This is a genomic window from Piscinibacter gummiphilus (assembly GCF_002116905.1).
GTDB lineage: Bacteria > Pseudomonadota > Gammaproteobacteria > Burkholderiales > Burkholderiaceae_C > Rhizobacter > Rhizobacter gummiphilus.
On the sequence record NZ_CP015118.1, the window covers coordinates 1 to 113013 of the forward strand.

A 113013-nucleotide genomic window follows, 5' to 3' on the forward strand; every position below is an offset into this window, starting at 1 on the left:
CCGATAGGCCTTCGGGAAACCCACGATTACACCCCAAACCGTCTTCGAAGTCAAAGCGTCGCGCCAGAACCCGAGCAGAAGCCTCCCGGACACCGCCTGAAGCACCTTGTGCGAAAAACTGTGGATAACCCTGTTAAAAGGGCCTCCGCACGACGTAGAATCCGGCCGCTCCAAGAGAAGTTTTCCACAAGTACAACATGAGCGCTGACCTGTGGCAGCGCGGTTGCGAGCGACTCGCGGCCGAACTGCCCGAACAACAATTCAACACGTGGATCCGCCCGCTCCCCGCGGCCAGCGTCACCGACGCCGGCCCCGACGGCGCGGTGGCCTCGCTGCGTGTGCCCAACCGATTCAAGCTCGACTGGATCCGCAACCAGTACGCCACCCGCATCGAAGCCGTGCTGAGCGAGCTGGCCGGCAAACCCGTCCGCCTCGACCTGTCGCTGGCCCCGCGCGACCTGCCGCCCGCCCGTCCGGCCGATCCGCCGCTGCGGTCCCAGCAGGCCGCCGCGCCGGTCATCCACCTGCTCAACGAACCACCGCGTGAGGGCGCCCCGGCGCGCCCGCGTCCGGATGCGGCGCAATCGCTGCCGCGCCACCGCTTGAACCCGGTGCTGACGTTCGACACCCTGGTGGCCGGCCGCGCCAACCAGATGGCCCGCACCGCCGCGCTGCACGTGGCAGGCGCCCCGGGCCAGATGTACAACCCGCTGTTCATCTACGGCGGCGTGGGCCTGGGCAAGACCCACCTGGTGCACGCCGTGGGCAACGCGCTGCTGGCCGACCGGGCCGACGCCCGGGTGCTGTACCTCCACGCCGAGCAGTTCATCACCGACGTGGTGAAGAACTACCAGCGCAAGACCTTCGATGAGCTCAAGGCCAAGTACCACCAGCTCGACCTGCTGCTCATCGACGACGTCCAGTTCTTCGCCGGCAAGGAACGCACCCAGGAGGAGTTCTTCAACGCCTTCGAAGCGCTGCTGGCCAAGAAGGCCCACATCATCATGACGAGCGACACCTACCCGAAGGGGCTGGTGGACATCGACGAGCGCCTCACCTCCCGCTTCGATGCCGGCCTGACCGTCGCCATCGAACCGCCCGAGCTCGAAATGCGCGTGGCCATCCTGATGCGCAAGGCGGATGCCGAAGGCACCCCCATGCCGGAAGACGTCGCCTTCTTCGTCGCGAAGAACGTGCGCGCCAACGTGCGCGAGCTGGAAGGCGCCCTGCGCAAGATCCTCGCGTACTCCCGCTTCTCGCTGAAGGACATCAACATCCAGCTCGCCCGCGAGGCGCTGAAGGACCTGCTGTCCATCCAGAACCGCCAGGTGGGCGTCGAGAACATCCAGAAGACCGTCGCCGACTTCTACAAGATCAAGGTCGCCGACATGTACAGCAAGAAGCGCCCGGCCAGCATCGCCCGCCCGCGCCAGATCGCCATGTACCTCGCCAAGGAAATGACCCAGAAGAGCCTGCCCGAGATCGGCGAGCTGTTCGGGGGCCGCGACCACACCACCGTGCTGCACGCCGTGCGCAAGATCGCCGGCGAGCGCCAGAAGAACTCCGAACTGAACCAGCAGTTGCATGTGCTGGAGCAGACCCTGAAAGGCTAGACCACAGTCAGTGGCAGACTGTCAAACAACAAGCCTGGGGACAACTCCAGAACAACTCGTTCGTTGTCCACAGGTTTGAGCAGTTCCGAAAAGTTGTGGGTTTCGACTCCCGCGTAACCAGACCGGCGGCACACAGGGTTACGCGAGAGCTAAGCAGTTGATAGAAAAAGAGAAAATGGCGTTTTCCACAGAAAGCGTCGTTCCTCTACTAAGACGACTAATTTAAGAGGTTGACATGATTGTCTTAAAAGCAGCGCAAGAAAAAGTCCTGAGCGCTCTGCAAGCCGTGTCCGGGATCGTGGAACGCCGGCACACCCTGCCCATCCTGGCCAACGTGCTGATCCGGAAAACCGGGGAACAGATCGAGCTCACCACCAGTGACCTCGAGATCCAGGTCCGCACCACGGCCGAGCTGGGCGGTGATGCCGCCAACTTCGCCACCACGGTCGGGTCGCGGAAGATGATCGACATCCTCCGCTCGCTGCCGTCCGACCAGGTCGTCACGCTGAGCGCCACCGCCAACAAGCTGACGCTGCAGGGCGGCAAGAGCCGCTTCACGCTCCAGACGCTGCCGGCCGACGATTTCCCGCTGGTCCAGGAAGCCGCCGACTTCGGGCCCATGTTCAGCGTCCCCCAGAAGGTGCTGAAGGGCCTGATCAACCAGGTACACTTCGCGATGGCGGTGCACGACATCCGCTACTACCTGAACGGCATCCTGTTCGTCGCCGAAGGCAAGAGCCTGACCCTCGTCGCCACCGACGGTCACCGGCTCGCGCTGGCCCAGGCCACCCTCGAGACCGAGATCCCGAAGCAGGAAGTCATCCTGCCGCGCAAGACCGTGCTCGAACTGCAGCGCCTGCTCACCGACGACAAGGAAGGTGACAACGCCATCGAGATGCGCTTCGCCGGCAACCAGGCCAAGTTCACGTTCAGCGGCATGGAGTTCGTCACCAAGCTCGTCGAAGGCAAGTTCCCCGACTACAACCGCGTCATCCCCAAGAACCACCGCAACAGCGTCGTGCTGGGCCGCACCGCCCTGCTGTCGAGCCTGCAGCGCGCCGCCATCCTGACCAGCGACAAGTTCAAGGGCGTGCGGGTCAACATCGAGCCGGGCGTGCTGCGCATCGCGTCCAGCAACGCCGAGCAGGAAGAAGCCAAGGAAGAACTCGAGATCGACTACGGAGGCGATACCATCGAGATCGGCTTCAACGTCACGTACCTGATGGACGCGCTGTCCAACATGAGCGTCGACATGGTCAAGCTCGAACTCCAGGACACCAACTCCAGCGTGCTGATCACCGTGCCCGAGCAGTCGGGCTTCAAGTACGTGGTCATGCCCATGCGCATTTGACGCATTTGAGATTGGCCGCCTGACCCCCATATGTTCGAAGGCACCGGTGGATCGCGTGGCGGTCCCCCGGGTGCTGGATTGAATTTCGAGAGACTGAAGCGCCATGAGCGACGACACCAACAAGCCCCAGGACCCCAACGCCAGCGCAGCCTATGGCGAGGGCAGCATCCAGATCCTCGAAGGCCTGGAAGCCGTCCGCAAGCGCCCGGGCATGTACATCGGCGACACGTCCGACGGCACGGGTCTGCACCACCTCGTGTTCGAGGTGGTCGACAACTCCATCGACGAGGCGCTGGCCGGGCACTGCGACGACATCGTCGTCACCATCCACACCGACAACTCCATCAGCGTCGTCGACAACGGCCGGGGCATCCCCACGGGCGTCAAGATGGACGACAAGCACGAGCCGAAGCGCAGCGCCGCCGAGATCGCGCTGACCGAGCTACACGCCGGGGGCAAGTTCAACCAGAACAGCTACAAGGTGTCGGGCGGCCTGCACGGCGTGGGCGTGAGCTGCGTGAACGGCCTGAGCAAGTGGCTGCGCCTCACCGTGCGCCGCGAAGGCAAGGTGCACTTCATGGAGTTCAAGCAGGGCATCCCGCAAGACCGCCTGCTGGAGCAGCGTGACGGCTTCGAGATCTCGCCCATGAAGATCACCGGCGAGACGGAAAAGCGCGGCACCGAGGTGCACTTCCTGCCCGACCTGGAAATCTTCTCGAACATCGACTTCCACTACGAGATCCTCAGCAAGCGCCTGCGCGAACTGAGCTTCCTGAACAACGGCGTGAAGATCCGCCTGGTGGACGAGCGCAACAACCGCGAGGAGAACTTCGCGTTCGCCGGCGGCGTGAAGGGTTTCGTCGACTTCATCAACACCGGCAAGAAGACGCTGAACCCCACCGTCTTCTCGGCCAGCGGCGAGAAGCTCAGCGACCAGGGCACCATGATCACCGCCGAGGTGGCCATGCAGTGGAACGACGGCTACTCCGAGAGCGTCCTCTGCTTCACGAACAACATCCCGCAGCGTGACGGCGGCACCCACCTGACCGGCCTGCGCGCCGCGATGACCCGTGTCATCAACAAGTACATCGAAGAGAACGACTACGCCAAGAAGGCGAAGGTCGAGGTCACCGGCGACGACATGCGCGAAGGCCTGTGCTGCGTGCTGAGCGTGAAGGTGCCCGAGCCCAAGTTCAGCAGCCAGACGAAGGACAAGCTCGTCAGCAGCGAAGTGCGCGGCCCCGTCGAAGACGTCGTCAGCAAGGCCCTCACCGACTACCTGCTCGAGAACCCCAACGACGCCAAGATCATCTGCACGAAGATCGTCGAAGCGTCGCGCGCCCGCGAAGCCGCCCGCAAGGCCCGCGAGATGACCCGCCGCAAGGGCGTGCTCGACGGCATGGGCCTGCCCGGCAAGCTCGCCGACTGCCAGGAAAAGGACCCCGCACTCTGCGAGATCTACATCGTGGAGGGCGACTCCGCCGGCGGCTCTGCCAAGCAGGGCCGCGACCGCAAGTTCCAGGCGATCCTGCCGCTGCGCGGCAAGATCCTGAACGTGGAGCGTGCGCGCTTCGAACGCCTGCTGACCAGCAACGAAATCCTCACGCTGATCACCGCGCTCGGCACCAGCATCGGGAAGGAAGAATTCAACCCCGACAAGCTTCGCTACCACCGCATCATCATCATGACCGACGCGGACGTCGACGGCGCCCACATCCGCACCCTGCTGCTCACGTTCTTCTACCGCCAGATGCCCGAGATCGTCGAACGCGGCCACATCTACATCGCGCAGCCGCCGCTCTACAAGGTCAAGCTGGGCAAGGAAGAGCAGTACCTGAAGGATGGCACCGAGCTGGACTCGTACCTGCTCAAGGTCGCCCTGAAGGACGCGAAGCTCGACACCGGTCTCAACGGCGTGACCCTGACCGGTGAAGACCTCGCCGAGAAGGCCACGCAATACGTGCTGGCCAACAACGTCGTCGACCGCCTCAGCGCGTGGATGGACATCGAGGCCCTGCGTGCGATGGCCAATGGCCTGGTGCTGAACCTCGACACGCTGGAAGCGGCGGAGACGTCAGCGGCCGGTCTGAAGGCCGCGTTGCACAACGCCGAAGTCACGGCCGAGTTCGACACGCGCACCGACAAGCACATCCTGCGCATCAGCCGGATTCATCATGGCAACACGAAGAGCAGCATCATCTCTGCGGACTTCGTGCATGGGGCGGACTATGAGGTGCTGAGCACTGCGGGTCTGACCTTCAAGGGGCTTGTCGGCGAGAACGCTGTCATCAAGCGCGGTGAAGGTGAGAAGCAGAAGGAAGCTCGTGTTTCCGACTTCAGGCAGGCGATGGCTTGGCTCATCACGCAGGCAGAGAACTCTGTTGGCCGTCAGCGCTACAAGGGTCTCGGTGAGATGAACCCTGAGCAGCTTTGGGAGACGACGATGGATCCGAATGTGCGTCGGCTGTTGAAGGTGCAGATCGATGATGCGATTGAGGCGGATCGGGTGTTCACGATGCTGATGGGGGATGAGGTTGAGCCGCGGCGGGACTTCATTGAGACCAATGCACTGCGGGCAGCAAACATCGATGCGTGATGGTTGTAGGGTTACCCATAACGTGAGAATTTGAGGCCCATAAGGTGAGAAACCTATGGGCTTTCGATTCTCATAGCCACCAGCTACTACCTCTCAAGCGCGTCGGCCAGCTGAACCGAGCGCTCGCTTTCTTTGCTTTTCCGCCCTCTGCAGGAGTTCTCCCCCGCTGCCAGGGTTAGAGGGCACGGCCGCCGCAGCCGCGCGCCGGGCTTTCTTGCGCTTAAACCAGGGGCTCAACCACCCATCCTTGGTGCTGAAGCGCTGCGACGCAGTCGGCGGTGACCCGTTCCTGGTTGATGGCGAGGCACAAGAAGCTGGTAGGTCTTGACATCCCGACGTAGAGGTTCCGGAACTGCGAGAGGATGCTCTCCTTCATCTTGGGGTCGCGGACTTTCAGCCCGGCAAGCACAGGCAACGCTTCCGCCAGGTCAAAGCGGCGGCTGGGATGTCCGAGCGACTCGAGAACGAGCGTGGCCAAGTGCGTCTCGCCCTTCATTGAGGCCACTGTGCCAATCTCCACCTCAACGCACCGGCCTTCACGCATGACCTGGCAGAGCCGCTGGCTGGCCTCTTGTTCAGGTTGCTTCTCCGGGGGAGCAAACACCGGCAGCGTCTGGAACTTAGCGACAGTCATGCCAGCGGGCAGCAGCGGTAGTAGATATTGGTAGAACCAGTCGATTGCCTGGCTGCGACCGGCCTCATTAGCACCGAGGCCAGGGGCAAGGGCTAGCGCCCGGCACAGGTGCCGGACGTCCGTCGCATCTTGACCCGCATCGGCAAGCCGCCGAAGCAGCTGAGAGCCATCGCGCAGGCCTTCGATGTGCGGTGACTTCGCCGCTCGCAGCACCAATACTGCGGCACGCTTCGCGTCCACAGCTCGCGAGTGCATGGAGATGCCGTCGACCCGTGGCTCGGCAGGCTGGCTCAACAACGCCCAAAGTCGGTCGGAGCGCCCTCCAGCGCCCTTGGAGTGTTCCAGGTAGGCTGGCCAGTAGTCCAGCAGCGTTCGACCGGGCGCCTGCTTCGCGTCACTCTGCTTGCGGGCGCAGAGAGCCTTTACCGGCCGGCGATGAAGCGCGGCGTCATCGAACCGGTCTAACACGTGGTGGCCGAAAAGCTCGACCACGTCGCCTACACGCTTGGTCGCGTAAGTCACCAGCATGGGGGGATGAACATCGGCAGCGGTTCCGGTGACTGGGGCACCCCCGACGCGCACGCCCGATACAACCGCGGCTATGCCGGGGCCGAATCTCTTGCTGGTGCTTATCGGTAGTGCAGCCTCTGCGGGGAAACTGAGTTTTGAGAAATCGCCGTCGCCGCCCAGGATGCGTTGATTCACGTCGCCAAAGCGCTGAACAACCACCGAGTCGTCGAACAATCGGCTGAGCAAGGCCTCCTGCTCCCAGGAGGTGTCTTGCATCTCGTCGATATAGACCAGGGGAAACCTGCGGGACACCCGTTCCTTGATAGCAGGAGATTGTTCAAGCAGCATCTCGGCAAACGCGAACATGTCCGCGTAACGAAAGACGCCGGCCTGCGTGAGTTGCAGCTTGATTTCCTCGAGGAGGGGGTAGGTCTTCGAGGTGGCCTTGGGAATTGTTCCTTCCTCGCTGCCCAGCACCAAGTCTGGGCCTCTGTAGACCAGCCCGCCCACCATCGGCTTGACCCCTTCGTCTTTTTGCGCCCAGCCCCAGAGCGATGGCTTCTTCATTGCCAGCGCGATGGCCTTGTTGGCGAAGACCTCGTCGTCAATGACGTCGACTGATAGCCCGAGGCTACGTAGCGCTGGCAGTGCCAGGAAGCGGTCGACGAAGCCGTGAATGGTCCCGATGAAGTGCGGGTACGCCAACAGTCGCGCTCCCTCGGCCGTGGCTCCCAGCCGTCGCTGGATTTCCTCCCGCGCAACGTTCGTGTGGCTGAGCACGCAGATGCCGCGTTGGTCGTATGGCCACTTGCGCGCGAGGAGCAAGAGCTTGGCAGCCAGGACGGTAGTTTTACCGCTGCCAGGCGCCGCGTTGACATCACCAGAACCTGTTGCCAGCAAAACCGCTTGCCGCTCGGCATCGGTGAAGTCCAAATCGGGAGCTAGGTACTGAAGCTCGGCGAGGTCGTCTCCGGTAATGACGGGAATGCTCATGCTGCCGCGGCCGCCTTTCCGGTCAGCCAGTTCAGAGCTTGCCGCAGATACGGCGGGAGCTTTGCGAAGAGCGCGTCACCCGTCCCGTAGTCGCCGGTTGCCACAAGGTGGGCGGCGTACTGCGCAGTGACCGCTTTTGAGGCCCTACCACTCGCGAGCGGTTCATAGATGAGCGCGGCAAGCTTGTCTTCGTCATGCCCTGCCGCAGAGAGTGCTGCCCACGCATCGTGAGCTTCGGCCATGGCGAGCACCTCGTCCGCCTCGTCGAGCCGTTCACCCTTGACGTCAGCCTTTGTCGCGAGGTGGGTCGCGGTGAACATGAGCTCGCCGCAGCCGTACCGCGCCAGGTCGTACTCGAAGGTCCAGCGGTCCGAAACGCAGACGATGGTGTTGCCGCCTTGTGCTCTCTCCACCTTCGTCTTCACGACAGCCTTCAGCGCCTCGGGTGAATAGTCCGAATCGAAGCGCGCCTTTCCGCTATCGGACTTCTTGATGTAGCCGTTGGCGGCGTCCGGGACCACATCACGGTCGGTCAGACACGCGACTGGGATTTGGATGACCTCGCCGTCCTTGGCACGCTGAAGAATCCTTGCGTAGTGGTACAGGCCAACGCCGCCGACGTTCACCACGGCAAGCCCGTACTTTGAGAACGACATGCCGCAGGCTGCGGCCAGCGCCGGTAGGAGGAGCGCCTCGGCCGGACCTTCAACGATGGCGACACCTCTAGCGAAGAAGAGGTTGGCCTTGGTGGCATCAAGGAATCGGCGCAGAAAGTCGTAGTCGTTCTTCTTGAGCTTCGTCTTGTCGTGCCCGAGGCTGAACAACTGAGCGCGATGCACGAGGGTCATCGAGGCGATGTCGGCGCCGGCGGCAAGTGAGGGGCTGTGGGTGGTCATCACCACCTGGACCGGACGCTTCCCTTCCTGCGGCTTGGTGGCGCTTTGTTCCAGGAGCTCCTGTACTCGCTCCTGTAGCTGCGGATGGAGGTGCGCCTCCGGCTCCTCGATGAGGAGCAGCGCGAGTTCGTCGCCATCTCTGAGCAGCACGAGCTCAGTGGCCATGAAGAGGGCGTTGTTGTAGCCCAGACCCCGCGTGCATCGCTCGTCGTGGTGGATGCCAGCTGACGGCAGCAGCCCCAGCTCGAACTTCTCAAGGATGGGTTGGAGGGCTAGGTCGGGGGCAATCTGGATGCGGGATTCGAGCGAATCACCGGCAAAGGCGAACTTACCGAGGTAGTTGTTGTTGATGTCGTCCTGGACACCCTTGATGACGGGGTGCTTGCCGAGGTAGTTCTGGGTGAAGGCCATCAAGCCGACCAAGTTCCCGGGAATTTTGGTTGGGTCATCAGCATCGAAATCGTTGACCTCCTGGCCTTTGATGCTCTTGTGCGCCCCGAGAATCTGCGAGAGGCGGGATTGGCGCGCTGGCTTCAGTTCGGCTTCAGCGTCACGAAGCGGACGCAGATAGGTGGCTCGTACGAGCTCACGGACGGCGCTTCCAACTTCCAGACCGATACCATCGCGGCCAGCGCGGGTGATCGCGTCGATACGACCGCGCTTGTTGTCCTTCGGGGGAATCCAGCGAGCCTGCAGGTGAAGGATGAGGCTACGGCTCCCGTCGGTCTCATAGGTGAGCCATTCAAGCACCGCCGCCTCTTGGTCCGCATTCAGGTCAGCCAAGGTGGCCTCGATGAACATCGACTGGGCGCGAGATTCGCCCTCGATGTGGAAGTCCTGCTCGAACAGGCGCACGAACTCGTAGCTCGTGGTCCAGAGAACCTGCCGTATGGCATCGACGACCGCAGTCTTGCCGGCGTCATTCTCGCCAATGAGGATGTTCAGACCGGGCGACAGGGTCCAGTCAAGTTGTGGGGCGGTCTTGCCATCGCCGAAGGCGCGGAAGTTCTGGGCGCGGATTCTCTGAAGATGCATTTTGGTTCTCCCTGTAGTGGCCTGCAGCACGCCGACAGAGATGCGTACTTGCATCGCCCCGTGAGCGTTCTGGCCTTCTTGTAGATTCGGACATCCAGCAGGACGCTATTGACTACGACGTCACGAACCTGCCCACTCCGCCGACAGCGACTCCGCCTGTTTCAATACTGTCTCCGTCGCCTCGTCCTGCCGATCCGGCGGGTACTTGTAGCGCTTGAGCAGGGTCTTCACCATCACGCGCAACCGAGCACGCACCGTCTCGCGCACAGACCAGTCAACGGTCAAGGAACCCCTGAGCTTTTGAGTCAGCTCGACCGCAATCTGCTTGAGCGTCGCATCGCCCAGATCGCGTACCGCCGCCTCATTCGTGGCCAGCGCGTCGTAGAAGGCCATCTCGTCCGTGGTCAGCCCCAGGCGCTCGCCGCGTAGCGCCGCCTCCTGGAACTTCTTGGCCATCTCGATGAGCTCTTCGATGACCTGGGCCGTCTCGATGGCGCGGTTGCGGTAGCGCTGCAGGCTCAGCTGCAGCAGCTCGGAGAACTTGGCCTGTTGCACCACGTTGGTCTTGAAGCGCGACTTGATGTCGTCCTTCAGCAGGCGTTCCAGCAACTCCACCGCAAGGTTGCGCTCCTTCATGTGGCGCACGTCTTCCAGGAACTCGTCGGACAGGATGCCAATGTCCGGCCGGTTCAGTCCGGCCGCCTTGAAGATGTCGATGATTTCGGCGCTGACCACGGCCTTGCTCATGATCTGGCGCAAGGCGTGTTCCTTCTGCTCGTCGCTGAGCTTCTTGCCCGAGGTGCCGAACTTGGTCAGCGCCGCCTTCACGGCCTGCAGAAAGGCCAGTTCGTCGCGGTGCGTCAACGCTGCATCCAGCGTGCAGCACAGCGCGAAGGCTTTGCTGGCAGACAACACGGTGTCGGCAAAACGCTTCTTGCCGTCGTCCAGGCCCAGGATGTGGTTCGCCACGCCGGGCAGTAGCTGCCAAGCTTGGGTGCGGAACGCGTTGTAGCCGAAGCCGTGCAGCATGTCGTGCAGCACGCCCATCTTCTCCAGCAGCACGGCGAGCGCGTCCTCGGCCGCGATGGTGGGTTTGCCCTTGCCTTTGGCCTGGGTGTAGTCCTTCAGTGCAGCCTTCAGCTCATTGGCGATGCCGATGTAGTCCACCACCAGGCCGCCCGGCTTGTCCCTGAACACGCGGTTCACGCGGGCGATGGCCTGCATCAGGTTGTGGCCCTTCATGGGCTTGTCCACGTACATGGTGTGCATGCACGGAGCGTCGAAGCCGGTAAGCCACATGTCGCGCACGATGACCAGCTTGAATGAGTCCGCCGGGTCTTTGTAGCGGCGCTCCAGTCGCTTCTTTGTGTCCTTGCTGTAGATATGGGGCTTGAGGAGCGCCTTGTCCGAGGCCGAGCCGGTCATGATGATCTTGACCACGCCCTTCTCGGGGTCCGGGTCGTGCCAACTGGGACGCAGGGCGATGATGGCGTCGTAAAGATGCACGCAGATTTCGCGGCTCATCGCCACCACCATGGCCTTGCCGTCCAGGCTGGCCAGGCGGTTCTCGAAGTGCTCCACCAAGTCGGCCGCCACCTTCTGGATGCGCGGGGGTGCGCCCACCAGCTTCTCCAGCGCGGCCCAGCGGCGCAGCTGGGCGGCTTTGGCGGTGTCGTCTTCCTCGTCCTCGGTCAGCTCGTCCACCTCGTCGTCGAGCTGCGGCGTATCCGCCTCCTTCAACTCCAGGCGGGCCAGCCGGCTCTCGTAGTAGATCGGCACGGTGGCGCCGTCCTTCACGGCCTGCTCCACGTCGTAGATGTGGACGTAGTCGCCGAATACGGCCCGGGTGTCGCGGTCCTCCAGGGACACCGGGGTGCCGGTGAAGGCCACGAAGGTGGCGTTGGGCAGGCCATCGCGCAGGTGCTGGGCATAGCCGTAGCGCACATTACGCAGCCCACCGTACTCGGCGGGTGGCTCGGCCACCTGCAAGGCCAGTGGCTCGTTGGCGGCCGAGGTCTTGCGCGCATCCTTCATCTGCTTCTGTAGCTTGGGCATGCTCGCCTGAAAGCCGTACTGACTGCGGTGCGCTTCGTCGCAGATGACGACGATGTTGCTGCGCGCCGAGAGCTCGGGGAACTCGTCCTCGTCCTCACCAGGCGAGAACTTCTGGATGGTCGTGAAGATGACGCCGCCCGAAGGCCTGTTGGCCAGCAGCTCGCGCAGTCTGGGCCGGGTGTCGGCCTGCACCGGCGTCTCGCGCAGCAGTTCGGCCGCGCTGGCGAACACGCCGAAGAGCTGGTTGTCCAGGTCATTGCGGTCGGTCACCACCACCAGGGTCGGGTTGCCCATTTGCGGGTGCTGCATCAACTTGCCGGCCAGGCAGGTCATCTCGATGCTCTTTCCGGCGCCCTGGGTGTGCCACACCACTCCGCCCTTGCCCCGGCGCGCGGCATCGGCGCCTGGGTTTGAAGCCACCAGCACGCTCTCCACCACCGCACGCACCGCGTGGAACTGGTGATAGCCCGCCACCTTCTTGACCAGTCGGCCTTCGTCCTCGAACAGGATGAAGTGGCGCAGGTAGTCCAGCAGCCGTTCTCGCTGGAACAAGCCGTACACCAGCGTCTCCAGCTCGCGCATCGGTCCCAGCGGGTCGACGGTCTCCCCGTCAATGGTGCGCCAGGCCATGAAGCGTTCCTGGTCTGCAGTGAGTGAGCCCACACGGGCCTCGATGCCGTCGCTGATGACCAGCAGCTCGTTGCTTACGAACAGGTCCGGGATTTCTTCCTTGTAGGTCTGCAGCTGGTTGAAGGCGCCCCACAGGTCCGCGTTCTCGTCGCCGGGGTTCTTCAGCTCGAGCACCACGACCGGCAGGCCGTTGAGAAAGAGCACTACGTCCGGGCGGCGCGGCCGCTTCGACCCCTGGATGCTGAACTGGTTCAGCGCCAGCCAGTCGTTGAGGGCGACGTCCTCCCAGTCGACCAGCCGCACCCGGTCACCACGGGTCTCGCCGTCCTTCTGGTACTGGACCGGCACCCCTTCCACCAGCCAGCGGTGCATCGCCCGGTTGGCCTGCACCTGGCCGGGAACATTGGGGTTGAGCACCATGCGCGCGGCCTCGTCTTGCGCACCGGAGGGGATGTGAGGGTTCAGGCGACGGATGGCATCGCGCAGGCGATGCTTCAGCAGAACTTCGCGGTAGCTGTCGCGTTCGGTGCCTGGGGTCTTTGCGTCGGGCGGCGATACGTCCGGGCCGTGGCCCACCTCCCAGCCCAGGGCCGACAGCCATTCGAGCGTGGCCTGCTCGATGTGGTCTTCCAGGATTGCCGCACTCGCCATGCTTGTGGTCCTCTTGTTTGCCGTTGCCTTGAGTGCTTTGCTCAGGTCAGGGCTTTGACCCGGGGGCGGAACACCTCCGACATCCGCAAGGCCGCTGACTCCAGCCAGGTGAAGTAGGCCGGCCACTGCGCTTCGTCCACCAACGGCGACTCGGGGCGGACCTGGATGATTCGGCAGGCGTGCCCGTCAGGCAGTTCCTGCCAGTTCAGGCTCAGCTGCAGCTCGCCTTCGATGGAGTCCCTCTGGGCTAGCAGTTGCTTGAACATGGCCTTGGAGTTGTCGTGGTCGATGTAGACCTCCATGCCCACACGGCTTTCGCGCGAGTTCACGGTGGCCGCCAGGTGCACGCCAGCGCGGCCCAGGGCGATGTTGGTCCAGTGCTGGGGCAGCGGCTTCTGCGTGCGCAGTGTGGAACCCTTGTCCTGCAACCAGGTCGACCAATCGGTCCAGAACTTCAGCTGACGCTGCTTGGTCGGCGTCATGGTGGCGGCCACCTTGGCATTCTGCTGCCCGGTCTTGGCCCAGTCGTTGGGCTTGACCACCACGTTGAAGCTCGGGGCCATGGGCGAATCGCCGATCCGCCAGAGCTCGATTTCCACCGCGAAGAAGTCCAACTCGTCGGTCGTGTGCTGGTTCAGGAACTCGAGCGCCGCCACATGCTCGGTGCGGAAGGACTCGGCCACCCAGATGACCTTGCGCGCGCCGACGCCCGCAGCGTAGGTGAGGATTTGGCCGAGGTGCGTATGGTTGGTCTTCTCGAGCTGATTCTCGATGATGACCTTGCCGCCATCGTCGGTGCAGAGGATGTCGACCTTGAAGTCGCCGACTGGATGCTCGATACCCGCCAATTCGAGCTCATTCAGCCCCAATGACTCGGCCAGCAGGGTGAGGTTGTCGGCCTGCGCCAACCAGGGCGTGAACTCGCCGGCTTCGTGGGCCCAGGCCTTGCGCAGGGGGATGCGCTCCAGCTTGCCGAGTGGGGATTTCATGCGAGGGCGTCCTCCAGTTGGGCTTGGGCTTCGGGCAGGCGGAGCTTGCCGGAGATGAGGCGGGGGAGCAGGGCGTCTCGTAAGTTGGCCAGCGAATACGCCTGACGCTCGTTCTCCGTCAATCGGTCGAACAGCACTTTCGCCAGTTCGACAAACTGCTCGACAACCTTTGATGGCGGCAGCAGCGCAGGTATCGGGCGAAAGGCCTTCTTGCTAATTTCCATGAACGTCGAGCCGTTTGCACGGCCCTTGATGGCGTCCATGTTGGCCTGACACCAGAAGTAGAGGTACAGCGGCGGCAGTTGACCACCCGGCAGCATCGCGATATAGCCTTGATTGATAGCCACCGGTATTCGCGTCACGCTCAAGTAGCCGATTGGCGCACGGGATGACATGAGCAAGGTGCTGACGGGAAGCAACCCAGACGAAATCTTTGCAAGTCCGGCTTTGCTGACTTTTCGCTCAGTATCGAGAAGCACAGGGGCTGTCGCTCCGGACAGGTCCTTCGGGGAAGTCCAGTGATGCAGCGCTGGCTCCCAGAAAGCTGCGTTCTTGGTGTCTGGCGTCGAACCACCGACGGCTTCCGCCAGTTCGCCAATCGGCTGCACGCTCCACCCCTTCGGAATCAAGCCCAGCACCGACTCCTCGAACTCGGCGGGAAACAGCGCCGCCGTGGCTGCATCCATGCCCTCGGGTTCGCGGCCTTCGGTTTTGGCGCGCACTGGGTCGAAGTCGATGAACCAGCTTTTGAACAGGGCTTGGGCGATGGATTCGAGGGTGGCGTTGGTTTGGCGCAGGAGGTCGATACGGTCGTTGATAGCTGCTGAGAACTCTGCAATGCGCTGCTGCACTGACAAGTCGGGTATCGGCACTTGGAAGGACTCTATGTGCCCCTTTGTGATCGCCCTTCGGCTCCCGCCAGCATTGAAGGATTCGATATAGGCCTTTGTTTCGGGAAGAGCCAGCCAAGCTGCGAGAAAGCCCGGATGGCACCTTTCCCGATTCAGTCGAATCAGCATGACGTGCTGATTCACACAGGCAGGAAGCACCCGAGTGGGAACCAAGCACGAGCGACCAAAGGTAGTGCCGTCGCCGGTGATATTCAGCAGCACATCGTCAGGCTGCAATTCAGCACCCTCGAGCTCTGACGCCTGCGAATCCGAAATGTTCGCGAGTCCTTCCTCGGTGAACGCATGGTCCAGTACGTTCTGGCTGCGAACGAGGGTGTATCTATCCCTCCTGCCGAGGTAGCTGCTCGATCCACCCCTTGGGGTAGCTCCAGAGCGAATTTTCGTAGCGAGCGTCTTTAGTGCAGCAGTAGGTGTGCCGGAGCCAGAGTCGCCCGATTCAGACCGCATAGCCTATCTCCTCGAGCTTCTCGCGAATCAACGCATCAAGCTCTGCCCCTTTAACCATTTGCTCGGCCAATTGCGCAGTCAGCAACTCCATCTTCTCGTTGAACGCCGCGTCGTCGTCGTCCGCAGCTTCCGCGCCCACGTAGCGCCCTGGCGTCAGCACGTAGCCATGTTCGGCAATCTCCGCCTGCTTCACCGCTCGACAGAAACCCGGCACGTCGGCATACGCCTCGTCTGAGTCGTCCTCCCCATCTTGCCGCCAGCGGTGCACGGTGCCGGCAATGCGCGCCACATCCTCGTCATCGAGTACGCGGTTTACCCGCGATTCCATGCGCCCCAGCTTGCGTGCGTCGATGAACAACATCTCGCAGCGCCGGTCGCGACCACCCTTGCTCTTGTCCTTGGCCAGGAACCACAGGCAGGCAGGGATCGTGGTGTTGAAAAAAAGCTGAGGCGGCAGGGCCACCATTACCTCCACCACATCGGCCTCGACCATGGCGCGACGGATGTCACCCTCGCTGCTTTGGTTGGACGACATGGACCCGTTTGCCAGCACTACACCGGCGGTGCCGCGGGCGCTGAGGTGGTGCAGGATGTGCTGCAGCCAGGCGTAGTTGGCGTTGCCGGTGGGCGGCGTGCCGTGCGCCCAGCGTTTGTCGTCGAGCAGCCGGTCGCCGCCCCAGTCGCTGATGTTGAACGGTGGGTTGGCCAGCACGTGGTCGGCGCGCAAGTCGGGGTGCTGGTCGCGGTGGAAGGTGTCGGCCGGCTCCTTGCCCAGATTGAAGTCCATGCCGCGGATGGCCAGGTTCATGGCCACCAAGCGCCAGGTGGTGGGGTTGGCTTCCTGGCCGTAGATGGAGATGTCGCCGAACTTGCCGCCGTGGCTTTCGATGAACTTCTCGCTCTGCACGAACATGCCGCCCGAGCCGCAGCAGGGGTCGTAGACCTTGCCTTTGTGCGGGGCCAACACCTCCACGAGCACCTTCACGACGCTGGCCGGCGTGTAGAACTGGCCGCCCTTCTTGCCCTCGGCATTGGCGAACTGGCCGAGGAAGTATTCGTAGACCTCGCCCAGCAGGTCCTTGGCGTGGTGGGCGTCGCTGCTGGCGAAGCCGATGGTGGAGATGAGGTCGATCAGCTCGCCGAGCTTGCCGGGCTCCAGCTGCGCGCGGCCGAAGCGCTTGTCCAGGATGCCCTTGAGCCGCGGGTTGTCGGCCTCGATGGCTTCCAGCGCCAGGTCGATGCGGGTGCCGATGTCCACCTGCTTGGCGTTGGCACGGATGGTTTCCCAGCGTGCCGGCCCAGGCACCCAGAAGACGTTGGCCATCGTGTAGTAGTCGCGCTCCTCGGCGGCCAGGACGCGGTCTTCGGGGTCGGGCAGGTAGAGCTCATCGCCTTCGTTCCCGAAGGCGATGTAGAGCTCCTGTTGGCGCTGGTCGAAGGAGTCCGAGATGTACTTGAGGAAGATGAGCCCGAGGACGATGTGCTTGTACTCGGCCGCGTCCATGCTGGAGCGGAGCTTGTCTGCTGTGGCCCAGAGAGTTTTCTTGAGGTCCTGATTCATTCCGGCGTGCTGTGTTTGTTCTGTGTCATCCGCGCGGCTCCCTGGTCAGCCCTGCCTACGTCGATCTACGCGACTTGGCGGGCTTGGCAATGGGAGCCGTTGCGAGGTTAATGCCATGCGTTTTGCAGTAGTCCACGACCATGAACTCCACCATGGAAGCAAGGCTGCGCCGCTCCTGTTCCGCCGCGGTGACCAAGGCAGCTTTCACGTCCGGTGGGACGCGAACGCTGACGACTTCGGTTTTCGTGACTGCCAAGGAAGCTCCTGTGTGAAAAACGCTAGCGTTTTGCAGAGCGTATCAGGTCCACCTGACGATGCCACAGGGATTGATCTATACGGTGATGCAGCGGGCGAATGCCGGCTGCCGCGCAGCCGGGTAGAGACATGACGACAGCGGCTGCGGGACACCTGGGACTGTGGGGTAGTGCTCTGAGAATCCGGGCGGGGTGGCGAAGCTAGAGCCCTGGTGCAAACGTCTGGCGGAGAGCGGACCCGGCATGCTGCACGCCGGGGAGCTTCGAAGGAGGCTCGGCCGAACGGTCGGGGTGGCTTCGCCTTAGGTGAGGCTTCCCTTCTCTACTCTCAGGGGAATCACACCAGCAACCCAAAGGCGAGGATCAACGCTGAAGCGATGCTTTCAGCGTTGAGGATTTCAGCATGGCAAATCCATGGCGCTCGGGCGCGATGTTCGCGGGATTTGCCACTTGCAATGAGCAGGGTCAGCGATGCGACCAGCTGTGCGTCCGCCTTGATGGAAGGTCGCGCGTTCGAACCCGACCAGGGCGCTGCGCGCATGCATACGCGCAGACGAGGATCGCTTTCTGGGCCTCAAGTGCACCGGTCCGATTGCTCGTCGCAGGGGCAGCTTCGTGGCCGTCGAATGCACGCGACGATGCGACTGAACGCCCCAGTTTTCGAGGCTCTGTCGCGCCTCAACAACTGTTTTCGGCGGCCGGTATAACAAGGAAATTGCAGTCTGCCAACCGGTCGCAAAAAGCTTTTGACCGGCCTCGTTGACGAGCCCTAGATTGCCAGATTCGAGAGGGTCTGGCGGCTCTTCATCTCATCCCGAGACGCCTGAACCCTAACCGTTCGCGAGCTTCGGCGCAATCGCGGGCGGCTTGGTTTGCGTCGTGGTTTTGAGGTTCGAGTGGTCGTCAGGAAATACAGCAGCCGCCCCGGCATGAAGAAGATCGACACCGGCGTCCGCAAGGTCACGCCGACGTTCGGTCGGGCGGCGGTCATCACGCATGTCGACAAGGGCGGCGGCACGCTCGTGTTCGAGAACAACGCCGAGCGTTTGGTCGCTCGCCTCCTCGGACTGGACCCGCGCGTTCGCCACTTTCGTCGGCAGCCTTTCGCGGTCGACCTCGTCGAGCGCCGTCTGCTGCGCACGGCGGAAGAGCGGAACATCGCGCGTCAACGATATGCCGGACGGCCAGGCCCCTCGCTGTATACGCCAGACTTCAGCGTGGAGCATGGCAATTGCCGCCTCATCACCATCGAGGTCAAGCTCAAGGGATTCCCGGGGCAGAATGCCGACCACGAGCGCATGACGCAGGCGGCCGAGGTGCTGAAGCACTACGGGCATGAGTTTCTGCGCGTCTACATTCCGGACGATCTCTCCCATCCCCTTCATGCCAATACCGGCCTGATGTATCTGGCCTCAATGCGGAAGGACGTGCGGCCCACCACCGATGTCGTCGACCGCGTTGAACGCCTGGCCGACGATGGTGCTCGCACCGTGGCGGACTACGTCACCGGACTGGGCATCTCCGTCGACTACCTGCCGTCGCTGCTGGTGCACGGCGTACTGTCGATGGACGTCATCACGCATCGCATCGAAGGGCGATCCCCGGTAACGCCCGCCTACGGCAGCCTCCAGCACCTCGAACTCGTGGACAGGCTCTCAGCATGAGGGCGGGCTTTCTTCCGGGTGACGAACTCTGGGCGCCTGTCGGTGTTGAGGCGCAGTACGAGGTACAAGTCTGCCTGCCACGCATCCAGAGCATCAAGGTGCTCGACATCGGGAAGAGGACTGAGCTCATCCTCGACGAATCAGAACTGCGTGAGCAAATCGCATGGGGACAGTTGCGCGTACGTCGCCGCGGGGTGATGCTGGCCGCGCCCAAGACGAATCGGTCCCCCGACGAGGATGCGGCGACGCTCGCGACTCTGCGCATGCTGTCCTCGCTCGATTCACTTCGAAAACAGCGCCAGCTGAGCCTGAATAAGGCCTACATCACGCTGCGGGAACAACTCGTCGCGGCTCAGGCGCCTGACCTCGAGTCTCTACCCTCCCTCTCTCATGTCTACCGCTTGTGGAACGAGAACACGAAGGGACTGCCCGTTCGCAAGGGCAACGCCAAGAAGGGCAATCGCGATCCCAAGCACTCAGACGCTGTCCGCAAAGCAGTGATCGACAGCGCTGGCCTGTATCTGAAGACCAAGTCAACATGGACGCTGGCAGCCACAACGGAGTACATCAACCAGCAACTGCAGGCCCCGGACTGGCTGCGAAATAACCCAGATGTGAAGGAGAAGGATCGCAAGGTCAGCAAGAAGTACGTACAGCGCGTGATTCGGGAGGACCTTCATGCAGACCCCGAACACGCCCGCATGGACCCTCAGGACGCCATCGCAGCGAAGGCCGTGGCCGGCCGCACCATTCGCGCGGAGGGGCTCTTCGAGCGTATTGAGCAGGATGGTCTGCACCTCCCCTGGCTCGTCAGAACTCCATATGGTGACTCAACTGACGTCTGGCTCGTCCACGCCATCGACTGCTACACATCAATGCCGGTGGGATGGCATCTCGTGATAGGCGCCCCGCGAACAACCTCCACCCTTGCTTGCATCGAGACCATCCTCTTCCCCAAGGCGCCACGCCTTGAAGCACTGGGGCTGAACTACGACTTCGACATTTACGGAACGCCACAACAAATCGTCGCCGACAACGGGGCCGAGAACAAGAGCGACCGAATCCTCAAACTCTCTCGCATCGGAATCGACTTCGTGCGGTTGAAGTCAAGGCATCCGCACCACAAGCCCTTCATCGAGCGCTTGAACCGGTCCTTGAAATCGTATCTGCAAACCCTACCGGGCTGCACTCGCTTCGACGGCAAGGACGGCCAGCGTGATCCAGCCGCGCTCGGTGATCCAGTCATGACCATCGAGGAGCTGGAGCGGTGGATCGTTCGCTTTTACTTCGAGTATTGGGCAAACCACCCGCTCGAACGGCTCGAGCACTCGATCTTCATCGACAGCGAGAACCTGGGTTCTACCCCGCTGCTTCGCCATCGAACGCTGACCGAGAAGCTGCTGCGCCCGATGCCGCTGCCGATCAGCGTTGATGCCTGGCGCTCGGTGGTTTTCGACTGGCATGTACTGCCCCTTTCCCGTAAATCGGGCATCACGTACGACACCTTCGAGTTCCGCGGTGACCGGCTGCCGGAGCTCATCCGGAAGTTCGGTGAGACCGAGGTCACTGTGCTGGTCGACAGAGACGACTTTCGCGTGGTGTACGTCCTCGATGCCGACCGCGAGACGTTGATCCCGCTGGTCAACACGGCTGCCGTGCCGTCCACGCCCGCGTACAGCTTCGTCGACGCGAAAAGGATGCTGGAGGAACTGCGTGCCGAGAACGTCGATACCGGCTCCGAAGCTTTGCGCCGCGACATCTTCAACCGTTCTGCTGGCGTTGCGACGGCGACCCAGAAGGCACCCAAGCCCTCGAAGAAGTCCGCCACGAAGCAGGCGAGCTCCAAGCAAACAACGAAGCATGCCCGCGAGCACGGCGCCGTTCTACGAAGTGCCAGCAACCCGCTGCCCCCACCCGAACCAGCCCTTGGCCATCCACCGATGGCAGGTGCCGCCGAACGCTGGGCCTCGGTGCCCGCACTCGCAGTTCTGAGTCGCAAACCCAAGAAGGACGGTCAATGAGTTCCGCGAACGAGCTTCGCCGCCGCATCGAATCCTGCAAACTGAATCATCAGAAGTTCCTGCTGCACTACGAGTGGCTCGGAGAGCGCATCGAGGACGCCTTGGCAGGCTTCGCTCCTCGGGTCGAGTGGGTAGTTGGTCCCTCTCGCGCCGGCAAGTCCATGCTCATGGAGGCGCTGTCTGTTGACCACCCGGAGTTCCGCGTCGACGGTGTGCGTCGCGTGCCGGTGTTGTACATGCCGCTTTCTCGGGCCATTTCGCCGAAGTCCTTCCCAACCCTGGTACTGGAGGCCCTCAAGGTTCCAGTTCGAAGAAGAGAGGGTGCAGCTGACCTGGAACTGCATGCAGCCGAGCAACTGCAGCGGCTTGGCACCAAGGTGCTGCTGCTCGATGAGGCCAGTCACTTTGTCGAGCCTGCTGCGCGCCTCCTGCCCCGCTCGGCCGGCGACATGCTCAAGGTGCTGTCGGACCGCGCGGGTCTCAGCATCTTCATGACCGGCATCCCGCGGCTGCAGTTGCTGATCGACAGCAACGACCAGCTTCGTCAACGCGCTACGGCAAAACGAGAACTCCTGCCCTACAACTTCAACGAAGACGCGCAGCAGGAGGCTTTCGCGCAGTGCGTCAGAACCTACGCGGACATGTTTGCCGAATGTGGCTGGCCCATCGACGTTCCGTTCAAAGGGCTGGTCAAGAACTGCTACCTGCACAGCGGGGGGCTCGTTGGCTCGCTGAGCAAGTTCATGCAGGAGTTGTGCATTCGCCCTCGCACGGAGGAACCGCGACCCCTGACCCTGCATGACTGCAAGCAGGCCTCCGAAAGAGCCGGCGGAACCCGCAACCCGCTGAACACACCCTTCGCAAACGAGGAGGTCTCGGACGCGCACCTCAATCAGGCGTACCAGTACATCCTGGACATCGAACCGCTCCCCAACGTCCGCCGCCGCTAGAGCGTCAACTCGAACTCATCGCCCTGATGGAACTGACCTATCACCTCGAGCCCAAAGCGGACGAATCTCCCTTGGGCTACTACCGGCGCCTCGCTGGCGCCAACGGACTGCGCAATTGGAGGGAGCTCGCGTCGCTCGCCAAAGCGTCTCCGTCGCGGACAGGGTTGCTGAGCCGGCCGGAACACATCGCCGCGATGTACAACCTGCCCAGCGAATGGACAACGGCCATCACGCAGAGGGAAGAGTCGCTGAAGGCACTGCGTTCCCTGCACCGAGGTCACCACGACGCCGTCTGTCCCCGGTGTCTGAGCGAGGACATGTATTTGCGCATTGGCTGGGAGCACGGCTACGTTACTGCCTGCGCCACGCATCGAACGCTACTTGTGGAGCGCTGCCCGGCCTGCGACACCTTCCTGTCCATCCATCGCGAACGGATCGAGCAGTGCGACTGCGGGCAGGACCTCAGTTCGATCCCCGCAGTGCCTGCCCCGTCGGTCCACCTCTGGCTCTCCAGCCTCCTGCTGCCGGGAGACGACGCGCCTCCCGGCGATTTGCCAGACCTTCGTGGCACACCTTCGGCGGAGCTCGCGGAACTGGTGCGTACGCTCTGCCTGCATTTCGATCCTGCGGCCGAGCCGCCGCGCCGCAATTCCGCCAACCCGGGGTCTGTCCGTGAGGCGCTCGAGTTTCTGGCGCCCCTGGAAACGCTACTCGCCGAGTGGCCTGTGTCCTACGAACAGCATGTGCGGACCCGCATCGCCGCCGGTCCGGCAGATGCAAGAACCCTCAAAACACTGCTTGGCCCCTGGTTCAGGCATCTGCTGGCGGTGGCGTCCACTGGCGCCTTGAGGAGCTTTCTGTCCCCTGTCATACGCATTGCCGCCGCCGAGTTCGATGGCGTGATCGGCATGGAGGACGCAGGGAACTGGGACGACCTGAGATACGTCCGACTCAAGGATGCTGCCAAGCATGGCCAGATGACCGTGCCGACGCTGAGGCGAGCCATCGCGGCGCGGCAGATCGAGCACCGCAGCCGGCGATTCGGCACCAAGGGCACCGTCTACGAAGTGCTGCGCACGGACCTTGAGCGCATCGTCGAGGCCCGCCGCGGCTGGACTACTGAGGCGGAGGCGTGCCGTTCGCTGGGTGTGTCACCGAAGGTTCTGACGAACATGGTGGCCGCTGGCCTGGTCGACGCGGACTACGACTGGGTGAAGGATGTCTTCAAGGGTGGCCCCTTCCGCGCCGGTGCCATCGCGGATGTGCAGGCGACGCTGATGACGAACTTGGCTGAGACCCCAACGGCCGGCGAACGGATTGGCTTTGCGGACCTGACCAGCCGGCGCCTGGGTGACAACACGGCGATCCAGGCACTCATGCGTGCGATCCAGTCAGGGGAGGTTGTTGCCCAAGGTCCCGCTGACCGGGTAGGCAAGTTGCAGTACCCGTTGGCCGAGGTGCGACGCTTCTTCGGGACGCCATTGCTTGAGGCCGGACTCTCCGTGAGCCAGTTGGCCAAGCTGACCGGCTGGAAGCACGAAAGCATCGACCACTGGATCGAGACAGGCCTGCTGGAGTCCCATCCCATTGTGTTGCGCGGCCAGCCGTGCAGGGTGGTGATGCCAGCCCAGCTCCTGGCCTTCAACCGCACCTACATGCCGGTGTCGGACCTGGCCAGGCTGGTCGGCGGCCGCTCGTCGTTCATGGCAAAGCGCCTTGCACACATCGGTGTCATTGCCGGCAAGGCCACCAGTTCGGGAACCCAACGAGGGATGCTGGTCAGGTTGTCCGATGTGGCCGAGCTGGCAATGAGGACAGCAAACCTCGGCGTGCTTGCCGTTCGGGATGGGCGAGCAGGTCGAAGGAGGAAACCGAAATGAAGAGGCGCCCCTCATCCGCTGCTGCAATCTCTGGCCCGGAGAGCGCCGATACGCCTTCTTCGGAGGCAGCGGTTCCGTCCGCGCGTGACAAGCCGCGAGCGCGCGTCTTGGCGTTGGATTTGGAGGCAACGCTCATCAGCAGCGCTGTGTCCCAGTTTCCGCGACCCGGGCTCTTCGAGTTCCTTGTGCGATGCAGGGAGCTCTTTCCGAGGGTCGTGATGTTCACCACCGTGCGTGAACAACTGCTCCGTGACATCGCCGGCACGTTGGTGGATGAAAGGGCCGCTCCTGAATGGTTTCGAGAGCTGGAATACGTGCATTGGACGGGGACTACCAAGGACTTGAGCTTCATTCCCGGCTGCCCGGTTGGCGAGGCCCTCCTGGTCGATGACTTGGCTGCTTACGTTCATCCAGGTCAACAGGCCCAGTGGGTCCAGGCGGAGCCTTTCGAACCACCGTTCGATGGAAGTGACACCGGCCTGACCAAGGTTCTCGAGAAGCTCGAGGAACGGGTAAGTCCAGGAGCGGTGTCATGAAGCTCGCCGGCTGTACGGTTTGTGGCGTTGTGCACGAAGCCGTAGGAGCCGAGGTGCTCGATGGCGCTGATGAGGAACGCCGCTACAACCTCACGCACTGCAGGCTATGCCAGTCGCCGAGCGCGGCATTTCGCCCTCTACCGGATCAACCAGACCTCGGAGAGGACGAACTCGGCTACCCAATGGCGGTTGTGCCGTGGGTAGACGATGGGCCTCAGACGCCAACGTACCCCTGCGCGACCACAAGCATCGGTCAGTCGTCTACGGGCGCGGGCACAGAAAGCACGGGTAGCACCGTCGTCACCAAGGAGATTGGCATGCCTTCATCGACGCTCAACAAGCGAGGTCAGGCAACGCTGCCTCGAGAGATTCGCGAAGCTCTGAAAGTCGTACCCGGAGACAAGCTGACGATGGAGGTACGAGAGGACGGGGCGGTACTCATTCGAAAGAACGCAGACGTGACCACCAAGAACTCCACCGGCCAGCCGAAGCGACGGGCCATCAGGGTTGGGCTTCTCGATGGAAAGCTGAACGTGCCGGCGGACTTCGATGCTCCGCTGCCGGCGCAGATTCAGAAGGAGTTCGAGGCACCACTCGATCCTCGGCGAACAGCCCGGCCCAAACGCCAACGCCGGTGAGAGCGAGGTCGGGCTGCCATCTGGTTCACGTAGATGCGATGGCGAGCGCGCCGGAGCACGGACTTGTGTTGAACGACACCGTCTAGGTCGGTGACGAGCATGACGCATGTGCCAGGTCAGCGCGAGGCGGCTAGCCGGTTGACTTGGCTGCGCGACGCCGAAGTTCTGTCAGTTCGTCTCGGACCGCCTGCTTGATCGACTCTTGCGACCACTGACCCTCGTCCTTCGAAAAAAGATGCTCCATCAGCGCCGTCCTGGTGTCCATCGTCTCGACGGCGTAATCGAGCCAACTGCCGAAGCCGGCTGGTGTCGGAGGACGGGGCATGGGCTATCTCCTGTGCGCTTTCATGGATCGTGGGGTTCAGTATGCGCCGGCAACCACGCGTCAAAGTTCAGGCGTAGATGCCGATCTGCATCCTTCGGAGGAGTGACGAAAGCAAAGCTCGGCCGTCGAACAAGCCCACGTACTCGCAAGGCAGGTGGCCACCCAGAGCCGGGTGTGGTGTGGACAACCATCCGGCCAACCATCGCCCAGCGTCAAAGCCATCCTGGTCGCCTGATTCGGCAACGATCTGCTCTGCCTCCCCAACAAGGCGTGCCACACCGAGAAGGTGCTCGCCTTCTGTCTTGCCGAGCGGCAGCCCTCGTTGCGAACATCGTGCAACGGTCCTTGACGAGATGCCAGCCCATTCACACAGGCGGGCTCGTGACATGCCCAGGTCGTGGCAAAGTCTGTCGGCCAGCGCGGGCGAAACGCCCTGCTTCACCGTCTTGATCCGCTCGATGGGCTCCATTGCAAGGAAGGATCGGTAACTTGGCAGCGCTTCGCACTTCGCATCGGCCCTCGCGGTCGGATGCTTGGTCGGCTGAACTTGCGCGTTGGGCATGCCTACATCCTGATGTCCATCGAGACGAGCCATTGTCCTTCCACGACCGTTCTGGCGGAAGACGGCCCTAAGTTATTGATTAGCAAGGCTTTCCACCGAACATGCGGGAATTCGCGCGCGTTCGGTGGAAAGCCTTTTAGATCACCAGGTTAGGCATTGGCGAAGCGCGCTCCCCATCGGTGGCGAAGGCCGCGACCCTTTCGACTTCTGCGAAGTACGCGTCAACTCGTCGCGATTCATTCCAGGCGGAAATCGCTGCAAGTAGTTCTTACGTAAGCGTGCGCCGTCTCAATGAATAGGGACGCCCAATACTGCCGCGTCCTTCGTGTGGAAGAACGCCCGCTCCACATCAACCGCGCGCCATGCTTGTCGCCGGGTATCGCGCTCACCGGATGGATGCCATCCCGAGACCTCGACACCGTGAGCGTTCATAGTTTGGGCGCGGTGTGCAAGCAGCTCACACCAGCGTTGATACACGTCGGCCTTGCGGCCGTTCATGCCTTGATTCGGATGCGCGACATATCCTGCCCATCTGGGGCCAGCGTCCTGCAGCGAGGCGAAGATGATGCTGTCGTAGACGCCGCACCGCTCTGGGGCCATCGCCATTAGGACCTTTGAGCCGAAGGACATCTGCCCGAACTCTGGCACTTGATTGATAGCCTGCAGCGCCTGCCCAAAGTGCCCTGCGCCAACACGATCCCTGGCAAGGCGTACTTGCGCTGCAATGGCAGCAAGAGGTACAGGCCCGTTCGTGTTCGGGCGACCGTCTCGGACCCAACGAGCTCTTGCCAAGGCACGTGCGGGAGTTGGCCGCCGCTCAACGCTCGAACTGCCGTAGTAGCCCCAGTAGTTAACCGAGACCAGTCCCAATAGGACCTTGTCGTCCTCGGCGGCGCTGAGCAGGCGCCGGTGCCTTTCCACCCAGAGAGTGTCGGTCATCAGCGCAAGCTGCGCCTCGGTCGCTGGCCGCGGATGGTCCACGCCTCTAACCATATGTCCACCCAGGGCATCCACATACACCCAGGGATACTGGTACTGGTTTCGGGCCGTCTGCAATGAAAAGTCGTCAGGTTCCATTCCGCTGCGCTGGGGCTGTTGTGCTGCCAGTTTCGTCGTAGCAGAACGCGGAGCTCATGCAAGGCATCGCGATTGGCTCTGTGGGGCGGAATCCATCACGCTTTTGCGGCAAGCCTCGATGACGACCGCCGCCCTCGCGTCGTGAGCGGAACCACCCAACGAGAGGCACTCGTCTCGGAACTGTCGTTGAAGCTCTCGTCGGTTCCGTTCTGCCACGGCTTGCCGGGATCGTTCAGCCAGAGGCTCAAGAACGCCCTTCAAATAGGCGGCATTTCGAGTTATAACCAAGCCACGCCACACATGACCGCGCGTCGACGGAGCAAGGTCTCCCCGGTGCAAGAATCGCGTCATGCTTTCGGCTGTGCAGAAGAGCGAATGCGGCAGGGCCTCACGGCCAGAGCGGCAAATTCTCATCTTATGAGTGCCGCCTTCTCACTTTATGCCTGTCGCCCACACGCAAGTTGTTGATCTGCAAGGGGGCGATTTCTCGCCTTATGAGGCTCTCTACAATGGTGATGCTTTAGAAGAGATAGTTTCGTGTCAGGTTCGCCGAGTCGAGACTAAGCCATGTGCTTTGCCAAAGTCTGTGAGACATCACGTCATAGATGCCCTCACATCTTGAGACGTTTGTGCTGTTTAGCAAGCGCACGTGTTTAGCGATAGATGGGCCGCATCGGACGATGCTTCGTCTTGAACCGTGCGAATGAATCATCTCTTGGTTCTTGCGGAGATGCCCTCGTCTTTTATGAGCGCTGCCCATCGGGATGAGTGCGCTTTCAGGAGCGACCCCTTCGTCTCGCATTCCCAGATGACGGCGACTCGCCACCCAAGCGATTGGAGTTCTCGGCTTTTCCGTTCATCTCTGCATCGGTTTTCTGCGATTTTGGTCGACCAGTAGCTTGAGTTCGACGAGGGTGCTCTGCCCGCTCGGCAGTCATGACCATGCCAAAAGCAACCATGTACAAATAGCACGACGCCATATCGAGGAAAAACGATGTCTGGCCTGCCAGGCAGTCCTCCCGGGTGTAGCACGTACCGAAAGCCAGCTGAGTGCAAGATCCTCCGGACAACCATTTCCGGCTTCGTGTCTTTTTGACGAACTCGCCCCATCAGTTCGCTTCTTGCCGAGCGAGATATGGTGTCAGTCATTGCTATGTGCGGCTAGGAGCTACACTGTATGCGTATGTGCATGTACGTGCTGCGAATGTTTCGACCATGACCAAGACAGCGTCGCGTCAGTCGGCAAGGCGGTCTGTTGCTCAGCTTCAGCAAGAACCATCTTCCGAAAATGCCGTTCGGATATCGGTACTCTTGACTAAAGAAGAACGGCAACGTTTGAAGGTGCTGGCCGCCTCACGAGGCGTAACCATAAGCGATGTCGTGCGCGAGGGTATAACGCGATTTTTGGAAGGTGCGTCTTAGTGACAACGCTCGGACCGCAAATACTAACTCGTACACTCAGCAAACCGACGAACGGAACTGGTTCGAAGAAGTTCGCGCACGGAAACCATTGGCAGTACCACTCCCGTAGTGATCGACACTCAAAGATTGCATGTTGGGGGCTCGTTCTAGACTTGTTGCTCCATTGCTCATTGCTTAGGGAACACGCGGCCGCCGGTAAAGTTGGTCTCGGCATCAACCATGAGATGCATGATTTTCGGAATAAAAAGAAAAAGAACTTGGATTTGGTTATCTGCACACAAGCGCCGCAAAACAGCAGCGGTGGTTCCCGCGGCGGCGTGCGTCGAGCTACAGACTTCGCGGGATTGGCAGAGTCCTACGGAGTGGACCTAAACGCAGAAGAGTTGGCTGAGCTTGGAAAATTGCCAACTCTAACCCTGTCAGGAGTTTCCACCGTGCTGCTCGCTACTGAAGCTAAGGCGGCTATGACAGCTCACCAGAAAGCGCGGCCTCGTCTACATGATGAATTGACGAGCTCTCACCAGACGATTCATGGTGACAACAATGATGCAATTGCAGCAGCTATCGTTCTTGTAAATGCTGCAGACACGTTCATTTCTCCGGATATGAACGACTGGGAGTTGGGAACTTTACCCACCCGCGTTTCCGTTCATAAACCTCAAGCAGCAAGCCTTGTTCTAGAAGGCTTGCTGAAGCTGCAATGTAGGTCGAAGACTGGTGATGAAGGGTTTGATGCAATAGGTGCTGTCGTCGTTTCCTGCCAAAACGACGGAAGTCCAATAAAGCTTGTGACAGAGGCTCCTCCCGCGCCTGCCCTTTCATCGGACTTTGACTACGATCGGTTTGTTCGACGACTGGCACAGCTCTACGCAACGCGATTCGCCAAAATCTAGGTAAGTAAAGCGGATTGCCGCCGCTTGGCAAGGGCGTTCAACACCTTCGTCGCCTGAGCCTTCCCCTCTACTGCAGTGACAACATCAAGGTGCTTTTCCACGGCTTCAATGAAGCCCGGGGCGAATCGCAACGTCGCACGTCGCGTTCGCTCGAGGAAGCCTGCGGTGGCACGCAACGATAGCGGGGTGCAATCTTGCTCAACAAATCCCTGTAGGGATGGGGAGCGGAGGCCGATGGGGTCCGGACTAATGTGTACCGTGAAGCGATGCTTGCCGTCGAATCTCGCCGCCCGAGGCGCACGTCCTTGGGCGGGAAATGTCTGATCTCTACTGCGGTCGTAGGTGCCGGGATTATTGATGCGTCCGCCAATCCACCTTGGGACTGGGACGCTCACAGCATTGCCTACAAGCGCCCACCTTAAAGATGCTTTGGCTACACGTTCAGCTGGTTTAGTCCAATCGGCACGGAATCCTTGCAAACCCTCTGCCGCAATAATGCCAGGCTTAACAACGCTTCCGTTCGGAAGGAGCACCGCTGGGGGGCTCGCAATACCAATGGTGCTGCCGTTCTTAAGAGTCGGAACAGCGTCGACCGCCCACCCTAAGCCGCCACGACCTTCAGTCCAGTAGAAGCCGTGAGCAAAGCGCGCTAAATCAGTGGCCGGTCGCTGCATGGGCCTGTCGTCAACAAGAAGCACGTCAGCGGGATCGCCTTCTGTCGACGCAACGAGATACACCCTCTCCCGCCGCTGAGGAAGACCGAAGCTATTGCTGTCTAACACCCTGTACGCCCACCTGTATTTCAGGCGCTCAAACTCGTTGATGATGGCTCTCATGGCACTACCGCCACCGAGCTGCAGCATGAATGGCACGTTTTCAACAACGACCCATGGCACTGGTCGCCGTGCCTTCTTCCGCTTCTCAAGAAGTCGGAACACTTCTCCAATGAGGCCGCTCCTGTGACCAGCTAAGCCCGCAGTGTTCCCTGCTTGTGAAAGGTCTTGGCACGGAAAACCGGCCGTGAGGACTTCAATGTCATTAGGTAACGACTGGAGTCCAATCACGTCTCCAACGATCTCCGCTCGTGGGAAGTGCTCTTTGAGTACCTCTTGAGCGGTTGGAAGGATGTCGCAGAGTAGTTCCGCGTGATGACCGGCCTCCTCAAAACCTAGCTCAAAGCCCCCGATGCCTGCGAACAGCCCTGCAACTTTCATATGAGACATGCTAGCACGCAGATGCGCAAACGCACAAATGCAGAAACGCATACGTGCATATAGTCACACCTGCAGTTTCGGCTTCATGACCTCGGACGCCTGGCATGAAAATCGTGCTAGCGTCATGCACCCGACGGCAGCATCCCTTTCGGGATCGCTGTTCTGCGTTCTAACCCTTACGTCGTCCTCGACATCGTACGTCATGGCCACTGCTACGCTGCTACGCCCTCGCACTAAAAGCCAACTCGGTTGGAGAGACTGAGTGGCTGCGTTTACTGTTGACACCAAGCTGTTTCAGGAGCTCGGAGAGCTGTTGGTCGCTAAAGAAGCGACGGCTCTGGTCGAGCTTATTAAGAACGCTTACGACGCGGATGCTACGGTCGTGACCGTTCGCGGAACGAATTTGAGAGACGCTGCCGCGGGATCAATCGTGGTAGAAGACGACGGCGTCGGGATGAGCGAGTCTGAGTTTGAGAAGGGCTTCCTTCGAATTGCAGGACGAAGCAAGGTCTCTGGTGATCGTCGCTCAGCCGCGTTCGGGCGACGATTCACCGGCGAGAAAGGGGTTGGCCGTCTCGCTGCTCACAAGCTGGCGCGAGCACTGCAGGTTCACTCACGGAAAGCTGCCGGTGTCCTCCGGGGTCAGGTTGCATTGCCGGCCGCCGAGGCGATTACTCGCGCTCGAATCGATTGGGACCGAGTAGAAGCGGTTGAAACCCTGGATAGGATAGCTGCTTCTGGTGCCGTTGAAGTCCAAACAAAGGAGCTCGGCGAGCCGCAACCAAGCGGAACAACGTTGACTATGGCTCCGCTCAGGCGCGTGTGGACGCCGCGGATGGTCGAAACCTTTCTTCGAGAGGCAGTTACGCTCGCCCCAGTTAAAGCTCTGTGGCAACAACTGCCGCCGAATTTGACATCCGAGCCATTACTTTTCGATACCGTACCGGTAAGAGATCAACAGAACACGGACCCCGGATTCGAAATTCAGTTCGTCGGTGATCTCTCAATTCCTGATGTAGTTACTCCTGACATCGCACAAACTGCCGGTTGGATTGCGGAGATCGAGTTCTTACGAGAGAGCGGCGACCTTCGGGTTGCTATTGCTCCAACTAGTGCGACGCTGCGCAAATATCCTACATCTGAGTCCTTCCATTTTACGAGAAAGCTCTCTAAGGGAGCCGGGCCGTCATTTCGTGCCCGAATTCTGCAGCGAGAGGGCGCTTGGGACCCGGCAGTACAGGGGATCAGAATATTTATGGAAGGATTTCGGGTCCCTCCTTACGGTGACTTGACTGATGATTGGCTCAGCATGGATCGGGCATACAGAGTCCGAGGCCACCGAAAACTAACTTCGCTAGACCGAACGGATATAAAGGACTTGCCTTCGGGACTTGAAAAGGAAGAGTTGGCACTCCAGTCAAGTCCCGCATATATGGGCGCCGTGTTTCTGCATCGTACCTCGACGCCAGAACTGGAGATGCTTGTAAATCGAGAAGGGTTCCTCCCAGGTCCTGGTTTAGATTTCATAGCGGAGTGGGTAAGAGTAACTACCGACCTCATTGTTAGACTTGGGTATGCAAGTCGCAAGGAAGTAAAGCAAGTTCGAGAGATTGACAGGAAGGTTCAACGCCTCGCTGCTCAAAGAGCCGACGTTAGCGAAACTCCGGCGGCGCTTCGCGTCCGCGAGAGTGCGCTCGCCGTAGCCGATCAATTGTCCGCCGTTCGAGCGGCGCTTGAGACCAAGAACTTTCAAAAAGCCGCGGACGCAGCGCAAGCCGCTCAGCCACATTTACAGACGGTTCAAGATCTATCTGAGCGGTTTGGGAGCGAAGCTATCATGTGGCGAGTGCTGGCTAGTCTCGGCACGGAATTAGCTGCCTTCGTGCATGAAATCAATGCGTTGGCACTTGAGGCCGCCGTTATTGTGGGTGACCTCGATGAGGCGCTTCACGAAATTCGTTCTCGTGAACCTAGGTCCAAGGTCCAGCGAGCGCGAAAGACAGCTCTTGCGATGGCAGAAAGAATTCGCCGCAACGCGACATATTTAGTTGATGCAACTTCCTTCGAAGGTCGAAAAAGACGATCTAGACTTCCGCTACGGGAGAGATTCGAAGCGGTACTTCCTTTTTTCCGAACCCGACTGGAGCGGAAAAAAATAGAACTTTCTGACACTATCCCGGAAGCTCTTAGGACTCCCCCGATGTTCCCGGCTGAGCTAGCAGGGATCTTCACAAACCTACTTTCTAACGCCGTCAAATTCACCGAGGAGGAGGGCCGAATTAAGGTGACTGCGGAAGAACTGGGCGACATGCTATATGTCACGATAGAAAATAGCGGCGTATCGGTTGACCTTGGTCGATCAGAAAAATTGTTCGAAGCATTCCACTCGACCACGGAGCGGCCAGACGCAGTGCTTGGGCAGGGGATGGGTATGGGTTTAACTATAACTCGCGCCTTTATTCAAGAATACGGCGGCGTCATCGAATTTGTTGCTCCAAGTCCAACCTATGCAACCGCCATTAGATGGGGAGTCCACAAGAAATGAAAAGTCAGGGAGATATTCTGTACGTCGACGACGACCCAGAAGGGCTTTTGGGGCACGCGCGATTAAAGCGGGTGAATGATCGATTCGATGAGTATTTGCCAGATTCGCTAAATGAAGCCGCGAAAGTGGCGCCTAAGGCTAATCTATGGGTGTTCGATTACTTTACCGTCGAACATGAGCGCAATGAACCAAGCCTAGATGGCACTGGACGTAGCGGGCTTGGCGTGTTCCACCAACTTCGCCGAGTCGTCGGCGACGCAAGACCGCCGTCTGTGTTGGTGAGCAGTCATCTGGAAGCGGCAATTGGCCGTTTTGATTACGCACGCCGTCACATCATCGCGGAGCAGTTGGGAGTCGAGTGGGTCTCCGCAAAAGTGGCTCATAAGCCGTCCGACCCAATTGATGAAGTTGTTGCTTTGGCGAATGCGGTTGCGACAATTCGCAATGCTCATCGATCGTTCGGGCAAGTGAAGCCAGCGCGATATACGGCAGCCTTGGCACAGAGCGTGTTGGGGCTACCGGTTGATGTGATTTGGAGCAACGCCGCCGTTCTGGACGTCGATAGCTGGCGGCCTCCAGTGTCAGCCGTCCCGAGAGACTTGGTCGCCTGGATGGTTCGCCAAGTACTCCCGCATCCGAGCTTCGTGGTTCGTTCCCCGCACTTGGCGGCAAGACTAGGCATTACCGTAAGTTGCCTTACCGAAGCCATAAAGAAGAAGACACTTCTTTCGTCGATGCTCAAGGGAATGTCCTATGAGGGGATTCTTGACGGTTTTGATGGCCCTCGTTGGTGGTCGGCCGGAATCGACACCATTGCCTTTGACATACCCCGAGACTCCGTCGCCCGTTCGTCCTATATGAAGCGCTTAGTCGCACCTGTAGTACTTGAAGAGTTACTGGCGGGAGACTGGGTTGTCGTCTCTAATGAAGAGCTCGTGGAAACGGACGAGCTCGCACCTGTAACGGAGTGCGTTCGCGCTTCAGACGAGTACTTTCCTTCCCAAGCCCCCCCGTCGTGGGTAAAGATTGAAGATGCAAAGCAAAGCAAAGTGCTAGCTCGCAAAGTTCGGCTGGAAGATCAAGCAGAGCTGGTGGCGCAGTCGTGAGCGCGAGAATTGATCTTGAAGCATACGCTGGAGAGGTGAAAGCTTTCTCCGCATTGGCTGAAAAATTCGTGCCTCACTCGTCTGTACCCGCTCTAAGAAGGCTGGAACAGGATCTGCGCGCGGGAATCTCTCGGGCGAATTCAAGTTGGACATGGTCCACTATCCAGGAAGTAGTATTCAAGCCAAGCGGAAAATACGACGCTCCAGGTAAAAAACCAAAACCAGCGCATTTCTCTCTGGGATTTGAATGTGTCTTTACAAGGCCGGCCGGAGTTAATCAGAAGAAGTGCGGACCTGTTTGGGAAATATCGCACGGCTCTACCCATGTGAAAGTCGAGCGCGAAGACAAGCCTAGCCTTGAACTGCATTTCGACTACAAGAACATCGGGCAACTCGGACCACAGTTGCACGTGCAGGTCGCAGAGTCTCAGACTGGGGGGCTACCAATCCCCAGACTGGTGGCCATGGCATTTTTGCCAACGGACTGTGCGGACATAATGCTTTGCGAATTGCACCCGACCGATTGGGAGAGGCACCAACGCGCGGGCGGAAATCAGTGGAATGTCACGGCGGTGCGAAACGGACAAGAGAAACGCACGATGGCTTACTTGAACGATATCCACACGCAGTGGAAATCTGACGTCAAGCAAACAAGGTTCAGCGCGCTTCAGTCGTATACTGCGAAAGTGGCAATGCTGCCAGCTCACGACTCTTCTACCAAAAGGGGTTGGTGATGGATCTTCATTCGAAAGTATCTTGCTCCGACGAGGAAACTGCACCCGAATTTGCCGAAGGCGACCTTGTAGAAAGGTCCGGGTCCATTCAGGCAGCGGTATCCACCATTCACGCACACTGTGCTGTGTATACCGATCCAGAGGTCGCGCGTATTATCTTGGATCGAATTGGATGGTCGGCAAGCGTGGATCTCACCAATCGGCGACTGCTTGAGCCCTCATGCGGAGACGGCTCCTTCTTACTGCCCGCGATCGACCGACTCTTGGCGAGTACAAGCCGATTTGGAAAAATGAGTGAGCAGGCCCTGTCGAACGCAATCGTTGCGTTTGAATTCGATGAATCGACCGCGTCGGGGCTGCGTAGGCAGCTTGTGGAAAAGCTTCGCGTCGCCGGCGTTGCATCAGCTTCCGCTGCGAGAATCGCCGCTAGATGGCTCCGGTGCGAAGATTTCCTCTTGGCAACGGGGCTCATGAGCTTTACCGACGTTGTCGGCAACCCGCCCTACATGCGCTGGTCTAAAGTGCCAGCTGCATTGCGCGAAGCTTACGAAAAACAACTTCCGCCTTATGCTGCTCGGGGAGACCTCTGCTTGGCATTTGTTTGCCGCGCTGTACAACTTCTAAGCCAAACGACCTCACGACTTGCATTTGTATGTTCAGATCGGTGGCTCCGCTGCTCATACGGCTCGTTTGCCAGAGCAGAAATCGAAAAAAACGCGCATTTGGCGATGCATATAGCGGTTCATGACGCCCCAGTTTTTCTAGGAACGCGGAAAGTTGATGCGCACGCGGCAATTACTATATTGGAACGAGGTTCTGAAACTTCGCCCGTCATGGGGGTAGCCTCTTCTCTCGCAGATTTGAAGAAAAAGTTGCTGGTAGCCGCTACTCCTGGAACAGGCCGATACAACGGTGGGTTGAACGGAACTCGGAGTGCAGTACTTGCTCCCCCTAGTTTGGCCGCTGCGTTTCAACAGGTGTTGGCAACACAACCTACGCTTTCGGCTGCCGGCGTTGATGTTAGATGCGGAATGGCGCTTGGACTGGCAGAAGCGTTTGTTATTGAGGGAGTCTCCAAAATTGAGAAGACGAGACTAATACCCTTCGTAAGGACAAGCGACTTACTCGATAGCGGCGAAGTAAAAGCAACATCGCAGGTCGTAAATGTTTGGGAGGCTAACGGCGATCTCATTAAGCTCAGTAAGTATCCGAATCTGCGGAATCATCTAAAAGCTTACGAAATAGGCCTTCGAAAGCGAGCGTGCGTTAAATCGCAAGATTCTTGGTATCGCACCATCGATAATTTGAACTTAGCCAGAGTGGCCGCGCCCAAATTGCTTATCGCTGGCATGTCCAAAGTTGCTCGTGTCTCAATTTCCGCTGGCGGTGCGCAGCACTCTAATGCACTATATGCGATGACAAGCAGGGAGTGGCCATTGGCGGCCTTATTCGCTCTTATGCGTGCGGGGACGCTGGATTTTTTTGCCGCCGTACTTGCTCCTCGATTCGCCGGAAATGTGAAGCGATTTGATGGCAACGTACTGCGCCAAGTTCGCATTCCAGCCTGGAACAGCCTAGAAGCGTCCCTTCAGAAGAGACTTCTAGATTGGGACGTAGCAACCGACAAGCGCGACGCCGCGCTCGTTTTAGATGTCTATCAACTGCCCGAGAAGCAGTTTGGAAAGGCAGTGGAATCAGCACTGATTTGAGCGGGGTAACGTGAAGCGTGGAGTCAGGTCTTGATTGTTGCGTCAAGCACTCAAAGGGTCATAACGATCAAGGCGGCAATAGCCTAATCAGGCCAGAATCCAATCGGTGCCTAACGCCGAATCCTCTGCCCTCTCAACCACTTCTTCGTCACCTCCACATCCCCTAACATCCGCAGATTGCACTGCACCCGGAACAAGTCATCTTTCACCTCTCGCACCGCCCGCTCCATGAAAGGGATTAACTTCTCCGGCCTGGGCAGCGGCCAGCTCTCCAGGTCGAACTCCATGCAGAAGTCGGTCGCGACGTCGTGGACCTCGTCCTTGAGTTCCTCCAACTGCTCACTGAGCACCTCGTTGTAGTGCCGCAGCCGCTGGTCGCCCACATCAGCGACGTGATGGGTGTCGATCTGCTCGATGTTGAGCTGGAGCTGCAGCAGCGACAGCAGGTCCCTGCGTAAGCTCCCCCAACCAATAGACACCTGAATCTGGAAAATGCGGCCTCACAAGGAAGAAGAGGACGCGATGAGAAAGAGCAAGTTCAGCGAGAGCCAGATCGTGGCGATCTTGAAGGAAGGCGAGTCGGGGCTGGCCGTCGCCGAGGTGTGCCGCAAGCACGGCATCAGCGCAGCGACGTACTACGCCTGGAAGAGCAAGTACGCGGGCGTCTCGGTGAGCGACCTGACGCGCATGCGCGAGCTCGAGGCCGAGAACGCCAAGCTCAAGCGCATGTACGCCGATCTGGCCCTGGAGAACACCGCACTGAAGGACGTTGTCTCCCGAAAGTGGTGACGCCGTCTGCGAAGCGGCAGGCGGTGCAACTCATGATCGAGGATCACCGTGTGCCGATCAAGCGGGCCTGCGCAGCTGCAGGCCTGTCGCGGGCGGCGTACTACCGAGGGCCAGTGGATGGCCTGGTGCGAGATGCCGAAGTGATCGAGGCCCTGAACGTTGTGGTCGAACGTCGCAGCCGTTGGGGCTTCTGGAAGTGCTTTGATCGGCTGCGCCTGGACGGACGGCCGTGGAACCACAAGAGGGTCTGGCGCGTGTACTGCGAAATGGGACTGAACCTGCCGAGGCGAACGAAGAAGCGTGTTCCTCAACGCGACCCGGTGCCGCTGCAGGCGGGCGAGTTCGTCAACCAGGGCTGGGCCCTGGACTTCATGCACTACGCGCTCTACGACGGCCGCCGGTTCCGCACACTCAACGTGATCGACGAGGCGAATCGCGAGGCCCTCGCTATCGAGATCGGAACATCGATCCCGGCGCGGCGCTTGATCCGCACGATCAGTCGCCTGATCGACTGGTACGGCAGGCCCGATTCGATCCGCCTGGACAACGGCCCCGAGATGACCTCGCACGAGTTCACCGAGTGGGCCGCGGCCAAGGGAATCGCGCTGCGCTTCATCGAACCGGGCGAACCGAACCAGAACGCCTACATCGAGCGCTTCAACCGCACGTACCGCACCGAGGTGCTCGACACGTACCTGTTCCATTCGATCCAGCAGGTTCAACACATCACCGAGGAATGGTTGCTCGACTACAACGAGCACCGACCTCACGACGCCCTGGGCGGGCTGCCTCCGCGCAAGTTCCTGCCTAGGCTGACCACTGCCGCAGACTCCAGGAATGGAATGTCTACTTGACGGGGGAGCTTACGCCTGCTGTCGTAGGCCTGGTTGACGCGTTGCATCTGCGCGGTCTTGGTTTCGCGTTGAACCGGGTCGCTTTCGCGGTCGGGGTGCAGCGCGCTGGCCAGCTTGCGGTAGATCTCGCGCAGGGAGCGTGAGGCCTCGGCAGCGTTGGCGTGCGGTTTCGCCTGCGGCGACGGCTCGGCCTCGGGCGCCGCGTCCGCCGCTGCGGCCTTGCTTTGCCGGATGCGATCGTCCAGCTCCTCTTCCGAGGCGATGTCATCGTCCCCGAGGTCGAGCCCGGTCTCTGCTTCGGCCTCCAGCATCATGGCGATCAGCCGGATGCGCTGCTCCGTGTCGTACTCGACGTCCGCATGTTTGTCGAACAGGGCCTTCAGTTCCGCGTCGTCGCCTGCCGCGAGCACGTTGGCCGCCGCCTCGCACAGCAGCTCGCGCAACGTGGTGCGCTGGGTGGCCGTCCACGAGTCCTTGGCGAGGGCCCCATCCAGCGCGAACGCCCATTGCCGGGTCACCACGTCCAGTTCGTCCACCAGTGGATCCATCGCCTCCGAGTAGGCCTGGCGAAACGCCGGCGCATGGCTCTGCCAAGCGCTCAAGGTACGCCGCTCCGCTTCGATGCGCGTCACCAGCGTTTGAAAGCGCTTCTGTGCCGGGGTGAGGGGACGGCCGTCTCCTGTCGTGGCGGTGGGAACGACTTCGGTGCGCTGAGGTTCGAACATCTGCTCATTCTGAAGCAGTCCTGCGTCACGGCATCCGGAACACCCGATCCAGGGACCAGCGCCCCGCACCTCGCCCCGCCAGGTACAGCAGCATCGCCGCCCACGACAGATGCGTCGGCCACGCCGACGGATAGACGAAACACTGGATCACCAGCGTCATTCCCAGCAGGGCAAGCGCCGACAGGCGCGTGAACAGGCCGAGCACGAGCAGCAGCGGGAACAGGTGTTCCGCATACGCGGCCATGTGAGCTGCGATGTCGGGCGGGATCCAGGGCAGGGCGTATTCGGTGCGGAACAGGTCGACGGCGCTGTCCGTCACGGTCAGGAAGCCCTCGACCTTGGTGCGGCCCGAGAGGAAGAAGATGGCAGCGATCGCGATGCGGCTCACCAGGGCCAGCAGGTCGTGCGGCGTGAGGTGGGTGAGGAGGTCCGCGAGGCGGCGGGATGATGGCAGGGGGATTGCGTTCATGGTTCGAGTCCTCGTGAAGAAAGTGATGCGGCTGCAAAGGCGCCTTGTTCGAGCAGCAGTGCCAAGGTGGCGGCCAGGTCGCAATCGGGTTCCTCGGCGAGCGCGGCAGAGGCGGCGTCCGCCAGGGCATGGCCTTTCGCACACGCGGTGAGCAGCGCCACACCGCCCGCGGTGAGGCCGCACCACTGCACGTCCAACGCCGGCCGGGTCAGCAACACGCCCTCGCCTTGCCAGGCGATGTCGCCGAGGTCCGTGTCAACGCCCCACTCACGGTTGTGCGACCAGAGGGTGGCGATGGGGAGCCGGGGATGCCACGACCACCGTGCGGCGGGATGGGGAACGAGCCGACAGCCGCCGAGTGCGTCGGGGGCGAGCCCCACGAGCGCATCGGCCCGCAAGGCGTCGGCATCGGCCGCGGCGAAGCTCTCGACCCAGAGCTGGTCGAGCGAGGCGACACCTTCGAGGTAGGGCAGGTCGGCTGCCGGTCCGAAGCGCCCGAGGAACGCCGGGAACCCGCCGCCATACGCGAACAAGCGCGGATCACGCGGCGGCTCCTCGGCCACGTACAGGGCCGCCACCGAACGGAACCAGTCGCGCCCGACCAGCCGCACCACGGCCGGAAAGTTCGCTTCGAGCGCGTCGATGCAGCCCTTCACCACGGTGTTGCGGTACACGGCCATGGCGGGATCCCCCGTGGCACCTTGCAACGTCTTCACGAAGCCCTGATGGAATGCGGCATGGGTCATGGCAGCGCCTCCACCCGAACCGCGATTTCACGTTCGGCCAGCAACGTGTGGAACGCAGGCACCTGGTCGTCCCGCTCGATCAAGGTGGGCACCGGCCCGGTGCGCGTCAACAGGTGCCGATACAGGCCCCACACCTCGGGCGACACGAGCGCATCGTGCGAGTCGATCAACAACGGCGTGTGCGCATCCGGGCTGTGCCCGGCCAGATGGACCTCCATCAGGTGCGACACCGGAAACGCATCGAGGTACGCCACGGCATCCCCTCCGAGGTTGTGCGCCGACACGAACACGTTGTTCACGTCCAGCAGCAGCCCGCACCCCGTGCGCACTGCCAGCTCGCGCAGGAAGTCGACCTCGCTCCACTCGTGCCCGTCGAGCGCGAGGTAGTGCGACGGGTTCTCGATGGCGATGCGACGCCCGAGCGCCTGCTGCGTGAGCTCGATGTTCGCGGCCATGCGGTGCAATGCCTCGGTGGTGCGCGGGAACGGCAGCAGGTCCGGGAAGTACACCCCGCCACGACGCGACCACGCCAGGTGCTCGGACACCAGCACCGGCTCGATGCGCCGCACGAGTGCAGCCAGCCGTTGCAGGTGCGCAGCGTCCGGCGGCCCGTCGCCCGCGAGCGACAGCGCCACCCCGTGCAGCGAGATGGGGTGGCACGACCGGATCCGCTCCAGCCACGCCAGCCGCGGCCCACCGGCCACCATGTAGTTCTCGGCATGCACCTCGAACCACAGGCCGTCGGCGCGTGCGCGCTCGGCCTCCTCGAAGTGCTGCGGCTTCAGGCTCACGCCTGCGGTGAGTTTCATGATGACCGGCGGCAACGCGGCTCAGGACTTCGGCGGGGTCAGGCTGCCCATGCCCTTCGGCGTCTTGATCGACGTGCACGTGCCGGCGGGCACGTTCTTCCAGGCGTTGGGCTGGTAGTCCACCTTGGATGTGCCCGCGCAGCTGGTGCCGGCGCCCGCGGCGCAGTCGTTCTTGCCGGCCATGGACACGCCGTAGCATTTCTCCATCTTGGCGGCCTTGTCGTCGGCCATGGGCTTGTCGGCGGCGAGCGCGGCGCCGGCGGAGAGCGCGGCGAGGGCGAAGGTGGTGATGGCAAGGGTACGGTTCGACATGGTTCGCTCCTGATGAGGTTGAAGACCGGCCGGCATGGCGCGGTCGTTTCCTAGTTCGCCGGAAGGGCCCCACGGGTTACACAATGCGGGGGTAATCTTTTTCTTCGTCGTGCTGTAACCGGCGGCCTGCCCGCACCGAATTCCTCCATGAAGATCCGATGACACTCCAACAGGTCGAAGCCGAGCTGGTCAGCTTGTTCCTCCGCGGCCTCGACGGAGACGCACAGGCGTATCACGCGTTCCTGAAGCGCATGAGCGGTCACCTGCGCGCCTTCGTCGGCCGGCGCCTGTTCGGCTGGCCCGACGATGTCGAAGACCTTGTCCAGGAATGCCTTCTCGCCATGCACCACCAGCGCCACACCTACCAACGCGGCCAGCCCCTGACGGCCTGGGTGCACGCCATCGCCCGCTACAAGCTGATCGACGTGCTGCGGGCGAAGTCGGGGCGCGAGGCGCTGCACGAGCCGCTCGACGATGAACTCGAGGTGTTCGCCGCGTCGGACCACGAGGCGAGCGACGCCAGGCGGGACCTCGACGGTCTGCTCGAAGCCCTGCCGGACAAACAGCGCCTGCCCATCCGCATGGTGAAGCTCGAGGGTCTGTCGGTGGCCGAGACGGCCCGGGCGACGGGCCTGTCGGAGTCTGCGGTGAAGGTGGGCATCCACCGGGGCCTGAAGGCCCTGGCAGCCCGATTGAGGACGTCATCATGAAAACCGACCAGCTGCTGGACCTGCTCGCGGCCGACACCCGCGTGGTGCCGCCGAACGCCGCGACCCGCCGCCTCGCGCTGGCCGTGCTGGCGGGGCTGCCGCTCTCGCTGGCGATCGTGGCCTTGGACTACGGCATCCGCCGCGACCTGGCCCAGGTGGCGCAGGTGCCGATGTTCTGGGTGAAGCTCCTGTTCCCGGCGCTGCTCGCCATGGCGGCCTTCGTGGGAACACAGCGGCTCGCGCGCCCCGGGGTGAACGCGGGGCGCCCCGTGGCGTTCGGCATGGCGCTGCCGGTGCTGGCCGTGTGGACGCTCGCGCTCGTGGCCTGGTGGCTGGCCCCGGCGGCGGAACGCCCGGCCCTGCTGTGGGGCCAGACCTGGCGCAGCTGCGCGTTCAGCATCGGCTTCATTGCGCTGCCGGTGCTGGTGTCCTCGATGCTGGCCTTGAAGTCCCTGGCCCCCACCCGGCCCGCGTGGGCTGGCGCCGCGGCCGGCGCGCTCGCCGGCGGTGCCGGCGCGGCGGTGTACGCCTTGCACTGCCCGGAACTGACGGCGCCCTTCCTTGCCGTGTGGTACGTGCTGGGCATGGCGTTGCCCACGGTGGCGGGTGCGGCGATCGGGAGCCGGTGGCTGAGGTGGTGACGGGGCGTTCCCGGTCGATCAGTCGTCATCTCCCAGCTTGTACTGATTCGCCAACTGCACCTGCTGATTCGGCGGCACCGGGTCGTAGTGGCTCAGCTGCAGCGTGTACCGCCCATCCCCACCCGTGAGTCCATTGAGTTGCGTCTGGTAGGTCACCAGCTCCGCCAGCGGCGCCTCCCCCGACACGACGATGCTCCCGTCGATCAAGGTCTGCGTCCCGCTGATCTGCCCGCGCCGCGACGCCAGGTCGCCCGTGATGCCCCCGAGGCTCGGCTCCCGCGCCGTGATCTCCACCTTCACCACCGGTTCCAGCACGATGGGCTGCGCCTTCAGCACCGCATCGATGCACGCCTTGCGGCCCGCGACGACGAAGGCGATCTCCTTCGAGTCCACGCTGTGCGACTTCCCGTCGTGCACCGTGACCCGCAGGTCGTGGACCGGGTAACCCGCCAACACACCCGCGTCCAGCGCCTGCCGAACGCCTTTCTCCACTGCAGGAATGAACTGCCCCGGGATCGCCCCGCCACGCACCGCATCGACGAACTGGAACCCCTCGCCACGCGACAACGGCTCCACCCGCAGGAAGACCTCGCCGAACTGCCCGGCGCCACCCGTCTGCTTCTTGTGCCGGTGGTGCCCCTCGGCCATCGACGTGATCGTTTCCCGATAGGCGATGCGCGGCGGCCGTGTGTCGACATCGCACTTGTGCACCTCCTTCATCCGCTCGATCAGCGTCCGCAGGTGCAGCTCCCCGAGCCCGTAGACGATGGTCTCGTTCGTCGCCACCACGTGTTCCAGCCGCAGGCACGGATCCTCGTCGACCAGCTTCTGCAGGATCTCCCACACCCGCTGCTCGTCCCCCCGCCGCTTCGGCGCGATGGCGAGCCCGTGCACGGGCACCGGAAAGGGCAGCGGCTTGAGATGCAGGTGATCGTCCTCCGCCGCATCGTGCAGCACGGCATCGAAGTGCAGGTCATCCACCTTCGCCACGGCACAGAGATCCCCCGGCACGCCCCGAGGCACCTCCACATGCTCCTTCCCCTGCAGCATGAACAGGTGCCCCACCTTGAACGGCTTGCGCCCGTCGCCGATGTAGAGAAGGCTGTCCCGCGTGACGGTGCCCTGGTGGATGCGGAACACCCCCATCTTGCCGACGTACGGGTCGTTGGTGACCTTGAAGACGTGGGCGATGACGTGCCGGTCCGGGTCGGGCGCTGCGGGGATGGGAGCGGCGTCCGAACCCTCGCCCTTGAGGAACTGCGGCGGATTCCCTTCGGTGGGATTGGGCAGCAGCCGCTCGATCACGTCGAGCAGCTCTCCCACGCCGGCCCCCGTGCGGGACGACACGAAGCAAATCGGCACCAGGTGCCCCTCGCGCAGCGCCTGCTCCAGCGGCGCGTGCAGCTCGCGCGGATCCACGTCCCCATCGTTTAGGTACCGGTCGACGAACCCGGCATCCACCTCCACCACCTGCTCGACCAGGGCACGGTGTGCAGCCGACACCGATGAAAACTGCGGCGCGAGAGACGGATCGTCCTCCGCATTGAAGAAGCAGTCGACCACCGATGACCCATCGCGTGACGGCAGGTTCAACGGCAGGCACTCCTTCCCGAACGCCACCTGCAGCTGCTCGACGAGCCCGCCGCAGTCCACCTCCTGCCCGTCGATCTTGTTGACCACGATGAGCCGGCACAGCCCGCGCTGCCCCGCCCAGTCCATCATGCGCAGCGCCATCTGCTCGATGCCGGTCTGCGCGTTGATGACGATGGCGGCGGTGTCCACGGCTTCCAGCGCCGACAGCGCATGCCCCGCGAAGTCCGCATACCCGGGCGTGTCGATCAGGTGGATCAACGCGTCGCCATGCTGGAAGTGCACCAGCGATGCCTGCAGGGAGTGCAGCAGGCGCCGTTCCATGGGATCGTGGTCGGTGACGGTGGAGCCCCGTTCGACGGACCCCGCTGCGCCGATGGCGCCTGAACGGGCCAGCAGGGCTTCGGCGAGGCTCGTCTTGCCGGTGGCCGTCTGCCCGACGAGGGCGACGGTTCGGATGCGGGCCAGGCCCTCTGTGTTGGAACTCGACATGCCGACGGCCTCCGTGCATTGCGCAACTGGCGGGAAGGATCCGGATCGAGTCCTCGCGCGGTGCGCACGCCACGGCGGGGGCTACAGCCGCCAGCCTACGGGAACCGCCGTCGCGCGGCAAGGCGGGGTTCCATGACGGCATCCCGCGAATGCGGCTTCCGGTCGGGCCACGATCGCGCGATCATCGGAGGCTTGCGGAGCCCCACCCACCCAGCCCCGGACCACCCCATGATCGCCCCCGCCACCCGCGACCTCCTGCTGAGCAGCTACCCCATGCTGCGCGACCTGCCCCCGGTCACCCTCGACGACCTGCTGGCCAACGCCATGCACATGAAGGTGCCCGCCGGCGCGATGATGTTCGACGAGAACCAGCCCTGCATGGGCTTCCCGCTGCTGCTGTCGGGCAGCGCCCGCGTGATCAAGGCGGCGCCCAACGGCCGCGAGCTGCACCTGTACTACGTGCTGCCGGGCGAGGCCTGCATCCTCACCAGCAGCTGCCTGCTCGGCAAGTCGCACTACCAGGCCCGTTGCCTCGTGGTGGAGGACCTGGAGCTGGTGGTGCTGCCCGCCGGCACGTTCCGGGCGCTGTTCTCCACGAGCGATTCGTTCCGCGAACACGTGTTCAGCCGCTTCTCCGAGCGCCTGTCGGACCTGCTGCAGCTGGTGTCGGCCGTGACGTTCCAGAAGCTCGACCAGCGCCTGGCCGCGTCGCTCGCCGCGAAACCCACACCCATCCGCACCACCCACCAGGCGCTGGCCGACGAACTGGGCAGCGTGCGGGAGATCGTCAGCCGCCTGCTGAAGAACTTCGCCGACCAGGGCTGGGTGCGCCTGGGCCGGGAACAGATCGACGTGGTGGATGGGCCGGCCCTGCGGCGGCTCGCTACACTCGAAGCAGCCTAGGGTTTACCCGATCGCCACTGCGTAACGTTCATCACAGACCCACCCGGATGGCGGAGCGACACTCCGTCCATCCCAACCTCACCCGAAGGAGTTGCACCATGTCCCTCCGCATCAACGACGTCGCCCCGAATTTCACCGCCCAGACCACCCAGGGCAGCATCGATTTCCACACCTGGATCGGCGACCAGTGGGCCTGCCTGTTCTCCCACCCGAAGGACTTCACGCCGGTGTGCACCACCGAGCTGGGCTACATGGCCCGCATCGAACCCGAGTTCACGAAGCGCAACTGCAAGCTGATCGGCCTGTCGGTCGACCCGGTGGACAGCCACGGCAAGTGGGTGGCCGACATCGAGGAGACGCAGGGTTCGAAGGTCAACTACCCGATGATCGGTGACACCGACCTGGCCGTCGCCAAGCTCTACAACATGCTGCCGGCCGACGAGGCGGGTTCGTCCGAGGGCCGCACGGCCGCCACCAACGCCACGGTGCGTTCGGTGTTCATCATCGGCCCGGACAAGAAGATCAAGCTGATGCTCACCTACCCGATGACCACCGGCCGCAATTTCGACGAGATCCTGCGCGTGCTCGACTCCATGCAGCTCACCGCGAAGCACAAGGTGGCCACGCCGGTGAACTGGAAGAACGGCGACGACGTGATCATCACGCCGGCGGTGTCGAACGAAGAGGCCGAGAAGTCGTTCCCGGGCTTCAAGACCATCAAGCCGTACCTGCGCACGACCAAGCAGCCCACCTGATCCCGGGGGCGGGATATCCCGCACGGCCGCTTAAAATTCCGGGTTTACCGGAAGTTGAGCAGTTCGATCATGACGGGAAACAAGTGGGGCCGCACGCTGGCCATGTCCGTGGCCGCGTGGTTCGCGGTGACCTCGGCGGCACATGCCGCCGTGGATGGCGCCGGGGCCTCGTTCCCGTCGAAGGTCTACCAGAAGTGGGCGGAAACCTTCGAGAAGCGCACCGGCGTGCCGGTGCGCTACAAGCCCACGGGCTCGGGTGACGGCGTCAAGCAGATCACCGCCCGCGCCGTGCAGTTCGGCGGCAGCGACTCCCCGCTGACCGCCGACGAACTCCAGAAGCGCAAGCTGGTGCAGGTGCCCATGCTCGTGGGCGGCATCGTGCCGGTGGTCAACCTGCCGGGCGTCGCGAACCAGCGCCTGCAGCTCACCGGCGAGGTGCTCGCGGCCATCATGGCCGGGCAGGTCACGCAGTGGAACGACCCGCGCATCACCTCGCTGAACGCGGGCCTCACGCTGCCGTCCACCGCCATCAAGCGCGTGGTGCGCGGCGACAAGTCCGGCACCACCGACGGCTTCACACGCTACCTCGCCAAGGCCATGCCGTCGTTCGAACGCGACGTGGGCGTGGGCCAGAGCCCCAACTGGCCGGGCACCGTCGACAAGGCCGACGGCAACGACGGCATGGTCAAGGCCCTGAAGGCCGCGCCGGGCACCATCGCCTACGTGAGCTACGACCGCGCCGAGCGCGACAACCTCGTCACCGTGAAGCTGCGCAATGCCGCCGGCAACTGGGTGGCGGCGTCCGAGGCCGGCTTCCGCGCGGCCATCCAGGAGAGCGACGTGGCCCGCAAGGGCGACGACGTGGCGTCCATCATGGACCGCCCCGGTGTCACCGCTTGGCCCATCACGATGACCAGCTTCGTGCTGTTCGACGCGTCCCCCGCGAAGGGCGACGACGCGCTGCCCGCGTTGCGTTTCCTCTACTGGTGCTTCATGCACGGCGACGACCTGACCCGCGGCACCGGCTTCGCGCCGCTGCCCGTGATCCTGCAGGCCCGCCTCGCCGCCCGCTTCGCCGTGGTGAAGGCGCAGGACGGCAAGGTGCTCGACTACGTGTCGAAGTGAGCTGATCCCGAGGTGCTGAGCCTCGCCCGAACGAGCTTTCGATTCGCCAGGGCGGAGACAGATGCTGGGGCCAGCGCAGGTTCGGGTGAGTCCCGCAAGGTTTTGCGCATGACCTTCATGCTGTCGTGCGCCTCGCGGTACCGCGGTTCGATCTGACTGGCCACCGCCAACCGGCCCTGAAGCGGTCGCAACGACGCGTCATCCGACGGGGCCGTGAACATTGCCGACCAGTCCGTCCAGATGCGCTGTACCAGCTGAGGTCGCACCTCCATGCAGCTTTTGTGGAGCAGCACGCCGGTCACGAGCCTCCGGCCGCCTGGGCGGTGGCAGCGGTCGTGGTGGTACCGGAAACCGTGCCGATGGATGATCTGCTTCACGGCCCACAGGAAGGACGGTGTCGCCTTCGCTCCCGAGAAGCTGAGATCGTCCACGTAGGTGCTGAAGCGGATGTCTTCTTCCCGGGCGGTCCGGTCAAGGTCGTCCAGCAGCGGCTGCGCGACGAGGAAGGCCAGTTGGAGGCTGCAATGGCCGCCAAGAGGCACGTGGCCGTTCGTGGTGTTCAGTCGCGTTAGCAGCGTCGCGATCTCGGGCTCGCACTGCATGCGTTGCCAGAAGAAGTGGAATACCTTGGCGTCAGTCACCTGAACGAAGAACGCCTTCAGATCGATCTGGCACAGCCAAGCGCCATCCCGATGGACGGTGGCGTTGGTCAGGTTGGAGCGTCCGGGCACGCCCGAGTGAAGGTAGTCCGGCAGGGGGATGAAACTGAGGAGGTGCTGGATCCTGCGCTGGACCGCGCCCAGCGCTCGGCAGGGCCTGTTCACGGTCCGCAGCTTTCCGCCGGTCTCCATTTGCAGGGCGGTGTAGTTGTCGCGAGCGCGTGCGATTCGCCACAACGATGGAAGTGGCGTGGCAACCAGCTCAGCGAGTTCACGTGGGTCGGAGATGCCGAAGAGGGGGCTCTGTTCGAGCTCCGTCTGGTTCCCAGACTGGGCCATGCGAATCCTCGGGGTCATCTCCAATCAACTCCTTCAGGATCTCCCAAGCCGCCTTGATCACGACCAGGCACTTTCCAAGCAGCTTGACGTACGCCGCGCACTTGGCGATCCAGTTGACCTTCGATCCCTGCCGCCGACTCGGGCGTCTTTTCCGTCGGGCCATGATGACCCTCCTTTGCCGAAACGGGCCTCGCACCATGCGAGACCTCTCGCCATGTTTCGACTGAGAGTGGACGGCAGCAGTTGAGCCCCCGCGTTCGCTGTTGCACCCAACTCGCACGGGAGCGGGCCGCCCCTGGAGGCGCGACCCATACCGCAGAGTTTTCTTTCAGCCCCGGGTTCTTCCGGAGCCGCCTTCACTAACTGGCGAGTGCTCTCTTCGCCCAAGCGACATGGAGGATAGGGTGCCCGGCCGAACTTGGTACGGGCAATAACCCGTGTTCGCGTCGACCGGTTCTACCGATGCTTGTGTCTGAGGCGTGTTGGCGCTCAAACGATCGCGGTCATCCCGGCGAACGCCGGGATCCACTACTGGCGCAGCCTCCGATGGCCTGGTCTGATAGCGCCCTCGTCGGGTGCCTTCGGACATCGCCCGGGAATCGACATCAAGTCGGCACGATCTGGTCGACCAGCCCCGACGCTGAGCACAGTGGATCCCGGCGTTCGCCGGGATGACGGGCGTTTTCAGTTCACGTCATTCTTCCAGGGCGATCGTGAACAGACCGAGAGGGCCTCAGGCCGCCGACCCCACCCGCGCCAGATCGATGTCCCGCGTCTCGCGCAGCGCCAGCAGCGCCCCGAGCGTCAGCACGCCGTTGACGGCCATGTACAGCCCCACGCCCCACAGCCCGTAGCTCTTGTTGAGCTCGAGCGCCACGAGCGTGGGCACCGAGGCGCCGACGATGGCGCCGAAGTTGTAGGCGAGCGAGGCGCCGGAGTAACGCACTTCGGTCGGGAACAGTTCGGGCAGCAGCGCGGCCATCGGGCCGAAGGTGAAGCCCATCAGGCCGAGGCCGACGATGACGAACAGCAGCACGGTCCAGGCGCCTGCGCCGCCGAGGAACGAGGGCATGCTCAGGCCGAACACCATGATGGCGAGGGTCACGCCGATCAGCCAGTTGCGGCGGCCGTAGCGGTCGGCCAGCACGCCGCCCAGACTCGTGCAGATGCCGAAGACGATGGCGCCGATCAGCAGGATGCCGGTGAAGGTGTTCGCGGGGATGCCGAGGCCCAGTGCGTGGCCGGCCGGGGACGAGGCCACCGGGCTCTTCGAGTAGACCTGCACGAAGGCGGTCATCAGGTAGAACAGCACGTAGGTGGTGGTCATGATCAGCGTGCCCTGCAGCACCTGCGCGCCGTACTGGCGCAGCACCGAGCTCACCGGCGCGTGCAGCTTCTTGCCGGCCTTCTCCACGTCCTTGAAGACCTGGCTCTCGTGCAGGTTCAGGCGCACGTAGAGGCCCACTGCCACCAGCACGAACGACAGCAGGAACGGGATGCGCCAGCCCCAGGCCACCATGGCCTCGTGGCCGAGGAAGTAGCTCACCAGGAAGAAGGCGGCGTTCGCGGCGAAGAGGCCGATGGGCGCGCCCAGCTGCGGGAAGCTGCCGAACCAGCCGCGTTTGCCTTCCGGCGCGTTTTCAGTGGCGACCAGTGCGGCGCCGCCCCACTCACCGCCGAGGCCGATGCCCTGGCCGATGCGGAACACGCACAGCAGGATCGGCGCCCACAGGCCGATGGTGTCGTAGCTCGGCAGCAGGCCGATGGCCACCGTCGAGATGCCCATGGTCAGCAGCGAGGCCACCAGCGTGGCCTTGCGGCCGATGCGGTCGCCGAAGTGGCCGAACAGGGCCGAGCCGATGGGGCGGGCGAGGAAGGCGAGGGCGAGCGTGGACAGCGACAGCAGCACCGCGGCCGAGGCGTCGGCCTTCGGGAAGAACTGCGTGTTGAACACCAGCACCGCGGCGGCGGCGTAGATGTAGTAGTCGTAGAACTCGATGGCCGTGCCCACGAGCGAGGCGATGGCCACCTGGCGCGGCGAGTTGCGCGGCGGCGTGGCGGGGAGGGTTGAAGCAGAAGACATGACGACCTTGCGGGTCCGGGTGCCCGGGGGCACCGACCCGATGAACGCTGGCGAACAGCAGGAAAGGGAAACAGGCCGGGCACGTGCGCGCGCCGGCCGGCAGTCGTGGTCCACGGGGTTCGGCGCCAGGCAGGGCTGTTGGCCCCCGCCGCCGGCTGGCCGGACACCACGGGGTGGGGTGCCGGGAGCCGCGTCACACCCTGGTATTTTCCCTGACTCGGCGATTTTTCGCCGGGACGGGGTCTCCGGAGCGAGAGATCCGTCCGCAAAACAACCTGTCACCCCGGCGCAGGCCGGGGCCGTGGGCGCTTCGGGTCAAGCCCAAGGTCCCGGCCTGCGCCGGGATGACGGGTGTTTCAAGGGGTCACGTGGGACCGATCGGACATTCGTCCAATGGCGCCAAAACCCCCCCGAAACGACAGTAGAGGCTCTTCAACACACCTCTGTCAGGACCCGCCATGCAAGCCACCCGCCTCGCCCTCGCCGCCCTCGCTCTCGGCGCCGCCTTCACCGCCGGCGCCGCCACCCCGGCCACGCCCAAGCCCAGCGTCGTGATCGTCCACGGCGCTTTCGCCGACGGTTCGGACTGGGCCAAGGTCATCCCGCTGCTGCAGGCCAAGGGCGTGGACGTGGTCGCCGTGCAGAACCCGCTGTCCTCGCTGAAGGACGACGTGGACGCCGCCAAGCGCGCCATCGACGCCCAGCCCGGCAAGGTCGTGCTGGTGGGCCACTCGTGGGGCGGCACCGTGATCACCGAGGCGGGCGCCAATGACAAGGTCTCGTCGCTCGTCTACGTGGCCGCCTTCGCGCCGGACGCCGGCCAGTCCGTGGGCGACCTGGGCCAGGGCTACCCGAAGCCGGCCGGCCTCGCGCACCTGCAGGCCGACGCCGCAGGCTGGCTGCGCCTCACCCAGGAAGGCATGACGAAACACTTCGCCCAGGACCTGCCCGCGAAGCAGACCGCCGTGATGACCGCCACCCAGGGCCCGATCTTCGGCGAGGCCTTCGGCCAGAAGGTGTCCACCGCCGCCTGGAAGGGCAAGCCGTCGTGGTACGTGGTGACGAACGCCGACCACATGATCCCGCCGGCGCAGCAGCGTGACATGGCCCAGCGCATCGGTGCCAAGGTCACCACGCTGGAGGCCAGCCACGTGCCGCAGCAGTCTCAGCCGGCGAAGGTGGCCGCGGTGATCCTGGACGCCGTGAACGCGGCGAAGTAAGGTGCGGGCCGGTCCGATCCCCGGACCGGCCTCCCAACGCCCCCGCCCCGTGTCCCCAGATTCCCGCATCCCCGTCTTCGACGCCATCAAGGCGCTCGCCTTCGTCGGCGACCTCAGCATGGGCCAGCCCGTCGACCACTCGGTCCGCACCGCCTGGCTCGCCGCCCGCCTGGCCGCGGCCTCGGGCGCGTCCCCGGAAGCCCAGGGACATGCCGCCTGCGCCGCGCTGCTGCGCTGGTCGGGCTGCACCGCCAACGCCCCCGAGTTCGCCACGCTGCTGGGCGACGACGTGGGCGGCCGGCGGGCGATGCTCGCCCAGGCCTCGGCCCAGGCGGCCGCGGCCTTCGCCCGTTCGGTGGGGCCGCTCGCGGAGATCCACTGCGAGGTGTCCGGCGACATCGCCCACCGGCTGGGGCTGCCGCCCGAGGTGGAGGCGCCCCTGCGCCACATCTTCGAGGCGTACGACGGCACCGGCAAGCCGGCCGGGCTGCCGGCGGCGCAGATCCCCGAGGCGGTGTTCGTGGTCACGATCGCGGGGGATCTCGAGATCTTCTCGCGCACGCACGGCCTGCACGACGCGCTGCTGCTCATCGGCGAACGTGCCGACGCGCGCTACCCCGCACGGCTCGCCGACCTGGCCCGCGAGCATGCGGCCGACTGGCTCCACGCGCTGGACCAGGGCGCCGCGGGCGACCTGCAGCCGCCGTCGGCCGCGCTCGCGGACACGTCCGCCCCGCTCGAACTGATCGCCGACGTGATCGACCTGAAGCTGCCATGGCTCACCGGCTTCTCGCGCCGCGTGGCCGAGGCCGCCGCCACCTGCGCCGCGGGCCTGGGCCTGGATGAAGCCGGCCAGCACCGCATCCGCCGCGCCGCGCTGATCCACGGCATCGGCCGCGCGTCGGTGCCCAACACCGTGTGGGAGCTGCCCGTCGTGCGCAACGAGGCCGACGTGGAGCGCCTGCGCCTCGTGCCGTACTGGACCGAGCGGGCGGCCCGCCGCATCGAGGCGCTGAAGGCCGAGGCGGATGTGGCGTCGTACGTCGACGAACGCCTCGACGGCTCGGGCTGCTTCCGCGGCGCGAAGGGCGCGGCCATCGGCACCGAGGCGCGGGTGCTGTCCGCGGCCGCGCACTGGACCTGGCTGCGCACGGACCGTCCCGCCCACCCGGCCCTGGGCGCGGAGGAGGCCGCGAACGCCCTGCGCGACGAGGCGGCCCAGGGGCGCTTCGACGCCGACGTGGTGGCGGTGCTGACGGGCGGTGCCGCCCCGGCCCCCGCGGCGCCCGCACCCACGCTGCTGTCCGCCCGCGAGGTGGGGGTGCTCCGCCGCATCAGCCTCGGCGACAGCAACAAGGAAGCCGCCCGCGTGCTCGAGATCAGCCCGAGCACCGTGCGCGCGCACCTGGAGAACATCTTCCGCAAGCTCGAATGCTCGACGCGTGCGGCGGCCACGCTGAAGGCGATGACGCTCGGCCTGCTCTGATCAGGAGACGCGGCAGGCCGCCACCGCGGCCCCCTGCTCGAACACGAACTCGCGGAAGGCGGCGTTGACGCCGGTGAGCACCGTGTCGCGCCGCTGCACCACGCACCAGTCGATGTGCTTGGGCATGTCGACCACGTCGAGCACCACCATCAGCCCGGCCGCCAGTTCCACCTGGAACGCGTGCGCGGACAGGAAGCTGATGCCCATGCCGCACATCACGGCCTGCTTGATGGTCTCGTTGCCCGCGAGTTCCATGCCCACGCGCACCTGGATCGACTGGGACTGCAGCAGGTGCTCGAAGAACTGCCGCGTGGCCGAGCCGCTCTCGCGGAAGATGAAGTGTTCGTCGCGCAGGTCGCCCCACCCGAGCTTGCGGCGCCTGGCCAGCGGGTGGTCGGGCGGCGCGACGATGCAGTGCGGATGGCGGGCGAAGCTCTGCGCCTCCACGTCCGCCTCCGACGGCGGGTAGCCGGTGATCGCGAGGTCGAGCCGGTGCTCCTGCAGCATCGCCAGCACCTCGTGCCGCTTGGCCACGGTGAGCTTCAGGCGCACCTCCGGGTGGCGCCGGTGGAACTCGTTCAGCAGGCGCGGCGCGAAGTAGTGGGCGGTGGACACCACACCCAGGTGCAGCAGCCCGCGCGCCCCCCGGGGCCCGGCGCCGGACTCGTTCGGATCGGCCTCGTACAGCGCCATCGCGTCCTCGGCCGCCCGCGCCTGGGCCAGGATCATCCGGGCGTGCTGCAGCAGTTCCTGCCCGGCCTCGGTCAGGCGCTGGCGCTGCGGGCGTTCGAACAGCACGGTGCCCAGGTCGGTCTCCAGCTGGCGCAGCTGCATCGACACCGCCGGTTGGCTCATCCCGAGCTGGTCGGCCGCGCGCGAAAAGCTGCCGCAGCTGGCGATGGTCTCGAAAATCCGCAGGTGGCGCAGGTTCAGGTTCTTCATCGGACGCGTCGTCGGTTCAGGACTTTCCCGCAGGCGCAAGCCGGTGAAACGGGCCTACCGTGGGGGGCGGACGCTTCCCGGGCATCGAAGCACTGCAACATCAGAGTTCTCTGATGGGTTTCATCAGAGTCTATCAATTGCTCCTGAAGGGTGGGCTGCCTACAGTCCGCTCCCATGAACACCCCGACGCCCTCCTCCAAGCCCTTCCCGCGGTGGGACGACGCCCGCGCCGCCACGCTCGACGAACCCGGTCTGCTGCTGTACCGGTCGAACCTCCTCGGGTCCGACCTGCGCATCACCAACTACGGGGGCGGCAACACCTCGGCGAAGGTCATGCAGCGCGACCCGCTGACCGGTGAACAGGTCGAGGTGCTGTGGGTCAAAGGCTCGGGCGGCGACGTGGGCTCGATGAAGCTCGATGGCTTCTCCACCCTCTACATGGACAAGCTGCGCGCCCTGAAGGGCCTGTACCGCGGCCTCGCCCACGAGGACGAGATGGTGGGTTACCTGCCGCACTGCACCTTCAACCTCAACGGCCGCGCGGCGTCCATCGACACGCCGCTGCATTCGTCGCTGCCGTACACGCACGTGGACCACATGCACCCCGACGCGGTGATCGCCATCGCCGCGATGGCCCGCTCCGAGGCCATCACGAAGCAGGTGTTCGAGGGCACGGTGGGCTGGATGCCGTGGCTGCGTCCCGGCTATGAGCTGGGCCAGCAGCTGGCCGCCTACGACAAGGCGCACCCGGGCCTGCGCGGCATCGTGCTGGGCGGCCACGGGCTCTTCAGCTGGGGCGACACCTCCAAGGCGTGTTTCGAGAACACGGTGGACCTGATCGAACGCGCCCAGTCGTGGCTGGCCCAGGAACGGGCGGCCCGCAAGGTGCAGGTGTTCGGCGGGCAGGTGGTCGACACGCTGGCGGCGGACGATGCCCGCACCACGCTCGCCCGGGTGCTGCCGGTGCTGCGCGGCCTGTCGGCCGAGGGCGCGCCGAAGCTGCTGCACGTCAACACGTCGCCCGAGGTGCTGGAGTTCGTGAACTCCGCCGACCTGGAACCGCTGGCCGTGCTGGGCACCTCGTGCCCCGACCACTTCCTGCGCACGAAGATCCGCCCGCTGGTGGTACCCCAGTCGGTGTACCGCCTCGAGGGCGCCGCGCTGCGCACCGCCTTGCAGTCCCTGCTGACCGGCTACCGCGCCGACTACAGCGCGTACTACGAGCGCAACAAGCGCCCCACGAGCCCGCCGCTGCGCGACCCGAACCCGGTCGTCGTCCTGTTGCCGCGCATTGGCATGGTCACCATCGCGAAGGACAAGGCCACCGCCCGCATCGCCGGCGAGTTCTACGTCAACGCGATCAACGTGATGCGCGAGGCGAATGCGGTCGACCGCTACGTGGGCCTGCCCGAACAGGAGGCGTTCGACATCGAGTACTGGTTGCTGGAGGAAGCCAAGCTGCAGCGGATGCCCAAGCCGAAGCCCATGGTGGGCAAGGTGGGCCTCGTCACCGGCGGCGCGGGCGGCATCGGCCAGGCGATCGCCCGGCGGCTGCTGGCCGACGGGGGCTGCGTGGTGCTGGCCGACATCGACGCCGAGGCGCTCGCCACCGTGGGCACCGACCTCGCGAAAGCGTACGGCGCCGACCACGTGCGCGGCGTGCGCTGCGACGTGACCGACGAGGCGAGCGTGATGGCCGCGTTCGAGTCGGCGGCCGTCGAGTTCGGCGGCATCGACGTGCTGGTCAGCAACGCCGGCATCGCCTCGGCCGCGCCGCTGGAAGACACCAGCCTCGAACTGTGGAACCGCAACCAGGACATCCTCGCCAAGGGCTACTTCCTGGTGGGCCGCGAGGCCTTCCGGCAGATGAAGGCGCAGGGCACGGGCGGGTCCATCGTGATGATTGCCAGCAAGAACGGCATGGTGGCCAGCAACCAGGCCACTGCCTACTGCGCGGCCAAGGCGGCCGAGATCCAGCTGAGCCGCAGCTTCGCGCTCGAAGGGGCACCGCTCGGCATCCGCTCCAACGTCGTCAACCCCGACGCCGTGATCCGCGGCTCGAAGATCTGGACCGGCAAGTGGAGCGAGGAACGCGCCGCGGCCAACAAGATCGGCGAGGGCGATCTGGAAGCCTTCTACCGCGACCGCTCCATGCTCAAGCGCAGCGTGTACCCGGAGGACATCGCCGAGGCCACGTACTTCCTCGCCGCCGAACACCTGAGCGCCAAGAGCACCGGCAACATCCTCAACGTTGACGCCGGCAACCTCGCCGCGTTCACGCGCTGACCGAACGGACACCACCATGACCACCGGCATCGACGCGGCCTTCATCGCCGCACGCAACGACGCGCTGCGGCGCGACCTGGCGCACGACTACGAACACCTGGGCGACCAGCTCGCCCGGCGCGGCATCGACCTGGAGCACGTGCGCGCGCAGGTCGCCACCTTCGGCGTGGCCATCCCCAGCTGGGGCGTGGGTACCGGCGGCACGCGCTTCGCGCGGTTCCCCGGCCCGGGCGAGCCGCGCCACGTGTTCGACAAGCTGCAGGACTGCGGCGTGATCCAGCAGCTGGCGCGCGCCACGCCCACGGTCTCGCTGCACATCCCCTGGGACAAGTGCACCGACTGGTCGGAGCTTCGCGGCCAGGCCGCATCGCTCGGCCTCGCGTTCGACGCGATGAACTCGAACACCTTCTCCGACCAGCCCGGCCAGCCGCGCAGCTACAAGTTCGGCAGCCTCACCCACACCGACGCCGCCACGCGCGCGCAGGCCGTGGCCCACAACCTCGAGTGCATCGACATCGGCCGGAAGCTCGGCAGCAAGGCACTCACCGTGTGGGTGGGCGACGGCAGCAACTTCCCCGGCCAGCACCATTTCCGCCGCGCCTTCGACCGCTACCTGGAGAGCACCCGCCAGATCTACGCCGCGCTGCCGGACGACTGGCGCATGTTCCTCGAACACAAGATCTGCGAGCCGGCCTTCTACAGCACCGTGATCCAGGACTGGGGCAGCAGCTACCTCGCCGCGTCCGCCCTCGGCCCGAAGGCGCAGTGCCTCGTGGACCTGGGCCACCACGCCCCCAACGTCAACATCGAGCTGATCGTGGCCCGGCTGATCGCCGCGGGCAAGCTCGCCGGCTTCCATTTCAACGACAGCAAGTACGGCGACGACGACCTCGATGCCGGCAGCGTGTCGCCGTACCGCCTGTTCCTCGTGTTCAACGAACTGGTGGCCGCCGCCCACGAACGGGCGCCCGGGTTCGACCCGGCCTACATGCTCGACCAGAGCCACAACGTCACCGACCCCATCGAGAGCCTGATGACCAGCGCCGCCCAGGTGCAGCGCAGCTACGCGCAGGCCCTGCTGGTGGACCGCGATGCGCTCGACGCCGCCCAGGAGGCCAACGACGCGATGACGGCCACCCACCTGCTCAAGGCCGCCTTCCAGACCGACGTGACCCCGCTGCTGCAGCGCGTGCGCGCCGACGCCGGCGGCGCCATCGACCCGGTGGCCACGTACCGCGCGAGCGGTTACCGCCGCCAGGTGGCCGAGGCCCGGCCGGCCGCCCTGTCGGGCGGCGGCGGCATCGTCTGACCCTTCCCAGGTTCCACCCCGCGTCGCGGTTTGCGGCGCTTCACGCCACTGAGAGAGACACCATGAAAACAACGCGCTTGAACCTGCTCGCCGTCGCTGTGCTGTCGCTGGGCCTGGCCGGCCCCTCGGCCGCCGCCGACAAGATCGCCCTCGTGGTCAAGAGCCTCGGCAACGGCTTCTTCGACGCCGCCCACCAGGGCGCGCTGGACGCCGCCAAGGAGCTCAAGGACGTCGAGATCGTCTACACCGGCCCCGCCAAGCCCACGGCCGAAGGCCAGATCGAGATCATCAACTCGCTGATCGCGCAGAACGTCAAGGCGATCGTGATCTCCGCGAACGACCCCGACGCACTCGTGCCGGTGACGAAGAAGGCCATGGCGCGCGGCATCAAGGTCATCTCGTTCGACTCCGCCGTGCGCAAGGACGGCCGGCTGATGCACCTCGCGCCGTCGAACAACGCGCTGATCGGCGAGAAGCTCGTGAAGATGGCCGAACAGGTGGCGGGCAAGACGGGCGAGATCGCCGTGCTGTCGGCCACGGCCCAGGCCACGAACCAGAACACGTGGATCGCCGAGATGAAGAAGACGCTCGCGCAGCCGGCCTACAGCGGCCTGAAGCTCGTGAGCGTGGTGTACGGCGACGACCAGACCGACAAGAGCTACCGCGAGGCGCAGGGCCTGTTCAAGAGCTACCCGAACCTGAAGGCCATCGTCGCGCCCACCACGGTCGGCATCGCCGCGGCCGGCAAGGCGGTGGTCGACGAGAAGCGCGTGGGCCAGGTGTACGTCACCGGCCTCGGCCTGCCGTCGGAGATGGCCGGCCACGTCAAGAGCGGCGCGGTGAAGTCATTCGCGATCTGGAACCCGATCGACCTCGGCTACTCGTCCATCTACGCCGCACACGCCTTCGTCAAGGGCACCGTGAAGGGCACGAAGGGTGAAAAGATCTCGCTCGGCCGCGTGGGCTCGGCGACACTCGACGAGAACAACGAGGCCGCGATGGCCGAGCCGTTCACGTACGACGCCAGCAACGTCGAACAATTCGCCAAGGTGTTCTGAGCTTTCGGGAAAAGACGCCCATGACCGCTGCCGCCCCGACGCCGTGGCTTTCGCTGCGCGGCATCCACAAGCGATTCGGCCCCACCCACGCCCTGCGGGGCGTGGACCTCGACCTCGTGCCGGGGGAGGCGCTGGCGCTGATCGGTGAAAACGGGGCCGGCAAGTCCACCCTCGTGAAGACGCTCACCGGGGTGCACGCCCCCGACGACGGCGAGATCCTCGTCGAGGGCCGGCCGTGCCGGTTCCCGCGCGCCTGCGACGCGCAGGCCGCGGGCATCGTCGCGGTGCACCAGGAAACCGTGATGTTCGAGGAGCTGACCGCGGCCGAGAACATCTTCATCGGCCGGCAGCCGATGCGCGGGACGGGCCCGTTCCAGTGGATCGACTGGGCGCGCATGAACCGCGAGGCCCAGGCCGCGCTCGACCGCGTGGGCGCGGGCTTCGCCGCCACCACGCCGGTGCGCCAGCTGAGCCTCGCGCAGCGCCACCTGATCGAGATCGCCCGCGCGCTGTCGCAGGACGCGCGGGTGGTGATCCTCGACGAACCCACGGCGGCGCTGTCGCAGCAGGAGATCCGCGAGTTCTACGGCCTCGTGCGCGGCCTGAAGGCCCAGGGGGTCGCGGTGCTGTTCATCACGCACAAGTTCGACGAGGTGTTCGCCGTGTGCGACCGCTACGTCGTGCTGCGCGACGGCGCGTCGGTGGGGCAGGGCGCCATCGCCGAGGCCGACGAACCGTCGCTCGTGAAGCTGATGGCCGGCCGCGCCATCGAACACGTCTACCCGCCCATCGCCGACCAGCGCGGCGAGGTGGTGATGCGCGTGGCGGGCCTGTCGCACCCCACCGAGTTCGCCGACGTGGGCTTCGAGCTGCGCCAGGGCGAGATCCTCGGCTTCTACGGCCTCATCGGGGCGGGACGCAGCGAGGCGATGCTCGCGTTGATGGGCCTGAAGCCCGAGGCCCGGGGCGACGTGGAGGTGGCGGGCCGGCGGCTCGACATCCGCCAGCCCGCCGATGCCATCACCGCCGGCCTCGCCTACGTGCCCGAGGAGCGCCAGCGCCAGGGCGGCATCCTCGGCTTCTCGGTGCGGCACAACATCAGCCTGGCCGGCCTCGCCGGGCGGGGACGCTGCGAGACCCCGCTGTCGCGCGGCCACTGGCTGTCGCCCGCGCGGGAGGAGTCGTTCGCCGCGGGCCTGATCGACCGGCTGCGCATCCGCACCGCCGACCAGCACACGCCGATGTCGGGCCTGTCCGGCGGCAACCAGCAGAAGGTCGTGATCGCCAAGTGGCTGGGGCTGAACCCGCGCATCGTGATCCTCGACGAGCCCACGAAGGGCATCGACGTGGGCGCGAAGCAGGCCGTCTACCAGCTGATCGCCGAGATGGTGGCGCAGGGGCTCGCGGTGATCCTCGTGTCGTCCGAGTTGCCCGAGGTGATGCACCTCGCGCACCGCGTCGTCGTGATGAAGCGTGGCCGCGCGGTGGCCGAGTTCGCGCGCGGCGAGGCCGATGCGGAGATGCTGGTGGCGGCTGCATCCGGCCTCTCGCTGCCACCCCGTGAAGCGTCCGTGGCGCCGGTGTTCCACTTCCGCACGGAGCTGGCGGCATGACGAAGTCTTCATCGCCGTTGCGCCGCGAGTGGCTGCTGGTCGGCATCATCGTGCTGCTGGCGCTGGCCGTCGGTGCGCGGGCGCCGGTGTTCCTCACCTGGCGCAACGCCCTCGACATCGGGAACGACTCGGCCATCCTCGCCATCCTGGTGATGGGACAGATGCTGGTGCTGCTGACCCGGGGCGTGGACCTGTCGGTCGCGTCGAACCTCGCGCTCACCGGCATGCTGTGCGCGCTGGCCGCGAAGGCGTGGCCGGCCCTGCCGCTGCCGGTGCTCGTGATGCTGGCCTGTGCCATCGGCGCGGGGCTCGGCTTCGTGAACGGCTGGCTGATCATGCGCTTCCAGCTGCCGGCGATCGTCGTCACGCTGGGCACGATGTCGGCGTACCGCGGCGCCATCTTCGTGGCGAGCGGCGGCGCCTGGGTCAACGACCACCAGGTGCACCCGGCCATCAAGGGCCTGCCGCGCGACACGCTGCTGGGCCTGCCCATGCTGATCTGGTGTGCGGCGGCCGTCGTGGTGCTGGCGCTCGTGCTGCTGCGCTGGCGCCGCGAGGGCCGTGAGCTGTACGCGCTCGGCGGCAACCCGTCGGCGGCGCTGTATGCGGGCATCCCGGTGCCGCGGCGGCTGGTGATGGCGTACACGCTGTGCGGCGCGCTCGCCGGCCTGGCCGGGCTTCTGTGGGTGGGCCGGTATTCGATCGCGTTCACCGAACTCGCCGCGGGCTACGAACTCACCGTGATCGCCGCGTGCGTGATCGGGGGGGTGAGCATCGGCGGTGGCGTGGGCACCGTGTCCGGTGCCGTGCTGGGTGTGCTGTTCATCGGGGTCATCAACGGCGCGCTGCCGGTGATCCAGGTGTCGCCGTTCTGGCAGCAGGCCATCGCGGGTGCGGTGATCCTCGTGTCCGTGGTGCTGAACGCCCGCGCCGACCGTCACCGCGGCCGGCAGATCCTCGAGCGGCCGGCGGCCGCGATGCAAGGAGCCTCCGCATGAAGGCGCTCGACACCTGGGAACGTGTGCTGCTCGCGCTGATCGTCGCGGTGTACGTGGGCTTCGGCGCCGGCATCGACGGTTTCCTGTCGCCGTACGCGGTGGCCGACAGCACCTACAACGTCTCCGAGAAGGCGCTGATCGCGCTCGCGATGGCGCTGCTGGTGGTGGCCGGCGAGATCGACCTGTCCATCGCCGCCACCATGGCGCTCGCGTCGCTGGCCATGGGCTTCGCGATGAAGGCGGGCGCGCCGCTGCCGGTGATGCTCGCCGTCGCGGCGGTCACGGGGGCGGCCTGCGGCGCGCTCAACGGCTGGCTCGTCACGCGATGGAAGCTGCCGTCCATCGTGGTCACCATCGGCACGCTGTCGCTGTACCGGGGCCTGGCCCAGGTGGTGCTGGGCGACCAGGCCATCACCGGCTATCCCGAGACGCTGAGCACCTGGGGCAACGGCAGCGTGGGCGACGTGATCGGCGTGCCGTGGCTCATCGTGCCCATCGAGTTCGTGGTGCTGCTGGTGGCGGCGCTCGCGGTGGGCCTGTTCCTGCACCGCACCGTGCATGGCCGGCGCCTGTACGCGATCGGCGCGAACCCCGTGGCGTCGCGCTTCTCGGGCATCGCGGTGGACCGCTACCGCTTCGGCCTCTTCGTGTTCGCGGGCCTGATGGCGGCGCTGGCCGCGGTGCTGCTGACCGGCCGCATCGGCAGCACGCGGCCGAACCTCGCGATGGGCTGGGAGCTCGACGCGGTGACCATCGTGATCCTCGGCGGCGTGGCCATCGAGGGCGGGCGGGGCAGCATCGTGGGCACCGTGCTCGCGGCGGTGCTGCTCGGCAGCTTCACCTTCGCGCTGGGCATGCTCAACGTGTCGGGCATCGTCATGTCGATGATCGTGGGGGCGTTGCTGATCGGCGCCATGGTGCTGCCGCGCGGCGTGCGCCACCTGCGCACGAGGTTCGCATGAGCACCACGACCGAGAAGATCGCGTTCCGCATGTTCCTCAACCCGGGCGCGCAGGTCGAGTACCGGCGCCGCCACGCGGCCATCTGGCCCGAACTGGTGACGCTGCTGAAGGCGAGCGGCATCGAGGACTACAGCATCTACCTCGACGAGGCCCACGGCACGCTGTTCGCCGTGTTGCGCCGCGTGCCGGGCCACACGATGGACGACCTGCCGAAGCACCCCGTGATGCAGCGCTGGTGGCAGCACATGGCCGACCTGATGCGCACGAACCCCGACGGCTCACCGGTGGTCGAACGGCTGCCGCTGATGTTCCACCTCGCATGACACTCGACCACACGCTGGTCGTCGACATCGGCAAGAGCAACGCGCGGGTGCTGGTGCTCGATGCGGACGGCGTGGTCGCCGGGCAATCGACGCGCGCGAACGCCTCGGCCCCGGGACCGGGGTACTCCGCGCTCGGGGTCGGGATGTTGCAGTCGTGGCTGCTGGAGGCCGTGCCGCGGCTGCCGTCGCGCGAACGGGTGGGGCGGCTGATCGTCAGCACGCATGGGGCGGCGTTCTGCGCGGTCGACGACCGGGGCCTCGTGCTGCCCCCGATCGACTACGAGTGGGACGGCTATGGCGATCACCGTGCGACGTTCGAGGCCGGACTCGATCCGTTCGACCACACCGGCTCGCCGAACCTGCCGATGGGGCTCAACGCGGGTCTGCAGCTCCACTGGGTGAAGTCGGCCCGGCCCGACGACTGGGCGCGCATCCGCCACTGGCTGCCGTACCCGCAGTACTGGGCGTGGTGGCTCTCCGGCGTGGCGGCCAGCGAGGTGTCGTCGCTCGGGTGCCACACGCAGCTGTGGTCGCCGACGGAGGCCCGGTTCTCGCGATGGGCCGAACGGAGCGGCATCGCCGAACGGTTCGCGCCGGTGCGTCCCGCGTGGGACGTGCTGGGCCCGGTGACCCCCGCGATGGCCGACCGCCTCGGCCTGCCGGCGGTGTGCGAGGTGGTGTGCGGTGTGCACGACAGCAACGCCTGCCTCGCGCGGTACCTCGACACCCCGGGGGCGACGCTGCTCACCACCGGCACCTGGACCATCGCGATGGCCACCGGCGGGGGGCCGGTCGGCCTGGCCCCGGCGCGCGACGAACTCGTCAACGTTGCGGTCGACGGCCGCGCCGTGCCCACCGCCCGGTTCATGGGCGGACGCGAGTTCGAAGTGCTGTGCGCGGGGGCGTCCCCGGATGCGGCGACCGTCGACGCGCTCGCGGAGGTGGTGCACGCCGGCTGGCAGGCGCTGCCGGCCTTCGCGGACGCGGGCGGGCCGTGGCGCGGCCGGCAGGGCGCCGTCACGAAACACGGCGCCACGATGAAGCTGGCGGACGTGCCGGCCGCGCTGCGCCCCGCGCTCGCCGCCTGGTACTGCGCCGTCGTCAGCCACGACCGGGTGAGTGCGCTCGGGGAGCGCGGGCCGGTGATCGTCGAAGGACCGCTCGCACGCAACGCCGCGTTCACCACCGCGCTGTCGGCGCTGCTGGGCGACGGCCGGCCGCTGCAACGGAGCACCGACGCACTCGAAGGCACGGCACGCGGTGCGGCCCGCCTCGCCCGCTGGGAAGACCGGCACACGCGGGCGCCGGCGCTCGACACCCCACCCGCGGCCGGCGCTGCGCTGTCAGGCGACCTGCAACGCCACGCGGACGACTGGTCGGCCCGTCAGGCCCGGTCGACCTGAGCGGCCATCGCCGACCGCATCACCTCCACGAACCGCCGCAGCCGCGCGGGGTAGAAGCGGGCGTACGGGTACACGAGGTACACCGGCAGCGGTGCGGCGCGCCAGTCCGGCACCAGCTGCACCAGCCGGCCCTGGGCGATGTCGTCGTGCACGAGCCACGACGACGCGATGCAGACCCCGGCCCCGGCCAGCGCCGCGTTGCGCAGCGCGTAGAGGCTGTCGGTGCCCAGGCGTGGCCGTAGGCCCACGCGGTGGGTCTCGCCGGTGACGGCGTGGGTCAGCGTCACCTCGGTGCGGTAGTAGCTCTGCAGCGCGAGCCACGGCAGCTCGCCCAGCTCGGACGCATGGGTGGGCATCGTGCAGCCCACCACCACCGAGGGCGCGGCCACCACGATGCGCGGCACCTCCGACAGCTTGATGGCCACCAGCGACGGATCGGGTTCACCCACGAGGATGCCGCAGTCGATGCCCTCGGCCACGAACTCGGGCCGGCGGTCGTGCAGCAGCCATTCGACGTTGACCCGCGGGTGGGCGCGGAGGTACGCGACGAGTGGCTCGACGAGCAGCTGCTGGCCCAGTGCATGGGGTGCGATCACCCGCAGGTTGCCCTCGGGTTCGTCGCCCGCGCCGCGCAGGTCGGCCTCGAAGGACTGCCAGTCCGCCAGCAGTTCCTTGGCCCGGGCGAAGCAGCGTTCACCGTCCTCGGTCAGCTGCATGGTGTGGGTGGACCGGCGGATCAGCTTCAGCCCGAGCGACCGCTCGAGCGCCTGCAGCCGGCGGCTGACCGTGGGCTGGGTGGCACCCAGCTGGCTCGCCGCGGACGACAGGCTGCCGGCCTCGACGATGCGCACGAAGGTTTCCATCAGTGCGAGGCGGTCGGCGGAGGACGGGGGCAGGGACATGCCTACTTTATACGCCGAACGCATGGGCGTTGTTCGCGCCGGGCCACTACCACGAGGGGCGCACCCCGAGCACACTGGCGTCCATCCTGAAAAACCAAGGGTTTTCCGCCATGACCATCATTCAACCCGCGCATGCCGCCGCCCACGGCGGCAGCGCCACCACCGCCCCGGCCCCCGCGCTGCCGCTGCCCCTGGTGCTGCTGCTCGCCTCGGGCGCCGGCCTGGCCGTCGCATCGCTCTACTACAGCCAGCCGATGCTGGGTGTGCTCGGCGGTGACATCGGCGCCTCGCCGCGCGCCGTCGGTTTCATCCCCACGCTGACCCAGCTCGGCTACGCGCTGGGCATCCTGTTCCTCGCCCCGCTCGGCGACCGCTACGACCGCCGTCGCATCATCGTCGTGAAGGCCGCGGCGCTGGTGGCCGCGCTGCTGGTGGCCGCCATGGCCCCCGGCGTCGGCGTGCTGCTGGCCGCGAGCCTCGCGATCGGCCTGACCGCCACGATGGCCCAGGACATCGTGCCCGCCGCCGCGACGCTCGCCCCCGAGGCGAGCCGCGGCAAGGTCGTCGGCACGGTGATGACCGGGCTGCTGCTGGGCATCCTGCTGTCGCGGGTGGTCAGCGGCGCGGTGGCCGAGGCCTGGGGCTGGCGCACGATGTTTTTCCTCGCCGCCGGCAGCATCGCGCTGATCGGTGTGGCGGCCTCGCGCGGGTTGCCGCGGTTCAAGCCCACCACGCAGCTCGGCTATGGCGCGCTGATGGGTTCGCTCGCCGCGCTGTGGCGCGCGCACCCGGCGCTGCGCCGTGCCGCGTGGGCCCAGGGCCTGCTGGCCGTCGGCTTCAGCGCGTTCTGGTCGACCCTCGCGGTGATGCTCCACGGCGAGCCCTTCCACCTGGGGGCCGCCGCGGCCGGAGCCTTCGGCCTGGCCGGCGCCGCCGGGGCGCTCGCCGCGCCGCTGGCCGGCCGGCTGTCCGACCGCCGCGGGCCGGAGCTGGTGACGCGGCTGGGCGCGGGGCTCGTGGTGGTGTCGTTCGCGGCCATGTCGCTCGCGCCTCTGCTGCCGGCCTCGGGCCAGCTCGTGCTGCTCGTCGTCACCGCGATCGGCTTCGACCTCGGCGTCCAGGCCACGCTGGTGGCCCACCAGACGATCATCTTCAGCATCGACCCCGGGGCCCGCAGCCGCCTCAATGCGGTGTTGTTCACCGGCATGTTCATCGGCATGGCGGCGGGCTCGGCGCTCGGCGCGCTGCTGCTCGCGCAGTGGGGCTGGATGGGCGTGACGCTGCTGGCCACGGTGTCGGCGGCGGCGGGGCTCGCCGTGCGCCTGTCGAAGGGATCGTCGCGCGCGGCGCGCCGCTGACCCGGCGGGCCGTGTCCCCGGGAGGGGGACGACCCCTCACCAAAGGACGATTGCCGCGCCCCGGGGCCGAACCTAGGATTTCCCCCGTCGTTCTCTTGAGAAGCGGGCATGAAGACTTGGAGGCAATGGGCCGTCGCCGGGATGGTGTGCACGTCGGTCTGCGCTTCGGCGCAGGACCACGCGGTGCCCGCCTTCAAGACCCTCGACTCGATGGAGGCGCGGGTGCAGGGCTGTGTCACGTGCCACGGCCAGAGCGGGCAGGGCACCACGAACGGCTACTTCCCCCGCATTGCCGGCAAACCCGCGGGCTACCTCTTCAACCAGCTGGTGGCCTTCCGCGACGGCACCCGGCGCTACGCGCCGATGAACTACCTCGTCGCGTACCTGCCCGATCCGTACCTGAAGGAGATGGCGGAACACTTCGCCAAGCAGAACCCGCCGTTCGCCGTGCAGGAGTCCCCGGCGATCGACCCCACCATCCTGGCCCGCGGCCAGCAGTTGGCCTCCACCGGTGACCCGAAGAAGGGCGTGCCTGCCTGCATCAGTTGCCACGGCGCGTCTCTGACCGGCATGACCCCGGGCATCCCGGGCCTCGTCGGCCTGCGCGCCGCCTACGTCGCCGCACAGCTCACGCGCTGGCGCGTGGGCGAACGCCACGCGATGGAGCCCGACTGCATGAAGCGGGTGGCCACCAAGCTCGACGACACCGACATCGCCGCCGTGTCCGCCTGGCTCGCGCGCCAGCCGGCGCCGAAGGACCCGGCGCCCGAGTCCGCGAACCTCGTGCGCATGCCGTTCGCCTGCGGGAGCCAGCGCTGATGGGCAAGGTCACCCGCATCGTCCTCGGACTCGGCGTGGTCGCGGTGGTGGCCGCCGGCGTCTTCTACCTGTCCCTGCCGGGCCTGCTGCCCGCGTCGCCGGACGCGAAGGCGCCCGACGCCACCACGCAGGTCATCACCACCGGCGAGTACCTCGCGCGCGCGGGCGACTGCGTGGCCTGCCACACGCACCCGGGCGGCAAGGAGTTCGCCGGCGGTCGGGCCATGCCCACGCCGTTCGGCGCCCTGTACGTCCCGAACATCACGCCCGACGAGGAGACCGGCATCGGCGCGTGGACCGCCGACGAGTTCTACCGGATGATGCACACGGGCGTCTCGCGCGACGGCACGCTGCTGTACCCCGCGATGCCCTTCGCGTCGTACACGAAGGTCACCCGCGCCGACTCCGACGCCATCTACGCGTACCTCATGTCGGTGCCGCCGGTGAAGCAGAAGAACCGGCCGCACGAGCTGCGTTTCCCCTTCAACAAGCGCGAACTGCTCGTCGGCTGGCGCACGCTCTACTTCACGCAGGGCGAGTTCAAGCCCGACCCCGCGCAGACGGAACAGTGGAACCGCGGCGCCTACCTCGTGCAGGGCCTGGGCCACTGCGCGATGTGCCACACCGCGGTGAACGCGCTCGGCGGGTCCAGCGAGGCGGCGGCCTTCGAGGGCGGGATGATCCCGAACCAGAACTGGTACGCGCCGTCGCTCACGTCGAACCGCGAGGCGGGCCTCGGCAACTGGAGCCTGCAGGACATCAAGGACCTGCTGCAGACCGGCGTGTCCCACCGCAGCACCGTCTACGGCCCGATGGCCGAGGTCACCTACAACAGCCTGCAGTACATGAGCGACGCCGACGTCGAGGCGATGGCCGTGTACCTGAAGGCGCTGCCGCAGCGCGATTCGGAAGCGCCGCCCACGAGCCAGGCGCGGCTCGTGTCGCCCAACGTCATGGAACTCGGCCGCCGCACCTACGAGAAGCAGTGCGCCGTGTGCCATGGCGAGGAAGGCAAGGGCTTCCCGCCGTCGCTGCCGCCGCTGGCGGGCAACCAGTCGATCACGATGGCCTCGCCCGTCAACTCGATCCGCATGGTGCTCAACGGCGGCTACCCCCCGGGCACGAAGAAGAACCCGCGCCCCCATGGCATGCCGCCGTTCAGCCACATCCTGAACGACGACGAGGCCGCGGCCGTGGTGACGTACATCCGCGTGGCCTGGGAGAACAGCGGCACGCCCGTCGAGCCCCGCCAGGTCAACGAACTGCGCAAGCTGCTTCCGGAGTGAACGAGATGAGCGATGAGACATCCCCGGCCGACGACCGCGAGGTCGACGAGATCGTGGCCCGCGGTCCGGCCGGCACCTTCGCCGTGGCCGGGGTGGCCACGGCCATCGTGGTCGCGATCTACCTGGTGTTCTACTTCGCGGCCTACCTGCCGCGGGGGGCGATGCAGTGACGGCCGCGGTGCCTCACGCGGCCGAGCAGGTCGCCGTCGCCGCCGAGAAGCGCTGGGCGTGGGTGGTCGCGGCCATCATCGCGCTGCTGCTGGTCATGATGGTGGTGACCGGCCTGCACTGGGCCGCCATGCCGCCGTCGCGTGTCGAGACCGTGGACGTCAAGACGCTGCACGTGAAGGGCGAGTTCGTCGAGTCCAACCTCGGCACCACGCTCGGGTCCGACGGCAAGGTGATGGTGCGGCTCGTCGCGCAGCAGTACTCGTTCATGCCGCCGTGCATCGTCGTGCCGGCCGAGATGTCCGTGACCTTCCGCGCCACGGCCACCGACACCATCCACGGGTTCATCGTGGGCACCACGAACGCGAACACGATGCTGATCCCCGGCTTCGTCGCCACCTTCACCACGAGCTTCAAGAAGCCCGGCGAACACCTGATGCCGTGCCACGAGTACTGCGGTACCGGCCACGAGGCGATGTGGGCCCGGGTGCAGGTGCTGCCGCCCGAGGAGTTCCTGGCGAAGGCCCGTTCGGGAGAAAGGCTGCGCTGTGTTCAACGCTAGGAAGCTCGTGCTGGCCCACTTCTGGGTGGCGTTCGCCGCCTTCCTGGGCGCCATCGTGCTCGGCGAATGGCAGATGTTCGTGCGCAGCCCGCTCGCGGCCTGGGTGAACAACCCCGAGCACTACTACCGCTCGGTCACCGCCCACGGCACCGTGATGGCGTACGTGCTGCCCACGCTGGTCGCCATGGGCTTCGGCTACGCGCTGAGCGAACTCGCGCTGAAGCGCCCGCTGATCGGCCTGAAGTGGGCCTGGGCGGGTTTCTGGCTCGTCATCGCCGGCACCGCGGTGGCCGCGGTCACGATGGCGCTCGGCAAGGCCTCGGTGCTCTACACCTTCTACCCGCCGATGGTGGGCAGCCCGTTCTACTACATCGGCGTCGTGCTGGTGGTGGTGGGCTCGTGGATCTGGGTGGCGCTGATGTCCGTCAACCTGCACGCGTGGAAGAAGGAGAACCCGGGCAAGACGGTGCCGCTCGCGATGTACGGCAACGTGGCCGGCGCGTACCTGTGGGCCTGGACCTCGGTGGGCGCGGCGCTCGAGATCCTGCTGCTGATCCTGCCTGCGTCCCTCGGCCTCGTGGACACCATCAACGCGGGCCTCGCGCGCGTGTTCTTCTCGTGGACCCTGCACGCCATCGTGTACTTCTGGCTGATGCCGGCGTACATCATGTTCTACGCGGTGGTGCCGCGGGCCATCGGCGGGCGGCTCTACAGCGACACGATGGGCCGGGTGGCCTTCGTGCTGTTCCTCGTGTTCTCGATGCCCATCGGCATCCACCACCTGTTCGCGGACCCGCAGGTGGGCGCCGGCTTCAAGTTCGTGCACGCGGCGATGACGGCGATGGTGTCGGTGCCCACGCTGCTGACGGTGTTCACCATCGTGGCGTCCGTCGAGATCGCCGCGCGGCTGCGCGGCGGCAAGGGCCTGTTCGGCTGGGTGAAGGCGCTGCCGTGGGACAACCCGATGATGCTCGCGGTGACCTTCTCGTTCATCATGCTCGGCTTCGGCGGCGCTGGCGGCATCATCAACATGAGCTACCAGCTCAACGAGACGGTGCACAACACGCAGTGGGTCACCGGCCACTTCCACCTGATCTTCGCCGGCGCCATCGTCATCATGTACTTCATGGCGGCGTACGAACTGTGGCCCCAGCTCACCGGCTGCGGCCCGCTGCCGCAGAAGCTCATCAAGCTGCAGCTGTGGCTGTGGTTCGTCGGCATGATGGTGCTGTCGATGCCGTGGCACTGGGTGGGTCTGCTCGGCATGCCGCGGCGCATGGCCTACTACGACTACAGCCACCCGGCCCTCGCGCCACAGGCGTGGACGGTGATCGCATCGACCATCGGCGGTTTCATCCTCGTGGTGTCCGCGTTCATCCTGGTCTACGTGCTCGCGTCCGCGCACCGCCGGCCCAAGGTCACGCCGCAGGCCTTCACGTTCAGCGCGCCGGCCCATCCCGTGCACCACACGCCGCCGCTGCTGAACGGCTTCGCGCTGTGGGTGGCCATGATGATCGGCCTGACGCTCGTGAACTACGGCTTCCCCATCTACCAGCTGGCATCGCTCGAGCACGCCTCGGTGCCGGTGATTCCCATCGGGAGCCGGTGATGGCCCTCTACTCGTTCCGAGACCCCGGTTTCCGATGGAGCGTGATCGCGCTGGCGATCCTCACGGCCGGGTCCGTCCTGGTCGGCTTCGTGCTGCTGCCGTCGGTCCATGGTGACTTCAGCGCCCGCGGGCTGTGGGACGCCATCTGCCGCGCGGCCGGTGTGCCGGCCAGCTGGTCGGCGCCGAAGGACGGCACGGCGGCGCCCCGCGAGACGCTGGTGGTGCTGGAGCGCTCGATGACGAAGGTCGCGCCCAGCGACGCGGTGGGGCGCGGCGGCACGCTCGCGCTGAACTGCACGATGTGCCACGGCGCCCAGGGCATGAGCGCGTCGAACGCGCCGAACCTCGCGGGCCAGTACCCCGAGGTGGTCATCAAGCAGATGCACGACTACAAGTCGGGCCGGCGGTCCAGCACGATCATGGAGGCGCTGGCCCGGGCGCTGAACGACGACCAGATCCGCGACATCGCCGCCTACTACGCCTACCTGCCGAAGGCGCGCACCGCGCCGACCACGTACGACGAGAACCTCCCGGCGCTGGTGCGCGTGGGCGACCCGCTGCGCAACATCGCGCCGTGCATCTCGTGCCACGGCGGGGTCGACCAGAAAATCGGCACGCCGTGGATCGAGGGCATGCCCAAGGCCTACCTCGTCGCGCAGCTGCGTGCGTTCAAGTCGGGCGAGCGCCGCAACGACGCGCAGGCCCAGATGCGGAACATGGTGCGCGGGATGACCGAGCAGGAGATCGACGAGGTGGCCACGTTCTACGCGCGCAAGGCGAGCACGGGCGAAAACCACTGACCAGGAGCGCCACATGGCACCGATCCGAGGGTTCGTCGCCGGCGTGCTGGTGTTGCTGTCCGCCGCGGCCTTCGCCTGCACGCGGGTCGTGTACCTGGGCCCCGACGGCAACATCGTCACCGCCCGGTCCATGGACTGGAAGGTCGACGTCGCCACCAACCTGTGGATCTTCCCGCGCGGCATGGCCCGCACCGGCGAGGCGGGTCCGAACTCGGTGAAGTGGACGTCGCGCTACGGCAGCGTCGTCGTCACCGGCTACGACATCTCCACCATCGACGGCCTGAACGAGGCGGGCCTGTCCGCCAACGTGCTGTGGCTCGTCGAGTCGCAGTACCCGGCGTTCGACGACCGCGGCAAGCCGGGCCTCACCTCACGCCGAACGCGTTCTGGGTCGACCTGAGGAAGGTGGACTTCTCGCCGGGTGCGGGGCACGTCAAGGTGCTGCGCCTCGGCGAACACCAGAGGAACGTGTTCGCGGGCGAGACCTCGGGCAGGTTCGAAGTCTCCAAGCCGTTCGCGTTCCTGGGGCTGCCCGCGAAGTAGACTGCCTCACCACTGGTGAGGTCCTCTTGCGTCTCCGCTACATCGAAATCTTCCACGCCGTGATGCAGGCCGGGTCCGTGAAGGGCGCCGCCGACATCCTGCACATCACCCAGCCCGCGGCCTCCCGGCTGCTGCAGCAGGCCGAGCAGAGCGTCGGCGTGATGCTGTTCGAACGCGTGCGCGGCCGCCTCGTGCCCACGCGCGAGGCCGAGCGGTTGTTCCCCGAAGTGGAGCAGCTGTACCAGCAGCTCGATTCGGTGCGCCGCGCGGCGGCCAACCTCGGGTCGGGCTCGGACACCGTGCTGCGCCTGCTGTGTGTGCCGGCCCTGTCGCTGCAGTTCCTGCCGAGCGCGCTCGGCAAGTGGCGGCGCTGGCACGACGAGGTGCGGCTCAACTTCCGCACGCTGCATTCCGCGCAGATCGCCGACGCCATCGTGCGCCGCGAGGCCGAACTGGGTTTTGCGCTGGAGCCGTCGTCGCACCCCGCGGTGATCAACCAGGTGGTCGCGACGGGCCGGATCGTGTGCGTGGGGCACGACGTGCCCGCCGACGGCGTGCCCGTGGAATCGCTGGCGGGCCGCCCGGTCATCGACCTCGACGCGGCCGACCCCATCGGCCGCCAGCTCCACGCGCTGTACCGCACGCACGAGGTCTCGCCCGACGCGGCGGTGACCACGCACAGCTACCACGCGGCCATCGAGATGGCCCACGCGGGCTTCGGCTGGGCCATCGTCGACAGCTGGTCGGCGCGGTACGCGCGCGGGCTGCCTGCGCTGTCGGTGGCGCCGCTCGAGCCGGAGATCCCGGTGAGCGTCTACGCGTTGCGCTCGCGGGACATTCCGACGAGCGCGGCCATCGACGACCTGGTCGCCAACATGGCGGCCGCGCTCAAGGTCTGAGGGTCAGCGGGCGTTCCACGCGGCCCACGCGAGCGATGCCGCCGCGAGGTCGGTGAGCCCCACGCCCACCGTCTTGAACACCACGATGTCGTCGGGCGACGAACGCCACGGCGCGTCGCCGAGTTCCACCAGGTCGACGACGCGGTCCGCGTCGAGCGCGCCGTTGCGCTGGCCGATCACCACTTCGCCGGCCTCGACGAGGCTCTGCGGCTTCCATTCGACGATGACGCGTGCCGCACGCGACAGCGTCGTGTCGTCGAGTTCGGTGCCGGTGGGCAGGCTCGTGCCCACCGCGATCACGGAGGCGCCGCGCTGCAGCCGCCGGCCGTCGAACACGGGCTGCTTCGAGCGGGTGGTGGTGACCACCACGTCGGCGCCGTCGACCGCGGTGTCCGCGTCGAGCTGGCGCACCGGCCGGCCCCAGCGAGCCGAGGCGCTGCGGCACCAGTCGGAGATGTCGTGGGGGTTCACCACGGCGACCTCCTCGAACGGGCAGGCCTCGAGCAGCGCGTCGAGGTGGGCCCGGCCCTGCACGCCCGCACCGAACAGCGCGAGGCGGCGGGGCTTCGGCGCGAGCCGGAGGGCGGCGAGCGTGGACAGCGCCGGCGTGCGCACGCGGGTCAGCTCGTTCGCCTGCAGCACCGCGAGCGGGGCGCCGGAACGGGCGTCGAAGAGGTTGCAGAGGAAGTCGAACTGGCCCTGCACGGTGCCGTAGGTCTTCACGGCGGCGAGGCCGGCGTCGAGCCAGATGCCTCCCATCGTGCTCAGGCGGAAGCCGCCGCACTCGATGCGCGAACGCGGCTGGATGGAGGCGCGTCCCGCGGCGAGCGCGCGGAACGCGGCGGCGATCGCCTCGCGGGTGGCGGCGGGGCTCACGTGGGCCGCCACGAAGGCATCGTCGATCAAGGGCAACATCGGGGGTCAGACTCCTGCAAGGGGCGCCAGGCCGGCGCGGAAACCATCTTCACGGCCGAGCGCGCGCGGGCGGCCCGCCACCTCGGCGGCCAGCAGTTCGGCCGACCCGAAGGCGAGCGTGAAGCCGAGCGCGCCCTGGCCGCTGTTCACGTAGACGTTGGGGTGCCGGCGCGTGCGGCCGATGCACGGCAGGCCGGTGGGGGTGGCGGGGCGCAGGCCGGCCCAGGGGCGCACGTCCTTCGGCTGCGCACGCAGGCCGAACACGTCCTCGACGGTGCCGAGCAGGCGCGCGATGCGGTCGGGCGGGATGTGCAGGTCGTTGCCCACCAGTTCCGCGAACCCGGCCACGCGCAGGCGGCGGGCCGGGCCGTCGCCGAGCGGCGCGAACACGGTCTTCACCGACGTGTCGGTGACGCTGACCTGCGGCATCCCGCGCACCGCGTCCGCGGGCACGTCGATGCTGTAACCCTTGAGCGGCTGCACCGGCACGTGCACGCCCAGGCCCTTCGTCACGGTGGGCGTCTGCGCGCCGGCGGCGATCACGAAGGCGTCGGCGTCGATGCGCTCCAGCCGGCCCTGGTGCCGCGCCAGCAGCGCGCGCACCTGGCCGCCGGCGGTGTCCCAGCCGGCCACCTGGTGCGACCAGCGCACCTCGGTGCGGCCGTCGCGGGCCAGTTCATCGGCGAGCGCCGCACACACCTTCGCGCAGTCGGCCACCTCCTCGCTCGGGGTCCACACGCCGCCCACGAGCGGCTTGCCGTCGGTCAGCGCGGGTTCGAGCGCGCGGCAGCGGGCGGCGTCGACCAGCTCCTGCGCGGGGCCCACGCCCGCCTGCAGCGCCACCTGGCGGCCGGCCGCGTCGAGCGACGCCTGGTCGCGGTGCAGCACGAGCTTGCCGCGCTGCGCGTGTTCGATGTCGACACCCGCGTCGAGCCCGTTGCGCCACTGCGTGAAGTGCGTGTGGCTCTCGTGGGCGAGCGCGAGCAGCGCCCGCGTGGTGCGTTCCGACTGCTGGTGGGTGCAGGCCGCGAGGAACTGCAGGCACCAGCGCCACGTGTCGAGCGACAGGCCGGGGCGCATGCGGAACGGCGAGTCCGCGGAGAACAGCAGCTTGGGGATCTGGGCGGGGATGGCGGCCGACGCGAGCGGGGCCACGAAGCCGTAGCTCAGCTGCGCGCCGTTCTGTCCGCTGGCGCCGGCCGCGGGCGCACCGGCCCGGTCGACGAGCACCACGTCGTGGCCCGCGGCGCGGAGTGCGCGCGCCGACGTCCAGCCGACGATGCCGCCTCCGATGACAGCAACTTTCAACGGACCTCTCCTGGAGTTGTTGGAATCAAGGCGCCATGGTGGGCAGGGATAACCCGGCTGTCGAATGCCGGAATGCGGGCCAAGTATGTTTTCCGTGCATTCCGATGCCCGCCGCGCATTGGTGCATGCCACTGCGGCATACGGTGTGTTCATTTCGTCATTCGCGGACGAACGTCCACACCCCTACAGTGACCCCTGTTCATTTCTGACCACGGCCCGAAGGAGTCCCTCATGTTCACGTTGAATCGCGTTGTCCTGTCCCTGCTGGGCGCTGCAGCGGCCTTCGCCGCCCATGCGCAGCCCGCCAGCACGCTCGCCAAGATGGCCGAGTCCGGGACGATCACCCTCAGCTACCGCGAGTCGTCGGTGCCGTTCAGCTACCTCGACAACGCCAAGCCCATCGGCTTCAGCGTCGAGGTGTGCGACCGCATCGTCGACGAACTCAAGGCCAAGGTGAAGCGGCCCGACCTGAAGATCGAGCGCATGCCCGTCACGTCGCAGAACCGCATCCCGCTCGTGCAGAACGGCACGGTGGACCTCGAGTGCGGCTCCACCACGAACAACTCGGCCCGTGGCGAACAGGTGGCGTTCGCGGTGAACTACTTCTACACGGGCACGCGCCTGATGGCGAAGAAGACGGCCGGCATCAAGAGCCTCATGGATCTCAAGGGCAAGAAGGTGGCCACGACCGCCGGCACCACGAACTTCCAGGTGCTGCGCAAGTACTTCCGGGACAACAACCTCGACACCGAGATCATCACCGCCAAGGACCACGCCGACGGCGCACTGCTCGCGGAGAACGGCCGCGTCGAGGCGTACGCGATGGACGACATCCTGCTGTACGGCCTGGTCGCGAACTCGAAGGCGCCGGCCGACTGGGTGGTGACGGGCGAACCGCTGCAGGTCGAGCCGTACGCGATCATGCTGCGCAAGAACGACCCCGAGTTCAAGAAGGCCGTGGACGACGCGCTCATCGGCCTGATGAAGAGCGGCGAGTTCGAGAAGCTCTACGCCAAGTGGTTCCTGAACCCGATCCCGCCGCGCAAGGTGCCGCTCAACGTGCCCATGAGCGACGAGCTGAAGGCCAACCTCAAGGCCTTCAGCGACAAGCCGGCCACCTGATCCCCTCCACGTTCCACCTCACCTGAGTCCATCCCCGCCCGGGGGTGGGCTCGACTGCGACCCGGGTGCGGCCGGAGGCCCGGGTTCGACCTCGTTTTCCCACAACGATCGAATCGACGGAGAGAAGTACCCCGATGGAACTGCACACGATCGGCCGCCTGACGGCCACCGCCCTGGCCGTGACGGCCCTGACGCTCAGCGCCTGCGGCGGCGATGACGACACCCCCGCCACCGAGGCGGCCACCCCGGTGGCCGTGGACCTGCTGATCCAGGGCGGCACGATCTACGACGGGGACCGCGACACCCCGGTGACCGGCGACGTCGGCATCGTGGGCGAACGCATCGTGTTCGTGGGCAAGGCGCCGGCGGGGGTGGTGGCGCGGCGCACGGTGGACGCGGCGGGCAAGGTCGTGGCCCCGGGCTTCATCGACCCGCACACGCACGCCAACCTGCTGTCCGCCGACGCGGCCACGCGCCTCAACGCGGCGTTCACCACGCAGGGCGTCACCACGGCCATCATCGGCAGCGACGGCTACGGTGGCTATGACATCGCCGCACAGGCCGCGCTGATGCGCACCGCGCCCCCGGGCACCAACGCGGTGATCTTCGTGGGCTTCGGACCGGTGCGCCAGAGCCAGCTGGGCCTGACGAATGCCGCGCCCACGCCGGCGCAGCTCGACGCCATGCGGCAGCACGTGGCCGACGCGATGTGCGAGGGCGCCGTGGGCTTGTCCGCCGGCCTGTACTACACGCCCCAGACCTATGCGGCGACCGAGGAGGTCATCGAGATGGCCAAGGTGGCCGCCACGTACGGCGGCCTGTACGACACGCACATGCGCGACGAGTCGACGAACCTCAAGGCCGCGGTCGCCGAGGTGATCCGCATCGGCAACGAGGCGAAGCTGCCCGTGCACATCTCGCACATCAAGGCCCTGGGCGCCGACGTGACGGGCCAGGCCGGCGACATCGTGAAGATGATCGAGGACGAACAGGCCAAGGGCCTGAAGATCACCGCGAACCAGTACCCGTGGCTGGCCTCCAGCACCACGATGGACGCCGCGCTGATCCCGTCGTGGGCGCTGGCGGGCGGGCGCGCGGCGATGCTGCAGCGCTTCGACGACCCGGCCCAGCAGGCACAGCTGCGCGCGGGCATCACCGAGAACCTGCGCATCCGCAACGGCGCGGCGTCCATCCTGTTCGCCGCCGGCAGCGCGCAGTACGTCGGCAAGACGCTCGCCGAGGTCGCGACGTCGATGGGTGTCGACGCGGTCGACGCCACCATCGCCGTGCTGCGCGTCGCCAACCAGCTCGTCGCCAACTTCAACCAGACCGACGCCGACGTGCAGGCGTTCATGAAGCGGCCGTGGGTGATGACCTCGTCCGACTCGTCGCCGGGCCATCCGCGCGCCGTGGGCTCGTTCGCGCAGAAGTACGCCGAGTACGTGGTGAAGCAGAAGACGATCTCGCTCGCCCAGTTCATCCGCAGCAGCACGTCGCTCACCGCCGACACGCTGGGCATGGTCGAGCGCGGTCGCCTGAAGGCGGGGCACTACGCCGACGTGGTCGTGTTCGATCCCGCCACGTACGCGGCTGCGGCGACCTACACCGCGCCCACGCTGCTGTCGAAGGGCGTGGTGATGACGGTGGTGAACGGCCAGGTCGCGGTCGAGAACGGCACGGCCACCGGCGCCGCCGCGGGCCGTGCGCTGCTGCGCGCCAGGCCGGCGAGCTGTCCCGCCACGACCGCCACCGCCGGCACGGTGCGGCCGGCGGCCTTCCGCGAGGAGGCGCACGACGACGAGGGCCACGACCACTGACGACATGCCAGGCCACGCCGGACCCCGGCGTGGCCCATGGGATCGAGGCCGCTTCCGGGGCCCTCGCGCGGGTGCGTGCGAGGGCCCCGATTCATTCGTGACGCGCGCGAAAACCTTCACGCCGTGGCCCCGTTCATGAGGGTCCGCCGGATGGACGGCGCAGGGCCTCGCTGCTGAAATGCGCGGGAACTCGGGAACCGATTCCAACGAGCGCACGACAACGCAGCAGGGAGGCCGATCGACATGACAACCACGACTGCGGGCATGCCCGAGACCCTCGACCTGAAGGCGCTGCGCCGCGGGGCCGACAGCTGGATGCTGGGGGCGCTGTGGCTCGGGGCGGTGGTCGCGGTGTCGCTCGGGGCCGCGCGCGGCCTGTCGTTGCTCGCGTGTTCGTGCGCGGGGGCCCTGCTGGTGGCCGGCGGGCTGCTGCACGCACTCGCGCGCGGCACGCTGCTGTCGCGCTGCACCTACCCGGTGCTGCTGATGGCGATGGTGGCCCTGCACATCCAGCTCGGCGCCGGGCGCACCGAGTGCCACTTCGGCGTGTTCGTCACGCTCGCGTTCCTGCTGCTGTACCGCGACTGGAAGCCGCTGGTGATCGGCGCCGGTGCCATCGCGCTGCACCACATCGCGTTCGACCGGCTGCAGGCGCTCGGCTTCCCCGTGTTCTGCACGACCGACCCCGACTTCGCGCGTGTGCTGGCCCATGCCGGCTACGTGGTGGTGCAGACCGGCTTCGAGATCGTGATCGGCGAACGCATGCGCCGCGACGCGGTGCAGGGCCATGAACTCAACCGCATCGTCACCCGCCTGCAGCAGGGCGACCGCCTCGCGCTCGACACGTCGACCACCCGCGCCACGTCACCTGCCGCACGGCAGCTGCAGTCGGCGCTCGTGCGCATGTCCGGTGCCATCGGGCAGGTGGACCATGCGTCGTCGACCATCGGCACGGCCGTGAACGAGATCGCTGCCGGCCAGCTGGACCTGTCGACCCGCACCGAGACGGCGGCGTCGAACCTGCAGCAGACCGCCGCCACGCTGCAGCACCTGACGGGCACGGTGCGCCAGAGCGCCGACACCGCGCGCGAGGCGCACCAGCTCGCCGCCGCGGCCGCCGCCGCCGCCACGCGGGGCGGCACCGTGGTGGACGCGGTCGTGGGCGACATGGACCAGATCAGCCGCTCGTCGCGCCAGATCGCCGACATCATCGGCGTGATCGACGGCATCGCGTTCCAGACCAACATCCTGGCCTTGAACGCCGCCGTGGAGGCCGCGCGGGCCGGCGAGAACGGGCGCGGGTTCGCGGTGGTGGCCGGCGAGGTGCGCCACCTGGCCCAGCGCAGCGCGCAGGCGGCCCGGGAGATCAAGGCGCTGATCGAGGCGTCCACCGGCGTGGTGGCCGCGGGCGTCGAGCGGGTGGGCGACGCGGGCCGCACGATGGGCGAGATCGTCGGCGTGGTGGAACAGGTCAGCGGCCTGATCGGGGCGCTCAGCACGTCGGTGGCCGAGCAGCACGAAGGCATCGGCCAGCTCAACGACGTGGTGGCCCGGCTCGACACGATGACGCAGCAGAATTCCGCCCTCGTGGAGCAGTCGTCCGCCGCCTCGCAGTCGCTGCGCGATCAGGTGCAGCGGCTGGCCGAGGTGGTGCGGGTGTTCCTCATCGCGCCGGCGGTGCGCCCCACTGCGTGAGCAGGTCTCCCGACTCGACCACGAGCCCGAGGTGCAGCGACACCATCGCCAGCGCCGCCTGCTCGAGCTTCGGGTCGGTGCCCCGCGTCAGATCGCGCAGCACGATCACGCGGTAGTTGTGGTTGTTCGCGTCGAAGGCCGTGTTGAGCACGCAGCAGTCCGTGAACCCGCCGTTCAGCACGACGGTGGTGATGCGCTGGTTGCGCAGCAGGAAGTCGAGGTCGGTGGGGTAGAACGCCGACAGGCGGCGCTTGTTCTCCACGCGCAGGTCCTGCGGTTCCACACGCGTCACCCACTCGGTCCACGGCGACCCTTCGAGGGCATGACCCGCGGCGTTCGGGATCGGTCCCACGTGCAGCGGGAAGGTGCGCCGCCAGGCCGCCGGGATGCCGCCCAGGTCGTCGGCACCGTCCGGGCGCAGCACCGACTTCACGTGCACCACGCGCACGCCGCGGGCGCGGGCCGCGTCGTGGAAGCGGTCGATGCCGTCCACGATCTCGCGGGCGCGCGGGGCGGGGCACGGGCAGTCCGGCGAGTCGTCGAGGTGGCCCCGGTGCATGTCGATCGAGATCACCGCGGTGGTGGCCGGGTCGAGGTAGTCGGGAAACTCGGCGGGCGCGACGTCGCGCGCCTCGCCGTACACGAAGGCGCGCATCAGCGTCGTTCCTCTCTCACATAGGGTTCACCGAGGGCGCCGGGTTCGCCCTGGCCGCCCCGCTTGGCCATCGCGACCCAGATCATCACGCCGAGGGTCACGGCGTACGGCGTCATCAGCACGAAGTACTGCGGCAGCGGGATGCCGGCCGCGGCCAGCTGCGGGATCAGCGCCTCGATGCAGCCGAACAGCAGCGCACCGGCCAGCGCCTTCCACGGCGACCAGCGCGCGAAGATCACGAGGCCGATCGCGATCCAGCCGCGCCCGCCGGTCATGCCGGCGATCCACAGCTTGGTGCTGACCACCGACAGGTACGCGCCGGCCAGCCCCACGAGCGCCGCGCCGGCCAGCACGGCCGCGAAGCGGTAGGCGGTGACACCGATGCCGGCGGCGTCGGCCGCCTGCGGGTTCTCGCCCACCGCGCGCCAGCGCAGGCCGGTGGTGGTGTGGGCGAGGAACCAGGCCACCGCCGCGAAGATGGGCACGGTGAGCCACACCATCGCGTTCTGCTCGAACAGCCGGCCCACCCCCGGCAGCGCCGACAGCGGCCACAGCGATGCGGCACCGATGCCACCCGTCGCCTGGTTGGTCCACTCGAACAGCGTGCCGAGCAGGCTCGTGAAACCCTGGCAGAAGAACACGAGCGCGAGGCCCGCGATGACCTGGTTCACCCGCAGCAGGATCACCATCGCGGCGAACAGCACCGACACGAGGCTGGCCGCGCCCATCGCGAGCACGAGCGAGACGCCGGGCTGCCCGAACGCGAGCTGCGCGCCGATGCCGGTCAACGCGCCCACGAGCATCAGCCCCTCGGCGCCGAGCGACAGCACACCGGCCCGTTCGGTGAGGATGAGGCCCAGCGCGGCGAGCGCGTAGGGCACCGCGAAGTCGGGGGTGTTGGCGAGCCAGTTGATCAGGATGTCCATGGCGTTTCGCTCACGCGGCGGCCACGCGCCGCAGGCGGTGCCGGATGAAGAAGTCGGACGAGGCGACGGCGATCACGATGACGGCCTGGATCAGCTGCACCATCGAGAACGGCACCTGGTAGAACACCTGCAGGCTGCGCCCGGTGACGAACAGGGCGGCCACCAGCAGCGCCACCACCGTGGCCGCCAGCGGGTTGTTGCGCGCGAGGAAGGCGATCAGGATGCCGGAGAAGCCGTAGCCCTGGTAGAAGGCCTGCGTGAGGCGGCCTTCCTGGCCCGACGCGATCACGAAGCCCGCGAGCCCGGCCATCGCGCCCGACACCAGCACCGAGCCCACGATCATCCGCGTGACCGGCACGCCGGCCGCGTCCGCCATGCGCGGGTTGGCGTTGACGAAGCGCAGGTACAGGCCCGCGCGGCTCACGTCCACCAGCCACCACGCGAGCACGGCGACGATGCCGGCCAGCACGATGGCGCTGCCCACGCCGCCGAACAGCTCGGGCAGGCGCTCGGCGGCGAGGAACTGAGGCGAGTACGGGAACGCATCCTTCGGGTCCTTCCACGGGCCGTACACCAGGTGCAGCAGGAAGTTGCCGGCGAGGTAGTTGAGCATCAGCGTGGAGATGATCTCGTTGACGCCGAGCCGCAGCTTCAGCAGCACCGGGCCCCAGGCCCACAGCAGGCCGCACAGCAGCGCGCTCGCGAACATCAGCGGCAGGCGCAGGCCCTCGGGGCCGACGCCGAAGAACGAGATGGCGGTGGCGCCGATCGCGCCCCAGATCATCTGGCCCTCGAGGCCCAGGTTCCAGAACCGCGCGCGGAAGGCCATCGCGCCGGCCAGTCCCACGAGGATCATCGGCGCGGCCTGGAACAGCACGGCGCGGAAGTTCTGGCCGTCGAGGAAGGTCTGCACGATGAACTCGTTGGCGAGTTCGTCGGCCGGCACGCCGGCCGCGACGAGGATCGCGGCGGAGATGGCGAGGCCGGCCGCGATGGACAGGGCGAGCACGAGGGCCTGCCAGGGCCAGGCGAGCTGCTGGCGGATCTCCAGTGTGTAGCGGCGGCTGACCCAGGGTTGGTGGCGGCGCGGGCGCGCCACGGACGGTGCCACCAGGGGCGCGGGTTGGGTCAGGTCAGCCATGGTCCACCATCGCTTGGCCGATCGCCTGGCGGTCGGCGGGTTGGTCGTGTTCGGCGACGATGCGCCCGCGGGTCATCACGCCCACGCGGTCGGCGAGGGCCAGCACCTCGTCGAGGTCCTCGCTGATCAGCAGCACGGCGGCGCCGGCATCGCGCGCGGCGCGCAGGCGGGCGTGCACCGCGGCACCGGCGCGCACGTCGAGGCCGCGGCTGGGGCTGTGGGCCAACACCACCCGCGGCGACTTGCTGAACTCGCGCGCGATCACGAGCTTCTGCGCGTTGCCGCCCGACAGCAGCGCGGCCTTCTGCGCGGTGGAGCGCACGCCTTGCACGTCGAACTCGCGCACGGCCTCGGCGGCGTCGGCCTCCAGGTCCTTCGCACGCAGGTGCCAGGCGGGGCCGTAGCGGCCTGTGTGCACCTGGCCCACGCCGAAGTTCTCGGCCACCGACAGCGAGCCGGCCAGCGCCAGGCCGTAGCGGTCGGCGGGGATGGCGGCGAGGCCCAGTTCGCGCCGGTCGGCGGTGGAGGTGCGGCGGAGGTCGCCGTGGCCCTCCAGCACGATCTCGCCATCGGCGGCCATCGGCAGGCCCATGATCGCGGCGGCCAGTTCACCCTGGCCGTTGCCGCCCACGCCGGCGATGCCGTAGATCTCGCCGGCACGCACCGTCAGGTCCACGCCGTCGAGCACGCGGCGGCCGCCGGACTCGGGCGTGCGCAGGCCGGTGATGCGGAGCTTGACGTCGCCCGGCGTGCCCCGTGGCGCGGCTTCGGCGGGTGTGGAATCGCCCACCGTGAGCTTCACGAGTTGCTGGGTCGAGGTCTCTTTCGGGTCGACCGTGGCCACCGTGCGGCCGCCGCGCATCACGGTGACGCGGTCGGCGTAGGTCTTCACGTCGGCCATCTTGTGGGTGACGAGCACGACGGCCGCACCCCCGCGCGCGAGGCCGTGCACGGTCTGCAGCAGGCGCTCGGCCTCGGTGTCGGTGAGCACCGCCGTGGGTTCGTCGAGGATCAGGATGCGGGCGCCGGCCAGCAACACCTTCAGGATCTCGACCCGCTGCTGCTCGGCGACCGAAAGCGTCTCGACCCGCCGCGTGGGATCGATGTCGAAGCCGAGTTCCCGCGCCTTCGCGCGGATGTCGCGCTCCACCTGCGCGAGCCGCTGGCCGTGGCGCAACCCTTCGGCCGCCGGCGGTGCGGTGAGCAGGATGTTCTGCGCGACCGTGAAGGGCTTCACCAGCTTGAAGTGCTGGTGGACCATGCCGATGCGGTGGCGGGCCGCGTCGCGCGGCCCGCCGAACCGCACCGCGTTGTCGTCGACGAGCACCGCGCCGGTCTCCGGGGCATAGAGGCCGGCGGCGATGTTCATCAGCGAGGACTTGCCGGCCCCGTTCTCGCCGAGCAGCGCGTGCACCTCGCCCCAGCGGGCGGCGAAGTGCGCGTCGGTGAGGGCCGCGAAGCCGTCGAAGGACTTGCGGATGCCGGTGAGTTCGAGGGCGTTGGGCATCGTCTTACTTCTGCGTGATGACGCCCTTGACGTACCAGTCCATCTTCCACAGGTCGGCGTCGGACAGCACGCCGCCCGCCGGCACACGCTCCTTGCCGTCGCGGTCGGACAGCGGGCCGGCGTAGACCTGCTTGCCCTTCATGATGGCCTCGCGTTCGGCCTGGATCACTTTGACCTTGTCGGCCGGCACCGCGGGGCCGAAGCCGGCGATGTCGGTGCCGCCCTGGCTCATCGGGATGAAGGCGCCGTACGGGGCGGGTTTCCAGTTGCCCGCGGCGATCTTCTTGATCTCGGGGGCGAGGTACTTCTCCCACGTCCACACCGACGAGCACAGCGTGGCCTTCGGGGCGAACTGGCGCAGGTCGCGGTGGTGGCCGGTGCCGTACTTGCCGCGCTCCTGCGCGACGATCTGCGGCGTGGGGCTGTCGACGTGCTGGCCGATCACCTCGGCGCCCTGGTCGATCAGGGCCATCGCGGCGGCGCGTTCCTTGACCGGGTCGTGCCACGTGCCGGTGTAGATCACGTTGACGGTGGCGGCCGGGTTCACCTTCTGCGCGCCGAGCGCGAAGGCGTTGACGGTCCAGTTCACCACGCCGAACGGGTTCGCGGCGACGAAGCCGAGCTTGCCCGTCTTCGATGCGGCGCCGGCGGCCATGCCGCACAGGTAGTGGCTTTCGTAGGTGCGGCCGTAGAAGGCCTGCAGGTTCGCGGCGTTGGTGGTGCCCGAGCCGTTCAGGAAGGCGACCTGCGGGTACTTGGCGGCCAGCTCCTTGAAGGAGTCGGAGTAGCCGAAGGCGGTGCCGATCACGATGTTGGCGCCGCGCTGGATGAACTTCTCGGCGGCGGGCTTGATGGCCGAGGCGTCCTCGGGCACGTTCTCGACGAACTGGATCTTCTGGCCCAGTTCCTTCTCGATCTTCACGCGCGCCTCGTCGAAGGCCTGCGTCCAGCCGCCGTCGTTCTTCGGGCCGTAGTACAGCATCGCGATCTTCGGCTTGTCCTTCAGCGTGAAGCCGTCGGCCGCGAAGGCGGGGGCGGACGCACCGGCACACGTGGCCAGCACCACGGTGAGACCGGCTTGCCATGAACTGCTACGAGACATCATTGACCTTTCAGGAGGGGGAGGGCACGGGGGAGGGGAGTCAGTCGACGAGCCGCAGGGCCACGGGCAGGCGGCTCGTGTGGTGGTCGGTCACGTTGGTGTCGGCGAGTTCGAGGTTGAAGAACGCGGCCTCGGGGGTGTCGAACAGCGGGCCGGCGTGCCAGGTGCCACGGGACAGCATCACGGCCACGTCACCCGGGATGCGGAAGGCGCGCACGTCGGACCAGTCGGGTTCGGCGTCGGGGTTGTCGAGGTGCAGCGGCGGGGCCACCGCGAGCAGCCATGGGTGGCCGCCGACGGACGCGAGCGCCTGCGTGACACGGCGGTGGCGCGTGATCGCGGACACCGTGCGGCCTCGCGTCTCCAGCTGCATCACGTAGAAGCGGGGCGTGCCTTGCGACAGGTCGAGCGGTGCATCGCCGGGACCGAAGGGCACGCCGTCGGGCAACGCGGCCATCACCGAGCCGAACGGTGCGAAGGCCTCGGCGGTCAGCGGTTGCACCTTCAGTTCGACGGGCAGGTTCATGCGGCCACCTCGACGGGGGCGAAGCGGTGTGGCTGCGCGACGGCGGTCTCGAAGCCCGGCGGCAGCACGAGGTCGGTCTCGTCGTAGCGGCGCAGCTCGTCGACGAGCGTGGCCTCCTGGTCGAGGAACAGGCGCTGCGTGAGGCCGCGCACGAGGCGGGGCAGCGCGTGCTTGTGGCCGCTGATGGAGGTCGAGTGCGGGCCGTGACTCACGAAACTCGCGCTGTTGAACGCGAACACGCGGGCGACCCAGTCGTCGCCACCGGGCCGACGGGGCAGGAACTCATAGTGTTCGCCGAGGTACGGGTGGGCCGCGAGGCCCGCATCGGCCTCGGACGCGGGTGGCGTGTAGCGGTCCGACCAGCGCGCCACGGCCGGCCCCAGCGTGCGCAGCTCGGGGCGTGCGGCGAGGTCGAACTGCTGGCCGGTGGCGCAGATGACGTGGTCGGCGAGCAGGCGGCCGCGGGGCGTGTCGATCGCCACCTCGCAGCCGGTCCACCGCACCGCGTTCCAGCCGCAGCCGGCGTGCATCGCGAAACCGGGCATCGACAGCGCGAGGTGGAAGCTGCCGCGCGGCGGCGGCTGGTCCACGCGGCGGAAGTGGCGGGCCACCTGCCAGCGGGTGGTGTCGCCGAGCCGCGCGTAGTGGGTCATCAGGCCCGCGGTCTCGATGTGGCGGTGCGGGTTCACGCGCGGCAGCGCGGCGCGGCGGAAGCACAGGTCGACCGAGGCCGCGCCGGCCCGCAGCGCGGCCACGGCGTTGTCGAAGGCGGAGGCGCCGTGGCCGAGGATGGCGACCCGCCGGCCGCGCATCGCGCCGAAGTCGATCAGGTCGCTGCTGTGGTGGCGGCGGTCGGCGGGCAGCGCGTCGGCGATGAACGCGGGCACGCGCCAGGCACCGGCGCCGTCGGTGCCGGTGGCCAGCACGACCAGGCGCGCGAGCCGCGTCTGGCGCTGGCCGTGACGCACGGTGTCGACCGCGAGCAGTCGGCCGTCGCCGTCGGTGGACCGCAGGCCCTGGCGCACGTCGGTCACCTCGCAGTCGTTCTCGACGGGCAGCTGAAGCGTGGCGCGGTACCAGCGCAGGTAGTCCATCCACGCGGTGCGGGGGATGCGGTCGATGGCGCTCCAGGCCCCCTCGCCGAAGCGGGCCGTGTACCAACGCTGCACGCTCAGCGTGGGCAGGCCCAGGTCGAGGCCGTTGAGCGCCTTCGGCGTGCGCAGCTCGGGCATGCGCGCGAAGGTGTCCCACACACCCTCCTGGCCGGACGGCGCGCGGTCGACCACGAGGACGTTGCGCACGCCCTGCGCGCGCAGCGCGGCGCAGAGGCCGAGCCCCGACTGGCCTCCGCCCACCACGAGCACGTCGTGCACCACCTGGCCCGACGGGCCGAACGCGGGTGGCACCCACGCGCGGTCGGGGTAGGCGAGCGATGCGAGTTCGGCGCGGGCCAGCGCGGCGAGGGCCGCGCAGGCGAGGTCGGCGCCGGGCAGCGGGACGGGGGCGGTCGGCGAGGCCATCACATCATGAAGTTGATGCGGAACACGTTGCCTTCCGGGTCCAGCAGCACCGACTGGTACCAGTTGTAGTAGGTGACGTACGGCGGCTTGACCAGCGTGGCGCCGGACGCGAGCGCGACGGGCACCAAACGGTCGACGTCGCCCTTCGAGTCGACGTCGATGTTGAGCAGGAACTTCACGCCCTTCGTGTCCGAGAATTCGGAGAGCTGCAGCAGGTCGTAGGCGTCGAGCGCGTTGAAGCCGAGGGCGGACTTGCCGGTCTCGAGCCCGCGGAAGATGGGCGAGCGGATCGCCTCGATCTCGGTGAAGCCGAACACCTTCTGGTAGAAGCCGCTCAACGCGACGACGTCCTTCGCGAAGACGTTCACATAGGAGAGGTGGGCCATCGGTCAGGCCGCCAGCTTCGTGCCGCCGAAGGTCGTCTGCTTGACGAACTTCGAGAGCAGGTGGTCGCCCGAGCTGATGGGGGCGTACTTCGCGGGCTCCTCCGCGCTCTGGCAGGCCGGCAGGCACTCGACCATCGCGTCGTAGTTGGGCTGGTGGAAGAACACGAGCGACTGGCGCTTGCGGTTCTCGGGCGAATCGATCGGCGGGTTGACCACGCGGTGCAGCGTCGACACCCAGCGGTCGTTCGTCCACTGCATCATCAGGTCGCCGAGGTTCACGACGAACGACCCCGGCACGTGTGGCACGTCGACCCACTGGCCTTCGGTGGTGACCTGCAGGCCGGGGCCGTCGGGCAGCACGATGGTGAGGCTGCCGTAGTCGCTGTGGGCGCTGGCGCGCAGCTGGCCGGGCAGGGCCTTTTCGGTGAGGCGCGGGTAGCTCAGCACGCGGAACATGCTGATGTGGCGGTCGATCTTGTCGTCGAACCAGGTCTCGGGCAGGTCGAGGGCCAGCGCGAAGATGCGCATCAGCGAACGCGACAGGTCGCTCATCGCGGCGAAGTACTCGGTGCTCGCGGCCCGGAACGCGGGGTCGGCGGGCCACACGTTCGGCGCGAAGTGCGGGCCGGCGTTGGCCTCCGCGTAGTACGGGTCGCCGGCGGGCACGTCGGTGGGGCCGATCGAGAACGACTCCTTCAGGTCACCGGGGGCGGCGTCCTCCATGCTGTACGACAGGCTCTCCTCGGCGACGGCGCTGTAGCCGCGGACCATGTCGGCGCGGGGGCGGTCCACCGCGCGCTTGGCGGGCAGGGGCAGCGCGAAGAAGGCCTGCGAGAGGGCGGAGACGCGGTCCACCAGCTCTTTGGGAATCTGGTGGTTCGTGATCACGAGGAAGCCGATGCTGCGGCAGGCTTCGTCGACGGCGCGGGCGACGGCAGCCTTGCCTTCGGGCGTGCCCGAGAAGTACGGCTGCAGGTCGATGATGGGAACGGTCTTCAAGGTCATGGGGCGATCCGGCAAGGGAAGTCGTTGACCCAGGACAAATAGCAACGTCCATGCCACTTTTGACCAAATGGTCCACCTCTCGGATCGCGAGGTTCGGTGCGGATTCCGGGCTTCGCAGCACCGGCGGCGTGCATGCGCCGCGCACCGTGCGTGCGCGTGGTGCGCCCGCAATGAAAACGGGCGGACGCTGTCGTCGACAGCGTCCGCCCGAGGGGAAAGGCCTGCGCGGTTACTTCGCCGTCGGCATCGCGAACTCGGCACCCTTCGCCGTGCTTTCCGCCCAGCGCTGCATCACCGACTTCTGCTTCGTGTAGAAGCGCACGCCTTCCTCGCCGTAGGCGTGGGTGTCGCCGAACAGGCTTCGCTTCCAGCCGCCGAAGCCGTGCCAGGCCATGGGCACGGGGATGGGCACGTTGATGCCCACCATGCCCACCTCGATGCGGCGGGCGAACTCGCGGGCGATGTGGCCGTCGCGGGTGTAGCAGGCGACGCCGTTGCCGAACTCGTGGTCGTTGACGAGTTGCACCGCCTCGGCGAAGTCCTTCGCGCGCACGCACGACAGCACGGGGCCGAAGATCTCTTCCTTGTAGATGCGCATGGCCGGGGTCACGTGGTCGAACAGCGTGCCGCCCGTGAAGAAGCCGTCCTCGTGGCCTGGCACCTTCAGGCCGCGGCCGTCGACGACCAGCTGGGCGCCTTCCTCCACGCCGAGGCCGATGTAGCCCTCGATGCGTTCGAGCGCCTGCTTCGTGACGATGGGGCCCATCTCGGCGTCGGCTTCCATGCCGTTCTTCACCTTCAGCGTGCGGGCGCGTTCGGCGAGCAGCGGGATCAGCCTGTCGCCCACGTCGCCCACCAGCACGGCCACGCTGATGGCCATGCAGCGTTCACCGGCGGAGCCGTAGCCGGCGCCGACGAGGGCGTCGACGGTCTGCTCGAGGTCGGCGTCGGGCATCACCACCATGTGGTTCTTCGCGCCGCCGAGGGCCTGCACGCGCTTGCCGAAGTGGGCGCAGCGCTCCTGGATGTAGTGGGCGATGGGCGTGGAGCCGACGAAGCTCACGGCCTTCACGTCGCGGTGTTCGATCAGCGCGTCCACCGCCACCTTGTCGCCCTGCACGACGTTGAACACGCCGTCGGGCAGGCCGGCCTCGCGCAGCAGCCCGGCCATGAAGATGGCGGCGGACGGGTCGCGTTCGCTCGGCTTGAGCACGAAGGTGTTGCCCGTGGCCAGGGCCACCGGGAACATCCAGCACGGCACCATGCACGGGAAGTTGAACGGCGTCACACCGGCCACCACGCCGAGCGGCTGGCGCATCGTCCAGTTGTCGATGCCGGTGCTGACCTGGTCGGTGTAGTCGCCCTTCAGCAGCTGCGGGATGCCGCAGGCGAACTCGATGATGTCGATGCCGCGCGAGACCTCGCCCTGCGCGTCCGAGAACACCTTGCCGTGTTCGGCGGTGATCATCGCGGCGAGCGTGTCGCGGTGTTCGTTCATCAGGCCGAGGAACTTGTTCAGCACGCGGGCGCGCCGGATGGGCGGGGTGTCGGCCCAGGCCGGGAAGGCCTTCTTCGCGGCGGCCACGGCGGCGTCCACCTCGGACACGTCGGCCAACGCCACGTGGCGTGCCACCGCACCGGTGGCGGGGTTGTAGACGGCCTGGCGCCGGCCGCTCGCGCCCGGGACGTCGCGCCCGCCCACGTGGTGGCCGATGTCGAGGGTGGAGGTGAAGGATTCGGTGGCGCCCATGGTGTCTCTCCAGTGTGGATGCGCACAGTCTAGGCAGGCCCGGCGGCCGGTCCAAGCGCTGTCGGCTGGATTCTCTGTTCAGAATACTTAACAATCGATGCATGAAGAACAAGAAGATCGAGGCGCTGTGGGCGCATGTGCACGGGCTCGGTGTGCTGGCCGCGCTCGGCAGCTACACGGCCGCCGCGCAGCGGCTGGGCGTCAGCAAGGCGGCGATGAGCCAGCGCATCGCCGAGCTGGAGCAGGCCGCGGGCGTGCCACTGGTGCGCCGCACCACGCGCAGCGTGCGCCTCACCGAGGCGGGCCAGCGGCTGGTCGACAGCACGCGGGCGGCCTTCGACGAGATCGAGCGCAGCTTCTCCGGCGTGAAGGACCTGGCCGCGGCGCCGCGTGGCGTGCTGCGGGTCACGGCGCCGGTCGCGCTCGGGCGCCAGCAGATCGTGCCGCTGATCCCGGCGTTCCTGAAGCTGTACCCGGAGGTGCGCGTGGAGCTGGAGCTGTCCGACCGCCTCGTGTCGCTGGCCCAGGAGGGCTTCGACCTCGCCGTGCGCCACGTGGCCGCCGTGCCCGACACGCACGTGGCGTGGACGCTGTGCGAGACCCGGTCGCTGCTGGTGGCCAGCCGGGCCTACCTGCGCCGCCGCGGCGTGCCGCGCGTGCCGGGAGACCTGGCGGACCACGACTGCCTGCACTACCTGCGCGGAGGCGACACCCCGACGTGGAGCTTCGAGCCGGCCAAGGGCCGCGGCGGCCGGGTCGCGGTGGGCGTGCGGGGCGCGTTCGCGGCGAACAACAGCGAGGCCCTGCGCGAGATGGCGCTGGCCGGGGCCGGCATCGCCCTCGTGCCCGACTTCAGCGCGCACCGCGACGTCGCGGCGGGGCGGCTGGTGGAGGTGCTGCCGTCCTGGCGGCCCGTGGGGGCGTTCGGCGGTCAGCTGTATGCCATCCGGCCTTACAGCCCGCACGTGCCGCGCACGGTGCAGGCGCTGGTGAGCTACCTGCGCGAGGGACTGGCGGCGGGGTTTCCCACCACCGCGGCGGAGGGCTGAGGCCGGCCCGGCGGCAGCAGCCAGGCCGCCGCCGCCATGCCCGTGAACATCGTGGCCACGAGCGCATGGGCGTCGGTCATGCCCGTGTGGCGGGCCAGGGCGGGTGCGAGCAACCCGACGGCGGCCATGCCGAGCAACATCGCCGCGGCGTGGGCGGTGCGCACGGCCGCGCGCAGGCCGGGTCCGTGGGGCACGAGCCACGCGGCCACGACCATCAGCAGGTGCGAGGCGGGCATCGCCACGCCGTGGCGCAGTGCCGCCTGCCACGGCGAGTCGGGGTCGCCGCACCACGCGGCGAGCACATCGAGCGGCACGTCGCGGGTGTCGAGCCAGAGGCCGGCGGCCATGCCGGCCCCGCACACGGCCGTGGACAGCAGGCGGTCCACCGCACCCTCAGCCGCAGCAGCCGGGCGCGGGCTTCACCGCGTCCGGGTACGCGTCGTGGCGGCGCAGCCAGTCGGTCATCTTGCCGTCGGCGCCGGTCTCGTTGCGGCCCAGCGGCATCATGTCGAGCACCATGTACGTGGTGAGCAGGTCCTCGCCGCCGCGCGCGTACGACGAGTAGGTGTGGAACACCTCGCCCTGCGCGTTGCGGTAGAAGGTGCTGACACCCGGGGCGTCGGGGCCCCACGACTTGACCTTGCCGTAGTTGTAGGCCACCTCGCCCGATGCGACCTCCTCGGGCGTGAAGCCGACGCCGTAGTCGTGGTTGAACGAGGAGCCCGCCGACGAGACCCAGCGCAAGTCCCAGCCCATGCGCTGCTGGTAGCGGCGGATGTCGTCGAGCGGGGCGCGCGAGACGAGCACCACCGACACGTCGTGGTGCTCGAGGTGCACGCGGGTGCCCACGAGGTGGTCGGCGATGAACGAACACCCCACGCAGCCTTCGGCGTCGCCGGGGCCCAGCATGAAGTGGTAGACGAACAACTGGCTGTTGGACCCGAACAGTTCGGCGAGGGACTTCGGGCCCTCGGGTGTCTCGAAGGTGTAGTCGGTGTCCACCTTCACCCACGGCAGTGCGCGGCGTTCCTCGGCGAGGCGGTCGCGTGTGCGGGTGAACTCCTTCTCGTGCGCCAGCAGGCGCTTGCGGGCGGCGAGCCAGTCCGCGCGGGATGCGACGGGATGGGCGGGGACGTTGTCCATCGAACTCTCCTTCGATTTGCAAACCAGAAAGTTAAGTGTTCAGCGTCCGTCACCCCTTGTCAAGCACCCGCGGCGTCATCGGGGCCTTCGCGCCGTGGGCACGCCCGCGCCCGGCGAGGGCCGCGACAGGATCAGCAGTCCGAGCACGGTGTTCAGCGAACACGCGCCGACGAGGACCAGCAGGGCCGTCGCACCCGCATCGCGGTGAAGCAGCACGCTGGCGAACGCGGTGCCGAGCCACATGAAGGCGAGGAGCAGGCGCAGCGCCCACGCCGCGGCCGGGCTGAGCGACACCCGCAGGTCCACCATCGGTTCCGGCGCGGTGATGGCCAGGCCGTGGGCGAGCGTGGACGGCTCGCGGCCCAGCAGCCCGGCCGTGGCGTTGACCGCGGGCACGCTGCCGCGGGCCAGCAGGCGGATGGTGTCGCGGCAGAACACGCGTTGCGGAAGGGCTTCGGCGAGCCACGCGCCGAAGGCCATCAGCGGCATCGGCACGGGCAGCCACACCGCATCGCCGAGGCCCAGCGCGTCGCGGTAGCGGGCCAGCATCGTGCGGTAGGTCACCACTTCGCCGCCACCCAGTTCCAGCACGCCGCGCACCGGCTCGGGCTGCTCCACCAGCCGCACGATGGCCTCCGCCAGTTCGTAGACGTGGAGGGGGGCGAGCGGCTGCGCGCCGCGCCCCGGCAGGCAAACGACGGGCAGGCTCGCGAGGGTGGCGAACAGCGCGGCGCTCTGGCTGCCCGGGCCGTACACGAGCGACGGCCGCACCACCACGCCGTCGACGGGCAGCGCGGCGAGGGCCTCCTCGGCGAGCAGCTTGCTGTGCAGGTAGGGCGTGCCGAGGCTCTCGGGGTCGTCACCCACGCCGAGCGCGGAGACCTGCACCACGCGCCGCACGCCCGCGATGGCCGCGCCGCGGAACAGCTCCGCGGGCCCCTCGGTGTGCACCCGCGCGAAGGACTGGCCGCGCGAGGGCATCAGGATGCCGACGCAGTTGACCACCGCGTCGACCTGCCGGTCCGCCAGGCGCCGGGCCCAGACGGCCGGGGCCGTGGGTTCCATGAAGTCGATGGGCAGCGTGGCGCGGCCATCGGCCTGGGCGCGCACGCCCTCGATGACCTGGTGGCCCCGCGACCGCAACGCGCGTGCGACCGCACGCCCCACACACCCGTGGGCTCCGCAGACGAGCACTCTCATGACCGGTCCTCCCGGGCGATGTCGCAGGCGCCACCCCGGCAGCGCGCCATGCGGGCCAGCGTGCGGCGGGCACGCACCGTGTCGATCAGCGGCGCCGCGGCGCGGGAGATGGGCCGCCGGTATCGCGCGAAGAGGCGGTACGCGAGGTCGAACACCGGCCGCACCGGCGCGAGCGCCGTGGGCCGCAGCACCCAGCCGAGCCCCACGGCGGCGTAGGCCGCACGCAGCGTGCTCATCCCCTTCACCACCGTGCCGTCGGCCCACACGCCGTGGAGTTCGGCGTCGAGTGCCGCGTACGTCGTGCCGTGCGCCGTGGCATCGAATCCCGGCGCGGCGATGTCGACGAAGGCGAGACGGCCCGCCGCATCGCGCGCCCGCAGGTGGTCCATCTCCAGCGAGCAGACCGGGCAGGCGGCGTCGTACAGCAGGGTCAGAGGGTAGGCGGGGCGCATCGTGGTTCTCCTGTAATTTCTGTCGAGAGAGAAACGGTCGGGCAAAAAAAGAGGCTCAAGCCTCCGCGGGCGAACGCCCGATGAGCTTCTTGATCTTGGCGCCGAGCTTGAGTACCTGCGTGAGGGTCTGGGTGTCCAGGCGCAGCATCTCGTCGCTCCACAGCGTGAGGGTGTCGAGCAGTTCCAGCGTCTCCTGCATGCGCAGCTTGGCCTCGGCAGGCTCCTTCGACATGCCGGGGTCGGCCAGCAGCTCGCGCAGGACGGCGACGGTGGGTTCGATCTCGCGGCGCTGGCGCTCCTTGACGATGGTGCGCAGCAGCTCCCACACCTGCTTCGAGGTCTCGAAGTGGTCGCGCCGGTCGCCGGCCACGTGCACGAGCTTCACGAGGTTCCAGCCCTGCAGTTCGCGCAGGCTGTTGCTGACGTTGGAGCGGGCGACCTTCAGCGTGTCGACGATCTCCTCGGCGTGCATGGGCCGCCCGGTGATGTAGAGCAGCGCATGGATCTGGGCGACGGTGCGGTTGACGCCCCAGCGGGTGCCCATCTCGCCCCAGTGGAGGACGAAACGGGAGAGGGTCGGGGAGAGGTCCATGGCGACATCCTCTCGCCGCCCGCAATTTCTGTCAATACAGAAATTCTGGATCCGAGATCAACCGGAGACGGCGTCCCAGGACAGCCCGAACTTCAGCAGGTACTTGCGCAGGCGGTCCGCATCGTTGACCACGGTGCGGGCCTCGCGGGACTGGTCGAACAGCTGGCGGCCCGCGTCCGACAGGGTTCGGGCCCGACGGCACACGCGCACCACCGCCTCGAGCTGCAGCCGGTCGAAGAGGTCGAGCGTGGCCAGCCGGTCGGCGGGCAGCACCGTGGCGAGGTCGACCTCGCCCGCATCGGCAGCCATCGGCCGGCGCTGCCACAGCCACCGCAGGCGCTGCAGTTCGGCGTCCACCAGCCCGGCGGAGATGCGGCCGCCGTCGGCCAGCGTGGCCAGCCGGGTGACACTGGCCGACAGGTCGCGGAAGTTGCCGGTCCACAGCGCCTCGCCGGACTGGGCGAAACGCAGGTAGGCGGCCTTGGCCTCGGCCGTGAAGCGCACGGCCTGGCCGGTGTCCACGGCGGCGCGGGCCAGCAGGTGGTCGACGTTGGGCTCCAGGTCCTCGGGCCGCTGGGCGAGGCCGGGCAGCGTGTACGTCCAGAGGTTGATGCGCGCGTACAGGTCCTCGCGGAAGCGGCCCTCGGCCACGTCGATGCGCAGGTCGCGGTTCGTGCCGGCGATCAGCTGGAAGTCGCTGGTGACGGGCCGGTCGCTGCCCATCGGCAGGAAGCGTTTCTCCTCCACCGCCGTGAGCAGCATCGCCTGCTCGTCGGCCCCCAGCTCGCCGATCTCGTCGAGGAACAGCACCCCCTCGTGGGCCGCGCGCAGCAGGCCGGCGCGATCGGCGGCCGCCCCGGTGAACGCGCCCTTGCGGTGCCCGAACAGCGTGGAGGCGGCGCCGTCGCCGCGCAGCGTCGCGCAGTTCACCTCGATGAACGGGCCGGTGACCTGGTGGCGCGACTTCTTCAGCTCGTACATGCGCCGCGCGAGGTGCGACTTGCCCGCGCCCGTGGGCCCGGTCAGCAGCACCGGCGCCCGCGAGCGCACCGCCACCCGCTCGATCTCGTCGATCAGCGCGTTGAACCGCGGGTTGCGCGTGGCGATGCCGCTCTTGAGGAACTCGACTGCATCGTGCTGCGCCTGGTCGAAGCGCTGGGCGATGACGTCGTAGCGCGAGAGGTCGAGGTCGATCAGCGTGTGCTGGCCGGGGTGCCCGGCCGCCTGCTTGCGCGGTGGCGACGTCTGCAGCAGCACGCCCGGGATGAACCGCGCCTCGACCAGCAGGAACATGCAGATCTGCGCCACGTGGGTGCCCGTGGTGATGTGGGTGCGGTACTGCTCCCGGTCGGTGTCGAACGGGTAGGCCTGCACCCAGTCGTACAGCGCGGCATACACCTCGCCGAAGTCCCACGGGTCGGCGATGCCCATCTCGACGAGGTTGACCGTGGTCTCGGGCGACACCGCCGCGATGTCGGCCACCAGCTGCCTCGCGAGCGCGAGGTGCTTGCGGTCGTGCAGCAGCTCCAGCCGATGGACCTGCAGGTCCTCCTGCTGGCAGATGGACACGGTGGGGCGCCACTTCTCCCAGCGGCCGGGGCCGAGGCCGGAATCGAGCTGCGAGCCCAGGAAACCGATCACGACCGTCTTGAGGGACATGGCTTGCTGGATAGAAAACTAGCTGCAATTCTATATCGACGTCGTCTTTCCTTCGGCAGTGTTTTCGCAGACAAGAAAAATAGCCAATCAAATCAAAGGCTTGTAGATCATTCGGTCGTACGGTCCGCCCCTGGCACACGCGTTGCGATAGGAAAGGCACACAACACGAACGCTCAGGGAAACATCATGGTCAACACGCAGCTCTTCCGCACCGCCCCCGGCGCGCTGGCGCCCCAGGCGACCACCCGCAACCAGGCCGGCGCCCCCGCGTACGCCCTGTCGCCGGCCCACCGGCTGGCGCAGCTGGCGGTGACGGGTTGCCTCGGCGACACGTTCTACGCCAACGCCGAATCGCAGCTGGACGACGTGCTGGCGCTGGCCGCCGAGGTGGACCCGGTGTTCGTCGCGAAGACCGCGCTGTACGCCCGCGGGCAGGGCCACATGAAGGACATGCCCGCGCTGCTGGCCGCCGTGCTGGCGGAACGCGACGTGGGCCTGCTGGCGCGGGTGTTCGACCGCGTGGTGGACAACGGCAAGGTGCTGCGCGCCTTCGTGCAGATCCTGCGCAGCGGTGCGGTGGGGCGCAAGTCACTCGGATCGCGGCCCAAGCAGCTCGTGCAGCGATGGCTCAACACGGCCACCGAGGCGCAGCTGCTGCAGGCCTCGATCGGCGCCGCGCCGTCGCTCGCCGATGTCGTGAAGATGGTGCACCCGAAGCCCGCCGAAGCCTGGCGGGCCGCGTGGTTCGCCTGGCTGATCGGCAAGCCGTACGACGAGGCGGCGTTGCCGCCGGCGACGCTGGCCTTCGAACGGTTCAAGCGGGCACGGGCCGAAGGCCGCTCGATCGAGCTGCCGGACGTGCCGTTCCAGATGCTGACCACGCTGTCGCTGACGCCGAAGCAGTGGACGAAGGTGGCGCTGGCCGGGTCGTGGCAGACGCTGCGGCAGAACCTGAACACGCTCGTGCGCCATCAGGCGTTCGAGGTGAAGGGGTTCGCCGCCGCGGTGGCCGCCAAGCTGCGTGATCCGCAGGCCGTGGCGCGTTCGCGGGTGCTGCCGTACCAGCTGATGACGGCGTACCACGCCGCCGGCGCGAACGTGCCGGCCGAGGTGCGCGAGGCGCTGCAGGACGCGATGGACCTGGCACTGGCCAACGTGCCGCGGTTCGCCGGGCAGGTGGTGGTGTGCCCGGACGTGTCCGGCTCCATGTCGTCGCCAGCCACGGGTCACCGCGGCTCGGCGACCTCGGTGGTGCGGTGCATCGACGTGGCGGCCCTCGTGGCGGCCGCGGTGCTGGACCGCAACCGCCAGGCGACGGTGCTGCCGTTCGAGAACAAGGTGGTGCCGTTGACGTTGAACCCGCGTGACTCGGTGATGACGAACGCGGCCAAGCTCGCGGCCGTGGGCGGTGGGGGAACGAACTGCAGCGCGCCGCTGGCGGAGCTGAACCGCCAGCGTGCGGCGGTGGACCTCGTGATCCTCGTCTCGGACAACGAGTCGTGGGTCGACGCGAACCGCCGCGGCGCGACGCAGACGATGGTGGAGTGGCACCTGCTGAAGCAGCGTTGCCCGGGCGCGAAGCTCGTGTGCATCGACCTGCAGCCGTATGCCACCACGCAGGCGATGGAGCGCGCGGACATCCTCAACGTCGGAGGTTTCTCCGACGCGGTGTTCAAGCAGATCGACCGGTTCGCCCGGTCGCAGGCGGGGCCCGCGCACTGGGTCGGCGAGATCGAACGCGTGGCGCTCGATCCGCAGTGACATGAATCGATAGACAGTTTTTCGGGTGTTCCGCCACGAATGCGGGTGGAACTACAGCCTACGAAGCTCGTGGTCGCGGGTTCGAGTCCCGCCGGTCCCATGTCAGGGGGGCCGTAGCTCAGCGGTAGAGCACGAAAACGTTTCACCCATCCTTGTCGTGGTGGAACACCCGATCCTTTTTTGATGGAATGAGAACCATGGAACAGAACTACAAGACCGAGACCATCGAAGGCGGCGTGCCGCTGAAGATGTGGACCCGCGGCGTGCCCGTGGAACCCGAGGCGAAGCAGCAGCTCGCGAACACCGCGCGCCTGCCCATCGTGTTCAAGCACGTGGCGGCCATGCCGGACGTGCACCTCGGCATCGGCGCCACGGTGGGGTCGGTCGTGCCCACGCTGAAGGCGATCATCCCGGCCGCCGTCGGCGTGGACATCGGCTGCGGCATGATGGCCGCGAAGACCACGCTGCGCGCGGAAGACCTGCCCGACAACCTCGGCCCGCTGCGTTCGGCCATCGAACGCGCGGTGCCGCACGGCAGCTCGCCGAAGCGTTCGGGGCGCGACCGCGGAAGCTGGGAGAACCCGCCCGAGCGCGTGGACGCGGTGTGGGCCCAGCTCGCCGACGAGTTCGACGTGCTGTGCGAGCTGCACCCGCGCCTGCGCAACACGAACAACCGAAAGCACCTGGGAACGCTCGGCACCGGCAACCACTTCATCGAGGTGTGCCTCGACGAGGAAGGCGCCGTGTGGTTCATGCTGCACTCGGGTTCGCGTGGCGTGGGCAACGCGATCGGCACCCACTTCATCGAACTCGCCAAGAAGGACGCGGAGCAACACCAGCGCAACCTGCCCGACCAGGACCTGGCGTACTTCGAGGAAGGCGCCCGCTACTTCGGCGACTACGTGCGCGCGGTGAGCTGGGCGCAGACCTTCGCGCAGCGCAACCGCGAGGTGATGATGGCCAACCTGATCGCCACCGTGCGCACGGTGATCACCAAGCCGTTCGAGTCGCACGTCGAGGCGGTGAACTGCCACCACAACTACGTGCAGAAGGAGCATCACTTCGGCGAGGACGTGTTCGTGACCCGCAAGGGTGCGGTGAGCGCCAAGCGCGGCGAGATGGGCATCATCCCGGGCAGCATGGGTGCGCGCAGCTACATCGTGCGCGGCCTCGGCAACCCGGAGAGCTTCGAGAGCTGCAGCCACGGCGCCGGCCGCGTGATGAGCCGCACGAAGGCGAAGAAGCTCTTCACGGTCGAGGACCATGTGAAGGCGACCGAAGGCGTGGAATGCCGCAAGGACGCCGACGTGGTCGACGAGATCCCGATGGCCTACAAGGACATCGACGCCGTGATGGCCGCGCAGCAGGACCTGGTGGAAGTGGTCCACACGCTCAAGCAGGTGGTGTGCGTGAAGGGGTGAGCCCCTTCCGCACCCCGCCCTGACAAGAAAAACGAAAAGGGGAAACCAACATGATCGAACTCGACGGTTCGGCCGGCGAGGGCGGCGGCCAGATCCTGCGCACGGGCCTCGCGCTGTCGATGTGCACGGGCCAGCCGCTGCGCATCGACCACATCCGCGCGAAGCGCCCGAAGCCCGGGCTGATGCGCCAGCACCTCGCGTGCGTGAACGCCGCACAGGCGGTGAGCGGCGCGCGGGTGTCCGGCGCCGAACTCGGGTCCGTGCGGCTCGACTTCGAGCCCGGCGCGGTGAAGGCCGGAACCTACCAGTTCGCGGTGGGCACGGCCGGCAGCTGCACCCTGGTGCTGCAGACCGTGCTGCCCGCGCTGATGCGCGCCGACGGTGAAAGCCGCCTCGTGCTCGGCGGTGGCACGCACAACCCGATGGCGCCACCGTCCCACTTCGTCGACCGCGCCTTCGCGCCGCAGTTGCGCCGCATGGGCGTGGGCCTCGACCTCGACCTGCGCCGCCACGGGTTCTATCCGGCGGGGGGTGGCGAGATCGACGTGACGATCCGTCCCGCGCCGGGCGGCCTTGTGCCGTTCGACCTCCTCGCGCGCGGTGAGCTGGTGGAGGCGTACGCCGAATGCCTCAATCCGGGCATCGCCCGCGGCGTGGCGTTCCGCGAGCTGGAGGCCGTGCGTGCCGCGTTCGGGTGGGACATGGACCGCACGACGGTGCTGAACGCACGCCAGAACGAGGGCCCGGGCAACGCGCTGATGATCACCTTCGTGCACGCGAACGTGACCGAGGTGGTGATCGCGTTCGGCGAGAAGGGCCGCAGCGCCGAGCAGGTGGCGCAGATGGCCGTCGCCGAGGCGGTGGCGTGGCGCGACGGCGAGGGGGCGGCGGGTCCGCACCTGGCCGACCAGCTGGCCGTGCCGCTGGCACTGGCCGTGTCGGCGTCGGGCAAGACCGGCGCGTACACGTTCACCGAACTGACCGAACACGCGCGAACGAACTTCGACGTGATCGAACAGTTCCTGCCGGTGCGCCACACGGTCTCGAACGAAGGGACCGGCTGGCGCGTGACGGTGGCGCCGCGCGGTTGATGCAGGTCAAGCGGGGGCGGCGCCCCCGCTCCTAGACTGGGCCTTTTTCAGCGCCATGCCCATCGAGCTGTACTCCGAAGGCGGCCACCGCTGCCTCATGTTCACCGACCTCAGCGGCCACGGTGACGAGGCCGTCCAGGCCAACCAGTTCCTCATCGTCGACGACGACACCGGCGCGATCATCGACCCGGGCGGCAACCTCGCGTACCACGAGCTGTACCTCGGCATGTCGCGCTACTTCGCGCCGCAGCGGCTCTCGTCGATCATCGCGTCCCATGCCGACCCCGACATCATCGCGTCGCTCGACCGCTGGATGACGGCCACCACCGCGCCGCTCTACATCAGCAGCCTCTGGGCCCGCTTCGCGCCGCACTTCTGCAAGGCCGGCAAGACCGAGGGCCGCATCGTCGCGATCCCCGACCCCGGCATGCGCATCCCCGTGGGCCGCAGCAAGCTGTGGGCGCTGCCCGCGCACTTCCTGCACGCCGAAGGCAACTTCCAGTTCTGGGACCCGGTGAGCCGCATCCTGTTCTCGGGCGACCTGGGCGTCTCGCTCGGCGGCGACCCGCGCACGACGATCACGTCGCTCGGTCCCCACCTGAAGCACATGGAAGCCTTCCACCGGCGCTACATGGTCAGCGGCAAGATCCTGCGCCTGTGGGCCGACATGGTGGAGCCGTTGCCCATCGAGATGATCGTGCCGCAGCACGGCGCCCCGCTCGCAGGGCCCGCCGTGCGCGAGTTCATCGCGTGGGTGCGGACGCTCGAATGCGGCATCGACCGCATGTCGAGCCGCGACTACGCGTTGCCCGCCTGAACCTGGGGCCTGCTGGTGGGCCGGCCGCGGTAGTCGGTCCAGCAGCGCGCGGCGTGGTCGTACAGCTTGCAGCGGCGTGCGGTGTCGAAGTACCAGCGCCACGAGAACGGCTGGATCACGATCAGCCCCGGCATGCGTTCTTCCAGCAGCTTCTGCGCGCGCTTGAGGCGGTACAGCGGCACGCTCATGTCCACGTGGTGGGCGGTGTGCTCCATGATGTGGTGCAGCGCCGCGCCCATCATCGTCTTGAACGTCAGGTGCACCGTGGTCGACACGAACGGCTGCGCCGCGGCCCACGAGGCCTTGTCCTCGTACCAGTCGATCTGCGGGTGCGTGTGGTGCACGTAGACGACGAAGCCGATCATCCCGTTCCAGAACACGAACGGCACCACGAAGCCCACGGTGACGAGCCAGAGGGCCGACTGGTCCGTGGCCACGGCGGCGGCCACGAGGCCGGCGATCCACACGGCGGCGAAGCCCGTCACGAGCAGGCCGTCCTTCCAGAAGATGGCGCGCCGCGTGGGCATGGCGCGCTTGTTCGGGAACAGCATCTTCGTCCACCAGATCTCCACGAGGTAGTAGAGCCACGGCGCCCAGCCGCTGCGGTAGACGCGCTCCAGCACGCGGCGTGCGGGCGGCAGCGCGCGGTACTCCTCGAGCGTGTGCGGCTGCCACACGAAGTCGAAGCCCTTCAGGTTCGTGTAGCCGTGGTGCACGACGTTGTGTCCCACGTCCCACAGGCTGTACGGCGTGAGCGACGGCAGGAAGACGAAACGGCCCAGCCAGCGGTTGAGGCGGCGGTGGTCCGTGAAACTCTGGTGGCAGGCGTCGTGGCCGAGGATGAAGAGCCGGCCGATCACGAAACCCGTGAACAGCGCGAACAGCAGCTGCAGCCACGCCGGTCGCACGAGCACGGTCGCCGCGAGCGAGGCGGCGAACAGCACGGTGTCGAACGCCACGAGCGTGAGCGCCCAGGGGGTGCTGCGCGCGGTGATGGGAGCCATCCATTCGCGGATCACCTTGCGGTGGGGGATGGCGGTCGGGGGGGAGGTTGTCGCAGTGGTCATGGCGGCGCACGTTAGGGCGGCCGCGGCCGGATGCCCTTGATCGGCATCAAGCCCCGGCCGGAATGCCCGGTCAGAAGCGGTAGCCGACGCCGACACCGACGAGCAGCGGGTCCACCTTGAACTCGCCGGCCTTGACGCCGAACGACGACACGTCGGTGCGGATCTGCACCTTCTTCACGTCGAGGTTGAGCACCACGCGGTCGTTGACCGCCCAGTCGAAGCCGGCCTGCAGGGCCCAGCCGAAGCTGTTCTTGTCGATCGACGGCTGCAGCGCGGCCTGCACGGCCGGGTTGAACTGCACGTCCGAGAAGCGGGTGTAGTTGATGCCCGCGCCCACGTACGGCTTGAACGCACCGAGCGTGGTCACGTGGTACTGCGCCGTCAGCGTGGGCGGCAGGTGCTTGAGCGAACCGATCTCGGTGCCGTTCGAGCTGATCGTGTGCTTCTGCGGGTACGTCAGCACGAGCTCGACGGCGAACTGCGGCGTGACGAAGTACGAGATGTCGACCTCGGGGATGACCTTGTCGTCGATCGACAGGCCGAGGCCGGTGGAGTCCTTGTTGGCGCTGTCCAGGTTCACGGCGCGCACGCGCACGAGCCAGGGCGTCGTGTCGTCGGCATGGGCCGCGAAGGGGAGGGCGAGGGCGATCAGGAGCGAAGCCCGGGTGAGCGTCGACTGTGCGGGGGTCATGGATCAGGTCTCGGTGGCTGGAGGAACATTCCTCCGCCACGATTTCACGCGTGATCGCCTTCCACCGCCTTGCGGTCGCTCAACGCCGCGGCACTCTTCAGTTGTCGGGCTTGATCTTCGCGCGCGCGATCACGACCTTCCACCGCGCGCGCTCCTGCTCGATGAACTTCGCGAACTCGGCCGGCGTGCTGCCCACCGCGATGGCGGCGTCGTGGTTCAGCCGCTCGAGCGCGGCGGGCTCCCTGACGGCCTTCGCGGCCGCGGCCGCCAGCTTCGCGTCCACCGCGGGCGGCAGCGTGGCGGGGGCGAGCAGGCCGTACCACTGCGTCATCTCGAAGCCCGGGTAGCCCTGCTCGGCGACCGTGGGCACGTCGGGCAGCTGGGGAATGCGCTGGGCGGTGCCGGTGGCGATGCAGCGCAGCTTGCCCGTCTTGATGAACTGGAGGACGGCGGACGCGCCCACGGAGGCCGCGTCGAGCCGGCCGGCCATCAGGTCGGTGAGCTGTGGCCCGGTGCCGCGGTAGGGCACGTGGACCATGAAGGTCCCGGTGGCCATCTTCAGGTACTCCATCGCGAGGTGGCCGGCGCTGCCGTTGCCTGCCGAACCGTAGTTGAGCTGGCCGGGCTTCTTTTTCGCGAGCGCCACGAATTCCTTCAGGTCCTTCACCGGCAGGTCGGGGTGCACGAGGTACAGGCTCGGCACCTTGGCCAGCAGCGAGATGGGGCGGAAGTCCTTCACCGGGTCGTAGGGCAGCTTGTCGAAGATGTACGGGTTCACGGCCAGCGTGCCGATGTGCCCGAGGATCAGCGTGTGCTGGTCGTCGGACCGCGCCACCTCCGTCATCGCGACGTTGCCGGCGCCGCCGGGCTTGTTGTCGACGAACACGGACTGGCCCAGCAGCTTCGTCATCTCGACGGCGGTGGAGCGCGCGACGATCTCGGAGCTGCCGCCGGGCGCGAAGGGCACGACGAACCGCACGGCCTTCGTGGGCCAGGCGCCCTGGGCGTGCGTGAGGGCGGGCCACAGCCCGCCCGCGAGGCCCGAGGCGGACCAGGCGAGTGCGAGGCGGCGGCGTGAGGACACGGTGTCGTTCATGGGCGGCGATTCCTTCGTGCGGTGGGGTCGGACATGCCATGGTGCGCGCGACGGGCCCTGGTGCGCCAGCCGAACGTCGCGGCCCCGCCTCAGGGTTTTCCTCGGTCACAATGGATGACGATGGACCGTTTGCGCACTCTCGCCCTCTTCAAAACCGTTGCCGAGATGGGCAGCTTCATCAACGCCGCCGACGTGCACGGGGTCTCGGCCTCGGTCGTCTCGCGCGCGGTGGCCGACCTGGAGGCCACGCTCGGCGTGCGCCTCGTCGAACGCACCACGCGGCACGTGGCGCTCACGGCCGAAGGCCGCGGCGTGCTCGACCAGGTGGCCGCGGTGCTGCAGGGCTACGACGAGCTGATGGCCAGCGGCCGGCACGGTGCCAACGAGGTGACGGGCGAGATCCGCATGACGGCGCCGCTGTCCTTCGTGCGGTCGGTGAGCCCGGCCGTCGCCGGTTTCCTCGCCCAGTACCCGAAGGTCTCGGTGGACCTGCAGCTGCGCGATGCGCCGGGCGACCTGGTGCAGGAGGGCATCGACCTGGCGATGCGCATCGCATGGGACCTGCCCGACACGCTGATCGCGCGGCGCATCGGCTCGGCGCCGCTGGGCCTCTTCGCCTCGCCGTCCTACCTCGAGCGCAAGGGCGTGCCGCAACACCCCAGCGAACTGGGCGAACACGACTGCCTTCGCTACAACGGCTTCGGCAAGTCGGTGCCGTGGACGCTCGAACATCCCGGCACGCACGAACGCATCCTGCCCAACGTGGCGGGCAAGCTCGTCACCAACAGCGGCGATGCGCTGCTGGCGGCGGCCGTCCACGGCGCGGGCCTCGTGGTGCTGCCGCTGTTCCTCGTGGCCCCGGCGATGCGCGAGGGCACGCTGGTGCAGGTGCTCGCCGACTGGCACTCGCCCGACCTGGAGCTGTTCCTCACCTACAGCTCGCGGCGCAACCAGCCGAAGCGCGTGCGGGCGCTGATCGAGTGGCTCGCGAAACACTTCGAGTCGACGCCGATGGATCCGACACATGTCATCCCGGCGCAGGCCGGGACCCTGGGCGGGCGCTGAGGGTCCCGGCCTGCGCCGGGATGACGCGGGGTTGAAGGTCGCTGCCGTCCTTCAACCCCACGCCGGTGAGCCGCAGTCGCAGCGCCTCGCCGCAGAGCCACACCAGGCGCCTTGCCGCTTCCGCGTACGACAGCCCTTCGGGCCGCACGTTCGAGATGCAGTTGCGTTCGGCATCGGTGCGGCCGGTGCGCGGGTTCCAGGTCAGGTAGATGCCGAGGCTGTCGGGCGAGCTGAGGCCCGGACGTTCGCCGATCAGCACGGCCACCAGTTGCGCCTTCAGCCGTTCACCCACGGGATCCCCCAGCGCCACCCGGGCCTGTTCGGCGACGACCACGGGGCCGAGGCGCCACGTGGACGGCGCGAGCGACCGCACGGCGTCGAGCAGCGGCACCGCGTGGCGGCTCGTCGCGAGCGACGACAGGCCGTCGCCGACGACGAAGGCGAGGTCGGGTGCGGGGTCGTCGAAGGCCGCCAGCTGCGCGCTGGACGCCTCGTCGAGCCGGCGGCCCAGGTCGGGACGCAGCAGGTAGGCCGCCCGGTCCGGCGCGGCGCTGTGCACCCGATGGACCGGCCAGCCCGCGGCGCCCAGCCGCTCGCACAGCGCCTCGGCGTCGAGCGGCAGGTGCACCGCGTCGCGCGCGAGCGCATGCGCCGCGTCGAAGCGCAGCACCTCGCGCGTGGGCAGGCTCGCGCCACTGCGGCCGAGGGCCACGCGCGCGGCGGTGTGCTGGCGCAGCGGGGTCCACGGGTCCGGGGTGACGAGGTCCTTCATGGCCGCGGGCCTCCGAGGTGTTCGATCAGCCGGTGGGCCGGCGTGGCCGGGCGCAGGCGGCCGGTCGTGTCGGTGATCTCCAGCCGCTGCAGCCACGCCTCGAATTCCGGCGCCCGCCGCAGCCCCAGCACCTCGCGCAGGTACAGCGCGTCGTGGAACGAGGTGCTCTGGTAGTTCAGCATGATGTCGTCGGCGCCCGGCACGCCCATGATGAACGTCACACCCGCCGCGCCCAGCAGGGTCAGCAGCGTGTCCATGTCGTCGGCATCGGCCTCGGCATGGTTCGTGTGGCACACGTCGCAGCCGATCGGCAGGCCCATCAGCTTGCCGCAGAAGTGGTCCTCGAGGCCGGCGCGGATGATCTGCTTGCCGTCGAACAGGTACTCGGGGCCGATGAAGCCCACGACGGTGTTCGACAGCAGCGGCGAGAAGGCGCGTGCCACCGCGTGCGCGCGGGCCTCGAGGGTCTGCTGGTCCACGCCGTGGTGCGCGTCGGCCGACAGCGCCGAGCCCTGGCCGGTCTCGAAGTACATGACGTTGGCGGTGGCGGGGTCGCCCACGGTGGCGCGTCGCAGCGACAGCGCGGCCTCGCGCGCCTCGCGCAGCACGGCGAGGTCGATGCCGAACGCCGCGTTCGCCCGCTGCGTGCCGGCCACCGACTGGAACACGAGGTCGACCGGCGCACCGCGTTCGATGGCCTGGATGGTGTTCGTCACGTGGGTCAGCACGCACGACTGCGTGGGGATCTCGAAGCGCCCGATGACTTCGTCCATCAGGTGCCAAAGATCGATCAGCGCGGGCACGGCGTCGGTGGCGGGGTTGATGCCGATCACCGCGTCGCCCGCGCCGTACATCAGCCCGTCGAGCATCGACACCGCGATGCCGCGCGGGTCGTCGGTGGGGTGGTTGGGTTGCAGGCGCACCGACAGCCGGCCCGGCAGCCCGATGGTGTCGCGGAAGCGCGTGACGACGTGGCACTTGCGGGCGGCGAGCACCAGGTCCTGGTTGCGCATCAGCTTGCTCACCGCGGCCGCCATCTCCGGTGTGATGCCGGCGTGCAGTGCCGACAGCACGTCGGGCGTGGCCGCGTCCGACAGCAGCCAGTCGCGGAACCCGCCCACCGTGAGGTGGGCCACCGGCGCGAACGCGGCGCGGTCGTGGGTGTCGATGACGAGGCGCGTGACCTCGTCCTCCTCGTAAGGCACCAGCGCCTCGTCGAGGAAGCGCTGCAATGGCACGTCGGCGAGGCACAGCCGCGCGGCCATGCGTTCGGCCGCGGTGGCCGCCGCGATGCCCGCGAGTACGTCGCCCGACCGCAGCGGCGTGGCCTTGGCCATCACCGTCTTCAGGTCGTCGAACGAGAAGGACTGGTGGCCGATGCGTTCGCGGTAGGGCATGGAGGACGTCGGGGTGTTCAGCCGCCGGCCGGCGAGACGGCGGCGGCGGCCTCGCGGCGGACCTGCCCGCCACGCATGAACACAACATACGCCAAAGCCATCAGCCCGGCAAACACCAGGGACAGCATGAAGTTGTAGTAGACCATCGCCGCGAGGCACACGACCGCCAGGCCCAGCGCGATGGCGGGGAAGACCGGGTAGCCGATGGCCGGGAAGGGGCGGTCGAGGTTCGGCTCCTTGCGGCGCAGCGCGAAGAGGCTCGCCATCGACATGATGTACATCACGATGGCCCCGAACACCGACATCGTGACGATGTTGGCCGTGAGGGTCTGGCCGCCGAACGAGAACAGCTCGTCGCTGAAGATCGCGGCGACGCCCACCACGCCGCCCGCGAGCACCGCGCGGTGCGGCGTGCCGAAGCGCGGGTGGATCGCGGCGAAGTACGAGGGCAGGTAGGCCGCGCGCGACAGCGCGAAGATCTGCCGCGAGTAGCCGAGGATGATGCCGTGGAACGAGGCCACGAGGCCGAAGAGCCCGATCCACACGAGCATGTGCAGCCAGGTGCTGTTCTCGCCCACCACCACCTTCATCGCCTGTGGCAGCGGGTCGTTGATGTTGGCGAACTTTCGCCAGTCGCCCACGCCGCCGGCGAACACCATCACGCCCACCGCCAGCACCACCAGGGTCAGGATGCCCGCGATGTAGGCGATCGGGATCGTTCGTTTCGGGTCCTTCGCCTCCTCGGCCGCCATCGCGACCCCTTCGATCGCGAGGAAGAACCAGATCGCGAAGGGAATGGCCGCGAACATGCCGGCCGCCGTGGCGGCGGTGAAGGTGTCCTGCCCCGCCCAGCCGTGGGCCACGAAGTTGGCCATCGAGAAGCCCGGCGCCACCACGCCCATGAACACGAGCAGCTCGAGGATCGCGAGCACGGTCACGATCAGCTCGAACGTGGCCGCGGTGCGCACGCCGAGGATGTTGAGGGTCATGAACACCAGGTACGCCCCGATGGCCATGGCCTTCGGATGCACCGCGGGGAACTGCACCTGGAGGTACGCGCCGATCGCCATCGCGATGGCGGGCGGGGCGAACAGGAACTCGATCAGCGTGGCGAAGCCGGCGATGAACCCGCCGGTGGGGCCGAACGCGCGCGAGGCGTAGGCGAACGGCCCGCCGGCGTGCGGGATCGCGGTGGTGAGTTCGGTGAAGCTGAAGATGAAGGTGGTGTACATCACCGCGACCACGAGGGCGGTGATCAGGAAGCCGAGCGTGCCGGCCGAGTTCCAGCCGTAGCTCCAGCCGAAGTATTCGCCGGAGATGACGAGGCCCACCGCGAGCCCCCACAGGTGCCACGCGTTGAGCGTGGGCTTCAGCTGACCGGTCTGCATGGGGGGCTCCTCTCGAACGAACGATGGACGGAACGAACGGCAACGGCCCGGCGATCTTGCATCTTCCATGCCGCGCCGGGACGGTGGTTCGGGCCCGGGCCTTGCATACAAGGGCTCGCCCCTCGTGGAGGGGCACCTTCGCGGCCCATCGCGCCTCGTTCTGGCGCACAGGCCTTGTATGCAACCAACCCACATGCACGATCCGGGTGCCCGACCTCAACAAGCCCCAGCACATCGCCGACCGCATCGTCGACGCGATCCTCGCCCGCAAGCTCGCCCCCGGCGCCCGGCTGGGTGAGCAGCCGCTCGCGGACCTCTTCGGCGTGAGCCGCACCATCGTGCGCGAGGCGCTCGCCCGACTGGCCGCCCGGGGCATGGTCGAGGTGAACTCGCGCCGCGGCTGGTTCGTGGTGCAGCCCTCCATCGAGGACGCCCGCGACGCGTTCGCCGCCCGCCAGGTCATCGAGACGGGGCTGCTGCAGTCGGCCGGCAGCCGCATCGACGGCCCGGCGCTCAAGCGCCTGCAGAAGCACGTGTCCCAGGAGCGTGCCGCCGTGCGGGCGGCCGATGCGGGCGAGCGCAGCTTCCTGCTGGGCGATTTCCACGTGTGCCTCGCCGAATGCGCGGGCCACACGACGCTCGCCGAGATCCTGCGCGACCTGACCGCACGCACCACCTTGATCGCCACGCTCTACCAGTCGCCCCACGAGGCGGCCGTCTCGTGCGAGGAACACGCCGAGATCGTGGCCGCCCTGGAGCGCGGCGACGGTGCGCTCGCCGTCGACCTGATGCGCCGGCACATCGAAGGCGTGGCCGCCCACCTGAGCCCCACGGCGCCCGCAGACCCGCTGGCCTCGTTGCGGGTGGCGCTGTCGCCGGTCGGCCCGTCGGCACAGGCCTTGCATACAACGACCCCGACCGGACGGCCGCCCCGAAAGAAGCGGTTGTTCACCGATTTGATGCCCCCCACGTCCCCGCTGGAGAATTGACGATGAGCCACCGTGTGTTCCTGAAGACCCTGGGCCTGCTGGCCGCCGCCCCGCTGCTGTTCGGCGCTTCCGCCGCGATGGCCCAGTCCGCCCTCGACGACGTGCTCGCCAAGAAGGTGCTCACCGTCGCGATCCCCACCGACTACCCGCCGTACGGCTTCGTGGGCACCGACCTGAAGCCGCAGGGTCTCGACGTCGAGATGGCCCAGCTGATCGCCACCAAGCTCGGGGTGAAGGTGGAACTGGTTCCGGTGACGAGCGCCAACCGCATTCCCTACCTGCAGACCAAGAAGGCCGACCTGGTCATCTCCACGCTCGGCAAGAACGCCGAGCGCGAGAAGGTGATCGACTTCACGTCGTCGTACTCGCCGTTCTTCCAGGCCGTGTTCGGCCCGAAGACGATCACCGTGAAGAACGCGGCCGACCTCGCCGGCAAGAGCGTGGGCGTGACCCGCGGCGCCATGGAAGACCAGGAGCTGGGCAAGATCGCGCCGAGCGGCGTCGACGTGAAGCGCTTCGAGGACAACAACGTGACGGTGTCGGCCTACGTGTCGGGCCAGACGCAACTGATCGCCACGGGCGCCTCGGTGGCCGGCGCGATGATGGCGAAGAACCCGCAGCTCGGCACCGAGTTCAAGCTGCTGCTGAAGGACTCGCCGAACTTCATCGGCATCGCCAAGGGCGAGGACAAGCTCAAGGCCAAGGTCAACGAGATCATCGCCGACGCGAAGAAGAGCGGCGAGCTCGACAAGCTGTCGTCCAAGTGGCTCGGCCGTCCGGCCGGCGACCTGCCGCTCTGAGCCTGCCGCCATGATCGCCTTCGACTTCCCGGCGGTCCTCGTCGAGTGGCCCATGCTGCTCAAGGGCGCGGGCATCACGCTCGCGCTCACCGCGGTCAGCGCCACCCTCGGCCTCGGCCTGGGCGTGGCCTGTGCGTGGGCTCGCACCTACGGCGGCGCCACTTTGCGTTTCGTCGTGGGGGCGTACGTCGAGGCGATCCGCAACACCCCGTTCATCGTCCAGCTGTTCTTCCTGTTCTTCGGCCTGCCCAGCCTCGGCGTGAAGCTCACGCCGGAGACCGCGTCCGTGCTGGCGATGGTGGTCAACCTCGGCGCCTACGCGGCCGAGATCGTGCGGGCCGGCATCTCGGCCACGCCCCGCGGGCAGATCGAGGCGGCGCAAAGCCTCGCGCTGAGCGCGCGCCAGGTGTTCACCCGCGTGGTGCTGCCCCCGGCGCTCAAGCGCGTGTGGCCGGCGCTCGTGAGCCAGATCATCATCGTGATGCTCGGGTCGGCGGTGTGCAGCCAGGTGTCCACGCAGGAACTGTCGTACGCGGCCAACCTGATCCAGTCGCGCAACTTCCGGGCGTTCGAGGCCTTCATCGTCGCCACGGTGATGTACCTCGCGCTCTCGGTCTTCGTGCGCCAGCTGCTGAACTGGGCCGGCCCGCGTTTCCTCTTCGGCCGCTAGGAGTCCGCACATGGTCGACTTCTCCCTCTGGGACATCCTGCGCAACCTGCTGCAGGCCGTGCGCTGGACCGTGGCGCTCTCGCTGATCGCGTTCATCGGCGGGGGCCTCATCGGCCTCGGCCTGCTGGTGGCGCGCATCGCGAAGGTGCGTGGCGCCGAGGCCTTCGCGGCGGTGTATGTGCAGCTCTTCCAGGGCACGCCGCTGCTGATGCAGCTGTTCCTCGCGTACTTCGGGCTCGCGCTGTTCGGCCTCAACGTGTCCGCATGGACGGCCGCGGCGTTCGCGCTCACGCTCTACAGCAGCGCGTACCTCACCGAGATCTGGCGCGGCTGCGTGAATGCGGTGCCGAAGGGCCAGTGGGAGGCGTCGAGCGCGCTTGCGCTGACCCTGCGCGAGCAACTGCGCTACGTCATCGGCCCGCAGGCGCTGAAGGTGGCGGTGCCGCCCACCGTCGGCTTCAGCGTTCAGATCATCAAGGGCACGGCGCTCGCGTCGGTGATCGGGTTCGTCGAGCTGACGAAGGCCGGCACGATGATCGCCAACGCCACGTTCCGCCCCTTCACCGTCTACGCCTGCGTGGCGCTGATGTACTTCGTGCTGTGTTTCCCGGTGTCGTACTGGGCCCGCACCCTCGAGAGGAAACTCCATGGCCATCGCTGAAGCACCCGCGGCTGTCGCGGCCCCCGTCGCCTCCCCCGGCATCGTCGAGATCACGGGCCTGCGCAAGCGCTTCGGTTCGAACGAGGTGCTCAAGGGCGTCGACCTGTCCGTCAAGCGCGGCGAGGTCATCGTGATCATCGGCAAGAGCGGATCGGGCAAAAGCACGCTGCTGCGCTGCGTGAACGGCCTGGAGGTCTTCGACGAAGGCTCGCTGCACGTCGACGGCCAGCCGCTGCTGCACGGCAACGTGGCGGCCATGCGCGCGTTGCGCCAGGACGTGGGCATGATCTTCCAGAACTTCAACCTGTTCCCGCACCTGAGCGTGGGGCGCAACGTGATGCTCGCGCCGTCGCTCGTGAAGAAGCGGCCGGGGCCGGCCGGCGTCGAGCAGGCGAAACGCCTGCTGGCACGTGTGGGCCTCGCCGAGAAGTTCGACGCCCAGCCGGACCAGCTGTCGGGCGGCCAGCAGCAGCGTGTGGCCATCGCACGTGCGCTCGCGATGGAGCCGGCCGTGCTGCTGTGCGATGAAATCACGTCGGCGCTGGACCCCGAACTCGTGGGCGAGGTGCTGCGCGTGGTGGAGTCGCTCGCCGACGAGGGCATGACGCTGATGATGGTCACGCACGAGATGAACTTCGCGCGCAAGGTGGCCGACCGCGTCGTGTTCATGCACGCGGGGCGCATCCATGAGATCGGGCCGCCGGAGCAGCTGTTCGGGTCGCCGCAGACCGCCGAGCTGAAGCAGTTCCTGTCGGCGGTGCACGCCTAGGATTCCAGGATCGCGATCGCCTCCCGGGCGAGTTCGATCCACATCGCTTCCTGCATCAGGCCGGCCCGCAGCACGAGGTGCCGCAGGCGGTCCTCGCGCGATGCATCGGGGTCGGAGAAGTCCTTCGCCTCGATGGCCT

Annotated in this window: 100 protein-coding genes and 2 pseudogenes (1 of these 102 only partly in view); 54 read left to right on the forward strand and 48 right to left on the reverse strand. The window is 66.9% G+C overall.

Annotated elements, in window-relative coordinates:
* Window positions 1-197 precede the first annotated feature (197 nt).
* The 3 genes and pseudogenes from dnaA to gyrB form a co-directional block, all read left to right on the forward strand.
* Window positions 198-1613, forward strand: a complete 1416-nt coding sequence (dnaA, locus tag A4W93_RS00005) for a chromosomal replication initiator protein DnaA (RefSeq protein ID WP_085748659.1) — start codon at window positions 198-200, stop codon at window positions 1611-1613.
* Between the two features lie 235 nt (window positions 1614-1848).
* Window positions 1849-2964, forward strand: a complete 1116-nt coding sequence (gene dnaN, locus A4W93_RS00010) for a DNA polymerase III subunit beta (protein ID WP_085748660.1) — start codon at window positions 1849-1851, stop codon at window positions 2962-2964.
* 139 nt (window positions 2965-3103) lie between these two features.
* Window positions 3104-5560 (forward strand): annotated as a pseudogene (gene gyrB, locus A4W93_RS00015) (DNA topoisomerase (ATP-hydrolyzing) subunit B); the annotation flags it as partial.
* A 220-nt stretch (window positions 5561-5780) separates the two neighbouring features.
* Here the strand turns inward: gyrB and A4W93_RS00020 are convergent.
* The 7 genes from A4W93_RS00020 to A4W93_RS00050 all read right to left on the reverse strand — a co-directional run bounded on the left by A4W93_RS00020 (window position 5781) and on the right by A4W93_RS00050 (window position 17128).
* Window positions 5781-7697 carry a UvrD-helicase domain-containing protein gene (locus A4W93_RS00020; protein ID WP_085748662.1) on the reverse strand — a complete coding sequence of 639 codons (1917 nt, stop codon included), beginning with the start codon at window positions 7695-7697 and terminating at the stop codon, window positions 5781-5783.
* Window positions 7694-9682 (reverse strand): ATP-dependent nuclease, encoded by a 1989-nt coding sequence (locus A4W93_RS00025; protein WP_218919177.1) that lies wholly within the window; start codon window positions 9680-9682, stop codon window positions 7694-7696. The genes A4W93_RS00020 and A4W93_RS00025 overlap by 4 nt, the downstream gene beginning before the upstream one ends.
* Before the next feature lie 66 nt (window positions 9683-9748).
* Window positions 9749-12964: a type I restriction endonuclease subunit R gene (locus tag A4W93_RS00030; protein ID WP_085748664.1), complete on the reverse strand. Its 3216-nt coding sequence runs from the start codon at window positions 12962-12964 to the stop codon at window positions 9749-9751.
* Between the two features lie 41 nt (window positions 12965-13005).
* Complete coding sequence (locus tag A4W93_RS00035) at window positions 13006-13953, reverse strand: DUF4268 domain-containing protein (protein WP_085748665.1); 948 nt, start codon at window positions 13951-13953, stop codon at window positions 13006-13008.
* Window positions 13950-15311, reverse strand: a complete 1362-nt coding sequence (locus A4W93_RS00040; RefSeq protein WP_085748666.1) for a restriction endonuclease subunit S — start codon at window positions 15309-15311, stop codon at window positions 13950-13952. Before A4W93_RS00040 ends, A4W93_RS00035 begins: the two co-directional genes overlap by 4 nt.
* The gene (locus tag A4W93_RS00045) at window positions 15301-16872 is read right to left on the reverse strand and encodes a class I SAM-dependent DNA methyltransferase (protein ID WP_085748667.1); all 1572 of its coding nucleotides are present in this window, start codon (window positions 16870-16872) and stop codon (window positions 15301-15303) included. The genes A4W93_RS00040 and A4W93_RS00045 overlap by 11 nt, the downstream gene beginning before the upstream one ends.
* Before the next feature lie 55 nt (window positions 16873-16927).
* Window positions 16928-17128, reverse strand: coding sequence for a hypothetical protein (locus A4W93_RS00050; protein WP_085748668.1), 201 nt, complete (start codon window positions 17126-17128; stop codon window positions 16928-16930).
* 927 nt (window positions 17129-18055) lie between these two features.
* On the opposite strand from A4W93_RS00050, the gene A4W93_RS00055 reads away from it, so the two are divergent.
* From A4W93_RS00055 to A4W93_RS29355, 6 genes are read left to right on the forward strand one after another with little or no spacing between them, the layout of a single operon-like run.
* The gene (locus A4W93_RS00055) at window positions 18056-18790 is read left to right on the forward strand and encodes a hypothetical protein (protein ID WP_085748669.1); all 735 of its coding nucleotides are present in this window, start codon (window positions 18056-18058) and stop codon (window positions 18788-18790) included.
* Window positions 18787-20811, forward strand: a complete 2025-nt coding sequence (locus A4W93_RS00060; protein ID WP_085748670.1) for a TnsB C-terminal domain-containing protein — start codon at window positions 18787-18789, stop codon at window positions 20809-20811. Before A4W93_RS00055 ends, A4W93_RS00060 begins: the two co-directional genes overlap by 4 nt.
* Window positions 20808-21761 (forward strand): TniB family NTP-binding protein, encoded by a 954-nt coding sequence (locus A4W93_RS00065; RefSeq protein WP_085748671.1) that lies wholly within the window; start codon window positions 20808-20810, stop codon window positions 21759-21761. The genes A4W93_RS00060 and A4W93_RS00065 overlap by 4 nt, the downstream gene beginning before the upstream one ends.
* Before the next feature lie 26 nt (window positions 21762-21787).
* On the forward strand, window positions 21788-23641 hold the full coding sequence (locus A4W93_RS00070; RefSeq protein ID WP_085748672.1) for a TniQ family protein: 1854 nt from the start codon (window positions 21788-21790) through the stop codon (window positions 23639-23641).
* On the forward strand, window positions 23638-24177 hold the full coding sequence (locus A4W93_RS00075) for an NIF family HAD-type phosphatase (RefSeq protein WP_085748673.1): 540 nt from the start codon (window positions 23638-23640) through the stop codon (window positions 24175-24177). The genes A4W93_RS00070 and A4W93_RS00075 overlap by 4 nt, the downstream gene beginning before the upstream one ends.
* Window positions 24174-24815, forward strand: a complete 642-nt coding sequence (locus tag A4W93_RS29355; RefSeq protein ID WP_157131548.1) for an AbrB/MazE/SpoVT family DNA-binding domain-containing protein — start codon at window positions 24174-24176, stop codon at window positions 24813-24815. Before A4W93_RS00075 ends, A4W93_RS29355 begins: the two co-directional genes overlap by 4 nt.
* A 130-nt stretch (window positions 24816-24945) precedes the next feature.
* Here A4W93_RS29355 and A4W93_RS00080 read toward each other — a convergent pair whose 3' ends face one another.
* From A4W93_RS00080 to A4W93_RS30770, 4 genes are all read right to left on the reverse strand, one after another.
* Entirely contained in the window at window positions 24946-25140 is a 195-nt protein-coding gene (locus A4W93_RS00080; RefSeq protein WP_085748674.1) for a hypothetical protein, read from the reverse strand.
* A gap of 67 nt (window positions 25141-25207) precedes the next feature.
* The gene (locus tag A4W93_RS00085; protein ID WP_157782096.1) at window positions 25208-25702 is read right to left on the reverse strand and encodes an Xre family toxin-antitoxin system antitoxin; all 495 of its coding nucleotides are present in this window, start codon (window positions 25700-25702) and stop codon (window positions 25208-25210) included.
* Between the two features lie 288 nt (window positions 25703-25990).
* Window positions 25991-26779, reverse strand: coding sequence for a hypothetical protein (locus A4W93_RS29360; protein WP_157131549.1), 789 nt, complete (start codon window positions 26777-26779; stop codon window positions 25991-25993).
* A 708-nt stretch (window positions 26780-27487) separates the two neighbouring features.
* Window positions 27488-27928: a very short patch repair endonuclease gene (locus A4W93_RS30770; RefSeq protein ID WP_085748676.1), complete on the reverse strand. Its 441-nt coding sequence runs from the start codon at window positions 27926-27928 to the stop codon at window positions 27488-27490.
* A gap of 425 nt (window positions 27929-28353) precedes the next feature.
* Between A4W93_RS30770 and A4W93_RS29370 the strand changes: the two genes are divergently transcribed.
* On the forward strand, window positions 28354-29094 hold the full coding sequence (locus tag A4W93_RS29370; protein WP_157131550.1) for a hypothetical protein: 741 nt from the start codon (window positions 28354-28356) through the stop codon (window positions 29092-29094).
* On the opposite strand, the gene A4W93_RS00095 is transcribed toward A4W93_RS29370, so the two are convergent.
* Window positions 29091-30308 carry a DNA cytosine methyltransferase gene (locus tag A4W93_RS00095; RefSeq protein WP_085753981.1) on the reverse strand — a complete coding sequence of 406 codons (1218 nt, stop codon included), beginning with the start codon at window positions 30306-30308 and terminating at the stop codon, window positions 29091-29093. The two genes, A4W93_RS29370 and A4W93_RS00095, sit on opposite strands and share 4 nt — an antisense overlap.
* A 262-nt stretch (window positions 30309-30570) precedes the next feature.
* Between A4W93_RS00095 and A4W93_RS00105 the strand changes: the two genes are divergently transcribed.
* The 4 genes from A4W93_RS00105 to A4W93_RS00110 all read left to right on the forward strand — a co-directional run bounded on the left by A4W93_RS00105 (window position 30571) and on the right by A4W93_RS00110 (window position 36402).
* Entirely contained in the window at window positions 30571-32853 is a 2283-nt protein-coding gene (locus A4W93_RS00105) for an ATP-binding protein (protein WP_157131551.1), read from the forward strand.
* Window positions 32850-33959, forward strand: coding sequence for a hypothetical protein (locus A4W93_RS29375; RefSeq protein WP_157131552.1), 1110 nt, complete (start codon window positions 32850-32852; stop codon window positions 33957-33959). The genes A4W93_RS00105 and A4W93_RS29375 overlap by 4 nt, the downstream gene beginning before the upstream one ends.
* Window positions 33956-34693, forward strand: a complete 738-nt coding sequence (locus tag A4W93_RS29380) for a hypothetical protein (protein ID WP_157131553.1) — start codon at window positions 33956-33958, stop codon at window positions 34691-34693. Before A4W93_RS29375 ends, A4W93_RS29380 begins: the two co-directional genes overlap by 4 nt.
* A 290-nt stretch (window positions 34694-34983) precedes the next feature.
* Window positions 34984-36402 carry an Eco57I restriction-modification methylase domain-containing protein gene (locus tag A4W93_RS00110; RefSeq protein WP_157782097.1) on the forward strand — a complete coding sequence of 473 codons (1419 nt, stop codon included), beginning with the start codon at window positions 34984-34986 and terminating at the stop codon, window positions 36400-36402.
* Window positions 36403-36512: 110 nt separating this feature from the next.
* On the opposite strand, the gene A4W93_RS00115 is transcribed toward A4W93_RS00110, so the two are convergent.
* Window positions 36513-36881, reverse strand: coding sequence for a hypothetical protein (locus tag A4W93_RS00115; RefSeq protein WP_085748677.1), 369 nt, complete (start codon window positions 36879-36881; stop codon window positions 36513-36515).
* A gap of 43 nt (window positions 36882-36924) precedes the next feature.
* On the opposite strand from A4W93_RS00115, the gene A4W93_RS00120 reads away from it, so the two are divergent.
* Window positions 36925-38045 (forward strand): IS3 family transposase gene (locus A4W93_RS00120; protein WP_407081698.1). Its coding sequence is split into 2 segments (ribosomal slippage): window positions 36925-37189 and window positions 37189-38045, totalling 1122 coding nucleotides; the frame shifts between segments, so codons are not numbered across the junction.
* Here the strand turns inward: A4W93_RS00120 and A4W93_RS00125 are convergent.
* The 5 genes from A4W93_RS00125 to A4W93_RS00145 are packed head-to-tail and all read right to left on the reverse strand — an operon-like array spanning window position 37958 to window position 41106.
* Window positions 37958-38770, reverse strand: a complete 813-nt coding sequence (locus tag A4W93_RS00125; RefSeq protein WP_085748678.1) for a J domain-containing protein — start codon at window positions 38768-38770, stop codon at window positions 37958-37960. The two genes, A4W93_RS00120 and A4W93_RS00125, sit on opposite strands and share 88 nt — an antisense overlap.
* 25 nt (window positions 38771-38795) lie before the next feature.
* On the reverse strand, window positions 38796-39239 hold the full coding sequence (locus A4W93_RS00130) for a DoxX family protein (protein WP_085748679.1): 444 nt from the start codon (window positions 39237-39239) through the stop codon (window positions 38796-38798).
* Window positions 39236-39985: an HvfC/BufC N-terminal domain-containing protein gene (locus A4W93_RS00135; protein ID WP_085748680.1), complete on the reverse strand. Its 750-nt coding sequence runs from the start codon at window positions 39983-39985 to the stop codon at window positions 39236-39238. The genes A4W93_RS00130 and A4W93_RS00135 overlap by 4 nt, the downstream gene beginning before the upstream one ends.
* Complete coding sequence (gene bufB / locus A4W93_RS00140; protein WP_085753984.1) at window positions 39982-40794, reverse strand: MNIO family bufferin maturase; 813 nt, start codon at window positions 40792-40794, stop codon at window positions 39982-39984. Before bufB ends, A4W93_RS00135 begins: the two co-directional genes overlap by 4 nt.
* Before the next feature lie 21 nt (window positions 40795-40815).
* Window positions 40816-41106, reverse strand: a complete 291-nt coding sequence (locus A4W93_RS00145; protein WP_085748681.1) for a BufA1 family periplasmic bufferin-type metallophore — start codon at window positions 41104-41106, stop codon at window positions 40816-40818.
* Window positions 41107-41264: 158 nt separating this feature from the next.
* Here A4W93_RS00145 and A4W93_RS00150 point away from each other — a divergent pair, with 158 nt between their 5' ends.
* Together A4W93_RS00150 and A4W93_RS00155 are read left to right on the forward strand one after the other, a co-directional pair.
* Window positions 41265-41816: a sigma-70 family RNA polymerase sigma factor gene (locus A4W93_RS00150; protein ID WP_085748682.1), complete on the forward strand. Its 552-nt coding sequence runs from the start codon at window positions 41265-41267 to the stop codon at window positions 41814-41816.
* Complete coding sequence (locus A4W93_RS00155; RefSeq protein WP_085748683.1) at window positions 41813-42457, forward strand: NrsF family protein; 645 nt, start codon at window positions 41813-41815, stop codon at window positions 42455-42457. The genes A4W93_RS00150 and A4W93_RS00155 overlap by 4 nt, the downstream gene beginning before the upstream one ends.
* Window positions 42458-42475: 18 nt before the next feature.
* Here A4W93_RS00155 and fusA read toward each other — a convergent pair whose 3' ends face one another.
* Window positions 42476-44539: an elongation factor G gene (fusA, locus tag A4W93_RS00160; RefSeq protein ID WP_085748684.1), complete on the reverse strand. Its 2064-nt coding sequence runs from the start codon at window positions 44537-44539 to the stop codon at window positions 42476-42478.
* A gap of 228 nt (window positions 44540-44767) precedes the next feature.
* On the opposite strand from fusA, the gene A4W93_RS00165 reads away from it, so the two are divergent.
* From A4W93_RS00165 to pstS, 3 genes are all read left to right on the forward strand, one after another.
* On the forward strand, window positions 44768-45442 hold the full coding sequence (locus A4W93_RS00165; RefSeq protein ID WP_085748685.1) for a Crp/Fnr family transcriptional regulator: 675 nt from the start codon (window positions 44768-44770) through the stop codon (window positions 45440-45442).
* Between the two features lie 98 nt (window positions 45443-45540).
* Window positions 45541-46197, forward strand: coding sequence for a peroxiredoxin (locus A4W93_RS00170; protein WP_085748686.1), 657 nt, complete (start codon window positions 45541-45543; stop codon window positions 46195-46197).
* A 69-nt stretch (window positions 46198-46266) separates the two neighbouring features.
* A complete protein-coding gene (gene pstS / locus A4W93_RS00175) occupies window positions 46267-47322 on the forward strand; it encodes a phosphate ABC transporter substrate-binding protein PstS (RefSeq protein ID WP_085748687.1) in 1056 nt (351 codons plus the stop codon).
* Here pstS and A4W93_RS00180 read toward each other — a convergent pair.
* Together A4W93_RS00180 and A4W93_RS00185 are read right to left on the reverse strand one after the other, a co-directional pair.
* Window positions 47307-48320 carry a reverse transcriptase family protein gene (locus A4W93_RS00180; protein ID WP_157782098.1) on the reverse strand — a complete coding sequence of 338 codons (1014 nt, stop codon included), beginning with the start codon at window positions 48318-48320 and terminating at the stop codon, window positions 47307-47309. The two genes, pstS and A4W93_RS00180, sit on opposite strands and share 16 nt — an antisense overlap.
* 733 nt (window positions 48321-49053) lie before the next feature.
* Window positions 49054-50403: an MFS transporter gene (locus A4W93_RS00185; RefSeq protein WP_085748689.1), complete on the reverse strand. Its 1350-nt coding sequence runs from the start codon at window positions 50401-50403 to the stop codon at window positions 49054-49056.
* A gap of 458 nt (window positions 50404-50861) precedes the next feature.
* Here A4W93_RS00185 and A4W93_RS00190 point away from each other — a divergent pair, with 458 nt between their 5' ends.
* A complete protein-coding gene (locus A4W93_RS00190) occupies window positions 50862-51623 on the forward strand; it encodes an alpha/beta fold hydrolase (protein ID WP_085748690.1) in 762 nt (253 codons plus the stop codon).
* 49 nt (window positions 51624-51672) lie between these two features.
* A complete protein-coding gene (locus tag A4W93_RS00195; protein WP_237357650.1) occupies window positions 51673-53109 on the forward strand; it encodes an HD domain-containing phosphohydrolase in 1437 nt (478 codons plus the stop codon).
* On the opposite strand, the gene A4W93_RS00200 is transcribed toward A4W93_RS00195, so the two are convergent.
* Window positions 53110-54051, reverse strand: a complete 942-nt coding sequence (locus A4W93_RS00200) for a LysR family transcriptional regulator (protein ID WP_085748691.1) — start codon at window positions 54049-54051, stop codon at window positions 53110-53112. It abuts the gene before it with no gap.
* Between the two features lie 174 nt (window positions 54052-54225).
* Between A4W93_RS00200 and A4W93_RS00205 the strand changes: the two genes are divergently transcribed.
* From A4W93_RS00205 to A4W93_RS00240, 8 genes are all read left to right on the forward strand, one after another.
* The gene (locus A4W93_RS00205) at window positions 54226-56337 is read left to right on the forward strand and encodes a bifunctional rhamnulose-1-phosphate aldolase/short-chain dehydrogenase (RefSeq protein ID WP_085748692.1); all 2112 of its coding nucleotides are present in this window, start codon (window positions 54226-54228) and stop codon (window positions 56335-56337) included.
* A 16-nt stretch (window positions 56338-56353) separates the two neighbouring features.
* Window positions 56354-57646, forward strand: coding sequence for an L-rhamnose catabolism isomerase (gene rhaI / locus A4W93_RS00210; RefSeq protein ID WP_085748693.1), 1293 nt, complete (start codon window positions 56354-56356; stop codon window positions 57644-57646).
* Between the two features lie 62 nt (window positions 57647-57708).
* Window positions 57709-58704, forward strand: a complete 996-nt coding sequence (gene rhaS, locus A4W93_RS00215) for a rhamnose ABC transporter substrate-binding protein (RefSeq protein WP_085748694.1) — start codon at window positions 57709-57711, stop codon at window positions 58702-58704.
* 20 nt (window positions 58705-58724) lie between these two features.
* Window positions 58725-60317, forward strand: coding sequence for a sugar ABC transporter ATP-binding protein (locus A4W93_RS00220; RefSeq protein WP_085748695.1), 1593 nt, complete (start codon window positions 58725-58727; stop codon window positions 60315-60317).
* Window positions 60314-61315 carry an ABC transporter permease gene (locus A4W93_RS00225; RefSeq protein WP_085748696.1) on the forward strand — a complete coding sequence of 334 codons (1002 nt, stop codon included), beginning with the start codon at window positions 60314-60316 and terminating at the stop codon, window positions 61313-61315. The genes A4W93_RS00220 and A4W93_RS00225 overlap by 4 nt, the downstream gene beginning before the upstream one ends.
* Complete coding sequence (locus tag A4W93_RS00230) at window positions 61312-62277, forward strand: ABC transporter permease (RefSeq protein WP_085748697.1); 966 nt, start codon at window positions 61312-61314, stop codon at window positions 62275-62277. The genes A4W93_RS00225 and A4W93_RS00230 overlap by 4 nt, the downstream gene beginning before the upstream one ends.
* Window positions 62274-62600: an L-rhamnose mutarotase gene (rhaM, locus tag A4W93_RS00235; protein WP_085748698.1), complete on the forward strand. Its 327-nt coding sequence runs from the start codon at window positions 62274-62276 to the stop codon at window positions 62598-62600. The genes A4W93_RS00230 and rhaM overlap by 4 nt, the downstream gene beginning before the upstream one ends.
* Window positions 62597-64003: an FGGY-family carbohydrate kinase gene (locus tag A4W93_RS00240; protein ID WP_085748699.1), complete on the forward strand. Its 1407-nt coding sequence runs from the start codon at window positions 62597-62599 to the stop codon at window positions 64001-64003. Before rhaM ends, A4W93_RS00240 begins: the two co-directional genes overlap by 4 nt.
* Here A4W93_RS00240 and A4W93_RS00245 read toward each other — a convergent pair.
* A complete protein-coding gene (locus A4W93_RS00245) occupies window positions 63985-64905 on the reverse strand; it encodes a LysR family transcriptional regulator (protein ID WP_085748700.1) in 921 nt (306 codons plus the stop codon). The two genes, A4W93_RS00240 and A4W93_RS00245, sit on opposite strands and share 19 nt — an antisense overlap.
* 110 nt (window positions 64906-65015) lie before the next feature.
* Here A4W93_RS00245 and A4W93_RS00250 point away from each other — a divergent pair, with 110 nt between their 5' ends.
* The 10 genes and pseudogenes from A4W93_RS00250 to A4W93_RS00285 all read left to right on the forward strand — a co-directional run bounded on the left by A4W93_RS00250 (window position 65016) and on the right by A4W93_RS00285 (window position 72949).
* Complete coding sequence (locus A4W93_RS00250) at window positions 65016-66263, forward strand: MFS transporter (RefSeq protein ID WP_085748701.1); 1248 nt, start codon at window positions 65016-65018, stop codon at window positions 66261-66263.
* Between the two features lie 108 nt (window positions 66264-66371).
* Entirely contained in the window at window positions 66372-67082 is a 711-nt protein-coding gene (locus A4W93_RS00255; protein ID WP_407081699.1) for a c-type cytochrome, read from the forward strand.
* On the forward strand, window positions 67082-68368 hold the full coding sequence (locus A4W93_RS00260) for a c-type cytochrome (RefSeq protein ID WP_085748702.1): 1287 nt from the start codon (window positions 67082-67084) through the stop codon (window positions 68366-68368). Before A4W93_RS00255 ends, A4W93_RS00260 begins: the two co-directional genes overlap by 1 nt.
* A gap of 5 nt (window positions 68369-68373) precedes the next feature.
* A complete protein-coding gene (locus tag A4W93_RS29985) occupies window positions 68374-68538 on the forward strand; it encodes a hypothetical protein (RefSeq protein WP_099960016.1) in 165 nt (54 codons plus the stop codon).
* An 8-nt stretch (window positions 68539-68546) separates the two neighbouring features.
* Complete coding sequence (locus tag A4W93_RS00265) at window positions 68547-69098, forward strand: cupredoxin domain-containing protein (protein WP_237357651.1); 552 nt, start codon at window positions 68547-68549, stop codon at window positions 69096-69098.
* Window positions 69085-70707: a b(o/a)3-type cytochrome-c oxidase subunit 1 gene (locus A4W93_RS00270; RefSeq protein ID WP_085748703.1), complete on the forward strand. Its 1623-nt coding sequence runs from the start codon at window positions 69085-69087 to the stop codon at window positions 70705-70707. The genes A4W93_RS00265 and A4W93_RS00270 overlap by 14 nt, the downstream gene beginning before the upstream one ends.
* Window positions 70707-71507, forward strand: coding sequence for a c-type cytochrome (locus A4W93_RS00275; protein WP_085748704.1), 801 nt, complete (start codon window positions 70707-70709; stop codon window positions 71505-71507). Before A4W93_RS00270 ends, A4W93_RS00275 begins: the two co-directional genes overlap by 1 nt.
* 13 nt (window positions 71508-71520) lie before the next feature.
* Window positions 71521-71877 (forward strand): annotated as a pseudogene (locus A4W93_RS00280) (linear amide C-N hydrolase); the annotation flags it as partial.
* A gap of 35 nt (window positions 71878-71912) precedes the next feature.
* A complete protein-coding gene (locus A4W93_RS29385) occupies window positions 71913-72050 on the forward strand; it encodes a hypothetical protein (RefSeq protein ID WP_157131554.1) in 138 nt (45 codons plus the stop codon).
* Window positions 72051-72076: 26 nt separating this feature from the next.
* Entirely contained in the window at window positions 72077-72949 is an 873-nt protein-coding gene (locus A4W93_RS00285) for a LysR family transcriptional regulator (RefSeq protein WP_085748706.1), read from the forward strand.
* A 3-nt stretch (window positions 72950-72952) separates the two neighbouring features.
* Here the strand turns inward: A4W93_RS00285 and A4W93_RS00290 are convergent, their stop codons facing one another.
* Both A4W93_RS00290 and A4W93_RS00295 read right to left on the reverse strand, forming a co-directional pair.
* Complete coding sequence (locus A4W93_RS00290) at window positions 72953-73864, reverse strand: ornithine cyclodeaminase family protein (protein WP_085748707.1); 912 nt, start codon at window positions 73862-73864, stop codon at window positions 72953-72955.
* Between the two features lie 6 nt (window positions 73865-73870).
* A complete protein-coding gene (locus A4W93_RS00295; protein WP_237357652.1) occupies window positions 73871-75172 on the reverse strand; it encodes an FAD-dependent oxidoreductase in 1302 nt (433 codons plus the stop codon).
* A gap of 231 nt (window positions 75173-75403) precedes the next feature.
* Here A4W93_RS00295 and A4W93_RS00300 point away from each other — a divergent pair, with 231 nt between their 5' ends.
* The 3 genes from A4W93_RS00300 to A4W93_RS00310 all read left to right on the forward strand — a co-directional run bounded on the left by A4W93_RS00300 (window position 75404) and on the right by A4W93_RS00310 (window position 79806).
* Complete coding sequence (locus A4W93_RS00300; protein WP_085748709.1) at window positions 75404-76294, forward strand: amino acid ABC transporter substrate-binding protein; 891 nt, start codon at window positions 75404-75406, stop codon at window positions 76292-76294.
* Between the two features lie 134 nt (window positions 76295-76428).
* Window positions 76429-78111, forward strand: coding sequence for an N-acyl-D-amino-acid deacylase family protein (locus tag A4W93_RS00305; RefSeq protein ID WP_085748710.1), 1683 nt, complete (start codon window positions 76429-76431; stop codon window positions 78109-78111).
* 243 nt (window positions 78112-78354) lie between these two features.
* Window positions 78355-79806 carry a methyl-accepting chemotaxis protein gene (locus A4W93_RS00310; RefSeq protein WP_085748711.1) on the forward strand — a complete coding sequence of 484 codons (1452 nt, stop codon included), beginning with the start codon at window positions 78355-78357 and terminating at the stop codon, window positions 79804-79806.
* Here A4W93_RS00310 and A4W93_RS00315 read toward each other — a convergent pair.
* From A4W93_RS00315 to A4W93_RS00360, 10 genes are all read right to left on the reverse strand, one after another.
* Window positions 79775-80461, reverse strand: coding sequence for a cysteine hydrolase family protein (locus tag A4W93_RS00315; RefSeq protein ID WP_085748712.1), 687 nt, complete (start codon window positions 80459-80461; stop codon window positions 79775-79777). The genes A4W93_RS00310 and A4W93_RS00315 overlap by 32 nt on opposite strands.
* A complete protein-coding gene (locus A4W93_RS00320; RefSeq protein WP_085748713.1) occupies window positions 80461-81387 on the reverse strand; it encodes an ABC transporter permease in 927 nt (308 codons plus the stop codon). The genes A4W93_RS00315 and A4W93_RS00320 overlap by 1 nt, the downstream gene beginning before the upstream one ends.
* 10 nt (window positions 81388-81397) lie before the next feature.
* Entirely contained in the window at window positions 81398-82528 is a 1131-nt protein-coding gene (locus A4W93_RS00325; protein WP_085748714.1) for an ABC transporter permease, read from the reverse strand.
* The gene (locus tag A4W93_RS00330; RefSeq protein ID WP_085748715.1) at window positions 82521-84035 is read right to left on the reverse strand and encodes an ABC transporter ATP-binding protein; all 1515 of its coding nucleotides are present in this window, start codon (window positions 84033-84035) and stop codon (window positions 82521-82523) included. Before A4W93_RS00330 ends, A4W93_RS00325 begins: the two co-directional genes overlap by 8 nt.
* Window positions 84036-84039: 4 nt before the next feature.
* Window positions 84040-85140, reverse strand: coding sequence for a BMP family ABC transporter substrate-binding protein (locus tag A4W93_RS00335; protein ID WP_085748716.1), 1101 nt, complete (start codon window positions 85138-85140; stop codon window positions 84040-84042).
* A 37-nt stretch (window positions 85141-85177) separates the two neighbouring features.
* Window positions 85178-85663, reverse strand: coding sequence for an ureidoglycolate lyase (locus tag A4W93_RS30260; RefSeq protein WP_218919179.1), 486 nt, complete (start codon window positions 85661-85663; stop codon window positions 85178-85180).
* The gene (locus tag A4W93_RS00345; protein WP_218919180.1) at window positions 85660-87183 is read right to left on the reverse strand and encodes a SidA/IucD/PvdA family monooxygenase; all 1524 of its coding nucleotides are present in this window, start codon (window positions 87181-87183) and stop codon (window positions 85660-85662) included. The genes A4W93_RS30260 and A4W93_RS00345 overlap by 4 nt, the downstream gene beginning before the upstream one ends.
* Window positions 87183-87569 (reverse strand): VOC family protein, encoded by a 387-nt coding sequence (locus tag A4W93_RS00350; protein ID WP_085748718.1) that lies wholly within the window; start codon window positions 87567-87569, stop codon window positions 87183-87185. Before A4W93_RS00350 ends, A4W93_RS00345 begins: the two co-directional genes overlap by 1 nt.
* Before the next feature lie 3 nt (window positions 87570-87572).
* Window positions 87573-88574 (reverse strand): isopenicillin N synthase family dioxygenase, encoded by a 1002-nt coding sequence (locus A4W93_RS00355; RefSeq protein WP_085748719.1) that lies wholly within the window; start codon window positions 88572-88574, stop codon window positions 87573-87575.
* Between the two features lie 229 nt (window positions 88575-88803).
* Window positions 88804-90324 (reverse strand): CoA-acylating methylmalonate-semialdehyde dehydrogenase, encoded by a 1521-nt coding sequence (locus A4W93_RS00360; RefSeq protein WP_085748720.1) that lies wholly within the window; start codon window positions 90322-90324, stop codon window positions 88804-88806.
* Between the two features lie 101 nt (window positions 90325-90425).
* On the opposite strand from A4W93_RS00360, the gene A4W93_RS00365 reads away from it, so the two are divergent.
* Window positions 90426-91373, forward strand: a complete 948-nt coding sequence (locus tag A4W93_RS00365; RefSeq protein WP_085748721.1) for a LysR family transcriptional regulator — start codon at window positions 90426-90428, stop codon at window positions 91371-91373.
* On the opposite strand, the gene A4W93_RS00370 is transcribed toward A4W93_RS00365, so the two are convergent.
* From A4W93_RS00370 to rtcR, 6 genes are all read right to left on the reverse strand, one after another.
* Window positions 91319-91759 (reverse strand): hypothetical protein, encoded by a 441-nt coding sequence (locus A4W93_RS00370; protein WP_085748722.1) that lies wholly within the window; start codon window positions 91757-91759, stop codon window positions 91319-91321. The two genes, A4W93_RS00365 and A4W93_RS00370, sit on opposite strands and share 55 nt — an antisense overlap.
* 7 nt (window positions 91760-91766) lie before the next feature.
* A complete protein-coding gene (locus A4W93_RS00375; protein WP_085748723.1) occupies window positions 91767-92516 on the reverse strand; it encodes a DUF899 domain-containing protein in 750 nt (249 codons plus the stop codon).
* Window positions 92517-92591: 75 nt separating this feature from the next.
* On the reverse strand, window positions 92592-93716 hold the full coding sequence (locus tag A4W93_RS00380; RefSeq protein ID WP_085748724.1) for an NAD-dependent epimerase/dehydratase family protein: 1125 nt from the start codon (window positions 93714-93716) through the stop codon (window positions 92592-92594).
* A complete protein-coding gene (locus tag A4W93_RS00385) occupies window positions 93713-94168 on the reverse strand; it encodes a thiol-disulfide oxidoreductase DCC family protein (RefSeq protein ID WP_085748725.1) in 456 nt (151 codons plus the stop codon). The genes A4W93_RS00380 and A4W93_RS00385 overlap by 4 nt, the downstream gene beginning before the upstream one ends.
* Window positions 94169-94223: 55 nt before the next feature.
* Entirely contained in the window at window positions 94224-94760 is a 537-nt protein-coding gene (locus A4W93_RS00390; protein WP_085748726.1) for a GbsR/MarR family transcriptional regulator, read from the reverse strand.
* Between the two features lie 57 nt (window positions 94761-94817).
* Window positions 94818-96419 (reverse strand): RNA repair transcriptional activator RtcR, encoded by a 1602-nt coding sequence (gene rtcR, locus A4W93_RS00395; RefSeq protein ID WP_085748727.1) that lies wholly within the window; start codon window positions 96417-96419, stop codon window positions 94818-94820.
* A 186-nt stretch (window positions 96420-96605) separates the two neighbouring features.
* On the opposite strand from rtcR, the gene A4W93_RS00400 reads away from it, so the two are divergent.
* From A4W93_RS00400 to A4W93_RS00415, 4 genes are all read left to right on the forward strand, one after another.
* Entirely contained in the window at window positions 96606-98180 is a 1575-nt protein-coding gene (locus tag A4W93_RS00400) for a vWA domain-containing protein (RefSeq protein ID WP_085748728.1), read from the forward strand.
* Between the two features lie 197 nt (window positions 98181-98377).
* On the forward strand, window positions 98378-99601 hold the full coding sequence (locus A4W93_RS00405; protein ID WP_099959827.1) for an RtcB family protein: 1224 nt from the start codon (window positions 98378-98380) through the stop codon (window positions 99599-99601).
* 50 nt (window positions 99602-99651) lie between these two features.
* Window positions 99652-100692, forward strand: a complete 1041-nt coding sequence (gene rtcA, locus A4W93_RS00410; protein ID WP_085748730.1) for an RNA 3'-terminal phosphate cyclase — start codon at window positions 99652-99654, stop codon at window positions 100690-100692.
* 55 nt (window positions 100693-100747) lie between these two features.
* A complete protein-coding gene (locus A4W93_RS00415; RefSeq protein ID WP_085748731.1) occupies window positions 100748-101509 on the forward strand; it encodes an oxygen-binding di-iron domain-containing protein in 762 nt (253 codons plus the stop codon).
* Here the strand turns inward: A4W93_RS00415 and A4W93_RS00420 are convergent.
* The 3 genes from A4W93_RS00420 to A4W93_RS00430 all read right to left on the reverse strand — a co-directional run bounded on the left by A4W93_RS00420 (window position 101491) and on the right by A4W93_RS00430 (window position 104363).
* Window positions 101491-102576 (reverse strand): fatty acid desaturase, encoded by a 1086-nt coding sequence (locus A4W93_RS00420; protein WP_085748732.1) that lies wholly within the window; start codon window positions 102574-102576, stop codon window positions 101491-101493. The two genes, A4W93_RS00415 and A4W93_RS00420, sit on opposite strands and share 19 nt — an antisense overlap.
* 70 nt (window positions 102577-102646) lie before the next feature.
* Window positions 102647-103267, reverse strand: coding sequence for an OmpW/AlkL family protein (locus A4W93_RS00425; protein WP_085748733.1), 621 nt, complete (start codon window positions 103265-103267; stop codon window positions 102647-102649).
* 97 nt (window positions 103268-103364) lie between these two features.
* On the reverse strand, window positions 103365-104363 hold the full coding sequence (locus A4W93_RS00430; protein WP_085748734.1) for a Bug family tripartite tricarboxylate transporter substrate binding protein: 999 nt from the start codon (window positions 104361-104363) through the stop codon (window positions 103365-103367).
* A gap of 120 nt (window positions 104364-104483) precedes the next feature.
* Here A4W93_RS00430 and A4W93_RS00435 point away from each other — a divergent pair, with 120 nt between their 5' ends.
* Entirely contained in the window at window positions 104484-105428 is a 945-nt protein-coding gene (locus A4W93_RS00435) for a LysR family transcriptional regulator (RefSeq protein ID WP_169726489.1), read from the forward strand.
* Here the strand turns inward: A4W93_RS00435 and eutC are convergent.
* From eutC to eat, 3 genes are read right to left on the reverse strand one after another with little or no spacing between them, the layout of a single operon-like run.
* The gene (gene eutC / locus A4W93_RS00440) at window positions 105391-106200 is read right to left on the reverse strand and encodes an ethanolamine ammonia-lyase subunit EutC (RefSeq protein WP_085748736.1); all 810 of its coding nucleotides are present in this window, start codon (window positions 106198-106200) and stop codon (window positions 105391-105393) included. The genes A4W93_RS00435 and eutC overlap by 38 nt on opposite strands.
* On the reverse strand, window positions 106197-107597 hold the full coding sequence (locus tag A4W93_RS00445; RefSeq protein ID WP_085748737.1) for an ethanolamine ammonia-lyase subunit EutB: 1401 nt from the start codon (window positions 107595-107597) through the stop codon (window positions 106197-106199). The genes eutC and A4W93_RS00445 overlap by 4 nt, the downstream gene beginning before the upstream one ends.
* 17 nt (window positions 107598-107614) lie before the next feature.
* The gene (gene eat, locus A4W93_RS00450) at window positions 107615-108985 is read right to left on the reverse strand and encodes an ethanolamine permease (RefSeq protein ID WP_085748738.1); all 1371 of its coding nucleotides are present in this window, start codon (window positions 108983-108985) and stop codon (window positions 107615-107617) included.
* 206 nt (window positions 108986-109191) lie between these two features.
* Here eat and A4W93_RS00455 point away from each other — a divergent pair, with 206 nt between their 5' ends.
* Genes A4W93_RS00455 through A4W93_RS00475 form a run of 5 tightly spaced genes read left to right on the forward strand, consistent with a single transcriptional unit; the run spans window position 109192 to window position 112874 of the window.
* Window positions 109192-109974, forward strand: coding sequence for a GntR family transcriptional regulator (locus tag A4W93_RS00455; RefSeq protein ID WP_237357653.1), 783 nt, complete (start codon window positions 109192-109194; stop codon window positions 109972-109974).
* A gap of 2 nt (window positions 109975-109976) precedes the next feature.
* Window positions 109977-110774, forward strand: a complete 798-nt coding sequence (locus A4W93_RS00460) for a transporter substrate-binding domain-containing protein (protein ID WP_085748740.1) — start codon at window positions 109977-109979, stop codon at window positions 110772-110774.
* 10 nt (window positions 110775-110784) lie between these two features.
* Complete coding sequence (locus A4W93_RS00465) at window positions 110785-111444, forward strand: amino acid ABC transporter permease (protein ID WP_085748741.1); 660 nt, start codon at window positions 110785-110787, stop codon at window positions 111442-111444.
* 10 nt (window positions 111445-111454) lie between these two features.
* On the forward strand, window positions 111455-112105 hold the full coding sequence (locus A4W93_RS00470; protein ID WP_085748742.1) for an amino acid ABC transporter permease: 651 nt from the start codon (window positions 111455-111457) through the stop codon (window positions 112103-112105).
* Window positions 112092-112874 carry an amino acid ABC transporter ATP-binding protein gene (locus tag A4W93_RS00475; RefSeq protein ID WP_085748743.1) on the forward strand — a complete coding sequence of 261 codons (783 nt, stop codon included), beginning with the start codon at window positions 112092-112094 and terminating at the stop codon, window positions 112872-112874. Before A4W93_RS00470 ends, A4W93_RS00475 begins: the two co-directional genes overlap by 14 nt.
* On the opposite strand, the gene A4W93_RS00480 is transcribed toward A4W93_RS00475, so the two are convergent.
* Window positions 112871-113013, reverse strand: partial view of a PadR family transcriptional regulator gene (locus A4W93_RS00480; protein WP_085748744.1) — the 3' portion only. It continues 385 nt past the right edge of the window; the window shows 143 of its 528 coding nt (coding positions 386-528); its start codon lies off the right edge, out of view — the gene reads right to left on this strand; its stop codon occupies window positions 112871-112873. The genes A4W93_RS00475 and A4W93_RS00480 overlap by 4 nt on opposite strands.

What these genes read in the sequence shown, in the direction of transcription:
- dnaA (WP_085748659.1), top strand. Translation starts at nt 198, where the DNA reads ATGAGCGCTGACCTGTGGCAGCGCGGTTGCGAGCGACTCGCGGCCGAA.
- dnaN (WP_085748660.1), top strand. Translation starts at nt 1,849, where the DNA reads ATGATTGTCTTAAAAGCAGCGCAAGAAAAAGTCCTGAGCGCTCTGCAA.
- A4W93_RS00020 (WP_085748662.1), bottom strand. Translation starts at nt 7,697, where the DNA reads ATGAGCATTCCCGTCATTACCGGAGACGACCTCGCCGAGCTTCAGTAC.
- A4W93_RS00025 (WP_218919177.1), bottom strand. Translation starts at nt 9,682, where the DNA reads ATGCAAGTACGCATCTCTGTCGGCGTGCTGCAGGCCACTACAGGGAGA.
- A4W93_RS00030 (WP_085748664.1), bottom strand. Translation starts at nt 12,964, where the DNA reads ATGGCGAGTGCGGCAATCCTGGAAGACCACATCGAGCAGGCCACGCTC.
- A4W93_RS00035 (WP_085748665.1), bottom strand. Translation starts at nt 13,953, where the DNA reads ATGAAATCCCCACTCGGCAAGCTGGAGCGCATCCCCCTGCGCAAGGCC.
- A4W93_RS00040 (WP_085748666.1), bottom strand. Translation starts at nt 15,311, where the DNA reads ATGCGGTCTGAATCGGGCGACTCTGGCTCCGGCACACCTACTGCTGCA.
- A4W93_RS00045 (WP_085748667.1), bottom strand. Translation starts at nt 16,872, where the DNA reads ATGAATCAGGACCTCAAGAAAACTCTCTGGGCCACAGCAGACAAGCTC.
- A4W93_RS00055 (WP_085748669.1), top strand. Translation starts at nt 18,056, where the DNA reads ATGAAGAAGATCGACACCGGCGTCCGCAAGGTCACGCCGACGTTCGGT.
- A4W93_RS00060 (WP_085748670.1), top strand. Translation starts at nt 18,787, where the DNA reads ATGAGGGCGGGCTTTCTTCCGGGTGACGAACTCTGGGCGCCTGTCGGT.
- A4W93_RS00065 (WP_085748671.1), top strand. Translation starts at nt 20,808, where the DNA reads ATGAGTTCCGCGAACGAGCTTCGCCGCCGCATCGAATCCTGCAAACTG.
- A4W93_RS00070 (WP_085748672.1), top strand. Translation starts at nt 21,788, where the DNA reads ATGGAACTGACCTATCACCTCGAGCCCAAAGCGGACGAATCTCCCTTG.
- A4W93_RS00075 (WP_085748673.1), top strand. Translation starts at nt 23,638, where the DNA reads ATGAAGAGGCGCCCCTCATCCGCTGCTGCAATCTCTGGCCCGGAGAGC.
- A4W93_RS29355 (WP_157131548.1), top strand. Translation starts at nt 24,174, where the DNA reads ATGAAGCTCGCCGGCTGTACGGTTTGTGGCGTTGTGCACGAAGCCGTA.
- A4W93_RS00080 (WP_085748674.1), bottom strand. Translation starts at nt 25,140, where the DNA reads ATGCCCCGTCCTCCGACACCAGCCGGCTTCGGCAGTTGGCTCGATTAC.
- A4W93_RS00085 (WP_157782096.1), bottom strand. Translation starts at nt 25,702, where the DNA reads ATGCCCAACGCGCAAGTTCAGCCGACCAAGCATCCGACCGCGAGGGCC.
- A4W93_RS29360 (WP_157131549.1), bottom strand. Translation starts at nt 26,779, where the DNA reads ATGGAACCTGACGACTTTTCATTGCAGACGGCCCGAAACCAGTACCAG.
- A4W93_RS30770 (WP_085748676.1), bottom strand. Translation starts at nt 27,928, where the DNA reads ATGACTGACACCATATCTCGCTCGGCAAGAAGCGAACTGATGGGGCGA.
- A4W93_RS00095 (WP_085753981.1), bottom strand. Translation starts at nt 30,308, where the DNA reads ATGAAAGTTGCAGGGCTGTTCGCAGGCATCGGGGGCTTTGAGCTAGGT.
- A4W93_RS29375 (WP_157131552.1), top strand. Translation starts at nt 32,850, where the DNA reads ATGAAAAGTCAGGGAGATATTCTGTACGTCGACGACGACCCAGAAGGG.
- A4W93_RS00110 (WP_157782097.1), top strand. Translation starts at nt 34,984, where the DNA reads ATGAGTGAGCAGGCCCTGTCGAACGCAATCGTTGCGTTTGAATTCGAT.
- A4W93_RS00125 (WP_085748678.1), bottom strand. Translation starts at nt 38,770, where the DNA reads ATGTTCGAACCTCAGCGCACCGAAGTCGTTCCCACCGCCACGACAGGA.
- A4W93_RS00130 (WP_085748679.1), bottom strand. Translation starts at nt 39,239, where the DNA reads ATGAACGCAATCCCCCTGCCATCATCCCGCCGCCTCGCGGACCTCCTC.
- A4W93_RS00135 (WP_085748680.1), bottom strand. Translation starts at nt 39,985, where the DNA reads ATGACCCATGCCGCATTCCATCAGGGCTTCGTGAAGACGTTGCAAGGT.
- bufB (WP_085753984.1), bottom strand. Translation starts at nt 40,794, where the DNA reads ATGAAACTCACCGCAGGCGTGAGCCTGAAGCCGCAGCACTTCGAGGAG.
- A4W93_RS00145 (WP_085748681.1), bottom strand. Translation starts at nt 41,106, where the DNA reads ATGTCGAACCGTACCCTTGCCATCACCACCTTCGCCCTCGCCGCGCTC.
- A4W93_RS00150 (WP_085748682.1), top strand. Translation starts at nt 41,265, where the DNA reads ATGACACTCCAACAGGTCGAAGCCGAGCTGGTCAGCTTGTTCCTCCGC.
- A4W93_RS00155 (WP_085748683.1), top strand. Translation starts at nt 41,813, where the DNA reads ATGAAAACCGACCAGCTGCTGGACCTGCTCGCGGCCGACACCCGCGTG.
- fusA (WP_085748684.1), bottom strand. Translation starts at nt 44,539, where the DNA reads ATGTCGAGTTCCAACACAGAGGGCCTGGCCCGCATCCGAACCGTCGCC.
- A4W93_RS00165 (WP_085748685.1), top strand. Translation starts at nt 44,768, where the DNA reads ATGATCGCCCCCGCCACCCGCGACCTCCTGCTGAGCAGCTACCCCATG.
- A4W93_RS00170 (WP_085748686.1), top strand. Translation starts at nt 45,541, where the DNA reads ATGTCCCTCCGCATCAACGACGTCGCCCCGAATTTCACCGCCCAGACC.
- pstS (WP_085748687.1), top strand. Translation starts at nt 46,267, where the DNA reads ATGACGGGAAACAAGTGGGGCCGCACGCTGGCCATGTCCGTGGCCGCG.
- A4W93_RS00180 (WP_157782098.1), bottom strand. Translation starts at nt 48,320, where the DNA reads ATGGCCCAGTCTGGGAACCAGACGGAGCTCGAACAGAGCCCCCTCTTC.
- A4W93_RS00185 (WP_085748689.1), bottom strand. Translation starts at nt 50,403, where the DNA reads ATGTCTTCTGCTTCAACCCTCCCCGCCACGCCGCCGCGCAACTCGCCG.
- A4W93_RS00190 (WP_085748690.1), top strand. Translation starts at nt 50,862, where the DNA reads ATGCAAGCCACCCGCCTCGCCCTCGCCGCCCTCGCTCTCGGCGCCGCC.
- A4W93_RS00200 (WP_085748691.1), bottom strand. Translation starts at nt 54,051, where the DNA reads ATGAAGAACCTGAACCTGCGCCACCTGCGGATTTTCGAGACCATCGCC.
- A4W93_RS00205 (WP_085748692.1), top strand. Translation starts at nt 54,226, where the DNA reads ATGAACACCCCGACGCCCTCCTCCAAGCCCTTCCCGCGGTGGGACGAC.
- rhaI (WP_085748693.1), top strand. Translation starts at nt 56,354, where the DNA reads ATGACCACCGGCATCGACGCGGCCTTCATCGCCGCACGCAACGACGCG.
- rhaS (WP_085748694.1), top strand. Translation starts at nt 57,709, where the DNA reads ATGAAAACAACGCGCTTGAACCTGCTCGCCGTCGCTGTGCTGTCGCTG.
- A4W93_RS00220 (WP_085748695.1), top strand. Translation starts at nt 58,725, where the DNA reads ATGACCGCTGCCGCCCCGACGCCGTGGCTTTCGCTGCGCGGCATCCAC.
- A4W93_RS00225 (WP_085748696.1), top strand. Translation starts at nt 60,314, where the DNA reads ATGACGAAGTCTTCATCGCCGTTGCGCCGCGAGTGGCTGCTGGTCGGC.
- A4W93_RS00230 (WP_085748697.1), top strand. Translation starts at nt 61,312, where the DNA reads ATGAAGGCGCTCGACACCTGGGAACGTGTGCTGCTCGCGCTGATCGTC.
- rhaM (WP_085748698.1), top strand. Translation starts at nt 62,274, where the DNA reads ATGAGCACCACGACCGAGAAGATCGCGTTCCGCATGTTCCTCAACCCG.
- A4W93_RS00240 (WP_085748699.1), top strand. Translation starts at nt 62,597, where the DNA reads ATGACACTCGACCACACGCTGGTCGTCGACATCGGCAAGAGCAACGCG.
- A4W93_RS00245 (WP_085748700.1), bottom strand. Translation starts at nt 64,905, where the DNA reads ATGTCCCTGCCCCCGTCCTCCGCCGACCGCCTCGCACTGATGGAAACC.
- A4W93_RS00250 (WP_085748701.1), top strand. Translation starts at nt 65,016, where the DNA reads ATGACCATCATTCAACCCGCGCATGCCGCCGCCCACGGCGGCAGCGCC.
- A4W93_RS00255 (WP_407081699.1), top strand. Translation starts at nt 66,372, where the DNA reads ATGAAGACTTGGAGGCAATGGGCCGTCGCCGGGATGGTGTGCACGTCG.
- A4W93_RS00260 (WP_085748702.1), top strand. Translation starts at nt 67,082, where the DNA reads ATGGGCAAGGTCACCCGCATCGTCCTCGGACTCGGCGTGGTCGCGGTG.
- A4W93_RS29985 (WP_099960016.1), top strand. Translation starts at nt 68,374, where the DNA reads ATGAGCGATGAGACATCCCCGGCCGACGACCGCGAGGTCGACGAGATC.
- A4W93_RS00275 (WP_085748704.1), top strand. Translation starts at nt 70,707, where the DNA reads ATGGCCCTCTACTCGTTCCGAGACCCCGGTTTCCGATGGAGCGTGATC.
- A4W93_RS00290 (WP_085748707.1), bottom strand. Translation starts at nt 73,864, where the DNA reads ATGTTGCCCTTGATCGACGATGCCTTCGTGGCGGCCCACGTGAGCCCC.
- A4W93_RS00300 (WP_085748709.1), top strand. Translation starts at nt 75,404, where the DNA reads ATGTTCACGTTGAATCGCGTTGTCCTGTCCCTGCTGGGCGCTGCAGCG.
- A4W93_RS00305 (WP_085748710.1), top strand. Translation starts at nt 76,429, where the DNA reads ATGGAACTGCACACGATCGGCCGCCTGACGGCCACCGCCCTGGCCGTG.
- A4W93_RS00310 (WP_085748711.1), top strand. Translation starts at nt 78,355, where the DNA reads ATGACAACCACGACTGCGGGCATGCCCGAGACCCTCGACCTGAAGGCG.
- A4W93_RS00315 (WP_085748712.1), bottom strand. Translation starts at nt 80,461, where the DNA reads ATGCGCGCCTTCGTGTACGGCGAGGCGCGCGACGTCGCGCCCGCCGAG.
- A4W93_RS00320 (WP_085748713.1), bottom strand. Translation starts at nt 81,387, where the DNA reads ATGGACATCCTGATCAACTGGCTCGCCAACACCCCCGACTTCGCGGTG.
- A4W93_RS00325 (WP_085748714.1), bottom strand. Translation starts at nt 82,528, where the DNA reads ATGGCTGACCTGACCCAACCCGCGCCCCTGGTGGCACCGTCCGTGGCG.
- A4W93_RS00330 (WP_085748715.1), bottom strand. Translation starts at nt 84,035, where the DNA reads ATGCCCAACGCCCTCGAACTCACCGGCATCCGCAAGTCCTTCGACGGC.
- A4W93_RS00335 (WP_085748716.1), bottom strand. Translation starts at nt 85,140, where the DNA reads ATGATGTCTCGTAGCAGTTCATGGCAAGCCGGTCTCACCGTGGTGCTG.
- A4W93_RS30260 (WP_218919179.1), bottom strand. Translation starts at nt 85,663, where the DNA reads ATGAACCTGCCCGTCGAACTGAAGGTGCAACCGCTGACCGCCGAGGCC.
- A4W93_RS00345 (WP_218919180.1), bottom strand. Translation starts at nt 87,183, where the DNA reads ATGGCCTCGCCGACCGCCCCCGTCCCGCTGCCCGGCGCCGACCTCGCC.
- A4W93_RS00350 (WP_085748718.1), bottom strand. Translation starts at nt 87,569, where the DNA reads ATGGCCCACCTCTCCTATGTGAACGTCTTCGCGAAGGACGTCGTCGCG.
- A4W93_RS00355 (WP_085748719.1), bottom strand. Translation starts at nt 88,574, where the DNA reads ATGACCTTGAAGACCGTTCCCATCATCGACCTGCAGCCGTACTTCTCG.
- A4W93_RS00360 (WP_085748720.1), bottom strand. Translation starts at nt 90,324, where the DNA reads ATGGGCGCCACCGAATCCTTCACCTCCACCCTCGACATCGGCCACCAC.
- A4W93_RS00365 (WP_085748721.1), top strand. Translation starts at nt 90,426, where the DNA reads ATGAAGAACAAGAAGATCGAGGCGCTGTGGGCGCATGTGCACGGGCTC.
- A4W93_RS00375 (WP_085748723.1), bottom strand. Translation starts at nt 92,516, where the DNA reads ATGGACAACGTCCCCGCCCATCCCGTCGCATCCCGCGCGGACTGGCTC.
- A4W93_RS00380 (WP_085748724.1), bottom strand. Translation starts at nt 93,716, where the DNA reads ATGAGAGTGCTCGTCTGCGGAGCCCACGGGTGTGTGGGGCGTGCGGTC.
- A4W93_RS00385 (WP_085748725.1), bottom strand. Translation starts at nt 94,168, where the DNA reads ATGCGCCCCGCCTACCCTCTGACCCTGCTGTACGACGCCGCCTGCCCG.
- A4W93_RS00390 (WP_085748726.1), bottom strand. Translation starts at nt 94,760, where the DNA reads ATGGACCTCTCCCCGACCCTCTCCCGTTTCGTCCTCCACTGGGGCGAG.
- rtcR (WP_085748727.1), bottom strand. Translation starts at nt 96,419, where the DNA reads ATGTCCCTCAAGACGGTCGTGATCGGTTTCCTGGGCTCGCAGCTCGAT.
- A4W93_RS00400 (WP_085748728.1), top strand. Translation starts at nt 96,606, where the DNA reads ATGGTCAACACGCAGCTCTTCCGCACCGCCCCCGGCGCGCTGGCGCCC.
- A4W93_RS00405 (WP_099959827.1), top strand. Translation starts at nt 98,378, where the DNA reads ATGGAACAGAACTACAAGACCGAGACCATCGAAGGCGGCGTGCCGCTG.
- rtcA (WP_085748730.1), top strand. Translation starts at nt 99,652, where the DNA reads ATGATCGAACTCGACGGTTCGGCCGGCGAGGGCGGCGGCCAGATCCTG.
- A4W93_RS00415 (WP_085748731.1), top strand. Translation starts at nt 100,748, where the DNA reads ATGCCCATCGAGCTGTACTCCGAAGGCGGCCACCGCTGCCTCATGTTC.
- A4W93_RS00420 (WP_085748732.1), bottom strand. Translation starts at nt 102,576, where the DNA reads ATGACCACTGCGACAACCTCCCCCCCGACCGCCATCCCCCACCGCAAG.
- A4W93_RS00425 (WP_085748733.1), bottom strand. Translation starts at nt 103,267, where the DNA reads ATGACCCCCGCACAGTCGACGCTCACCCGGGCTTCGCTCCTGATCGCC.
- A4W93_RS00430 (WP_085748734.1), bottom strand. Translation starts at nt 104,363, where the DNA reads ATGAACGACACCGTGTCCTCACGCCGCCGCCTCGCACTCGCCTGGTCC.
- A4W93_RS00435 (WP_169726489.1), top strand. Translation starts at nt 104,484, where the DNA reads ATGGACCGTTTGCGCACTCTCGCCCTCTTCAAAACCGTTGCCGAGATG.
- eutC (WP_085748736.1), bottom strand. Translation starts at nt 106,200, where the DNA reads ATGAAGGACCTCGTCACCCCGGACCCGTGGACCCCGCTGCGCCAGCAC.
- A4W93_RS00445 (WP_085748737.1), bottom strand. Translation starts at nt 107,597, where the DNA reads ATGCCCTACCGCGAACGCATCGGCCACCAGTCCTTCTCGTTCGACGAC.
- eat (WP_085748738.1), bottom strand. Translation starts at nt 108,985, where the DNA reads ATGCAGACCGGTCAGCTGAAGCCCACGCTCAACGCGTGGCACCTGTGG.
- A4W93_RS00460 (WP_085748740.1), top strand. Translation starts at nt 109,977, where the DNA reads ATGAGCCACCGTGTGTTCCTGAAGACCCTGGGCCTGCTGGCCGCCGCC.
- A4W93_RS00465 (WP_085748741.1), top strand. Translation starts at nt 110,785, where the DNA reads ATGATCGCCTTCGACTTCCCGGCGGTCCTCGTCGAGTGGCCCATGCTG.
- A4W93_RS00470 (WP_085748742.1), top strand. Translation starts at nt 111,455, where the DNA reads ATGGTCGACTTCTCCCTCTGGGACATCCTGCGCAACCTGCTGCAGGCC.
- A4W93_RS00475 (WP_085748743.1), top strand. Translation starts at nt 112,092, where the DNA reads ATGGCCATCGCTGAAGCACCCGCGGCTGTCGCGGCCCCCGTCGCCTCC.